The organism is Arthrobacter sp. B0316-5-4 (assembly GCF_059090325.1).
In genome coordinates, this window is record NZ_JBNHFN010000001.1 from 743826 (window position 1) to 859168 (window position 115343).

At 61.9% G+C, this 115343-nt stretch carries 98 protein-coding genes (2 of these 98 cut by a window edge); 39 read left to right on the forward strand and 59 right to left on the reverse strand.

What is annotated here, in order from left to right; all coding sequences use genetic code 11:
* A protein-coding gene (gene pdhA / locus AC5RU9_RS03440) for a pyruvate dehydrogenase (acetyl-transferring) E1 component subunit alpha (protein WP_494015322.1) crosses the window boundary here: on the reverse strand, nucleotides 1–317 show its 5' portion. It extends 877 nt beyond the left edge of the window; 317 of the gene's 1194 nt are visible here — the first part of the coding sequence; the start codon lies at nucleotides 315–317; its stop codon lies beyond the left edge, outside the window.
* Between the two features lie 170 nt (nucleotides 318–487).
* On the opposite strand from pdhA, the gene AC5RU9_RS03445 reads away from it, so the two are divergent.
* The 7 genes from AC5RU9_RS03445 to AC5RU9_RS03475 all read left to right on the forward strand — a co-directional run bounded on the left by AC5RU9_RS03445 (nucleotide 488) and on the right by AC5RU9_RS03475 (nucleotide 12245).
* The gene (locus tag AC5RU9_RS03445; protein ID WP_211711959.1) at nucleotides 488–952 is read left to right on the forward strand and encodes an Lrp/AsnC family transcriptional regulator; all 465 of its coding nucleotides are present in this window, start codon (nucleotides 488–490) and stop codon (nucleotides 950–952) included.
* Nucleotides 953–1011: 59 nt separating this feature from the next.
* The gene (locus tag AC5RU9_RS03450; protein ID WP_494015323.1) at nucleotides 1012–1581 is read left to right on the forward strand and encodes a YdcF family protein; all 570 of its coding nucleotides are present in this window, start codon (nucleotides 1012–1014) and stop codon (nucleotides 1579–1581) included.
* Between the two features lie 214 nt (nucleotides 1582–1795).
* Nucleotides 1796–3442: a hypothetical protein gene (locus tag AC5RU9_RS03455; protein ID WP_494015324.1), complete on the forward strand. Its 1647-nt coding sequence runs from the start codon at nucleotides 1796–1798 to the stop codon at nucleotides 3440–3442.
* A 684-nt stretch (nucleotides 3443–4126) separates the two neighbouring features.
* Complete coding sequence (gene wecB / locus AC5RU9_RS03460) at nucleotides 4127–5269, forward strand: non-hydrolyzing UDP-N-acetylglucosamine 2-epimerase (protein WP_494015325.1); 1143 nt, start codon at nucleotides 4127–4129, stop codon at nucleotides 5267–5269.
* A gap of 189 nt (nucleotides 5270–5458) precedes the next feature.
* Nucleotides 5459–8404 (forward strand): heparinase II/III family protein, encoded by a 2946-nt coding sequence (locus tag AC5RU9_RS03465; protein ID WP_494015326.1) that lies wholly within the window; start codon nucleotides 5459–5461, stop codon nucleotides 8402–8404.
* A 48-nt stretch (nucleotides 8405–8452) separates the two neighbouring features.
* Entirely contained in the window at nucleotides 8453–10507 is a 2055-nt protein-coding gene (locus AC5RU9_RS03470) for a glycosyltransferase (RefSeq protein ID WP_494015327.1), read from the forward strand.
* Entirely contained in the window at nucleotides 10500–12245 is a 1746-nt protein-coding gene (locus tag AC5RU9_RS03475; protein ID WP_494015328.1) for a heparinase II/III domain-containing protein, read from the forward strand. Before AC5RU9_RS03470 ends, AC5RU9_RS03475 begins: the two co-directional genes overlap by 8 nt.
* A 13-nt stretch (nucleotides 12246–12258) precedes the next feature.
* Here the strand turns inward: AC5RU9_RS03475 and AC5RU9_RS03480 are convergent, their stop codons facing one another.
* The 9 genes from AC5RU9_RS03480 to AC5RU9_RS03520 all read right to left on the reverse strand — a co-directional run bounded on the left by AC5RU9_RS03480 (nucleotide 12259) and on the right by AC5RU9_RS03520 (nucleotide 23722).
* A complete protein-coding gene (locus AC5RU9_RS03480; protein ID WP_494015329.1) occupies nucleotides 12259–14922 on the reverse strand; it encodes a glycosyltransferase in 2664 nt (887 codons plus the stop codon).
* Between the two features lie 11 nt (nucleotides 14923–14933).
* Nucleotides 14934–15335: a hypothetical protein gene (locus AC5RU9_RS03485; protein ID WP_494015330.1), complete on the reverse strand. Its 402-nt coding sequence runs from the start codon at nucleotides 15333–15335 to the stop codon at nucleotides 14934–14936.
* Nucleotides 15336–15373: 38 nt separating this feature from the next.
* Entirely contained in the window at nucleotides 15374–16672 is a 1299-nt protein-coding gene (wecC, locus tag AC5RU9_RS03490; RefSeq protein WP_494015331.1) for a UDP-N-acetyl-D-mannosamine dehydrogenase, read from the reverse strand.
* A gap of 38 nt (nucleotides 16673–16710) precedes the next feature.
* Nucleotides 16711–18639, reverse strand: a complete 1929-nt coding sequence (locus AC5RU9_RS03495) for a glycosyltransferase family protein (protein WP_494015332.1) — start codon at nucleotides 18637–18639, stop codon at nucleotides 16711–16713.
* Nucleotides 18614–19507: an ABC transporter ATP-binding protein gene (locus AC5RU9_RS03500; protein WP_494015333.1), complete on the reverse strand. Its 894-nt coding sequence runs from the start codon at nucleotides 19505–19507 to the stop codon at nucleotides 18614–18616. Before AC5RU9_RS03500 ends, AC5RU9_RS03495 begins: the two co-directional genes overlap by 26 nt.
* Nucleotides 19494–20381, reverse strand: coding sequence for an ABC transporter permease (locus AC5RU9_RS03505; protein WP_494015334.1), 888 nt, complete (start codon nucleotides 20379–20381; stop codon nucleotides 19494–19496). The genes AC5RU9_RS03500 and AC5RU9_RS03505 overlap by 14 nt, the downstream gene beginning before the upstream one ends.
* On the reverse strand, nucleotides 20381–21745 hold the full coding sequence (locus AC5RU9_RS03510; protein ID WP_494015335.1) for a glycosyltransferase family 4 protein: 1365 nt from the start codon (nucleotides 21743–21745) through the stop codon (nucleotides 20381–20383). The genes AC5RU9_RS03505 and AC5RU9_RS03510 overlap by 1 nt, the downstream gene beginning before the upstream one ends.
* 386 nt (nucleotides 21746–22131) lie before the next feature.
* Entirely contained in the window at nucleotides 22132–23409 is a 1278-nt protein-coding gene (locus tag AC5RU9_RS03515; RefSeq protein ID WP_494015336.1) for a glycosyltransferase family 4 protein, read from the reverse strand.
* Between the two features lie 4 nt (nucleotides 23410–23413).
* Nucleotides 23414–23722, reverse strand: coding sequence for a hypothetical protein (locus AC5RU9_RS03520; RefSeq protein ID WP_494015337.1), 309 nt, complete (start codon nucleotides 23720–23722; stop codon nucleotides 23414–23416).
* Between the two features lie 630 nt (nucleotides 23723–24352).
* Here AC5RU9_RS03520 and AC5RU9_RS03525 point away from each other — a divergent pair.
* The 8 genes from AC5RU9_RS03525 to AC5RU9_RS03560 all read left to right on the forward strand — a co-directional run bounded on the left by AC5RU9_RS03525 (nucleotide 24353) and on the right by AC5RU9_RS03560 (nucleotide 33752).
* Nucleotides 24353–25972: a hypothetical protein gene (locus tag AC5RU9_RS03525; protein WP_494015338.1), complete on the forward strand. Its 1620-nt coding sequence runs from the start codon at nucleotides 24353–24355 to the stop codon at nucleotides 25970–25972.
* Complete coding sequence (locus AC5RU9_RS03530) at nucleotides 25941–27086, forward strand: LCP family protein (RefSeq protein WP_494015339.1); 1146 nt, start codon at nucleotides 25941–25943, stop codon at nucleotides 27084–27086. Before AC5RU9_RS03525 ends, AC5RU9_RS03530 begins: the two co-directional genes overlap by 32 nt.
* Nucleotides 27087–27614: 528 nt before the next feature.
* Complete coding sequence (locus AC5RU9_RS03535; protein ID WP_494015340.1) at nucleotides 27615–29495, forward strand: FG-GAP-like repeat-containing protein; 1881 nt, start codon at nucleotides 27615–27617, stop codon at nucleotides 29493–29495.
* Nucleotides 29496–29618: 123 nt separating this feature from the next.
* Nucleotides 29619–31526, forward strand: a complete 1908-nt coding sequence (locus AC5RU9_RS03540; RefSeq protein ID WP_494015341.1) for an FG-GAP-like repeat-containing protein — start codon at nucleotides 29619–29621, stop codon at nucleotides 31524–31526.
* Nucleotides 31527–31721: 195 nt separating this feature from the next.
* Entirely contained in the window at nucleotides 31722–32303 is a 582-nt protein-coding gene (locus AC5RU9_RS03545; RefSeq protein ID WP_494015342.1) for a DUF1349 domain-containing protein, read from the forward strand.
* A 103-nt stretch (nucleotides 32304–32406) separates the two neighbouring features.
* Entirely contained in the window at nucleotides 32407–32925 is a 519-nt protein-coding gene (locus AC5RU9_RS03550; protein WP_494015343.1) for a hypothetical protein, read from the forward strand.
* Nucleotides 32926–33006: 81 nt separating this feature from the next.
* A complete protein-coding gene (locus AC5RU9_RS03555; RefSeq protein ID WP_494015344.1) occupies nucleotides 33007–33423 on the forward strand; it encodes a MarR family winged helix-turn-helix transcriptional regulator in 417 nt (138 codons plus the stop codon).
* Nucleotides 33424–33572: 149 nt separating this feature from the next.
* Nucleotides 33573–33752 (forward strand): hypothetical protein, encoded by a 180-nt coding sequence (locus AC5RU9_RS03560; RefSeq protein ID WP_494015345.1) that lies wholly within the window; start codon nucleotides 33573–33575, stop codon nucleotides 33750–33752.
* A 52-nt stretch (nucleotides 33753–33804) separates the two neighbouring features.
* On the opposite strand, the gene AC5RU9_RS03565 is transcribed toward AC5RU9_RS03560, so the two are convergent.
* Nucleotides 33805–35268, reverse strand: coding sequence for a protein adenylyltransferase SelO (locus AC5RU9_RS03565; RefSeq protein ID WP_494015346.1), 1464 nt, complete (start codon nucleotides 35266–35268; stop codon nucleotides 33805–33807).
* Between the two features lie 125 nt (nucleotides 35269–35393).
* Here AC5RU9_RS03565 and AC5RU9_RS03570 point away from each other — a divergent pair, with 125 nt between their 5' ends.
* A complete protein-coding gene (locus AC5RU9_RS03570; RefSeq protein WP_494015347.1) occupies nucleotides 35394–36947 on the forward strand; it encodes a hypothetical protein in 1554 nt (517 codons plus the stop codon).
* Between the two features lie 5 nt (nucleotides 36948–36952).
* On the opposite strand, the gene AC5RU9_RS03575 is transcribed toward AC5RU9_RS03570, so the two are convergent.
* Genes AC5RU9_RS03575 through paaA form a run of 6 tightly spaced genes read right to left on the reverse strand, consistent with a single transcriptional unit; the run spans nucleotide 36953 to nucleotide 41810 of the window.
* Nucleotides 36953–37732: an enoyl-CoA hydratase/isomerase family protein gene (locus AC5RU9_RS03575; protein ID WP_494015348.1), complete on the reverse strand. Its 780-nt coding sequence runs from the start codon at nucleotides 37730–37732 to the stop codon at nucleotides 36953–36955.
* A gap of 9 nt (nucleotides 37733–37741) precedes the next feature.
* Nucleotides 37742–38947 (reverse strand): 1,2-phenylacetyl-CoA epoxidase subunit PaaE, encoded by a 1206-nt coding sequence (gene paaE / locus AC5RU9_RS03580; protein ID WP_494015349.1) that lies wholly within the window; start codon nucleotides 38945–38947, stop codon nucleotides 37742–37744.
* Nucleotides 38948–38957: 10 nt separating this feature from the next.
* Nucleotides 38958–39512 (reverse strand): 1,2-phenylacetyl-CoA epoxidase subunit PaaD, encoded by a 555-nt coding sequence (gene paaD, locus AC5RU9_RS03585; protein ID WP_494015350.1) that lies wholly within the window; start codon nucleotides 39510–39512, stop codon nucleotides 38958–38960.
* A gap of 8 nt (nucleotides 39513–39520) precedes the next feature.
* On the reverse strand, nucleotides 39521–40441 hold the full coding sequence (paaC, locus tag AC5RU9_RS03590; RefSeq protein WP_494015351.1) for a 1,2-phenylacetyl-CoA epoxidase subunit PaaC: 921 nt from the start codon (nucleotides 40439–40441) through the stop codon (nucleotides 39521–39523).
* Complete coding sequence (paaB, locus tag AC5RU9_RS03595) at nucleotides 40438–40815, reverse strand: 1,2-phenylacetyl-CoA epoxidase subunit PaaB (RefSeq protein ID WP_144650647.1); 378 nt, start codon at nucleotides 40813–40815, stop codon at nucleotides 40438–40440. The genes paaC and paaB overlap by 4 nt, the downstream gene beginning before the upstream one ends.
* Nucleotides 40815–41810, reverse strand: a complete 996-nt coding sequence (paaA, locus tag AC5RU9_RS03600) for a 1,2-phenylacetyl-CoA epoxidase subunit PaaA (protein WP_211711931.1) — start codon at nucleotides 41808–41810, stop codon at nucleotides 40815–40817. The genes paaB and paaA overlap by 1 nt, the downstream gene beginning before the upstream one ends.
* 135 nt (nucleotides 41811–41945) lie before the next feature.
* Between paaA and AC5RU9_RS03605 the strand changes: the two genes are divergently transcribed.
* The 3 genes from AC5RU9_RS03605 to AC5RU9_RS03615 all read left to right on the forward strand — a co-directional run bounded on the left by AC5RU9_RS03605 (nucleotide 41946) and on the right by AC5RU9_RS03615 (nucleotide 48052).
* Entirely contained in the window at nucleotides 41946–43601 is a 1656-nt protein-coding gene (locus tag AC5RU9_RS03605; protein ID WP_494015352.1) for an alkaline phosphatase D family protein, read from the forward strand.
* 219 nt (nucleotides 43602–43820) lie between these two features.
* Nucleotides 43821–47129: a hybrid sensor histidine kinase/response regulator gene (locus AC5RU9_RS03610; protein ID WP_494015353.1), complete on the forward strand. Its 3309-nt coding sequence runs from the start codon at nucleotides 43821–43823 to the stop codon at nucleotides 47127–47129.
* Nucleotides 47126–48052: a GGDEF domain-containing protein gene (locus AC5RU9_RS03615; protein WP_494015354.1), complete on the forward strand. Its 927-nt coding sequence runs from the start codon at nucleotides 47126–47128 to the stop codon at nucleotides 48050–48052. Before AC5RU9_RS03610 ends, AC5RU9_RS03615 begins: the two co-directional genes overlap by 4 nt.
* Here AC5RU9_RS03615 and AC5RU9_RS03620 read toward each other — a convergent pair.
* From AC5RU9_RS03620 to AC5RU9_RS03640, 5 genes are read right to left on the reverse strand one after another with little or no spacing between them, the layout of a single operon-like run.
* Nucleotides 48036–48845 carry a PIG-L deacetylase family protein gene (locus tag AC5RU9_RS03620; RefSeq protein WP_494015355.1) on the reverse strand — a complete coding sequence of 270 codons (810 nt, stop codon included), beginning with the start codon at nucleotides 48843–48845 and terminating at the stop codon, nucleotides 48036–48038. The genes AC5RU9_RS03615 and AC5RU9_RS03620 overlap by 17 nt on opposite strands.
* Nucleotides 48846–49955: a glycosyltransferase family 4 protein gene (locus AC5RU9_RS03625; protein WP_494015356.1), complete on the reverse strand. Its 1110-nt coding sequence runs from the start codon at nucleotides 49953–49955 to the stop codon at nucleotides 48846–48848. It lies immediately after the preceding gene.
* Nucleotides 49956–49990: 35 nt separating this feature from the next.
* On the reverse strand, nucleotides 49991–52525 hold the full coding sequence (locus AC5RU9_RS03630) for a lipopolysaccharide biosynthesis protein (RefSeq protein ID WP_494015357.1): 2535 nt from the start codon (nucleotides 52523–52525) through the stop codon (nucleotides 49991–49993).
* A 20-nt stretch (nucleotides 52526–52545) separates the two neighbouring features.
* The gene (locus tag AC5RU9_RS03635) at nucleotides 52546–53988 is read right to left on the reverse strand and encodes a glycosyltransferase family 4 protein (RefSeq protein WP_494015358.1); all 1443 of its coding nucleotides are present in this window, start codon (nucleotides 53986–53988) and stop codon (nucleotides 52546–52548) included.
* The gene (locus tag AC5RU9_RS03640) at nucleotides 53985–54692 is read right to left on the reverse strand and encodes a glycosyltransferase (RefSeq protein ID WP_307843779.1); all 708 of its coding nucleotides are present in this window, start codon (nucleotides 54690–54692) and stop codon (nucleotides 53985–53987) included. The genes AC5RU9_RS03635 and AC5RU9_RS03640 overlap by 4 nt, the downstream gene beginning before the upstream one ends.
* A gap of 283 nt (nucleotides 54693–54975) precedes the next feature.
* Between AC5RU9_RS03640 and AC5RU9_RS03645 the strand changes: the two genes are divergently transcribed.
* Entirely contained in the window at nucleotides 54976–57210 is a 2235-nt protein-coding gene (locus AC5RU9_RS03645; protein WP_494015359.1) for a S9 family peptidase, read from the forward strand.
* A gap of 4 nt (nucleotides 57211–57214) precedes the next feature.
* Here AC5RU9_RS03645 and AC5RU9_RS03650 read toward each other — a convergent pair whose 3' ends face one another.
* Together AC5RU9_RS03650 and AC5RU9_RS03655 are read right to left on the reverse strand one after the other, a co-directional pair.
* Nucleotides 57215–58024 (reverse strand): class I SAM-dependent methyltransferase, encoded by an 810-nt coding sequence (locus AC5RU9_RS03650; protein ID WP_494015360.1) that lies wholly within the window; start codon nucleotides 58022–58024, stop codon nucleotides 57215–57217.
* Nucleotides 58025–58043: 19 nt separating this feature from the next.
* Nucleotides 58044–58427, reverse strand: a complete 384-nt coding sequence (locus tag AC5RU9_RS03655; RefSeq protein WP_211711921.1) for a DUF7793 family protein — start codon at nucleotides 58425–58427, stop codon at nucleotides 58044–58046.
* A gap of 218 nt (nucleotides 58428–58645) precedes the next feature.
* Here AC5RU9_RS03655 and AC5RU9_RS03660 point away from each other — a divergent pair, with 218 nt between their 5' ends.
* Nucleotides 58646–60286 carry an ATP-binding protein gene (locus AC5RU9_RS03660; RefSeq protein ID WP_494015361.1) on the forward strand — a complete coding sequence of 547 codons (1641 nt, stop codon included), beginning with the start codon at nucleotides 58646–58648 and terminating at the stop codon, nucleotides 60284–60286.
* Nucleotides 60287–60435: 149 nt separating this feature from the next.
* Here AC5RU9_RS03660 and AC5RU9_RS03665 read toward each other — a convergent pair whose 3' ends face one another.
* The gene (locus tag AC5RU9_RS03665) at nucleotides 60436–60606 is read right to left on the reverse strand and encodes a hypothetical protein (RefSeq protein ID WP_211711919.1); all 171 of its coding nucleotides are present in this window, start codon (nucleotides 60604–60606) and stop codon (nucleotides 60436–60438) included.
* Nucleotides 60607–60713: 107 nt separating this feature from the next.
* Here AC5RU9_RS03665 and AC5RU9_RS03670 point away from each other — a divergent pair, with 107 nt between their 5' ends.
* On the forward strand, nucleotides 60714–61766 hold the full coding sequence (locus AC5RU9_RS03670; RefSeq protein ID WP_494015362.1) for a hypothetical protein: 1053 nt from the start codon (nucleotides 60714–60716) through the stop codon (nucleotides 61764–61766).
* Between the two features lie 2 nt (nucleotides 61767–61768).
* Nucleotides 61769–63325, forward strand: a complete 1557-nt coding sequence (locus AC5RU9_RS03675; RefSeq protein ID WP_494015363.1) for a putative bifunctional diguanylate cyclase/phosphodiesterase — start codon at nucleotides 61769–61771, stop codon at nucleotides 63323–63325.
* On the opposite strand, the gene AC5RU9_RS03680 is transcribed toward AC5RU9_RS03675, so the two are convergent.
* Nucleotides 63322–63933 (reverse strand): GNAT family N-acetyltransferase, encoded by a 612-nt coding sequence (locus tag AC5RU9_RS03680; RefSeq protein WP_494015364.1) that lies wholly within the window; start codon nucleotides 63931–63933, stop codon nucleotides 63322–63324. The two genes, AC5RU9_RS03675 and AC5RU9_RS03680, sit on opposite strands and share 4 nt — an antisense overlap.
* A gap of 108 nt (nucleotides 63934–64041) precedes the next feature.
* On the opposite strand from AC5RU9_RS03680, the gene AC5RU9_RS03685 reads away from it, so the two are divergent.
* Genes AC5RU9_RS03685 through AC5RU9_RS03695 form a run of 3 tightly spaced genes read left to right on the forward strand, consistent with a single transcriptional unit; the run spans nucleotide 64042 to nucleotide 66489 of the window.
* Nucleotides 64042–64506 (forward strand): hotdog fold thioesterase, encoded by a 465-nt coding sequence (locus AC5RU9_RS03685; RefSeq protein ID WP_494015365.1) that lies wholly within the window; start codon nucleotides 64042–64044, stop codon nucleotides 64504–64506.
* 6 nt (nucleotides 64507–64512) lie between these two features.
* The gene (paaK, locus tag AC5RU9_RS03690) at nucleotides 64513–65862 is read left to right on the forward strand and encodes a phenylacetate--CoA ligase PaaK (protein ID WP_494015366.1); all 1350 of its coding nucleotides are present in this window, start codon (nucleotides 64513–64515) and stop codon (nucleotides 65860–65862) included.
* Nucleotides 65863–65886: 24 nt separating this feature from the next.
* Nucleotides 65887–66489 (forward strand): TetR/AcrR family transcriptional regulator, encoded by a 603-nt coding sequence (locus AC5RU9_RS03695; protein WP_211711913.1) that lies wholly within the window; start codon nucleotides 65887–65889, stop codon nucleotides 66487–66489.
* Between the two features lie 432 nt (nucleotides 66490–66921).
* Here AC5RU9_RS03695 and paaZ read toward each other — a convergent pair whose 3' ends face one another.
* From paaZ to AC5RU9_RS03735, 8 genes are all read right to left on the reverse strand, one after another.
* Complete coding sequence (gene paaZ / locus AC5RU9_RS03700; RefSeq protein WP_494015367.1) at nucleotides 66922–69021, reverse strand: phenylacetic acid degradation bifunctional protein PaaZ; 2100 nt, start codon at nucleotides 69019–69021, stop codon at nucleotides 66922–66924.
* A 171-nt stretch (nucleotides 69022–69192) separates the two neighbouring features.
* Entirely contained in the window at nucleotides 69193–70176 is a 984-nt protein-coding gene (locus AC5RU9_RS03705; protein ID WP_494015368.1) for a glycosyltransferase family 2 protein, read from the reverse strand.
* 26 nt (nucleotides 70177–70202) lie between these two features.
* Nucleotides 70203–70928, reverse strand: coding sequence for a tyrosine-protein phosphatase (locus AC5RU9_RS03710; RefSeq protein WP_494015369.1), 726 nt, complete (start codon nucleotides 70926–70928; stop codon nucleotides 70203–70205).
* A 73-nt stretch (nucleotides 70929–71001) separates the two neighbouring features.
* Nucleotides 71002–71604: a GNAT family N-acetyltransferase gene (locus AC5RU9_RS03715; RefSeq protein WP_211713394.1), complete on the reverse strand. Its 603-nt coding sequence runs from the start codon at nucleotides 71602–71604 to the stop codon at nucleotides 71002–71004.
* Nucleotides 71605–71630: 26 nt separating this feature from the next.
* A complete protein-coding gene (locus AC5RU9_RS03720) occupies nucleotides 71631–72494 on the reverse strand; it encodes a 3-hydroxyacyl-CoA dehydrogenase family protein (protein WP_211713395.1) in 864 nt (287 codons plus the stop codon).
* Nucleotides 72491–73294 carry an enoyl-CoA hydratase/isomerase family protein gene (locus tag AC5RU9_RS03725; protein ID WP_494015370.1) on the reverse strand — a complete coding sequence of 268 codons (804 nt, stop codon included), beginning with the start codon at nucleotides 73292–73294 and terminating at the stop codon, nucleotides 72491–72493. Before AC5RU9_RS03725 ends, AC5RU9_RS03720 begins: the two co-directional genes overlap by 4 nt.
* Nucleotides 73294–74520 (reverse strand): thiolase family protein, encoded by a 1227-nt coding sequence (locus tag AC5RU9_RS03730; protein ID WP_494015371.1) that lies wholly within the window; start codon nucleotides 74518–74520, stop codon nucleotides 73294–73296. Before AC5RU9_RS03730 ends, AC5RU9_RS03725 begins: the two co-directional genes overlap by 1 nt.
* A 130-nt stretch (nucleotides 74521–74650) precedes the next feature.
* On the reverse strand, nucleotides 74651–75307 hold the full coding sequence (locus AC5RU9_RS03735) for a pentapeptide repeat-containing protein (RefSeq protein ID WP_494015372.1): 657 nt from the start codon (nucleotides 75305–75307) through the stop codon (nucleotides 74651–74653).
* 248 nt (nucleotides 75308–75555) lie between these two features.
* Between AC5RU9_RS03735 and AC5RU9_RS03740 the strand changes: the two genes are divergently transcribed.
* Nucleotides 75556–76281 carry a dienelactone hydrolase family protein gene (locus AC5RU9_RS03740; RefSeq protein WP_494015373.1) on the forward strand — a complete coding sequence of 242 codons (726 nt, stop codon included), beginning with the start codon at nucleotides 75556–75558 and terminating at the stop codon, nucleotides 76279–76281.
* 105 nt (nucleotides 76282–76386) lie between these two features.
* On the opposite strand, the gene AC5RU9_RS03745 is transcribed toward AC5RU9_RS03740, so the two are convergent.
* Entirely contained in the window at nucleotides 76387–77850 is a 1464-nt protein-coding gene (locus AC5RU9_RS03745) for an amino acid permease (RefSeq protein WP_494015374.1), read from the reverse strand.
* Nucleotides 77851–78080: 230 nt separating this feature from the next.
* Nucleotides 78081–79778: an ABC-F family ATP-binding cassette domain-containing protein gene (locus tag AC5RU9_RS03750; protein WP_494015375.1), complete on the reverse strand. Its 1698-nt coding sequence runs from the start codon at nucleotides 79776–79778 to the stop codon at nucleotides 78081–78083.
* A gap of 231 nt (nucleotides 79779–80009) precedes the next feature.
* On the opposite strand from AC5RU9_RS03750, the gene AC5RU9_RS03755 reads away from it, so the two are divergent.
* From AC5RU9_RS03755 to AC5RU9_RS03775, 5 genes are all read left to right on the forward strand, one after another.
* Nucleotides 80010–81260 carry an Nramp family divalent metal transporter gene (locus tag AC5RU9_RS03755; RefSeq protein ID WP_494015376.1) on the forward strand — a complete coding sequence of 417 codons (1251 nt, stop codon included), beginning with the start codon at nucleotides 80010–80012 and terminating at the stop codon, nucleotides 81258–81260.
* A gap of 56 nt (nucleotides 81261–81316) precedes the next feature.
* Entirely contained in the window at nucleotides 81317–82045 is a 729-nt protein-coding gene (locus tag AC5RU9_RS03760; RefSeq protein ID WP_494015377.1) for a CPBP family intramembrane glutamic endopeptidase, read from the forward strand.
* A 45-nt stretch (nucleotides 82046–82090) separates the two neighbouring features.
* A complete protein-coding gene (locus AC5RU9_RS03765) occupies nucleotides 82091–83041 on the forward strand; it encodes a 1,4-dihydroxy-2-naphthoyl-CoA synthase (RefSeq protein WP_211713405.1) in 951 nt (316 codons plus the stop codon).
* A gap of 9 nt (nucleotides 83042–83050) precedes the next feature.
* Nucleotides 83051–84190 carry an AMP-binding protein gene (locus AC5RU9_RS03770; RefSeq protein WP_494015378.1) on the forward strand — a complete coding sequence of 380 codons (1140 nt, stop codon included), beginning with the start codon at nucleotides 83051–83053 and terminating at the stop codon, nucleotides 84188–84190.
* A gap of 61 nt (nucleotides 84191–84251) precedes the next feature.
* Entirely contained in the window at nucleotides 84252–85130 is an 879-nt protein-coding gene (locus tag AC5RU9_RS03775) for a 1,4-dihydroxy-2-naphthoate polyprenyltransferase (RefSeq protein ID WP_211713407.1), read from the forward strand.
* A 62-nt stretch (nucleotides 85131–85192) separates the two neighbouring features.
* On the opposite strand, the gene AC5RU9_RS03780 is transcribed toward AC5RU9_RS03775, so the two are convergent.
* Nucleotides 85193–85504, reverse strand: a complete 312-nt coding sequence (locus AC5RU9_RS03780) for a DUF4229 domain-containing protein (RefSeq protein ID WP_211713408.1) — start codon at nucleotides 85502–85504, stop codon at nucleotides 85193–85195.
* 87 nt (nucleotides 85505–85591) lie between these two features.
* On the opposite strand from AC5RU9_RS03780, the gene AC5RU9_RS03785 reads away from it, so the two are divergent.
* Nucleotides 85592–86032, forward strand: a complete 441-nt coding sequence (locus AC5RU9_RS03785) for a PLD nuclease N-terminal domain-containing protein (protein WP_494015379.1) — start codon at nucleotides 85592–85594, stop codon at nucleotides 86030–86032.
* 6 nt (nucleotides 86033–86038) lie between these two features.
* Nucleotides 86039–86641 (forward strand): hypothetical protein, encoded by a 603-nt coding sequence (locus tag AC5RU9_RS03790; protein ID WP_494015380.1) that lies wholly within the window; start codon nucleotides 86039–86041, stop codon nucleotides 86639–86641.
* Here the strand turns inward: AC5RU9_RS03790 and AC5RU9_RS03795 are convergent.
* The 10 genes from AC5RU9_RS03795 to AC5RU9_RS03840 form a co-directional block, all read right to left on the reverse strand.
* A complete protein-coding gene (locus tag AC5RU9_RS03795) occupies nucleotides 86622–88097 on the reverse strand; it encodes a dynamin family protein (RefSeq protein ID WP_494015381.1) in 1476 nt (491 codons plus the stop codon). The two genes, AC5RU9_RS03790 and AC5RU9_RS03795, sit on opposite strands and share 20 nt — an antisense overlap.
* The gene (locus AC5RU9_RS03800) at nucleotides 88094–89959 is read right to left on the reverse strand and encodes a dynamin family protein (protein ID WP_494015382.1); all 1866 of its coding nucleotides are present in this window, start codon (nucleotides 89957–89959) and stop codon (nucleotides 88094–88096) included. Before AC5RU9_RS03800 ends, AC5RU9_RS03795 begins: the two co-directional genes overlap by 4 nt.
* Nucleotides 89960–90085: 126 nt before the next feature.
* Entirely contained in the window at nucleotides 90086–91528 is a 1443-nt protein-coding gene (locus tag AC5RU9_RS03805; protein WP_494015383.1) for an IniB N-terminal domain-containing protein, read from the reverse strand.
* Between the two features lie 174 nt (nucleotides 91529–91702).
* Nucleotides 91703–93742 (reverse strand): LuxR C-terminal-related transcriptional regulator, encoded by a 2040-nt coding sequence (locus AC5RU9_RS03810; protein WP_494015384.1) that lies wholly within the window; start codon nucleotides 93740–93742, stop codon nucleotides 91703–91705.
* Nucleotides 93743–93744: 2 nt separating this feature from the next.
* Nucleotides 93745–95871: an Hsp70 family protein gene (locus AC5RU9_RS03815; RefSeq protein ID WP_494015385.1), complete on the reverse strand. Its 2127-nt coding sequence runs from the start codon at nucleotides 95869–95871 to the stop codon at nucleotides 93745–93747.
* 174 nt (nucleotides 95872–96045) lie between these two features.
* Nucleotides 96046–97113 carry a c-type cytochrome biogenesis protein CcsB gene (gene ccsB / locus AC5RU9_RS03820; RefSeq protein WP_309995210.1) on the reverse strand — a complete coding sequence of 356 codons (1068 nt, stop codon included), beginning with the start codon at nucleotides 97111–97113 and terminating at the stop codon, nucleotides 96046–96048.
* Nucleotides 97113–98834 (reverse strand): cytochrome c biogenesis protein ResB, encoded by a 1722-nt coding sequence (gene resB, locus AC5RU9_RS03825; protein ID WP_494015386.1) that lies wholly within the window; start codon nucleotides 98832–98834, stop codon nucleotides 97113–97115. The genes ccsB and resB overlap by 1 nt, the downstream gene beginning before the upstream one ends.
* A complete protein-coding gene (locus AC5RU9_RS03830; RefSeq protein ID WP_211713418.1) occupies nucleotides 98834–99589 on the reverse strand; it encodes a cytochrome c biogenesis CcdA family protein in 756 nt (251 codons plus the stop codon). The genes resB and AC5RU9_RS03830 overlap by 1 nt, the downstream gene beginning before the upstream one ends.
* Before the next feature lie 4 nt (nucleotides 99590–99593).
* A complete protein-coding gene (locus AC5RU9_RS03835; protein ID WP_494015387.1) occupies nucleotides 99594–100199 on the reverse strand; it encodes a TlpA family protein disulfide reductase in 606 nt (201 codons plus the stop codon).
* 5 nt (nucleotides 100200–100204) lie between these two features.
* Complete coding sequence (locus AC5RU9_RS03840; RefSeq protein WP_494015388.1) at nucleotides 100205–100870, reverse strand: histidine phosphatase family protein; 666 nt, start codon at nucleotides 100868–100870, stop codon at nucleotides 100205–100207.
* Between the two features lie 207 nt (nucleotides 100871–101077).
* Between AC5RU9_RS03840 and AC5RU9_RS03845 the strand changes: the two genes are divergently transcribed.
* From AC5RU9_RS03845 to AC5RU9_RS03855, 3 genes are all read left to right on the forward strand, one after another.
* On the forward strand, nucleotides 101078–101629 hold the full coding sequence (locus AC5RU9_RS03845; protein WP_235518626.1) for a YceI family protein: 552 nt from the start codon (nucleotides 101078–101080) through the stop codon (nucleotides 101627–101629).
* 168 nt (nucleotides 101630–101797) lie between these two features.
* Nucleotides 101798–102511 carry a hypothetical protein gene (locus AC5RU9_RS03850; protein ID WP_211713421.1) on the forward strand — a complete coding sequence of 238 codons (714 nt, stop codon included), beginning with the start codon at nucleotides 101798–101800 and terminating at the stop codon, nucleotides 102509–102511.
* A gap of 253 nt (nucleotides 102512–102764) precedes the next feature.
* Nucleotides 102765–103541, forward strand: a complete 777-nt coding sequence (locus AC5RU9_RS03855) for a hypothetical protein (protein WP_494015389.1) — start codon at nucleotides 102765–102767, stop codon at nucleotides 103539–103541.
* Nucleotides 103542–103591: 50 nt separating this feature from the next.
* Here AC5RU9_RS03855 and AC5RU9_RS03860 read toward each other — a convergent pair whose 3' ends face one another.
* A complete protein-coding gene (locus tag AC5RU9_RS03860) occupies nucleotides 103592–104299 on the reverse strand; it encodes a redox-sensing transcriptional repressor Rex (RefSeq protein WP_235517356.1) in 708 nt (235 codons plus the stop codon).
* Between the two features lie 76 nt (nucleotides 104300–104375).
* Nucleotides 104376–104630, reverse strand: a complete 255-nt coding sequence (locus tag AC5RU9_RS03865; protein ID WP_211713424.1) for a glutaredoxin family protein — start codon at nucleotides 104628–104630, stop codon at nucleotides 104376–104378.
* A gap of 171 nt (nucleotides 104631–104801) precedes the next feature.
* Here AC5RU9_RS03865 and AC5RU9_RS03870 point away from each other — a divergent pair, with 171 nt between their 5' ends.
* The gene (locus tag AC5RU9_RS03870; RefSeq protein WP_211713425.1) at nucleotides 104802–105620 is read left to right on the forward strand and encodes an HAD family hydrolase; all 819 of its coding nucleotides are present in this window, start codon (nucleotides 104802–104804) and stop codon (nucleotides 105618–105620) included.
* Nucleotides 105621–105768: 148 nt separating this feature from the next.
* On the forward strand, nucleotides 105769–106734 hold the full coding sequence (locus AC5RU9_RS03875) for a DUF559 domain-containing protein (RefSeq protein WP_494015390.1): 966 nt from the start codon (nucleotides 105769–105771) through the stop codon (nucleotides 106732–106734).
* A 103-nt stretch (nucleotides 106735–106837) separates the two neighbouring features.
* On the opposite strand, the gene AC5RU9_RS03880 is transcribed toward AC5RU9_RS03875, so the two are convergent.
* From AC5RU9_RS03880 to AC5RU9_RS03925, 10 genes are all read right to left on the reverse strand, one after another.
* Nucleotides 106838–106936 carry a 30S ribosomal protein bS22 gene (locus tag AC5RU9_RS03880; protein WP_003792170.1) on the reverse strand — a complete coding sequence of 33 codons (99 nt, stop codon included), beginning with the start codon at nucleotides 106934–106936 and terminating at the stop codon, nucleotides 106838–106840.
* 163 nt (nucleotides 106937–107099) lie between these two features.
* Nucleotides 107100–107312, reverse strand: a complete 213-nt coding sequence (locus AC5RU9_RS03885) for a helix-turn-helix domain-containing protein (RefSeq protein WP_211713427.1) — start codon at nucleotides 107310–107312, stop codon at nucleotides 107100–107102.
* Nucleotides 107313–107451: 139 nt separating this feature from the next.
* Complete coding sequence (locus AC5RU9_RS03890) at nucleotides 107452–108588, reverse strand: 3-deoxy-7-phosphoheptulonate synthase (RefSeq protein WP_494015391.1); 1137 nt, start codon at nucleotides 108586–108588, stop codon at nucleotides 107452–107454.
* 219 nt (nucleotides 108589–108807) lie between these two features.
* Complete coding sequence (locus tag AC5RU9_RS03895; protein WP_494015392.1) at nucleotides 108808–109815, reverse strand: acetylxylan esterase; 1008 nt, start codon at nucleotides 109813–109815, stop codon at nucleotides 108808–108810.
* Between the two features lie 14 nt (nucleotides 109816–109829).
* Complete coding sequence (locus AC5RU9_RS03900) at nucleotides 109830–110540, reverse strand: DUF1961 family protein (protein ID WP_494015393.1); 711 nt, start codon at nucleotides 110538–110540, stop codon at nucleotides 109830–109832.
* Nucleotides 110537–111202 carry a rhamnogalacturonan acetylesterase gene (locus AC5RU9_RS03905; protein ID WP_494015394.1) on the reverse strand — a complete coding sequence of 222 codons (666 nt, stop codon included), beginning with the start codon at nucleotides 111200–111202 and terminating at the stop codon, nucleotides 110537–110539. The genes AC5RU9_RS03900 and AC5RU9_RS03905 overlap by 4 nt, the downstream gene beginning before the upstream one ends.
* Before the next feature lie 26 nt (nucleotides 111203–111228).
* Nucleotides 111229–112101, reverse strand: coding sequence for a carbohydrate ABC transporter permease (locus AC5RU9_RS03910; protein WP_494015395.1), 873 nt, complete (start codon nucleotides 112099–112101; stop codon nucleotides 111229–111231).
* A complete protein-coding gene (locus tag AC5RU9_RS03915) occupies nucleotides 112102–113076 on the reverse strand; it encodes an ABC transporter permease (RefSeq protein ID WP_494015396.1) in 975 nt (324 codons plus the stop codon).
* Entirely contained in the window at nucleotides 113073–114602 is a 1530-nt protein-coding gene (locus AC5RU9_RS03920) for an extracellular solute-binding protein (protein WP_494015397.1), read from the reverse strand. Before AC5RU9_RS03920 ends, AC5RU9_RS03915 begins: the two co-directional genes overlap by 4 nt.
* Before the next feature lie 213 nt (nucleotides 114603–114815).
* On the reverse strand, nucleotides 114816–115343 hold the 3' portion of the coding sequence (locus tag AC5RU9_RS03925) for a YesL family protein (RefSeq protein ID WP_494015398.1). It continues 165 nt past the right edge of the window; the window shows 528 of its 693 coding nt (coding positions 166–693); the start codon falls outside the window, past its right edge; its stop codon occupies nucleotides 114816–114818.

Consider the following 115343-nt stretch of genomic DNA (forward strand, 5'->3'; position numbering starts at 1 on the left):
TGACCGTGGCTCGAGGGGTAGACGGCCATACGGCCCTGCCGGACGAGCGCGGAGTTCTGGTCATTCACGCGGCGTCCAACTACCAGCTGCTCATACGCGGCCATGAGGTGGTCATCATTTGGCGTGGGGTACTCGTGGCCAGGTTCGGTACCTTGCTCGTCATGGGAGCGAAGCGTTCCGTCCGGGTTCACCATCTGAATCTGATGCCGGGCAGGGAGCATGTAGTCCTCAACGCTGATGCCGAATTTAGTCCGAACGTCAGCAGCTTGGTCCTCTACAGCCATTTCCGGCGCAGAGTGGTCTGCGTGGATCGTCATTGGTCCGTCCTTCTCTAGCCACTATGTGCTTCCAGTATGTTCCCGAGCGATGTTTCGTATCCAGCTCTCGCCAGAATCATGGAAGAGCTTGTTGAAAGTGGCTATTCTGAAAGACGAATTGCAATTGTGAGCTGGGTAACGTGCCTGTGCTGTAGACGATTTGGAGTGCCATGAGCGAGACCGAGGCGGAGCAGGCCGCCGTACCACTGGACACAGTGGACCGGGACATCATCCGCGAGCTCACCACGGACGGGCGCATGTCCATCACGCAGGTGGCAGAGAATGTGCACATCAGCCGGGCCCACGCCTACTCACGCATCGCACGGCTAACGGGCGAAGGAGTCCTCACAAAATTCACAGCCCTGGTGGATCCCATCAAGGCTGGGTTGCGCTCCTCCGCTTATGTGACACTCAAGGTTCAGCAACACTCGTGGCGCGAACTCAAAGAGGAGCTGCGCGCCATTCCGGAGGTTCATCACATCGCCTTGGTGGGTGGGGACTTTGATGTCATTCTCCTGGTCCGGGCAACCGACAACATCCACCTCCGGCGTGTGATCTTCGACCAGTTGCAGTCCATGGATGGAGTGCTGGATACGCAGACTTTCCTTGTTTTTGAGGATGTTGATACCCGATAACCGATGCCGTGGTCCTCAGCTGGGAGGAAGCGCTCATTTCCGGACCTTAGACTGTCCCCGTGCCCCACAAAACTGCCTCCGCCACGCGTGTCATTGGCATTTTCTTGGCGGCCTGCTTTTTGGCGGCATTGCTCTGGCTGATCGCGGCCTTTCAGTTCTTCTACGATCCGCCCCAAGGCACCCCACATCGAACTGATGCAATTGTCGTTTTGGGCGGCATAAGCACGGAGCGGTTGCCGGTGGCGCAGCGGTTACAGCAAGAGCTGGACATACCTGTCCTGGTTGTTTCCACCACTGGTCTTGCGGGCAATGTGGAAGGCGACGCGTTGTGCGACGAGAACCCTGACGACCCTGATTTGGTGTGCTTCCGACCCTCGCCGCTCAACACGAGGGGCGAAGCGGAAGCCCTACGCTCGTTGATTTCGGAGCGCGGCTGGAAGTCCGTGACGGTGGTGACGTCCGAATACCATCTCATGCGCGCGGGCACATTGATCGAGCAATGCACGCCTGCGGAAATACAGATGGTCGGGTCACGTCCCGACCTTTCTGCGGGCGCCTGGCTGGACCGGTTCGTGGTGGAAACGGGCGGACTCATGGACGTATGGATGCAGCCTGAGTGCTCCTCATAGCCTCAGCATCATAGCCAGAACCACGAGCAAGTCACATGACAAAACTCGTAATTGAGTGACAGCTACCGCAAATGTCTGGTGCTTTCTTTACACGAGTGCGAAAAGAATTATTGGTTCGTGAAAGATGCAGTAAAGTCATTGAGTTTGAAGCAGTTGGAGCCCATTCTTTTGCCATAGGTCCAAGGTCTCAGCCCTACGAGCCCAAGGATCAGTTGTGTCAACTTTTATCGGTGAGACGCCACCACACTCAGCCCTGCGAACACGCTATCTGGCAGCCAGCATTCTTGCGGCCTTTGCCTTGATTATGGGGTTCTTTCACGGATCACCCGCCCAAGCGGCGGCATCCCCCGTCTATCCAGTCAGTGGATATTTCATCTACGGCAGCACCAGCGACGCCACCAACATAAAGAAACTGACAGACATCAAGTCAGTCGGCGGCGACACTGTCATAACATTTGGATCGCAACTTAAGCCCGCCACCTTGTCGACTATCCCCACGGGCTGCACTATCTCCGGCGTCAACTGTGCCAAGGCCGCCGCTACGGGGATCGCTGTCAACAGGTACTTTACTTACTCAGACGGAAGCACCTGGGGCTCGCCTGCAATTCTGTGTGCGCGAGATAAAACCGTTGCCAGCGGCAGCACCGTCTACACCATTCTGGTACTGCCCGCAGAAGGAAGCGGCTGCACGTCACCCAGCGGCAGATACGACGTTGTGGTTATCAGCGGCACTACGTCGTCCATATCAGTTTCATTGGGTAAAGCCGCCACCAGTTTGGGCATGAACTATTACGCCGGGCTGCCTTCTCCAGTGAAGCGGACTGACCTAACCTACCTTCCAGACCTTTCATACCAGGCAACATTTTCCCTCTTTACGGCGCGCTTCCTGCTGTATCAAGGAAAAGTAAACGATGTTCCCGGGCTGGTCGGCTTCTACCATCACACTGAGATGCCTCTCAGCGATGGAGCGGTATGGGACGCGGTCCTGACCGTTTACCGGATCCAAAACGCACGTATAGCCCAGTACCAACCGTCGCGATCGGCACTCGTGAGTCCTTACATCGACTCGCGCTCCGCGTTCTCCGGGCACATCACTGTGGAACAGGCGAGGAGAGCGGTGGAGAACATCGCGGACACTGCCGGGGACGTGCACCTCTCCATCGCCGTCCAGGACGGGATGGGCACAGGCAAAGGTGGTTCATTCTTTGGCAGCGAAGCTGGCAATAACGTAGATCAATACGCAGCGTCCATCGTCGGAAGCGGAACATGGGGCGGCAAATACTTGGCTCCCACTCGTGACTATTTCGCGGCTATGGCTGAAGGAATCGATGGGACTGGAGCCGAGTTGTGGGCCAATTTGGAGGGCATGGCGCCAGCAACAAGTCAGAATCCGTGCGACAACAGCCTCCGCGGCCAAACGACGAAAGCACGCATGGACAAGCAATTGCAGCAGTTGGGCAACTCGCCGCAGAAGGTCATTTCCTTCATGTGGGACCCGTACTACACATGCTCAGGTACTTGGGCTCCAATGCTGGATCGACTCAAGGCTACGAATACGACGCCCATCATCACGGACTCCATCTTCTACGGAAATGGAGATGTTTTGGTCACGGGGCAGAACCTCAGCGGTGGCACCATCCAGGTCAAGTGGACAGACGCATACGGGCAGGTGTTCGACAAGACCGTGACGGCCTCCGGTTACAACCCGGCATATGGTGAGCAGCTCGACATCAACCCCCGATTGGAGTCTGTTACTGCAAGGCTCGGTGCTACCTCCTTGGGCGCCGGCAAGAACTATTTCATCGACGTGACTAACGGTTCCGGGAAAAAGAACGACGCTCTGTACTCGGACCGCGGGTGAGAACCTGAATTAGCAGGAAGGGTCCCGACCTGCTTCCCGGCAGTAGGGCTGAGACACAAGCCCCCACTCCCGGGGAGCAGTTCCCTGCGGCGTTGGTTCGAGGGACCATGGGAAGCGCCCTTGCCGTGTAAACCTTGAACCGACCATGGGCCGGCCCCAAGACGTGGAGATATATCGTTCATAGCTCCTACTGCGATGTCCTGAACACTTCACCAATGCAACAATGGGATGTGGCCATGGTTAATCTGGACGCAACCGAGGAGTGAGACGTGACGGACACAGTCCGCCAAAAGGCGGCCCTGACGCCATCGCCCCGACATCTGCGAAAGCGCCGATTGAGGGGCGAGATCCCGGCCAGCCGAATGCTGAAGTCCACTATCGAAAGGCCTGCAGCGCGAGTTCCGGTAGAGTCCCCGAAGGTCGGCCAGAGGACGGTTAGCGTCCCGAGAACTCCTACCAGCATGCAGACAGCCAAGAATAGCGGCTCTCGCGAAATGACATTGCATCAAAAGCGTCAGGTAGCACTCTTGGTTGTGATCCTTGTCTCAATCAGCATTCCTGTCTTGGCCCTGACCTTGATGTTTGGCCGTTGAGACCGAGGCCATGCGGTAAACAAATTGAGGACCTCGACGGGGGGTGCGATAGCATCGGCAGGTCACTCATCGCCAGCCCCGGGGGAACACCATGCCCAGCGTCATGCCAATTTTCGGTACCCGCCCGGAAGCCATCAAAATGGCTCCGATCGTCAGCGCCTTTCAAGAATCCGCCGAATTCGACTGCGTAGTAACAGTCACCGGCCAGCACCGCGAGATGCTGGATCAGGTCAATGAACTCTTCGGGATAACTCCAGACCACGATCTGAATATCCTGCAGCAGCGCCAATCCTTGTCCGCCATCATGACCCGCACCATAGATGGTCTGGACAAGCTGTTCACCGAAAAAAGGCCGGACGCCGTCATCGTCCAAGGCGACACAACAACCTCGACCGCGGGGGCGATTGCCGCCTTCTACCACGGCATCCCGGTGGTTCACGTGGAAGCGGGCCTGCGCAGCGGTGACCTCTTCTCACCATTCCCCGAAGAAGCAAACCGCAAGATCACTAGCCAAATTGCAAGCCTCCACTTGGCCCCGACGAGTACGAGCAAGGCCAATCTCCTGGCAGAGGGAATTTCCGACAGCGACATCGTCGTCACGGGTAACTCAGTCATTGATGCGCTCCTTACAACCGTTGACAAGCACATCCCCTTCTCCGACCCGCAGCTCGAAGAACTCGCCGCCAGCGGACGCAGGATTCTGTTGGTCACAACACACCGCCGCGAAAACCAAGGCGATGCCATGCGTGGTGTGGGACGGGCCCTCGCACGGATCGCCGAGGCTGAGCCGGACCTCGTTATTGTTTTGCCGGCGCACAAGAACCCTATTGTCCGCGAGGCTGTACTTCCGGCGCTCGAAGGCAAAGCTAACGTAGTGGTCACCGAACCCTTGGCATACGGCGAGTTCACCCGCATGCTCTCGCTGGCGCACATCGTGCTTACCGATTCCGGTGGAGTTCAGGAGGAAGCCCCCAGCCTCGGTAAGCCCGTATTGGTGATGCGTGACAACACGGAACGGCCCGAAGCGGTGGACGCCGGGACCGTCGCCCTCATTGGTACCGACGAGGAGACGATCGTCAAGGAGGTGGACCGCCTCCTGAACCAGCAGGACGCCTTCGATGCGATGGCCAATGCCGTTAATCCTTACGGCGATGGTAAGGCCGCCCAGCGCACTGTCGCCGCTGTGGCCCAGCTCCTCGGAACAGGCTCACGCATCGAGGAATTCGCCAGCTAACAAGTTAAAACTTTCGTGTGACGGCCAACAGGCAAGCGCCCGTATTTGGGGTCAGGCGCTTGCCTGTTGGCGCCGTCCGGCTCCGCGCCTCGTGCATGTGACAAGTTGCGCCCGCCTGCAGGCACCTAAGATAGTGCTCGAACGTGGCCGTTCAGGGGCAAGTAGCCCGATTACGGCGTAAGGAATCGAATGACCACCCACGCAGTAGATCTCGATGTCGTCCGTCGCCAGACCTTCGGAGAGATGTTCAGGAAACGGTCGAACGACCGTGCCTTGGCTGACGAAATCCTCAGCGGCAAACTCAACATGCGGCCACACCCAACGTGGGATTTCCACGGCGACATAGATTGGACCGCCAATCCCTTCGGCCAAAGGAACTGGCAAGCGCAACTGCATATGCTGCGTTGGTTGGACCCCGTGCGTCGGGTAGCTCTTGAAGGAGACGAGGCCGCACGGGAACTTTGGATCCGGATGTGCCGGTCTTGGATCGCGGCGAATCCACAATCAGACCCCAAAGAAAAAGACACGCAGGGAAACTTAGTCAGCTATGCGTGGGCGGACATGGTGGACGCTATGCGCGCCATGGTTCTGACTTTCGGCCTTCCGCTGGTCGGGGAAGACGAACGGCAATGGCTGGTTGACTCGATACAAGAGCACGGATCGTGGCTGGCAGACGCAAATCACCTTGGGCACTCGAACCATGCCCTTCACCAGCACCAAGCCCTTTTGGTGGTCGGATCCGCGCTAGGGAACAGCGACTGGGTGGAATTGGCTACTCAGCGTCTGGCAAGTTCGTTGGAGGAGAACTACGACGAACAAGGCGTCAATATCGAAGGTGCGATTGGGTACCACAAAAACAACCTCGTCTGGTGGGAAGAAGCCCTCCACCGCCTGGATCTCGAGAGTATTCCGCGTCCTGCTTCCGCCAACCGGTTGAACCTTGCCTACCTGGAACTTGCCCACGCAACAAGGCCAGACGGTACCTTCGAACTGATCGGGGATACAGAAACCACGACGCCCGGCGCGCTGTCGTCGCCTGAACTCGATTACGTGAAGTCAGAGGGGGCCGTGGGGCAACCTCCCGCGGAGCTCACAAGAATTTATCGTAAGGGGTACATTTTTGGTCGCAGCGGGTGGGGCGACCACGAAAGGGACTTCCGGAGGGAAACGTTCTATTCTCTCTCGTTCGGTAAAGCAAACCGCGTCCACGGCCATCAGGATGGCGCTTCGCTGACCTTGCACTCGAACGGCCAGCCGTGGCTGGTCGATGCCGGCAAGTACGCTTACAAACAAGATCCGATGCGCGACTACTGCCTCTCCAGACTGGGGCACAACGTGATCGACATACCTGGCAAGAAGTATGACAAGAAGTCCGCGGTGGCACTAGTCAGTTCCTTCACCAGCGACGAAGTTGATGATTTCACGTTCTCCGATTCCGGTTACGAGGATGTCGAACTCAAACGACGCGTGATCTACTGCCGAGGCGGTGACTTCATGATCGTCATCGACAACGTCTTCAGCGCTGAGGACGTCACAGCGAACCAACGCTGGCACCTCGACACGGACACGAAGGTAGAGGAAATGGCCGGCGGTCTGAAGCTTGGCCGCGACGGCAATACCGCCTACATGCTCTGGAAGGGCAATCTGCCCACGCTGTCCACCGTGAAGGGTTCAGAAGATCCTCTTGACGGCTGGATGTCCAAAAAGTGGATGGAAAAGGAAGCCAGCCCGGTTGTGACGGCGGCCCAGAGCGGGCGGCGCTTCCGATTCATCACGATTATCGCAACGCCCCAGTCCGGCCAATTCTCCGTCAAGAAGCTCGATGCCACCGGCGGACAAATGTCGTTGAGTGCCATCTCAGGGCGCTATCAATTCAATCTCTCGGTGACCGAGGACCGCGTGTCTGTGAGTCTCGGTGACGAAGGAAGCATCTCCCCCGAATTCGATACCGTGAAGCTGGCTTGGCTCAAGACCATGGACCTCTGCCGCGAGTCAGGCACTTATTGGGAAGCTCCCCGGCCTTATGACGGTGCCTTCACGACGCGCTACTGGGCCTTACTCAAGTCTTGGCTTGTCCAGCAGAACGACATCCGCAGCGCCCGCCTTGAAGCGTTGAGCATTCTTCTGGGCCTTTTGCTTGATGTTCCTGACAGCACAGGCGACGACCAAGGACTGCGGCCGGCTATTGTGGATCTTCTGGCAAACGACTTGACGGAGGAGATCGGGCTCAGCAGCAGCGCCTTGGGCGTGCTGCGCGAACCGTTGATTGCGTGGCCCGGGCTGGAGCTTCGCTCCACTACCTACGGTCGCCAGATCCAGACCATCAACTCTGCTGACGACATCGCTTTTGCCGATGGAGAAAAGTCCAAGATCTACTCGGCCAGTCTCGGTGGTCTGGTTGTACCGTTCGCCGTAGGACGTGGGCCCTCCGATCTTTTGTCGGTCAGATTTCACGGCGCCATCAACAGGACCAAAACAACCCTTCCCTTTTTCCAAGGACTGACGTCGGAACTCATGGAAGGCGGCAACCACGCGGTTTTTCAGGACCCCTCGCTTGACCTGAATAAGAACATGACCTTGTCGTGGTATCTAGGAGACGCCAGCACTAATGTCCACCGTTTCATGGCTGAGTGCATTCGCAAGCTTCAAACCGAAACCAATGCGAAGCGAATCCTCCTGTCCGGCAGTTCGGGCGGTGGTTTCACTGCCCTGCAGGTTGCCGCCTTCTTGCCAGACTCCGTTGCTCTGGTCTTCAATCCGCAAACTGACGTGAAGGAATACTTCCAGACGAGCTCTGCAGTAGCTTTCGCAACGTGTCTGAAGCCAGAAACCAACGTAGAAAATGCTCGAGCCTTCAGGCTTTCCACCTCAGTCGTCGAAACCTATGCAACATTGCAGGATCTGCCCCGAGTTCTCTACGTACAGAACTCGGGCGATAAACACCACGTCACAAAGCACCGCGAACCGTTCAGGCTAATGCTTGAATCTGAACACAGCGGCCATGAGGACAAAATTGAATTCATCGATGTCGATTGGGGTGCTGGCCACGTGGCCGCAACCGCTGACCTCTATGCCCATTACCGGGCCTCCGCCCTGGAACTCTTTCCAACGAGTGCCAACTCATTAAACCGTTGATGCAACACATTCGTGCGAGCTCGAACCCGTTGACTTTAGGATTAAAAGTTGCAAAATAACAGAAGACTTGGTTCTGACAAGAACATTGGCTTATCCGCTGCTGCGGGCATAGGCCTCATTCTTGCTGGCGTACTTGCTGCCCTCTTGCCAGTAGCTAGTTCGACTTCGGCGGTCACAGCGGTCGTGGTTCTATTCGTACTCGGCATCGGTGCGCTGGGTCTCGCCGCCGCAGCTTTGCTGGCGAGAACGAAAGAAGTCCGCCGTCTGGAGCGCGAATCACAGGCCTCAATCAAGAAGTATCTGCTCACGCTGCAACGTCAGTTGACCGATTTGAAAGAGTCCCAGATGGCTTCGGCAGCGCAAATGCCTGTGCCGGATGTCCCTGTCGTTGACGTGGAACTCGAGGCTGAGCGTGATCAGCTGACCAGCGAAATAGCTCACCTACGATCGAAACAAAGCGAGACGCTCAACGAGCTAGAGAAGCTGCATCTAATTCGGCACTTCGAGTTGGTATCTCTTGATGGAAAAAGTTGGGCTTCGTTCTCCCTTCCCGAAGTAAAAAAACTTGCAGAGTTGCAGTACAGCATTAATCCGCTCGCTGTCTACGAGATGCTTGAATCACACTCCTACTTCGGAAATATTGCCATTGCCGCTCTGCGCGGCCTAGCTAGCGAACTGCGTAAACTTGGTTACACCACCAAGAGCCAGAATGTGTTGCGAGTAGTTCTCGACCGCAAGCCCAATGAGAAATTGGCCGGCGCAATTCAGTTGCGGGACGAAGAAGTCAGTCTCTTTTCGGGCACGTTCAAACCACAAGTACAAGGCCCCTACGAAATCTTCGACGCCAAGCCGAATCGTATCCTTCACGTAGTAGGCAAGGTTCTTCCGACAACCCAGTCCGGGTATACGCTGCGTACGCACTACACGGCAATGGCCCAGATAAATTCAGGCCTGGAAGTCCACGTGTGCAACCAAGTGGGCGACGCAATCAACAGCGACGTGCCCGAGCAAGTAGAAGTCGACGGCGTCAATTACCATCTCCCCACAGGACCAATCCGCCTGAACACCGCATTGACAACGTGGCTCAGCGCCAATGTAGAGGAACTGGCGCGTGTGGTCGCCGATGTACGTCCTGCGGTGCTCCATGCACATTCGGACTTCCTGAATGCCATGTCCGCCAGGGCGGTGGGAGATTATTTCGGCATCCCAGTGATTTACGAATCCCGGGGTTTCTGGGAAGAGTCATGGCTTTCCCGTATGGCTCAAGCAAACGGCATAGACGATATCGAGTCGTTTAGCGAACGCTGGGGCAGCCCGGACACGTATGCCTGGCGACGGGAACGCGAGCACGACTGCAGGGAAGCGGCGGACCACGTCTTCACCCTTGCAGAAGTTATGAAGCGCCGCATCACAGAAGAGGGCTGCCCCGCGGATAAGACGTCGGTAGTGCCCAATGCCGTCAGTGGCGATCAGTTCCCTGTTCAGACACGCAATGCAGGCTTGGCCGATTCCCTCGGCATTCAAAAGGACGAGATAGTCATCGGCTACATCTCCTCCCTGGTCGAATATGAGGGGGTCCCCGTACTCATTGAGGCGTTCAGCCAACTGCGTCAACGCCTCGACGTTCCGGTCCGGCTACTGGTCGTAGGAGATGGCCCGGTTCTTGCTTCCCTAAAGGGCAAGGCCAAATCATTGGGACTCCATGACGCCATCTTTACGGGCCGTGTTCCTCATGAAGACATTTTGGGCTACTACGGGTTGATAGACATCTTCGTGGTGCCACGTACCGCCGCGGCTGTTTGCCAACTCGTGACCCCCCTCAAGCCCTTCGAGGCCTTCGCTACGGGACGAACGATAGTCATGTCCGATGTCGACGCGCTGAAGGAGATAGCGGAGGCAAGCGGTTCCGCCGTACTATTCCAAGCTGAGAACAGCCAGTCGTTGGCAGATGTTCTCTCGGACCTTGTTGAGAGCCCCGAAACGCGCACTCAGATGGCGGCAACCGGGGCGGCTTGGGTTCGTGAAAGCCGCTCGTGGGAAGCCAACGCGGCGGTCTACAACCACCAGTATGCGAATCTGGCGGCGAATGCAATCCGTGTCTGAAGCGCTGTTCCAGCACTTGACGGATGATGATATCCGAGAAGTTGAGCAGTGGATCGCGCTAAGTCAACGTCCGGATCTGTCCAGTGGTGTATGGTTCGACAGCTTGATCAGTGACTCAGCTGACGAAGTCATCAACATAGGGTGGAAGACCAGCGACTACGATCGTCTTGACCTCTCACTGCCACTTGATTGGGATTCGCTCTGCACAAGTGACAGAAGTTGGGGTTCACAGCTGCATGGCTGGAAGTTCATGGACAAACCTATCCAGGAGTTCATGCGCACCGGAGATCAGGCTTACCTTAAGTGGTGCTTGGAACGCGCTGTCTCATGGTCGGACAGATACTCCGACCATGAGACAGACAACGCAATTGTTTGGTACAACATGGCCCTCGGACAGCGTGCCCTTCGACTCGCCGGACTCATCTATTTGGGAGCCAAAAACGGCATAGCAGGCGAGGACTTCAGAGCGCTGCTCCGCGCCGTTGACAGGCATAGGCTTGAGTTCGCTTTAGATAGCTCATTCAATCCAGGAACGAACCACGGCTATTTTGTAGCCCTGGGTCAAACCGTGCTGGGCACAGTGCTTGAGGCCGTGCCGGAGATGAGCGGGCTGGCGCAAGAAGGACGCGGCCGACTGGCCGTAATGATCCGGACGCAATTCCTTCCTGACGGCGGACACAGTGAGCACTCCCCCGAATACCATCGGATGCTCATGCACTCATTCCAGCTTGCCGTGGATAATGGACTCATCGAGGATTCGGAACTCACCGACCGCCTGCGGAAGGCCGCCGATCTATTGGGCTGGATGATCCAGCCCAATGGAACGTTGGTCCCCTTGGGCGATACCCCTCAGGTGAACATGATCGATGGAAGCCATCCGCTGACCTTGAGCCCCGAAACGAACTTCTTGATGTCGGGCGGGGCCGACGGTCAGTCGTGCATGCGAGAGCTTGGTGTTTTCCCGGAGTCGGGATACGCCTTTGTGCGCTCAGGCACACATGCAGGTGGAGGGCCAGTATCCGCGTCCACGTACTTGGCTTTCACCGCCGCATTTCACGGCAGAGCACACAAGCATGCCGATGACCTCAACTTCGTCTGGTACGACCATGGACAAGAGATTTTGGTCGAGGGTGGCCGGTACGGTTACGGCCCTCAACTGCCGCCTGACTCACCGCTTCGGGCGGATGGGTTTTACTATGCCGACCCCTTCAGGCGGTACGTCGAATCCACCTTGGCACACAATACTGTGACCGCCAACGGAAGGAACCACGACCGCCGTCGTCCGCCGGTCGGTTCCGGTCTGGGGCGATGCGAGCAAATCGACGGCACTTTTGTGCTTCGCGGCCAAATTGAACATGGCGGATGGACGCACCGCCGCATTGTCGAACTTGAACCGGGCATTCGACTTACTGTCACGGATGACGTGCAATCCACGGATGCTGTTAAACGGGACTTTCAGGTGTGGTTTAACCTGGCCGGCGCCCTTGAACTCCAGAAGGTCCCTCAATCCGAAAGCAGCCTTTCCTGGATCTTGCCGGGTACCAATTGGCATGTGGCATTGCACTCGGAAACCGGCACGTTCATTGGAACCCCGATACGCGAGTCCGAGGACCCTATTCGGGGCTGGCGGTCAGTCGAGGACGGCACACGTGAAGGTACTTGGTCCGTCTGCTTGGAGGCCTCGAGAACCCGCCACCACGTCTTTAAAAACAGCTTCCGCTTCAGCGAATCGGTCTAGGGAGCGCAAAAGGCTAGACCTTGTACAGCGCAGAGGTGTCGCCGTTCATAATGGCTGACACTTCGGCGTCATCCCAAGTGATGGGTTCGTAGAAGCTTCCCAGTTGCTGAATAAGCTCAACACATTCTGCAACGTCCTCGTTCGGGACAAGCTTGAGCTTATTGATAAACCAGTGCTTCATGTAGGTTTGCGCGCGCGTAGCCTTGTAATCCGCTATCAAACCGATTTCCTCAAGCCACGCGGCACGTGCCGCTTCCAAGGGAAGGTACTTGCGGAAGAACCCTGGGCCCAACGAGTTCACTACGGAATTTTGGACGGCACCGTAATAGATGTGAATAGGAAGTTCCAGCACATCTATCTTGCGGGCGTAGTGCACAAGCTGCTGGAAAAAGAATGAGTCCTGGCCGAGGGCGCCCTCAGGCTGCTCAAGGCGCAGATTCTTCAACCACGAAGAGTTAAGTACTGCCGCCTGGATGCTCATGGGATAGAAGTCCAGACGTCTCAAGAGACTGTCTGAGGTACTTTGGACACTTTCAGACGTGGTATCCAAATGCTGGCTGATTTTCCGGGAATTGTGGAACATCCGGATTCCGTCCGAGTATCTGACTATGTCTCCCACGGCCATGTCCAGCGATTCGTCTGAGGCAAGCTGCACCAGTTCGGCGTAGCCGTCGCAAATGGCTTCGTTGTCAGGATCCAGGTAGGTCACCCATGGCGCCGAAGCCAGCTCCAGACCCTTATTCCGTGGCCTTGATGCGCTGCCCGAGCCGGTGTCACCGAATTTGAATACTGTCACCTGGCTGTGACGCTTCGTCAGTTCGTCGAGTATCTGGTGGGTGCGCACGTCAGTGGACCCGTCGTCAACGAGGATGATTTCCATTTGCGCGAAAATAGATGAACGTTGCAAGGATCTGACGCATTTATTGAGAAGGAACGGACCATTGTTGTAAACGGGAACGACGACGGATAAGAGTACTCCAGACTCTGGCCGGGTATCCATATCCGATAGTGTCAAGGAATCTTCCCGCGCTACGATGCCCAATGGATCGAGTGCGTACCCATTTCCCTCAATGTGGCTTCCCTGGAGGTAGGCCCGCCCTGCATCAGAATCCAGCCAAACCGCGCCTGCAGAAGGGACTGGCATGGCGGTAAACGGCTCATGCTCAGGCACAGCGTCATTCGCGCCCAGTTTCTGCACAGACTTCACAACGAAATCCACGTCCGCATACTTGAACGCGTTGACAAGATCTTCAAGATAGGTTGGCGCGTACTGGAACCGATCCGACAGCGGTACCGTGATATCAAACTGCTTGTGCTTTGTCCGCAACTCCTGATAGGTAACAAACTCAACGTCCTTGAATGTCTGCTGCCTTGCACTCTGCTCCAGCGCCTGTGACGGTGAGTCGAGGACGGCGCACACCCGAGTCTTCGAGGCAGGGCCTGCCACTCCAGCAGCTTCTAGGATCTCGCCCATCCGGTCGTGAGCAAGGTGATCAGAATAGGCGCGACGGAGACCTTCCATCTGGATCTCGTAAAGCTCATTTTTGGACAGGCCATCCACTGTGGCGCGCACATCTTCGCTTGTCTGGGCCGTGAGCACGTTGGGGAACCTGTTATTGACGCCCACGTTGTAGTTCGACAAGACCATCGACCCCATGGCTTGCAGTTCCACCACCCTGTTCGCATACATCGAAGAACTGGAGATCACTGAATTCAGATTGATATTGAAATCAGATATCCGCTGTAGCTTCAGCAGGAGGTCGTGGTCAACGCTGGGTACAACGTTCTGAAGGTACTCTTCCGGGAAAAAGTAGCGGCTGTTCTCCAAAGACCAGTTTCGATCGATGATCACAAGATTCCGTGACGACTGGATAACGCCGTCGAAAATGGTCCTCGCCGCCGATCGACGTGCAGGGTAGCGCTGTGTGTGCCACGAGCCGGCGAACAGCACATCCGGGAGGCGGTGCCTCCTTGAGTACACCGGGGAATGGTGATGGGGATTTACTCCAAAACTCAGAACACCGATTGAAGCTGCGTCAGGGCAATCCCGGCTGTAATCTGCCACACTTTCTGCTGCGCAAGTGAAGACATGATTTGCGGCTTGGGCAATGCTCAGGAACTGGCTGTAATTTGGCGGATCCTCTTTGGAGTAAAAAGCGATAGGTATCCCCTTCGCCTTGAAGTAGGGGACGACCTCTTCGAGAAGAAAGCGGCGCTTTTTGGATTCGGGAGTGGCAAGCCCTCTCCACTCACCGCCGAGTCCCCGCCACGTGCTCGCGATAAGGAATAACCCGGTTTCACCAGCAACTTCCTGATAATTGTCCGGAGTGACGGACATCAGGTGAGCTGTCGAGTCAAAGCTCTTATAGAGAAATTCATCCGCAATGATCGCCACGTGAACCCGATGCGGCCGGAGACTTCTCGAACCCAGACTTTCCGGAATGCTCTCCAGCATAGGCCGGAGGTCGTCTATGTAGCCACGGGGACTTGAGGCATTCCGGCGCGCCAAGTACTTCTTGTGGGTGCTCGCCGGCAAAATCGGCTCCCCAGCCAGAACGGAATCGAGGAAAAGCTTTGAAGTGTAGTACCCCTGCCGCGAATCTGCTGCAGACTGGCTGTATTCGAGCTCTTCAAGACGCTTCCTAACCCGCCAAAGACGGTTCGTCTCCTCGTTCATAGTCTCCCCCATCAGGCCTTCCCCCGTCCGCGGCGCGGACGTCGGCGCCAATACTTCAGCTGAAGGGAGCCAAGAACGGACTCCGACAACGCCGTGAGCTTGCTTTGCGTCTCCGCCAAGGACCGAGACAGATCACCCAGTTTGTCATCGCGTTCAATCACATCCCTGCGTAAACTTGCCACTTCCGCCTCACTGGCAGACAGCTTCTTGCGATACATGTCCAGCTTTAGCCGGGCCGTAAACAGCTCCTGGCTGAACTGGCGCCTCTCGGCCACCACAGAGGACATCCCTAATTCCCGCTCATACGCATCGCGCAATTCGGCCTGCAATTTCGCGATCTGGGCGTCTTGGGCCAGAGCAGCACGGCTGATGCCCCGCTGGATCTGATCAACACCCCGGGTGGTACGGTCCATGAAATAGTCGATCTTCCTCTGTGGTAGCCGAAATGACGTTAGTTGACGGCCGGGACCGAGACCGCGGCCGCTTCAACCCCTGCTTCAGCGCCCCAAATGCCCCGAGAGTCAATGACCGTCTTGCCGGCGTAGGCCGCGGGAGAGATTGCCTTGAATTCATCGTGATCCACGAGAACCACAATGACGTCTGCTTTGGAAATTGCTTCCTCAGTTGTCACGAGTTCTACGTTGGCGCGGTCCCGCAGGGCGGCCGGAAGGGCCTCGACGTGCGGCTCCACTACCAAGAGCTTTGCCGTCGGCAGCTGCTCTGCCAAGTCAGCTGTAATCCCGATCGACGGCGACTCCCGAAGGTCATCGATGTTCGCCTTGAATGCCAGACCAAGCGTGGCAATAACGGGCGCAGATCCGGCTTCTTCGGCAGCCTTGCGTGCTTTTGCCACAACCCATTCCGGCTTGGAATCATTGGTTACGCGGGCCTGGCGGATAAGCTGTGCTTCCTCGGGAGCCGCGGCCACAATGAACCACGGATCCACCGCAATGCAGTGTCCACCTACGCCAGGACCGGGCTGGAGAATGTTGACCCGCGGGTGGTGGTTGGCGAGCCGGATCAGCTCCCAGACGTCAATGCCAAGCTTGTCGCTGATGATCGAGAGCTCGTTGGCAAATGCGATGTTGACGTCGCGGTAAGAGTTCTCAACGAGTTTGGCCATTTCTGCGGTGACGTCGTCCGTAACCAGGATCTCACCCTGGCAGAAAACCGCATAAAGATCTTTGGCCAGTTCGGCTGCGACCGGAGTAACGCCGCCGACGATACGGTCGTTAGTTACGAGTTCGATCATGACGCGGCCCGGAAGGACTCGTTCCGGGCAGTGCGCGAAGTGGACAACCGGTGCGCCGTTGGCGCCGTCCAGGGACAAATCGGGCCTGAGAGCGAGGATGTAATCGGCGAGGTGACGTGTTGCGCGGGGCGGTGATGTGGACTCAAGGATGACCAGCTCATCGCCCTTCAACTGTGGCGCGATACCGCGTGCGGCCGCCTCAATGTAGCTGAGGTCCGCGGAGTGGTCGTCACGGAACGGGGTGGGAACAGCAACGATGTAGGCCTCAGCTGCAGGAGTCTCTGTGGTAGCCCTGAGGTGTCCTTGGCTTACGGCGCCGGCAACATGGACGCCCAAGTCAGGTTCCACAAAGGGAACTTCGCCACGGTTAACGGCGTCAACGGTGTTCTGGTTTACGTCAATGCCTACGACGTCGATGCCATTGGTGGCGAGGATCGCCGCAGTTGGCAGGCCAATGTATCCAAGGCCGACAACGGCCACAGTCTTAATGTTCGTCATTTTCTTACCCCTTTTTTGTGTACGGTGATGTGGTTTTGTCAAACAGTGATGTGTTCTTTGGGATCCCCAAAAAATTTGATTTCTCCCGAGGCGGCCAAGTCTTCATCTGAGATGTCCCAGGTATGCCCGTCACCTTGCCGAATCTGACAGAAGTTATACCTGTCTGCCGAGTAGATGGAGCCGCCGGCCGTAGTTACAGCCCTAAGGAATGCGGTGTCTTCGCCACGGTTGATAGCTTCAAACGGATTGTTCTCGAAGACCTCTCGTCGCGCGGTTATCGTGGGCCCCACCACGAAGCGGGTCAAACGATGTTCCATATGAGGAATGCGCAGCACGGTTGCTTGCGTTGTAGCAAAATGCATGTAGTGAGCCTGCTTCCCAACTACATCTGCCTTTGAGAAATCAAGCGCGTGCAACATATCAGAGAGATATCGGGGACCGTAGTAATCGTCGTCGTCCATCTTCGTCAGTACGGCACTTGAAGATGCAGCTACGCAACGGTTGAGGCACTCACCCAAGGTCAAATCTCTTGGCTCACTGAGCAGTTTGAAGCGATTGACGCCATACTTCTCGGCCAACTCGGCCACGTCGGAAAACGGCACTTCAAAGCCGTGGGTGAGCAGAACAAGCTCGACGTCAACCCCGATCTGGGAGCCAAGGGTCGAAAAGACATGCTCGAGCTGATGTGGCCTGATCGTCGGAACCAGCGCGCTGACGGTAGCCTGTCCGACCGGACGCTCCCGCTCGGGCAGCACTGAAGCCACGACTGCTTCAGCGCGGTGAGCGTAGGTGTGCTCGTTCCAAATCCGGCGTTGGCCCTTGTGCACTGTCCGATCATTAATTTCGGGGCTACGGGCCAGCATACGAATCTGGTGTTCGCCCTGTTGCCTTGAGCTAGCGACAAAAACCTCGTCAGACTCAAAGAAGTGCCCGATGGCGGCGCTGGGAGTCGAAACTACCGGAGTACCCGAGGCTGTTATCTCAAAGATCCTGCGGGCGCACATGCTGGGTGAATCCACAACAGAGTTCACATTAAGGAACACCTTGTAGGCCCGGTACGCAGTGAGCATTTTGGGATAGTCAAGACTGCCTACAACGTGCTCGTTGAACGGTACCGGGAATTGGTAGTTGGAATCGCCCCCCAGTTGCCGGGAAAAAATTTCAAGTTTCGGGCCCGACTGAGCCGAAGCATCCCGGGCTGCGGACAAAAGCATGTCCATCTGCCGTCTGCGTTCGGGATATTTGTGAGCAAAGTACATCCCTGCGAATGCCACTCCACGGGAATGGCGTCCCTGGCCGGCCCTCATCGGATTGTGAATGGCGGGCTGCGCCGCAAAGGGTAGGGCAGCTACGCGATCATGCCCCAAGTCCCGCTTGTATGAGGTAAGGCGGTCGGAATCGCTGGTGAACACCATGTCAAACTCCCGGGCGGTGGGAAGGAAATCGTCATAGTGCGGAGGATCCTCCTTGTTCCAGAAAACCGTAGGGATCTCCTGTTCACGGCACCAAGCCATAAGATCCAGAAATTCCTGCTTTGGCCCGGAAGTTCCCATGAGTTGGTATTTCCACGAGCCTTGGTTTCCGTTCCAAGCGGACTCGACAAAAAGGAAGTCGATACCCGTCTCTGTTAGCTGCTGGCGCCATGAGTCTTTCCGCAGCTGAACAAGGTTCCATTCAAAAGAAAAAGATGCGATGGAGAAGTCGTCAAGTATCACACCGACAGTCAGGTCTGACCGTCGAGGACCTCTGTCAGGGATCCGGTGTGGAGCGAATTCAGGGGAAGCAGCCGCTCCAGACTTGCGGTCCGGGGCGAAGCCCTTGCCGCTGCCCCCATTTATGCGCCGCTCAATTTTTTGCCTTCTTCGCCACTCGCGTACCTGGTCAACTCCGCCATGCCTGAAATGCCAAACGGACTTTCGAATGCTATTGATCAACGGCATTTCAGCGCCCTTCCATTCGTCGCCCACTGGCTCGCTCCAACACGTGCATGGCTATGAGGCTTGCCCGTGCTTCATCCCTTATCCGAGTTGCCGTCAGATTGTTTCCCCTCGACAGGTTCGAGGAGAAGTCGCGGTAAACACCCGTAGTCTCGTCCGGTAGTCCATCCATAATTAGCTCGCCTTTGTCCAGCCAGATCACGCGGCTACACATATCCCTGATGACGTCCAAGCCGTGGCTGACGATGAACACGCAGCCCGCCTGAGCTCGCAACTCAGCCATTCGGGCCTTGCTCCGGTTATTGAATTGAGCGTCACCCGTATTCAGCGCCTCATCAACCAACAAAATCTCGGGGTTGACTGCGGCCGCAATGGCAAACCTCAATCTTGACGCCATGCCGGACGAGTACGACTTCATGGGAAGGTAAATCGCTGAGTCCAGACCGGAAACCTCAACGATGCCAGCAAACTGGGCTTCTATCTGCTCCATGTTCATGCCCATCGCAAGGCAGCCCAACACCACATTTTGATCACCTGAAAGTTCCGGAACCAGGGCGGCATTGACTCCTAGCAGAACCGGCGTGCTCGACGCATAAACGGCGCCATGGGTTGGGGCTACCTGGCCACTGATGAGCTTCATTATGGTGCTCTTCCCGGAGCCATTCCGGCCAATGATTCCCACGGACTCACCCCGTTCAACAACCAGCGAGATCTCTTTGAGGGCGCTGACAGTTACGAGGTTGGGCCGTTCCAGGATTTTGCGGAACCGGTTCTTCATACCCTTGCCGGTCGGCGTCGCCTTGCCCTCCGAAGTCGGGACCCGGTAAGTCATCCGGACCTTATCAATGACTACACATGGCGGTCCGTCCAGGAACATGGCGGTATCAATCGCGCCCATAGGTTTCCTCCCCCTGCCAGAAGAAGATAAAGCCGATCAACAAAGCGCCAAGCGACACTACCCCGAGGGTCGCCCACGATTCCCACGCGGGAACTCGATCGTAAAGCAAGCTGCTGCGCACAATATCGATGACGTTGTAAAGCGGGTTAAATTTCATAATCGCAAGCAGCGTGGGGTCCTTAACGAACCGCTCATAGGAATAGAAGACGGCAGAACCATACATCCAGGCTCTGATGAAAAATGGCAGCAGGTGGGTCACATCGTGCACCTTCGATATGATCCGCGCCAGAATCAGACCGACCCCCAGATTGAAAATACCTTGGAGGAAAACTGCTGGGATGATCAGCAACCAGAGCACGCTGATGTTCTCTGCGGGGGGAACAACAACGATCAGAAGCATCATGCCAAGAATCAGTGGAACTGCCGACAACATTTCACGGATGTTCGCCCCCAAGGGAAGGGCGGCCCTCGGGAAATTGAAGGCTTGCACGACCGCCTTGCCATTTCGTATAGAGCGAGCGCCCGCGGTGATGGCTCCTGCGCTGTAGTGGAACAGGAAGACACCTATGACCAGGTATCCGATGAAATTTTCGATCCCGTGGCTGGTCTGAAGCAACAAGCCGAAGATGACGAAGTAGGTTAAACCGTTGAAAATGGGGTTGATCAACAGCCATGCACTGCCAAGCCGGTCCTTCCGCGTTCCGCTCTGAACGCGCGCGCGGGCGTCATAGAAGATGAACTGCCTGTAGTCCCACAACTGGACCAAGTAGTCCAGAAACCCCGGGCGCGATCCCACCCGGGACAATTTGCGGATGTCAATGGACATCGGCTGGACCGCCCCTGGTGGCGGTAGCTTTGCCTTCTTAGCTGACATCAGCTGGCCCTCCTCATATAGTTAGACCCCAAAGTTTCGTATGCTTGTGCGTAAGCCGCTGCGTTGGCCTTCCACGTCCTTCCGGAAAGCACATCCCGCCGGCCCGCAACTCCCAGACGGTGACGCAAATCTTCGTCCTCGAGCAATCCACTCAACACCTCGGCCAACCCCGTAGGGTCAGACGGCTCCACGAGCCGGCCGTTGACGCCGTCGTGCACTATTTCGCACAGGGCATCGAGTCTGCTGGCCACCACCGGGCGCGCAGAAGCGAGGGCCTCTACGGGTTTCAGCGGGGTCACGGATCGGGTGACTGTCAGGTCCTTTCGCGGCACCACGAAAATGTCCAGGGCTTGGTGATATAGCCGGGCCTGTTGCTCAGGGACGCGTCCCGTGAAGATGACGCGTTCCGAGAGCCCCAACCGCTGCACCTGGTTTTGAAGTGCTGGCGCGGCAGTGCCATCGCCCACCACAACCAGCTTCAACTTTGGCAGCCGTGGAGCCAGCAATGCAAATGCTGTGACAAGGTCGTCCAAGCCCTCATAGTCAACCAGGCTGCTCACGGTCCCGATCAGCAGGCCGTCTGGATGCAGTCCCAGAGCACGCCGGGCGTCACCTTGGTGCGACGGCTCACGCAGATAGTCGCCCCCAACTGCGTTGGGGCCAATAAGTATTCGGTCTGCAGGAACTCCTGCGGCGATAATATTCCGCTTCATTGATTCTCCAAGGGTGATCACCAAGTCAGCACTGCGCATGATTTCGGACTCGCGCTCCATGAACAGTCGGTAGCGTTCGCTTCTACGTGCTCCGTCACCTCTGGTCGATGCCCACGTATCAGCCAGTTGGCCACGCACTTCATACACCCAAGGAACGCCCAATGCGTTGGCGACCTCTCGTGCAACCAGTCCGTTAACAAAATGGGTTGTCGTGTGGATAACGCTAGGGCGAAACTCCCGAGCTACCTGCAAAAGTTCTTCTGCCTGCTGTTGGAGCCGTCCATCCATGGATTTGGCCATGCGGTTCGGTAGCAGGCGTTGGTACTGAACGCCGTCAACGAAGTCACTCGCCCGAGCGGTCAGGACACCGATCTGGACCGGGTAACCCAAACGGGTTACCGCCAAAGCATCCCAACCGGCCTCCTGTTGTGCAGTAAGAATTGAATGGCTCCGGCGGGCATATCCACTGGCTGTGTGCGGAACAGAGTTCGTCAGCAAGTGGAGGACGCGACGAGGTTCGGGATCAACGTTCACCTTGGCCAGGACGGGTCGCCAGCCCTCGAAAACGCGGAGCTCGGACTCGAAACGACCGCGTTGATTGGCAGGACGGCGGCCGCTCGGTGCTTCCAAGGACTCGACGGCGCCGCTCATGTCACCTGCGTACCATTTGCGTCGCGCCGAAGTTGCGGAAAACTGTTCGCTTGAGGCTCCCCGTGCCAAGAACAAGTCAGCCCAATCAGGTTTACCCGCAGCAAGCGCCACCTCAGCTGCTTTGCAGGCGTGCTCCGCAGATCCCAAATGGTTCAACGCATTCTCAAACCGACGAACCAACGCCGGTTCATCGCCTGCGGCGTGGCAGGCCAACATGAAGACGGGCCGGGTGGACCCTGGCGCAGCTGCTGCTACCCACCGGGACACAGGGCGCACGACATGCGCAGGTAGGCGCCGCGAAACCAATAGAGCCAAAACGAAGGGGGCTTCCGCAAGGTGATCGGCGACGGTGCTGGCAGCGAGCGCCAAATTTCTGACAACCGAGATCAAGATATTCCCTCCCTGGAGTCGGGGGAGAATTTCTTGCCAACCAGGCCCGCTATCTTGTTCATGTACTTCTCCGCCAGCTGGGCATAGTCGGCATGTTTTTGCACCCATTCCCGGCCACTTTGACCTGCTGCGAGCCGAGCCCGATCTTCGGCAAGGTCTCTCCACAGTTGGGCAACGGCCTCAGGATTGGCGGCCACGACGTCGCCACCGTTCGCTTCTTGGATGATGCGCTTGGCTTCGCCCCTCACAATTGCGGTGACGTGGCGTCCAACGGCGAGCACCTCGTAGGTTTTAGAGGGGACCGTCGTTTCAAATGACTTCCAGTCATCGCGCAGCGAAACGATGCACGTATCTGCCTCCCGATACTTATCCAGCACCGCGGACCCGTGAACTGACGGGAAAAAAGTAACGGGAGCATTGAGTTCGCGCGCCAACTTGACCAGCTGAGGTCTGCTTGTGCCCGAACCTACAAGAGTCAAGTGAAAGCCATCCCCAAGAAGGGCACTGGCTCGGATCGCTATATCCAACCTTTGACTCTTGCCGTGATTCCCAAGGTAGAGCGCACGGAACTCCCCGCGCTCAGCGGTCGGTGGTTCGAGAAATGGCACAGCGCGAAGATCCAGACCGTTACTCACGGTGTCAACATTGCCGAGCCCTCTGGCGCGCAGGGTCTCGGCGAAACCCTCAGTAACAGTAATGACCAGATCTGCGCGGTGTTGAACGAATTCCACTACACGTTCAACCAGACTCTTAACGCTGCCTCGAACAAGCCGTGCATCCCTTGCCAAATCCGGCCAGGCGTCCCGCATCTCCACAATCAGGGGAACTCTTCGCAGTCTGGAAAGTACGTAGCCCGTTGCCAGCGTTGGAAGGCTAGGTGCAGTTGCTACGATCGCGTCTGGCTTCTTGCCACCCAAACCGGCCGGAACTGACAAGATTGCCGAGAAGAGCTGGTCCATAAGGCGAGCCACCGGGGACTTGCCGAGATGACGCAGGTAGGGAACCCGCCTGATCCGCTCACCGTGCGGTCCGGTTTGGGTGCTGAACGCAAAGCCAGCCTCGCGTCGCGGGAGGTCACGCCGCCCGTTTGGATAATGGGCTACCGGGGTAACGACCTCGACTTCCCAACCGGCTTGGATAAATTCCCGGGTTAAGGACGACCACCGCCGTTGGGGCGGGCTATGTTCAGGCCAATAGGAGTGCGTGAGTAGCATGAGGCGCATTGTTGATGCAGGATTTCCCGCAGCATTGTCCCCGGGGAGGGAGTTAATCATGGGCCTACTTGCCGTTGAGGCGGGGCCGTGGGGCCCCTTTAGAACGCAATGCGCGGAAGTAGGCAATGCCAAGCAAAATCAAAACAACCACCGTCACGCCTTGGACAATGGGATTGTTTTCTGCGACTGGAGCAAGAGCCACCTTCAGCGGGCCCGCAATGTCTGCACTAGCAACGGGCGGCGCAACGGCAACCTTGGTTGCCGTTGGAGTCGGCGTGGGCGTAGGTACTGCGGCGGCGGACGTTTCCGCTTCCAGAGGAGCCTCAGGTTCCAGGACGTATCCCTGAACGCCAGGATCTGTTGGCGTAACCACAACAGGTACCTCTTGTTCCGGCACTGCAGGAGCTGCTGGCGGGACAACGGGCTCAACGGCTGGGGGAGCGACCGGCGCCGGCTCCACCGGCAATGGATCGGGCGCTGGCGGAGTCTCAGGTTCCACAGGCGCAAGAGTTGGCAGTGGTTCGAAAGTCGGAACGATCACTGGAGACTCCACCGGAGTTGTCGGCGTCGCAGGATCCGTGGGAGCGGGCGTTTCCGTTCCGGGCCCGGGCTCTGTTTGAGTGGCCATTGCTGGCTGGCTTACGAAGAAGGCAAGTACAGCTAGTATCAGGACCACCAGCACGGCTTGAACACGTTTGATTGCGGTGCCCAACTTTCCCCCCGTTGTATGTAATTCAGAACCTTTTGTGTTCTGTCTAAACGCGGTCGCCTGAGACTTGGCGACCCTCGGACGTCCACCGTCGGAGGGCGACCCGGATTAGTTTATCGTATGGATTAGCTCAGGTGCTCTCAGGAGCATCCGACGAGGTCGGGTACGAATCTTGTATTGATAGAGTCGTCTCTGCTGTCCCGACCAGAGGAAGACATGTCACCCGCGAGGCTCTCCCGACAAGCCAGCCCACCCCTGTCAGCTCATCGAGGCGTATGGCGTTGGCTTATCCCGATGGTAGCAATCGTCCTGGTGTTGGGAGCTGGTGTCATTTTCTGGCCACCCAGCGAGGACGCCGCGCCGGACGAAATCCCCTCCTCGCCGCCGCACTACCCCATCAGCGGATACTTCATCACTGCCAATACTGCCGCCTCGGCAAATAGGGGGAAGCTTGAGGAAATTCACGCCCTCGGTGGTGACACTGTCATTACTTTTGGGACCATCCTGAGGCCTACCCCGGAGGAAGACCTGCCCAAGGACTGCACTATTGACGGGATAAACTGCGCGAAAGTTGTGGCTGGCGCGTTGCAGGTAGACCGATACTTCACGTACTCCGACGGCGGTGACTGGGACAAGACCACACTGCTATGCCCTCGAGATCGAAACGTATCTGCTAATGGGAAGTCCTACACAATTCTGGTTTTGCCTACGGAAGGCAAGGGGTGCACTTCCCCGGGGGGCAGATATGACATAGTCGTCGTGGGCGGAAATGACTCATCCGCCGAGGACCCGGCAATAGCGCTGGCAAAAGCCGCCACAGAGCTGCATATGGACTTCTTCGTGGGCCTGCCGGCACCGGTAAAGCGCACGGATGTGGAATACCTACCCGATCTCTCGTATACCCAAACTCTCAGCCTCTTTACCGAGCGCTTCCTCCGGTACCAAGCAGAGAAAAATGACGTGCCAGGATTGGCCGGTTTCTACCACCATGTGGAGATGCCCATCAGTTCGAGTGCATTCTTCGATCCCATACTGTCCCTATATCAGATGCAGAACGAAGCGATCCATCGCCTGCTTCCGACGCGCTCAGCGGTCATCAGCCCCTACATAGAATCCAGGAGAAGCGCGTCAAGCGTCAGCCCGGAAGACGCCGGACCCGCTATGCGCAAAATCGCTCAAACCTCCAGTGGCCTGAAGCTCAATATAGCGATCCAGGACGGCATGGGTACAGGAAAGGGGGCGGCCTTTCTTGACAGCGAGTCAGGTTCTGCAGTCGACGAATTTGCTGCCACTATCGTGGGAAACGGCACATGGGCGCAGAAGTACATGGCCCCGAACATCGACTATTTCCGGGCTGCGGCCGCTGGCGTCTCCGGTACCGGGGCCGTGCTTTGGGCGAACATGGAGGGAATGGCTCCCGCGATGGAAAAGAACGCCTGCAGCAATAGTCTTCGCGGGCAAACAACACTGGAACGAATGGACCGGCAACTTCAACAGCTTGGAGCTTCCACTAAGGTCATTTCCTTCATGTGGGACCCCTACTTCACTTGCAAAGGCACAGGTACTCCACTCAAGACCCAGATGGCTTCAGGATTCAAGTCGCCCATAGTAACGGAGTCGACTTTGACCCAAGATGGGCGCGTTTTGAATATCACCGGGTTCAACATCGCGGGGGGTGAGGCTACGGTGTCATGGAAATCAAATGACGGCCGCATAGAGGAGTTCACGGCCAAGACTTCAACCGCTGACACAAAAAGTAGCGGCCCTGGCGCAAGGAATCCACAACTGGAGACCCTCGCATTTAGCCTCGGCGACACACCCATACACTCTGGGACGCCTTATACGGTCAACGTCACCAACCAGTGGGGCGTCGGCTTGAACCATGACTTTGCCGACGGCGTATTTGCGCCTTGATAGAATCATCACTGCTGACGCCGACACCAAGGAACTCATGACGCTCCCGACAGATACCGAAACTCCCTCTGCAGAATCACGTCCGCGACGTCAGAAGAGCGGTAAAAAAACTGCAAGGAACGTGCTCCTTGGCTTCGCGGCCGCTGTACTCGTCGCTGGTCTGATTGGCGGCGCCTACATCTTCAACCTGGCTCAGACTTTCAACTCCGGCACCACGAAGATCGAAACGGCATTCCCGGAAGAGTCGACGCGACCGCAAAAGGCCGAGCCCGTCAACGGCACCGCAGCGATGAACGTGCTGGTCATGGGCAGTGACACACGAGGCTCCGCTGAACTGGATGTCGACACCCAAGCCTCCACCGACCAGCGCGCGGACACTTTGATGTTGGTGCACATTCCCGCAGACCGCAAGAACGTATACGCCGTCTCGCTCATGCGTGACCTCTGGGTGGATATCCCCGGACACGGCCAGTCGAAGATCAACTCTGCGTTGGCTTACGGGGGCGTTCCTCTGATGGTTCAGACGGTCGAGTCCCTCTTCAACCAGCGTATTGATCATGTCGCCATGGTTGATTTCGAGGGCTTCAAAGGCCTCACTGATGCCTTGGGTGGCGTGGAAGTAGACATCAAAATTCCATTCGCGCCCGGCTCCGGCCCCATGAAGGGCCACTACTACGAAGCAGGAAAGCAGACGCTGAACGGCGACGAGGCACTGGCCTTCGTCCGGGAACGAAAGTCATTCAGTGACGGCGACTACCAGCGCGTGCGGAACCAGCAGGCTTATATGAAAGCGATCATCAGCAAGACGATCGCGCGTGAGACTCTGACCAACCCGGTAACAGTTAACAGCATGGTCAGTGCGGTGTCGCCGTTCATCAGCGTCGACAAGAGTTTTGACGCTGCTGCGATCGGCAGCTTGGCAGTAGGTATGAAGGACCTCCGGGCGAATGACACTGTCATGTTCACTCTGCCCACCCTCGGCACTGGCACTTCGGCCGACGGGCAGTCGATTGTTGTCGCAGACACAACGGCCATCTCAGAAATCGCCGCAGCCCTTTCAAAGGATCAGTTGGGCGCATACGTCACCGCTCATGCCCTCGAAAAGGGCAACTAGCGCAAGAAATCGCTGTCACCTTCCCAAGTGTTAATCCCCTGCATATGAAATGTCCACGATTTAGCGGAATGAGTGCGTAGCCCCAGGGACCAATCGTCAAGGCTGTGGTCGCTGCAACATAAAAACGACTATCTGTGCGAAGTTGCTGGGTGAACCCTTATTGCCTGCTGAGTTCAGGACTGGCCCCACGATTGAATTTGTATAACGTATTTGGAATTTGCTCCTGTAGTAAGACAGGCAAAAATGCAACAAGAAAAAGCCAAATCACTGCCACGATTTTGGCCGGATGAATCAATAACTTTATAGCAGTTACTGGCGAATATTGGCGAACCTATAGTGCGATTGCGACTATTCGCTCTTCTTCCCCATGATGGAAAAGTGATCGCCTGCATCTTGAACCGTCGCCTCCCAAGTCTCCGGGTCGGCCACAGAGCTCGGAACGTCCTTAGTTGCATTCACGTGGTGGGGGGTACGCACTATAGAATCCCTTGAAGACGCCCGTTTGCGTCACGACTTTTGGGGGAATCTATGATTGCTGATGTAGCTATTTCGCGTGCGTTGGGCATGATAAGGCCACTGCGCCAGCGCCGCGCAGCGGCGGCGACCGTTACTGCCGGATTGGTACTGACCCTGATACTGGGAAGCCACCCTTCTCCGGCAGCGGCGGACGTCGTCACTGACAACGTTTCAGTCGGTGACCGACCTGGAGCGATCGCGGTAAATCCTGTAACGAACGTCGTCCACGTCGGCACGTCCGAAGGAATTTCCAGCTTCGGTAGTCCCAGCGCCGGACGCGTCGGCGTAGACGACCCCTCGGATATTGCAGTTAACTCGGTTACAAACAAGATCTACGTCAGCACTGCTACCGGCTATCTGGCCGTCGTCGACGGTGCCACGTACGCCGACGCTATCCGTGTGCCCATAGGAGCAGGCGCCGACGTTATAGCCGTCAACGAGCAGAGCAACAAGGTCTACGTTGGAATAACGAATGGCGTAGCAATTGTCGATGGCGTGACAAACACATTTATCACGGTCTCAGTCCCGGGCGTGGTCCGGGAGATTCTGGTGAATTCTTCGACGAACAAAGCCTATGTATTAGCCGGCGGAACCTTGAATGTAATCGATACCACCAACAAGGTCTCCGCTTCGGTCAGCGTGGGCGCGGGCGGCATCGTTGACGCTGCAGTTAACCAGAAAACCAACAGAATCTATTTCACCACTCTCGCTAAGTACGGGACTGGGGTACGTGTGGTTGACGGCTCAACTGACACCGTTACGCGGACTATTTCCTCAGATGGCAACCTGGGACAACTGGCGGTTAACCAATCCACCAACAGGATCTATGTAACGGCGGACAGCGGTTCATACGAAGGATCAGTCAAGGTCATCGATGGAGCGTCCAACGTCGAAGTGGCCGAGGTCAGTACGGCTACGCGCGCACGCGACATCGTCATAAACGAGACAACTAACAAGATCTACGTCCCAATGACCGGCAGGGGCGTAGCCATAGTCGAAGGTAAAGACAACAGCCATTCCTCGGTGTACACCGGTTGGGAACCCGTCACCGCGGTGGTCAACCCCACCATCAATAAGGTTTATGTGCTCAACGTTGGCTTTCCAAGTGTGGGTGTCATTGATGGATCCGTACCGGCACCCGTAAAAAACGATTTCAACGGGGATCGTAAAGCTGACGTCTTAGCTAGAGACGCAACTGGCACGCTGTGGCTCTACCCCGGTAACGGCTCCGGCGGCTGGCTCCCTCGCTCGCAGGTTGGCCAAGGCTGGACTGCCATGACAGCGATGCTGGCGCCTGGTGACTTTGACGGTGATGGTGACGCGGACGTCCTAGCCCGCGACGGAGCCGGTCTCCTATGGCTCTATCCCGGTGATGGGTCCGGTGGCTGGCGGGCACGTGTGCACGTCGGTACTGGCTGGGACGGTATGACGGCGATCGAGGGGATCGGTGGCTTCCATGGCGACGGATTCATCGATGTCGCCGCGCGCGACCGCAGCGGCACACTCTGGCTGTACCGCGGAGATGGCAAAGGAGGATGGCTCCCGCGGCTCTGGATCGGTTCCGGTTGGACCGGAATGTCGGAAATCGCTGGCGTGGATGACTTCAACGGTGATGGCTTGACAGACCTCGTTGCGCGCGACGGAGCCGGGGCCTTGTCTCTCTACATGCCCAACGGATATGGCAGTTGGTTAGGTAAGCAGACGATCGGTCAGGGCTGGAATGTAATGGATTCATTGGTTGGGCCAGGTGACTTCAACGGCGACGGCAGGGCTGACATCCTCGCCCGCAACTCTGTAGGCGAGCTGTGGCTTTATGCAGGAAATGGCGGAGCATCATGGCCCACGGCCAGCAAAGTCGGCGCCGGGTGGAATGGCATGACCGCGATCCTTTAGCTCGCTCCGATCCGGAATGACATTCAACGGCCAGCCCTGGTGATAATTCAGGGCTGGCCGTCGGTTCATCCGCTATAGAATCCGAACATCGGCGCACTAGCGTCACTTCATATGGGGGACTTCATGACTATTGCTTTGGATGAAGCGCGCAGACTGGGCAAAGAGAGCTCACACAGATCGTATCGGGCAGCGGTCGCATTAGTCGCTGTCGGCATGGCGCTGACCTTGTCGCTGGGAACCACTGCTGCCCCGGCAAATGCTGATGCGGTTACGGACCGTTTCCCCGTCGGACAGTGGCCAACCTCCATCGCCGTTAACCCCGTGACCGACACAGCCTACGTAGGCACCAATGACGGTGTGTACAGCGTTGGGGCAGGTGGCACAAAGCTTGTCTACCGTGGGTCCTCCAGCGCCGAGCACCTTGCCGTCAACTCCGCAACGAATAAGGTCTACATCAGCGATCCAAATGGTTCGATCGCCGTGGTTGACGGGGCGTCCCTTGCCACCACCCTGGTTCGAGTCGACTCGAGCCCAGGCGACCTGGCTGTGAATGAGAAGACCAACCGCATATACGTGAGCACCGAGACCGGCGTGACTATTCTGGACGGCAACACCAACAGTACAAATCCGGTGCCCGGTTCAGTCTCGGCACAAGACATTGTCATCAATCCGTCCACCAGCAAGGCCTACGCTCTCTCCGGTGGAACGATCAAGGTCATCGATGCGGACGGTAAGATCACTGCGACGGTGTCCATTGGGGCTGATGGCTTTCGCGCCATGGCAGTGAATCCTGCCAAGAACAAGATATACGCTACTAGCGCGCCACAATATGGATCCAGCATCAGAGTTATAGACGGCTCAAGCAATAAGATCGTGGGGGCCTTGGCCTCCAACGCTCCGCTCGGAGCTCTGGCCGTCAACCCGATGACCGACAAGATCTACGTTGGATCGGGTAGCTCCACCGCTACCGCCGTCAAAATTGTGGATGGGACCACGCTGACCGAAACTTCTAATATAACCACCGCAAGCCAGGTCCACAGCATCGTGGTCAACCCTTCGAACAATAAGATCTATGCCACCATGCTTGTTCGGGGCACCACGATCATTGACGGTCGGAACAACAGCAGCTCGGTTGTGTACACGGGGTGGGATCCCGGACAGGCGGCCGTGAACCCCAACAACAACAGGGTGTACGTCGTCAACACAGCTACATCGGGCAACCAATTGGCACAGTATTCAGTGGCTGTCATCGATGGAAACACTGCGAGGTCCGTCAAGAACGACTTCAATGGAGACCGCAAGACCGACATTCTGGCGAGGGACACGGCCGGGCTACTCTGGCTTTACCCCGGCAACGGCTCAGGTGGCTGGCTACCCCGCGTCCAGGTTGGACAGGGGTGGAACGTCATGACCGCAATCGTCGCCCCGGGCGATTTCGACGACGACGGTCACGCGGACGTTTTAGCGCGTGACGCGGCGGGGCTGCTGTGGTTCTACCCGGGTAATGGTGCCGGAGGTTGGAGACAACGTGTACAGGTAGGCCACGGCTGGGAAGTCATGAACGCTATCGAAGGCGTCGACTTTTACGGCGATGGGTTCATAGACCTCATAGCGAGCAACCGCGCCGGTTACTTGTACCAGTACATTGCCGATGGCAAGGCCAGGTTTTTGCATCCCGCTGGGATCGGTGGAAGCTTTACCAGTACGGTCGGGCTCTCTGAAATCACCGGAACAGACGACTTCAACTCTGACGGCCTCGGCGACGTAATTGCCCGCGACAGCGATGGTGGACTTTGGTTGTATCCCGCTAGTGGATATGGAAGCTGGCAGCCCAAACGGCAGATCGGTCAGGGTTGGAACTCCATGAACTCACTCGTCGGCCCGGGTGACTTTAATGGCGACGGCAAAGCTGACATCCTGGCACGCAACGCGGCCGGGGAGTTATGGCTCTACGCAGGTAGCGGTGGCTCAGCTTGGCCGGGGGCAACGAAAGTCGGCACAGGGTGGAACGTCATGACTGCAATTCTTTGATTCAGTCGCTTCGACGGCCTCTTGAGTAATCCAGGCGGGCACCGTCACCGGTGGCCGGCCAGTAACATCGAGCCCTCCGGGTCATCGCCGTCGTGGACGGTCTGCTTTCACATGCCCCCTCACGAAACATGCATCTGGTTGATCTGAGTGCCAGGGCCCGCCGGTTGAAGCGCGACAACAAGAACTAGGAGACCGATGATGACTAACATTCCATGGAGCCGCGGCGAGTGGACCAACCAGCCGGCCGCCGTCGTCGTGCAGGAAGGTGACCTGCTGGTGACCGCAGCCGAGAGCAGCGACGCCTGGCGCATCACCTCCTACGGGTTCATCCACGACACCGAACACGCCCTTCTGGCACCGTTCCCGCAGGACAGTGCCATGGAGGTCGAATTCACCGCCGCCTTGTCCCAACAATTCGACCAGGCCGGCCTCTTCGTGCGCGTCAGCGCGGAGCACTGGATCAAGGCCGGCGTGGAATTCGCCGACGGCGCCGCCCAGTTGGGCGCGGTTGTCACCAACCGCTTCTCGGACTGGTCTTTGGCACCTGTTCCGGACTGGAATGGCGGCCGTGTCCGCATAAGGATCAGCCGCGTGGGCGACGCCCTCACCATCCGGGCCTCGGCAAACGGCGGGGAACTCCAGCTGGTGCGGGTTGTGCCGCTGGATCCCGAGCTGATCGCCTTCGCCGGGCCGTTCACCTGCTCACCAACGCGGGCCGGGCTGACTGTCCCGTTCCACACATGGCGGACCACTCCCCCGGACAGTCAACTTCACTGACCCGGAACTTGCCAGCGTGACCGTTCGTGAGATTATGGAGTCTTCTGCAGCCCGATGACCGAGGCTGCAACTGAGCTGGCTCCGTAACAGTCCTATGGGGGGCATGACGGTGGAAGATACTGCAAGTCTTTGGCGTACTGACCCTGCGACGTTCCGCGACGTGGTGATCAACCGCGACGCCCTGAACGCTGCCCTGGCAGGTGAGTGTCCACCGGTGGAACGCATCAGATACCTGGCGTTGCTCGGACGGGACACCGAGGCCTTGGACGAGGGCTTCAAGCTGCTCCCCGATTCACCCGACCGCAGGGAACTGCTCCTGATCCTTGCCCAGGTGAAGCAGCGCCAGTACCGCTGGCATGACGCCGCCGTGCTCCATGAAAAGGCACTCCGAACAGTCCGAGCCCCGGATGAGGAAGCCTACGTCCGTCACCACATCGGCCGGCGGCTCTTTGACGAAGCCCGGTTCCGCGCCGCTGCCGACGAATTTCAGTGGGCCGCCGACCTGTACCGCGTCGCCGGCCAGCCAGAACCGGCTGAAGAAAACCGCCAGGCGATGCGCCACGCCCTGCACGTGCACAGCGCGGAGCGGACCACCGGACACCCCGGATTCGAGCTCTCTTGACCCTATAGCTCCATACCTCCGGCCCGTGAGATGTAGTCTTAGTAAGCAAGCTGACTATTCTTACGAGGCTGGGGGGCCCGAATGCCTGACATGGACTATTGGCCAACAAGCCGGTTGCTGTCCACCGCAGCGCGGCTCGTGGAACTTGGGTGGAATGAGCGGCTCCGCCCTCTGGGACTGACGTATCCAACGGTGTTAACCCTCGATGCCGTGGCGGATGCCGGCCCCATCTCGCCAGGCAAGTTGGCCGAGAGCATCCGCGTGCAAGCACAAACCATGGGACCGCTACTGAGCAGGCTCGAATCCCGTGGCTTCATCCGCCGTGAGGTCAACCGTTTTGACCGGCGCAGCCAACTCGTGTCGATTACCGAGCTGGGCCTGGAGTTGCTGAACAAATCCCACGGACAAGAGAACACGGTACTGGAAGGTATCGACCTGGACTCCGAAAGTCTTCGGGTGGAACTCATGGCTATCGTTCGGGACACCAAAATCAACTAAGGGTTCAGAACGCCCGCGTGGACGGATGCCAGGACAACAAGGCAGTATGGAGTTATCCGCTGATGAAGTCCGGCGTCCAAGGAAACAAGTTTCCGACACCCCGGGCAGGCAAACCCCAACCGCCGTGCCCGGACGAACTAAAGGGCAGCATGAGTGAACTTCGCATTGGCGACAACCTCCCAGTAGAGCTCCTGAGTTTCAGGGCAACCGAGTGCTTGGTATCAACCGGTCCCCCAGGATCGGAAGACATGTGCATCCTGGATGCAGGTCACACTGGCAGCCACCTGGCCGCTGGCGCAGACATGGTGGTTAAGGCCGTCTGGAGCTAGTGGGCGCAGAGAACCAGCTAAGGGCAAGCGACCCGGTCAGGGTCGCTTGCCCTTACGTTCCGCAGAAAGTCCGGTAAGGACCGAAAGTGTCGGGTGCCGGAGCAGCGTACTTCTCCAGGCCGGGACGTTCCTCAAACGGGGACGCCAAAGCCTCCAGCAGTCCCTCCGTGGGTCCGATGTCCCCCTCTGTTGCCGCGGCGAGGGCCTCCTCCACCAAGTGGTTGCGCGGAATGTAGACCGGGTTAACCGCATCCATGGCGTCCGCGTCAGGTGCCAATTCGCGCCAACGCGCCAGCCACGCATCGAACGCGGGCAGGTCCAGGACCACGCCCCTGGCCGGCTCCGGCTCCCCACGGGCCGCTCTGCCCAAGCTACGGAAGAACGACGTGTAATCCGCGCGCGCCTCCTGGACCAACTCAAGTAAGTCGTCCACCAAAGGCGAGGCAACGCCGTCGTCAATGTCTTCCGGAAGCCCAAGCTTGGCCTTCATGCCGCCGAACCACGCGGCACTGTACTGGGTGCGGAAGCCGTTGAGGGCCTCAACAGCCATCGCTACCGCCTTCTCCTCGTCCTGGTGGATCAGGGGCGCAATGGACTCGGCGAAACGCGCAAGATTCCACTCGGCAACCAGCGGCTGGTTCCGATACGCGTAGCGGCCCATCTCATCGATCGAGCTGTACACGGCACCCGGGTCGAAGCCCTCCATGAAAGCGCACGGACCGTAGTCAATGGTTTCGCCCGAGATGGTCATGTTGTCAGTGTTCATGACCCCATGCACGAACCCGACGAGCATCCACTGGGCCACCAGTTTCGCCTGAACCGACACGACGTCTTTCAGGAGGCCAAGGTAGCGGTCGGCGTCACCAACCGACGACGGGTGGTGACGTTCGATCGCGTGGTCAGCGAGCCGACGCAGCAGGTCCAGGTCATCCGAGGCCCTGGCATATTGGAAACTGCCCACGCGCAGATGGCTGCTGGCCACCCGGGTCAGGACCGCACCCGGCAAGACAGTGTCACGCTGAACCGGGCGCCCGGTAGCAACGACGGCGAGGGAACGGGTGGTCGGGATCCCCAGCGCATGCATGGACTCACTCACGATAAACTCGCGAAGCATGGGACCGATGACCGCCCGACCATCACCGTTGCGGGCAAAAGGCGTCCGGCCCGAACCTTTGAGATGGATGTCGCGGAGCTTCCCGTCGGCGTCCACCACCTCGCCCAACAGGAGGGCACGGCCATCCCCCAGCCGCGGTGAGTACCAACCGAACTGGTGCCCCGAATACCCCTGGGCCACCGGTGTCGCGTCCTCCGGAACGGAGTTGCCGACCAGCAGCCGTACGCCCTCCGGGCTCCGCAGGAAGTCCGGATCAAAACCAAGCTCGACGGCGAGTGGCCCGTTAAGTGCCAGCAGCTGCGGATCGGGAGCTTCCTCCGCCCGCCACGGAACAGCCAGCTCCGGGAAGTCCCGGGCGAAATGGCCCTCGAAGGCAATGGTGGAATGCGCGATGTCACTCATCAACCAAGGATATCGGCGCGGGCGGGCACCCGTGCCTGTATCCTCAATCTGAGCCACACCTTGCTGGCCCTTTTCTGGTTCGGAACGCCCTGCGAGTGCTGAGCCATTCATGTCCTGGGGGAACCATGATTTCTTCGCTCACCGCACGGCCGCTTGCCATTATCAGATCGGTGGGTTTCGCGGTCGCGGCAGTCGCTGTGGCGATCCTCCTCGCATCGTGCACCATCATTCCCCTGCCGGGAGCCGCCCCGTCGACGTCGCCATCCCCGACGCCGGAAGTGAAGATGCGGAACACCGAAGTTGCCACTGCTTCCTGGGAAGTGGCCATCGACCCCATCGGCCAGCCGGTGGTGGCAGACGGGGTCGCCCTGGTGTACGCCAAGGGTAAGAACGGGGTGGAAGCGCACGCTATCTCAACGGCTGACGGCAGGGAGCTGTGGACCCAACCCGTTCATCCGGGACTCGATGCGCCTTGGGTTCCCTTGGAACCCGTTGTGACCAGGGGAGCTTCAGGACGGAGCACCGCAATTTTCCTGCAGGCAGCTAAAGCTCCCGCCGGTCTCGACAGTGACGAAGCCTGGTGGACTGCGCCTGTTGCCTTTGATCTGAGCACCGGCAAGGAGCTCTACCGCGGACGACCGGAATTGGTCAGCACCCGCCCCTTCGCCTGCGACGGACTCTTCGACATGTGCTTCATCGCCTTTAGTGGGACTTCCCAGGCATCGGAACACTGGGTGGCCATTGACTCCGGTGAGGAGCATGCAGGTGCTGACGTCAATCCTCTCGCCGGGGTTTTCTGGCCAGTGGGCAAAGAGCTGTATTCGGTGGTGAAGGACGACACCAGAAAGCTGGCCCACGTGTCTCACGGCGAGGTCTTGTGGGAAGTGGACCTGGAAACCATTTTTGGGAAGGGCGCCACCACGGATATGGGCTGGCACTTCAAGTACTCGGAAGAATTGGACCTCTATGTTGGCTCTGTCGGCATCAACCCCACGAATTTTTCCCCCGACACATACACGGAGCAAACCTTCTCGCTGAACCTCCGCGAGACTACTAAAACAGTGGGCTTCCGGGCCTCCAGCGGTAGGATCCTGTGGACGGCCGATGGCTCCCAGCTCGAATGCGCCAGAACGACCGGAATCGACGCCACCAAGTTGGCGGGCGGCGATGCATTCCCTGTCCGATGCGACTATGTAGATGGCTTCATTGAATTTCCTGCGGGCACCTACCGTGGAGGACTTTCCAAAGTGGTGGGCTACGATCCCCTAACCGGCGCTGCTGCATGGGAATCCAAACCGGTGGAAGTGCACAGTTGGGAAACGACCGGCCTCATACCGTCAGCAAGCCACGGCGAATTCGTGATCACTGGCACCTACTGGGCCTCAGGCTTGTTGGACACCACCACAGGAAAGCGCCGCGGGGCCAGCTTCGAGGACTCGTTCGTCTGCTGGAAAAACACAACCTATACCGTACCGTCGGACGGGCCCACCAAAGATCAGCCCGGCGGCAATACCCGCGCTGGCTCAAATATCGCGTTCCCATGCCTGAAGAGCGGATCCGCGGCCCCGGCACTCACCTATGGTGCCCTGACGGACGTGAGCACTACGGACCAAGACATGGCCGTCATCTCCTTTGAAGGAAAGCTGGCCGGGTACAAGCTCCTCAAGGAATTCGTCTGAGGGAACTACCCCTTGAAAACCGGCGCCCGCTTCTCCTGGAACGCCCTGAAGCCCTCGGCATAGTCGTCGGTCTTGCAGAGGCGGGCCTGCTCGGTGTTTTCCTCGGCCATGGACGCCCAGAGGCCCAGGCGCTGGTCGCGGATGTGGGCCACGAGTTCCTTCGACGCGTTGAAGGCGCCTGTTGCCCCCACAGCCACCCTGGCGACGATGGCACGGGTCTCGTCAAGCAGGACATCGGCAGGCATCGCCCGGCTGAACATCCCCTGGGCAACGGCTTCCGCCCCGGAAATGAGGTCCGCCGTGTAGATCAGGTCCAGTGTGCGGTGCATGCCCAGACGCTCGGTGAAGTACCAGTGTCCACCGGAGTCCAGCGTGGCACCAAGCTTTGCGAAGGGTGAGCCAAACTTTGCGTTCTCCGCCACGTACACAACGTCGGTGGCCAGCAGCAGCCCCAGCCCAACGCCCAAACACGCGCCGTGTGCCGCAGCGAAAGTGGGTGCCGGGAACGCAGCCATTTTCTTGAGCAGCGGCTCCACCAACCCACCAAGATACGCCTGGGCATCGTCGGTTTCAGGTGTCACTGCGCCGATGTCCCGGCCGGCGCAGAAGGCCCTACCCTCGCCGCGAAGCAGCAGCGCCCGCACCTCACCGCGGGCGGCGGCGGCAGCAGCGTCGTCGTACCCCTTATCCAGTTCGGCAAGTGCGTCCTCGTTGAGCGAGTTCAGCTTTTCCGGGATGTTGAGGACAATTTCGGCAATGCCGTTGGCAATGGAGAGCTCGATCATGGGGACTCCTTAGACGTCGAAGTCGACGGTAACTTCTTCGCTGGTGGGGTGGGATTGGCAGGTCAGGACGTAGCCCTTGTCCAGCTCGTCCTGCTCCAGAGCGTAGTTCTCATCCATGCTCACGGTACCGGTGATCAACTTGGCGCGGCACGTGCCACAAACGCCGCCTGCACACGCGAACGGAACGTCCGGGCGGACGCGCAGGGCCGCGTTGAGGATGGACTCACGGGCATGCGTGGGGCTGGCGACATCGCCGGTCAGGCCATCGAGCTTGAAGGTGATCTTGAACGTGTCCTGCGATTCGTCGGCTAGGACGGGTCGGCCGGCGTTGCCCTCGGGGCGGTCCGGACGGCCGGTGGTGAACAGCTCGAAGCGGATATGCTCCGGCTCAACGCCGCGGGCGGCAAGGGTGTCGCGGCACAGCTGGACCAGCTCAAACGGCCCGCACAGGAACCACTCGTCAACATCCTCGGCATGAATTGCGCTGCTCAGCAGCGCCTGCAACTTCTCCGAGTCGATACGGCCGGTCATCAGCGGCGCGATGCGCTGCTCACGGGACAGCACATGGTGCAGCGCCAGACGGGACGGGTACTTGTCCTTCAGGTCCGCCAACTCCTCCAGGAACATCACGTCCATGGCAGCTTTGTTGGCGTACACCAGGTCAAACCTGGTTTCCGGGTTGGCAGCCAGCAAGGTCCGCGCAATCGCGATCACCGGAGTGATGCCCGACCCCGCGGCAATGGCCACGAAGCTGCCGGGCTCCCCCGCGAGCTCCTCCGGGTGGTTCATGGAGTTCATGACGTTGTGCTGGACGGCGGAACCGTCCTTGCCGTGACGGGAAATGAAAGCACCCTGCGGGCTCATGACGTCCAGGACGTCGCCGGCCTTGAGCTCGGCATTGGCCCAGGTGGAGAAGATGCCGCCAAGGTCCTTCTTGATGGCCACCCGGATCTCGCTGCTGCCATCCTCGAAACTGCGCGGCTCTGCGCAAATCGAGTAGCTGCGGCGGACCTCGTGGGGCTCGCCGGTCTCGTCCGGCAGTGTGGTTCGCAGGGCGACGTACTGGCCGGGAAGGTAGTCATACTGGCCCGCCAACTCGGCGGGAACACCGAACGTGACCTCGATGGCATCGTCCGTGAGGCGCCGGACTTCCGCGACGGTCAGGTTATGGAAAGACGCACGACGGCGGCTGGCCGTCTGTGTTTCGGTGGTCATGGCTGCTTCCTTAGAGGACTTTGAAGTAGTCGAACGGTTCCTTGCAGTCCTGGCAGACGAACAGCGCCTTGCAGGACGTGGAACCAAAACGGGTGAGTTCCTTGGTGTTGAGTGAGGAACACTGCGGGCATTTCACGGCGAGGCTCAGGCGGACAGGACCGGAGTGCCCACCGGCGGCAGCCATGCCGCTGGGCGGGGCGATCCCGTATTCCTCCAGCTTGGCCTTGCCGGATTCGGTCATCCAGTCCGTGGTCCAGGCCGGGGACAACACCAGGTTGACGTGGACACTGGCATAGCCCTCCCGTTCGAAGGCCTTCCGCAGGTCGTCACCGATGGCATCCATCGCGGGGCAGCCCGAGTACGTCGGCGTGATGGTGACCTCGACGGCGGTACTGGCCGGGCCGCCGTCGTGCGCTTCCGTCGCTTCAGTCGGGGTGACCCGCACACCGCGAAGGATTCCCAGGTCCTCGATGGTGAGGACCGGGATCTCCGGATCGCAGACCGTGGACGCGATGTCCCAGGCCCGCTGCTCTTCGGTCTGTGCCTGCGTTCGTGACGGAGTCATCACGCTGGTCACCAGCTCGCGCCGGGGTGTTCGCGGGCGAGGACCTGCATCTCGGCAAGGATGTATCCCAGGAACTCGGAGTGCTTGCCACGTCGGCCGCCGCCCAGGGACTGCGGAACGCCGGGGATCTCGAGCTCAGCTTCGGCCATGATTTCGCCGGTCAGCCGGTCGAACGCTGCGCGAAGGCTGGACGGCTGAACAGCGACGCCGGCCTCGGCGAGACGCGTGGTGAGCTCGTCGTCTTCGAAAATCTCGTCGACGTACGGCCATACAAGCTTGAAACCCTGGATGATCCTTTTCCGGGACTCGTCCGTGCCGCCGGCCAGGCGCAGCACCCACTGGGCGCTGTGGTCGCGGTGGTAATCCACTTCCTTGACGGCCTTCGCGGAGATGGCTGCGAGGGTGGGGTCGGTTGATGCGGCGAGCGCCGTGTAGAGCTCAAACTGGTAGTAGCTCACGATGAACTGGCGGGCGATGGTTACCGCGAAGTCACCGTTGGGCTGCTCGAAAAGGTGCGCCGAGCGGAACTCGTGCTCGCGGCGGAAGTAGGCGAGATCGTCCTCGGACTTGCCCCAGGCAGCGCCAGCGTAGGTCAGGAATGAACGCGCGTGCCCCAACTGGTCCAAGGCGATGTTGCCCAGTGCGATGTCTTCCTCCAGCTCAGGTGCACGGGAAATCCAGTGCCCCAAACGCTGGGCGAGGATCAGGCCGTCGTCGCCGATCCGAAGGGCGTACTCGGCGACGTCCTCGCTGGGCTTGACCTGGCCCTTTTTGATCTCCAGGGCGATGTCCTCGGGGCGCAGTGCGTTGCCCGGGGTAATGCGGGTGGCACTGGCCGAACCGTCGCCTGATGCGCCGGCTCCGTGGACACCGACGGAAATGTCGCCGTGGCCCTCGATGACGAAGTCAGTGGTCTCTGGGGTGCTCACAGGTGCTTCACGCCTTCGCTCTTGGTGTAGTACGTCGCGTGGCGGTAGTCCTTGCCCTGCGGGGACTCGAAGAAGGAACCCTTGGAGTCCGGATCGCTGGAGGAAATCGCCTCGGCCGGGACAACCCAGATGGAGACGCCCTCGTTGCGGCGCGTGTAGAGATCACGTGCGTTCCGGAGGGCCATGGCCGCGTCCGGGGCATGCAAAGAGCCAGCGTGGACGTGGGACAGGCCTCGGCTGGAGCGCACAAAGACCTCCCAGAGCGACCAAGGTGATTCCTGGTGCTCCTCCGTGGTGGCCGCTACCTTGGGGGCCTCGCGGTTGATTTCGCTGGCGGCGCTGCCAGGTGCTTCGGGATTTCCGTGGGGAGCCATTATGCTGCGTTCTCTTTCTGTGCTTGCTTGCGGGCGTAGGCCACAGCGGCTTCGCGAACCCAGGCACCGTTTTCGTGTGCCTCGCGGCGGCGCTCTACGCGCTGCGAGTTGCAGGGACCGCGGCCGGCCAGGACTTCCTTGAACTCGTTCCAGTCCAGGGGTCCGTGCTCCCACTTCTTGGTTTCTTCGTTGAAACGGATGTCCTTGTCAGGCAGCGTCAGGCCGAGGACCCGGACCTGCTCCACCATCATGCCGACGAACCGGCTGCGCAGCTCGTCATTGCTGAAGCGCTTGATGTTCCAGGCCATGGATTGCTTGGAGTTGGGCGAATCCTCATCCGGCGGGCCGAACATCATCAGCGACGGCGCGTACCAGCGGTTCACTGCGTCCTGGGCCATCTGCTTCTGCGCAGGAGTGCCGTTGGAGAGCTCAAGCAGGATCTCGAAACCCTGGCGCTGGTGGAATGATTCTTCCTTGCAGATGCGCACCATTGCGCGACCATAAGGACCGTACGAGGCGCGGCACAGGGGCACCTGGTTGCAGATGGCAGCACCATCAACAAGCCATCCGATGGCTCCCATGTCAGCCCAGGAAATCGTGGGGTAGTTGAAGATGGACGAGTACCGGGCCTTCCCGGCGATGAGGTCTTCCATCATCTGGTCCCGGGACTGGCCCAGGGTCTCGGCGGCCGAGTACAGGTACAGGCCGTGGCCGGCTTCGTCCTGGACCTTGGCCATGAGGATGGACTTGCGCTTCAGGCTCGGCGCCCTGGTGATCCAGTTGGCTTCCGGCTGCATGCCAATGATTTCCGAGTGTGCGTGCTGCGAGATCTGGCGCAGCAAAGTCTTGCGGTAAGCCGCCGGCATCCAGTCGCGCGGTTCGATGCGCGAGTCCTCCGAAATGATGCGATCAAAATATGCCTGTCCGGCTGCCTCCCGCTCCTGCTCTTCCGGGGACAGCTCAGCGGGCACTGACTGCAGATTCTGCGATGCCATGGTTGCTCCTAATAAATTACCGACCGTTCGTTCAGAATATGCGGAGCGGGTGTTTTCAGTCAAGCTTTTCGGGCGGTGGCACAGATTCACCCACGCCTCACTTTCCGTTCATGACGGGCCACAACAGTGGACTACATGACTGACTTCACGCGCCGCACCCTCGTCAAAACCTCCCTCGCAGGACTCACACTGGCAGGCCTGGCCAGCGGGACAGCCCCCGCCCACGCCGCCATACCCCTGGTCCGCAAACGGCTCACGCTCCCCACCGGCATAGCCACCGGCGACGTCACCACCGACTCCGCCGTCCTCTGGTCCCGCGCCTCCGGCCCAGGCCGTATGACGGCTACCATCCAAGCCGTGGACAACGCAGGCGAAATCCTCCGCGGACGCTACGGCTTCAGCCGCACAATTCGAGGTCCACTGGCCACCGAGGCCAGCGACTTCACCGCCAAGATCCAAGCCAACGGCCTCCCCGCAGGAACCCGGTTCGCCCTGGAACTTGGTTTTGAAGACGAAAACGGGTCCAGCGAGACAGTCCGGGGTACGTTCAGCACGGCGCCCGGTTCAGTCAACGGCAAGAACGACGGCGGCACTGAAGACGCCCGCGGAGGCGGCAGTCCGTCGTCGTCCTCCCAAACGTTCGTGTGGACCGGTGATACCGCCGGCCAGGGCTGGGGCATCAACGAAGACCTCGGCGGCATGCGCGGATACAAAGCCATGCACGCCACCAGGCCGGATTTCTTCATCCACTCCGGCGACACCATCTACGCCGACGGTCCCATCGCCGCCACGGTGACCGAAAAGGACGGCCAGGTCTGGCGGAACATCGTCACCGAGGAAGTGTCCAAAGTGGCCGAAACCCTGCAGGAATACCGCGGCCGTCACCGCTACAACTCGATGGACGCCAACATGCGCGCCATGTTCGCGGAGGTCCCCGTGATCGCGCAATGGGACGACCACGAAACCCACAACAACTGGTACCCGGGCCAGATCCTGGACGACGCCCGCTACACCGAACGGAACGTCAACACCCTCGCCGCCCGGGGCCGTCAGGCATGGCAGGAGAACATGCCGATCGCCGACGCCGCCGCGCTCTGGCGACCCGGGAAGTTCGACGCCGGCCAGTACCAGCCCGCGCGCATCTACCGCAAGATCCCCCGCGGCCCGCAACTGGACATCTTCTGCCTGGACATGCGCACCTTCAAGTCCCCCAACACCGACGGCATGGAGCCATACACCACCAACATCCTGGGCCAGGAGCAAGTGGACTGGCTGATCAAGGAGGTCCGCAAATCCAAGGCCACATGGAAAGTCATTGCGGCCGACCTGCCACTGGGCATCATCGTCCCTGACGGCGCCGTGAACCAGGAAAGCCTGTCCAACCGCGACAACGGGGCGCCGCTGGGCCGCGAGCTGGAGATCGCCGGAGTGCTCTCGGCTTTCAAGAAATCCGGCGTGAAGAACACCGTATGGCTGACCGCGGACGTGCACTACTGCGCAGCGCACCACTACTCCCCCGAGCGCGCGTCCTTCACGGATTTCGACCCGTTCTGGGAGTTCGTGGCCGGTCCCATCAACGCGGGCTCGTTCGGGCCGAATGACATGGACGGGACGTTTGGTCCGGAGGTCGTTTTCTCGAAGGCCGGGCGCTTTGCCGGCGAATCACCGCGCGACGGCGAGAACCAGTACTTCGGGCACGGCGAACTCGCTTCCGACGGCACCTTAACTGTGAGCCTCCGCAACGCCCTCGGCGCGGTGCTTTATTCGAAGGCCCTCACCCCGCAGCGCTGACCCAACTGAGTCGCATTTGTGCGCGTTATGTAGCGTCAAAACGCGCTTAACTGCTACTTAGTTGGGTCTGCACGGCGTATGCTCTCCTCAGCGCAGAGGCAGGACGCGTTGTTCGCTTTTGGTGGGGCCACTTTCGAAGGCAGGGGTTCAGTGGCAGGAGTGAAGCACGGGGTTCTTCCGGAGCGCTCGGTCGGGCGGCAGGGATGGCCACTCTTTTTGGTGCCCGTCGCTTTGTGTTTGGTACTGCTGGCTGTCGGTTTGGCCAGCGGAGCAGGAACGACGACGGCGCAACTCGCCGGCGATTTGGCGATCCTTCTCGCTGCACTCACTGCGCTGACCACCCACGCCCGCGCCGTACTGAACAAGCGCGGCAACTCTGTGGGCCGGTGGTTTGTAGTCGCCGGGTTGGCCCTCTGGTCGGTCGGCCAAGCCGTGTGGACCGTCAACGGCATCACGCTCAACCACGAATACCCCTTCCCTTCCTTCGCCGACATCGGCTTTGTCTGGTACGCGCTCCCGGTTTCCGTTGGCTTGGTGCTGCTGCTCCGCGGCCAGGGGCTGCGGCTCCCCCTGCGCCGGACCATCCTGGACGCCGGCGTCGTGGCCAGTTCCACTTTCTTCATCGCCTGGAGTTCGGTGCTCGGGCCCCTGGCCGCCGACAAGGACCAGGACGCTTTTGCCCATGCGACGCAGATGGCCTATCCCATCGCAGACGTCTTCATGGTCTCAATAGTGATCGTCCTGACCATGCGGGCCGCCCGCGGACGAAGGCTGCCTTGGCTGAGCATGGGACTCGGCTTCTGGATCCTCGCCATCACCGACCTGGCCTACATGCGCTTCACCCTCGAAGGCATCACAGGTGTCACCGGATCGCCCCTGGCTCTGGGATGGGTGCTCGCCTTCCTGCTGGTAGGGCTTAGCCCGCTGCTCCCCGAAGCCGGCAGCACGCGGAAGGACGGACGCGCCTACGCTGCGGCCCTGGAACTCCTCCCCTACCTGCCCGTTTTCAGCGCCGTGTTCTTCTCCCGCAGCCGCCCCATCGGCCAGGACCCCATCCTGCTGGTCACCGGCCTGGTGGTGGTGGTTTTCGTGATCGTGCGGCAGGTGCTGATCGTCGTCGAAAATGTGACCCTGACCCGCGACCTTGAGACGAAGGTGGCCCAGCGCACGGCGGAACTCGAGGGGCTCGGCGCGATCGTCAACTCCTCAGGCGACGCCATCATTGGCGAGACGCCCGACGGAGTGATCACCAGCTGGAACCCTGGCGCCGAACGGATTTTCGGCTATCCAGCCTCGGAAGCACTCGGAAAGAAGGGCGACTTCTTCGTTCCTCAGCACCTGATGGAAACAGAGCGCCTGGCCTTGGAAAACACAGCGCGAAGCGGCGAGGTGCACAACTACGAATCCCTCCGTCTCCGCGGAGACGGCGCCACCATCCCCGTCTCCGTGACACTGTCCCCCATCCGCAGCGAATCAGGCATCCGGGGCGTCGCAACCATCTCACGGGACATCACCGAACGCCGGGCCGCCGAAGCCGAACTGCTCGCCGCACGCGAAGCCGCACTCGAAGCCAGCCGACTCAAGTCAGAGTTCCTGGCCACCATGAGCCACGAAATCCGGACCCCCCTCAACGCCGTCATCGGGCTGACCTCCCTGATGATGGACACACCCCTCAGCGAGGGCCAGCGGCAGTACGCCCAAGGCGTCAAAGGCGCCGGCGAGGTCCTCCTGACCCTCATCAACGACATCCTGGACTTCTCCAAGTTGGAAGCGGGGAAGGTGGACCTGGACGTGAACGCGTTCGACCCGCGGGCCTTGGTGGACGAAGTGGCTGGCCTTGTCGCAGAAGCCGCGCAGGCCAAGGACCTGGAACTCATCTCCTATTGCCACCCCGCAGTCCCGGAGCGACTCATGGGCGACGCCGGCCGCATCCGGCAAATACTGGTGAACCTCGCCTCCAACGCCGTGAAGTTCACACCCGCCGGTGAAGTTGAAATACAGGTCTCAGTCCTCAACGAAGACAAGCACAAGGCCTCCCTCCGCTTCGAGGTCCGCGACACAGGAATAGGCATCAGCGCCGAGGACCATCACAAACTCTTCGAATCCTTCGCACAGGCGGACGCCTCCACCACGCGACGCTACGGTGGTACCGGCCTGGGCCTTGCCATCTCACGCCGGCTCACGGAGGTCATGGGCGGCGAAATCGGCCTGGACAGCGAGCCCGGAAACGGCAGCAAATTCTGGTTCGTGCTGGACCTCCCCATCGGGCCCCCGGCCTCAGACACCGCTGCCCTGCCTGCCTCGCTCTCGGGACGTAGGGTGCTGGTGGTCGACGACAATGCAACCAACCGCCTGGTACTGGAAACCCAGCTGGCCAGCTGGGGGATGCTGCCCGTTGCCGTCCCCGATGCCGCAAGCGCCATGCGCGAATACCGCTCCGCCAAGTCAGCCGCTGAACCCTACGACATCGCCGTGGTGGACATGTGCATGCCCGACACCGATGGACTGGAACTTGCACGACAAATAAACCACGAAAGCAACGGCTCGGGCGGCCCCGGCATCATCCTGCTGACCTCCACCATGATGGTGGACCGGGAAGACCTCGTCTCGGCCGGCATCCGGGAATACCTCACCAAACCAGTGCGCAGTTCCGAGTTCTACAACAGGATCCTACGGCTCATGTCCACCCGGACAATCGGCGCGCCTCCAGCGGCTGCCCCCTCAACTCCGCCGGCATCACCCACGCCGGCGCACCGGGCCGGCAGGCTCCTGGTCGCAGAAGACAACCAAGTCAACCAACTCGTGGCACGCGGCATGGCCAACCGGCTCGGCTACGACGTGGACATCGTCGAAGACGGAGCCCAAGCCGTCGCAGCGGCGCTCACCGGTGCCTACGCCGCAGTCCTCATGGACTGCCACATGCCGGTCATGGACGGCTTCGACGCAACCAAGGCCATCCGCTCACGCAACGGCCACGCTTCCCGGATCCCCATCATCGCCATGACGGCCGGGGCCCTGAACGAAGACCGCGAACGCTGCTTCGCCGCCGGCATGGACGACTACGTCAGCAAACCCGTAGACCTGGCCACCTTGCGTGAAGTACTCGGACGCTGGGTACCGGAGGGCGACGCGCCACAGGCGGCGGCAGCTCCGCCGTCGAAGGCTGTTGTCCTGGATGAGCAACGGCTGCAGATCCTCCGCGACCTCGGACCAGCGGACGGTCTGGGCTTGTTGCCCGACGCGGTCAAGGCTTTCCGGGAGGACGCCCAAGGTGCCGTTGAAAAGCTCCAAGCCGGACTGGATGGTGGGCAAGCCGCTGCCGTGGAGGAAGCCGCCCACAAACTTGCCGGCGCTGCAGCCAACATAGGCGCGGTCGGTGCAGCGGACCTTTGCAGGAACCTGGAGCGGCTCGGGCGCGAAGCAGGCCCGGACTTCGCCGTTACCGGGCCAGGATTGCTCGTCGAACTCCGAGCGGAACTTGCCCGGGTGGATGATGCCCTCGGGCGCACACTATTGGGAGCGCCATGAAAGTACTGATCGCCGACGACGACCAGATCTCCCGGATGATCACCAAGGCCGCCGTCGAGCAGTCAGGCCACGAATGCATCGTGGCCGTGGACGGCGACACAGCTTGGGAGCTCTACCAGGCGCACGCACCGGAGGCCGTGGTCACTGACCTGATGATGCCCGGACTGAACGGACTCGATCTGTGCAGGGCGATCCGTTCCTCCGAGGACGACAACTACACCTACGTGATCCTGGTGACCTCGCACGGATCACGGAAGGACGTGCTTGCTGGGATGGAAGCCGGGGCGGACGATTACGTGACCAAACCCCTGGACCCCTTCAACCTGCACATCCGGCTCCTCGCCGCCCAACGGATCACGTCCTTACACTCGGACCTGGCCAAGTACCGGACCGCCCTCAGCAACCAGGCCCGGACCGACCCGTTGACCAAGCTGCACAACAGGCTCAAGCTAACGGAGGACCTTGGCGAACTCCACAACCGCGGCGACCGCCCGCCCAGGGACTACTGCCTGGCCATGGTGGACGTGGACAACTTCAAGAGCTACAACGACATCTACGGGCACCAAGCCGGCGACGCCGCCCTGGTGGCCATCGCCTCCACCCTGGCGCGCGAAGTCCGGGAGTCGGACGGCGTCTACCGGTTCGGCGGTGAAGAATTCCTGCTGGTGCTGGGGGAACAGTCAGAGGAAACCGCAGCTGTCATCCTGGAACGGGTCCGCTCCGCCGTACACGACTTACGGATCGAACACTCGGGCGACCCCGACGGTGTCCTGACCATCAGCGCCGGAGTCTCTGCCTTCACCCACGGGCATCGCGCCGGCGCTGAGCAGCTCCTACGCGAAGCCGACCTCGCCCTGTATGCGGCCAAGGCCTCCGGCCGGAACCGTGTGACGCTGGCCAGCGCCCTCACCACCGACCGCTGATGACGCCGGGAACAAAGTACGTTTCCGGTTTCAAGGGGATCTCCCCATCGGGGAAGAGTGCATCCGCTTGCGTGGCATACTCCCTGATCCGGGGCGGCTTCGCGGACAGACCGTGGCCCCACGACCACGGCACGTAGCCCAGGCCTTTCATATGGCGTTCATCGGGTTGCTGGGTCAGGTCGTAGGGAAAATCTGAATACAGGACCAGGTTCTCCGGGTGGCCTTCGCCCAGCTCACGGGTCATGAGGTGATCTACGTGCTTGCCCACTCCGGCAGGGCAAAAGAGCAGCTCGGCTTGGGTTTGGGCCAGGAGGCCGGCGACGTCGGTGCGGAGCTCACGGATGAGCGACCGATCGCCCCTGGCTATCCGGCCCATGGCGATATCAAACCGGTACGTGGGGTAACGGTGGGTGAATTCGGGGAGGAGCCGTTCCCACGCACTGCTTCCCAGCCGTGGAGGCTTCCGCCGGCGCCGAAAGAGCGCATCGACTTCGCCCAAGTGGATGGCCTGGATGCCCATGCCTTCCAGGACGGCCCGGTCCTCCGCCTGCCTGGCCCCGTACAGTTGGGCCGCGTCGCCGATGGTGCATTGGCGCAGGAAGGAACGCGCAGCCCTGGTGTGCGGTTGATCCGTAGCCTCGGTAAAGATCGTTGCGACGATGATCTGGCGGCCCTGGGCTTGTGCCTCCATGAGCGCACCGCACGACAACACGGCATCATCCAGGTGGGGTGACAGGAACAACCACGGCGCATCGCCCTCCAACGAACGTTCGATCCTGGTTCTGTACGGCATTCAAGCCCTTTCATGGGTTGTGGGTTTGCGCTGATCCGTGTGGGTGCCACTGAGCGCTGCCAATGAGTCGTTGTAGGACTGGGCCTGCTTCTCAGCGAGTGCATCCCAGTTGTAGCCGGCTGCGAACTCCCGCCCGAGCGCGCCGGCTTCCTCCAGCCCTGGCTGGGCGTATCTGAGGGCGATTTCCTCCGCGAAGGCGTCCACATCGAAGGCTTCCACGAGCCACCCCGCGCCCCGCGGAACGATCTCCCGGAGGCAAGGGATATTGAAGGTGATGACAGGAGTTCCGGCGGCCAACGCATCAATAGCTACCAAACCGAACGTCTCATGGCGTGAAGGCACCACCACCAGCCGGGCATTGCTGAGGGCCTGGAACTTCTCCTCGCCGCTAAGCCACCCGAGCATCTTCACCCTGCTGTTGAGCCCGGCGTCGAGGATGGCCGCCCGAAGCCGGGCTTCGTCCGGGCCTGCACCCGCGATCAGCAAATTGCCGTCGACACGGTCGCAGCACTTGCTCCAGGCAGCCAAGAGAAGATCGAGGCCCTTATGCCCGTACTCCAGGCGCCCGATGAAGAGGACATCCGCGCCCAGGTGCGGCGCTGGTATCCACGCTGCAGGATCAACCCCGTTTCCGATCACGTCCACATGGAGCCCCGGGTTCATTCCGGTCAGGCGGTCCGCGATCCCCTGCGAAACGGAGATCAGGCGTCGGTGCTTCCGGACGCCCAGGCGTTCAACCCAATGCAACGGAAGTTTGTACTGTCGCGCTTTCTCCTCGGCATGCAACCACTGCACCACACCCACCGTGGGGCGAGCCGTCCACAACGGTGCGGCCATGGTGGAGAACGGTGCGAAGAAATCCTCCACTACCAAATCCGCCATGGCACGACGCCGACGAACCTCGAAAGGCAAGCGCGCCACGTACGTCAGCAGGCGGGCCAATCTGTTCCGCCCCGAACCGAAACCGATGGGTACATAGTGAACGCCGTCCTGGACCCGTTCCTGCCAGCCCGGGTAGCGGGTGGTCAACACTGTGACGTGGAAACCCCGCGCTGCAAGGCGGCGGTTGATCTCGTGGGTACGGACAGACCCCCCGCCCGCGCCAGGCATTCGCGGATCCTCGAAGCCCAAATGCAGAACCCTCATCATGACCTTTCTGTCCTGTCATCCCCGGAAGAAACCCCTATGCGGGCTTTGGGGAACCTCTCACAAAGTTCCACCACCATCACGGCCGCGCAGATAGCACCAGCTACAGCGGCCGCATAAGCGGTCTGTTCAGTCAACGTTCCCTGAACTGCGAAACAGGCGCCCGCTGCCCCTACGGCCAGAACTCCCAGTCCGACGAGGCGTCGCCCCGGTTGGTGGCTGAAGCACAAAAGCACGCCAGCCAAAGAGAAGAGGACCAGCAACATCGGGCCCGTACAGCCGTACCCGGTCATCGTGGCCGTGGTCCGGGGCACTCCTTCGGCCGACAAACCTGTGGCATAGCCGTGGGCTGCCACCACCAGGAAGTAGTCCGCGTACAGCACCAAGGCAAAGCCAACCACCACAACCGCCTGGCGCCACGGAAGCGTCCGCTTCCACACTGTCGCTACGATCACGGGGGCCACGGCCCATATGAAGGACACGTCCAGGCAGATGATGGAATATCCCAACAGAACCCCTGCTGCCGCTGGCCTCACGAAAGACTCCCACCCCGCGGAGACGTCACTGGCAGTGGGATCTGTACCTGTACCTGTACCTGTACCTGTATCTGGACCGGGGCCTGTGAGGAGCAACAGCGCCGCGAGCGCCGCCACCATCCCTGACGTCTCAAGGAACTCTTGATGACCGATGCGCAAGATCAGGGGTTCGAAGGCCACCAACGCGGCAGCCAGCCACGCAGCAGCACGTGTCGCCAGTCTTCGGACCACCAGGAAACACAGACCCACGGCCACGGCGCCCAACACCGCGTTGAGTAAGCGCAATTGGAGTGCCGCGTCCATGGCCCCGCCGGACAGGATTGCGGCCACGGTTGCGGTTCCGGTCCCTGTTCCTGTTCCGGTCCCGGTCCCGGTCCCGGGCAGGCCAGGCTCAGGGATCAACTCACGGACAGCGAATGCTGCGGCAACCACCACGACAAATGCGGTCAAGTTGCCTGCGAGCGCCCGGGCGGCCCCCGTGGACCGTGTTTTCACTATGGAGCGGCGGCCTGCGGAACGGGCGTGATCGCCGGCCGGACGACGTCGGGCAATCCTGAAGTCGTTCCTGTGTGGCAACAGGTTTTGTTGGTGGGCGAGGACCGCGACTCCGCTGATGCCCGCCAGACCGAGCCACAGCAGGGGCTGCAGGTAGGAAGCAGCTGCCAAAAGCACGATCAGGCCTAAGCCCAGGACCATGAACTGCCCGGCACCCTTTCCTGGACGGGCTTCCATCAACACGGGCCGAGCCAAAACCACCAGGACCACTCCTGACAGGACCGCCCCGGCCGCTGAGCCCACCGCCAGGCCAGTGACGGCATCCCACTGCCATCCGGCCCACAGTCCACCCACCACCAGGAGACACGAACATGCCAGGCCAAGCTGGCAACGCCTGTAAGCACGCATGGCCAGGAGGATCGTGGACAAGACCATCAGGACTGCATAGCCAAGACCCGAGGCTGCCAGCCACGGCAGGAGCTGAAGGGAACCGTGATATTTCGGTGGAACTATCACGCCCGCCATGATGGGTGGGGCGGTGGCGATGATGGCGAAAGCGACAACGACGAGCTGCCCAAAGGAGGCAAACGACGCACGTAATACCTCCCCAGTCTTGATCCCGGGGGTACGCAGCAGGGGAAATGCCACTAAAGCCGTTCCAGCCGCCACGTAGACGGGCCCTTTGGCGATGGTGGCCAGCGCCTGGAATCCTGCTGCCGCGGCGGACCCGTTATCCAGGAAGCCAACAACGACGACGTCGACGCCCACCAGAACGGAAACGACGCACAATACGGAGGCGATATCGCTGGTTTCGGCCCATCGCCACTTGTCCAGCAGGACCCGTGGCCGCCAACGGAGGTCCCGGTAGAACGACCGTGGCACAACCAACGGCGCAAGGCACGCCACAACGAAGCCCAGGACCGCTCCCCCGGCACCCCAGGCCATCACGATCACCAGCAGGCTGAAAAGCAATCTGAGGACGACCTCGCCGATGGTGGACGCCGCGTACCAGGTGAAGCGAAGCTCGCCCTGCAACCATCCGGCGGGCGCATTAACAATGAAGATGGCCAAGGCCGCCAGGGCCACTGCGGCTGCCAGGGCAGGTGTCGCCAACGCCAGGGTGACGGCCCCGGTGACGACCGCGGCCAGCATGCCTGCCAGGAACGAAACGAAGACCGAGAACGCCACTCCGTTCTGCCGTTCCCGGGAACCTTCCGGGTGTACGGCGACCACGTGCGACAAGGGCAGCGGAACCAGAGCATTGGCAACGATTCCCACCACACCCAGGATCATGGCCGCCGCGGCGAACATTGTGTAGTCGGCAGTTCCCAGCATGTTGGCCATCAGAAGGGTGCAGGCATAGCTCACCACACCCACAACCCCCGCAGAGACGGCCAGGAAGCCGCTGTTCTCGGCGATTTTTACGTCGTCAGCCGGCGCACTCTCCCGACGTTCGGCCCTTGGCCTCGCGCGTACGGCAGTGACCGGTCTTTCCAGGGACACCTCCACGTATGGACCGCCCGCTACTGGCCATCGACGGCATCTGCGGGAGCAAACGAACTCCCGGGACCGGCAAGCAAAGTGTTGGGTCCTGCCGGACGGAGTTCAGCGGTCTCCACGCCAATCTGTTTCAGGGCAGCGAAAGCCTCGAACTCGTCACGGCCTTTCATCATGACCGAAACATGCCCGTCGTCTGTCAGTGCGACTTCGTCCGTTGGCCGCAGGATAGCCCTGAGGTCCGCTCCCTCGGGCAGTTCGAAGCGCACCAGCGTGGAAAGGTCGGAGTGCAGGGAGCGCGGGTCCCGGCCCTCGCGGCGTATCTTCTCCTCTTCCAACAGGACGCCCGTGAGCAGCCTGGTGCTGCGATCCCAGGTAAAGCAGCTCGCCCATTCCTGGCATTCCACTGAAACGTCCCTGGCGGCGTTCGGCTCACCCATGACCGACAATGCCTCGACCATGGCTTTCCCAAACTCCTTGGGTGTATCCACCAACCAGCCTGTCCTGCCATCCACCACGGAGTCCCGAATGCCAGGGACCCGCAAGGCAAGGCATGGCACGCCCCACGCGGCGGCCTCGATGACTGAGCATCCCCAGCCTTCCGAGGCCGAGGTGGAAGCAGTCAGCCAGGCCCTGCTCAGCAATTCGTCACGGACCTCATTGGGCTGGTACCCGTGGAACGTCACCGCATGGTCCAGGCCCAGGTCCATGGCCAACTGCTGCAGGCGTGCCCGTTCCGGACCGTCCCCGACGATGTCCATCCGCAGTTTGGGTATACTCCGTGCGGCCACGGCGAATTGCCCCAACAGCAGGTCCAGCCGTTTGTGCGGTACAAGGCGGCTGACGACGGCGAGGGTAGGCCTGAGTGCGCGGGCGGCAACCGGCCGCGGACTGTCCGTGGTTCCGTTGGGAACCACATGGACGGGTCCGGAGAAACCGAGCTTGCGCAGTTCCAGCCGGGTGGAGGCTGACACCGCCACGATTGAGCGCTGCCCGTACACGGATTTGGCGCCTGAACTCTCCAGGAAGCGGCCCAGCGCCGCCATGGGGGGTGAGAACTTGGTACGGAACTGTTCCTGATGGACATGGTGGATCAATTGGATGATCGGGATCTCCCGCCGCAGGAACAAGGGAGAGAAGAACGGAATGCCGTTCTGGCAATCCACCACGGCATCAAACTGACCGTTGGTCCGCAGGAGCCGCAACGCCGAATGGGCGTAGATGGATAAGGCTCCGCCCCCGCGCACTATGCGGATGCCGTCGATGAGGTCCTCAGCGGACTGACCGGCGTCGCGTCCCGTGAACCAAGTGACCTGGACTCCGTGTTGCACCCATCTCTTGGAGATTTCATGCATGTACTGCTCCGCGCCACCAGCCTGTGAGTGGTTGATGTCGCGCCAGTTGAGGACAAGCAAGTGCTTCCCCGCAAGCCGGGATGGAGAGTTCAGGTCGGGTAGAGCAAAGGTCATGGTGTTGCTTTCTGGAGTTGAAGCACCGAGGCGAAGCTGGCAACTCCGTCCTGGAAAGGGCGGAAGGTTGATTCCGCGCCATCGGTCCACGCCACGGGCAGTTCGATGATGCTGGCGTTGTTGTCCTGGAGCCGAAGTAGGAGCTCAACGTCAAAGGCGAACCCGGTGCTGCGGCATTGCACCATGGCAGCTGTCAGGGCATCGCGTTCAAAGAACTTGAAGCCGCACTGGGTGTCCTGGATGCCCTTGACCTTGGACCGGGTCAGGACCCGGAACGCCGTTCCGCCCACCCGGCGCCCAATGTGTTGGGGACGGACGAAGGTGGAGCCGGGGGCATGGCGGGATGCGATGACAGCGGCCGCACCGTTGGACAGGTGGGACATGGTTTCGGTGAGCGTTTCCAAGGGAGTGGCCAGATCGGCGTCGAAGAAGCCGGTGAATCTGGACGTTCCGCTGAGGAGACCCCGGCGGACTGCCGCTCCCTTCCCGCGCCGGGAGCAACCTACGACGGAGATGGGGACAACGCCCCCTTTCTCGCGGGAGATCCTGCGGACAACCGCCGCGGTCTCGTCAACACTGCCGTTGTCCACCACCACGATGCGTGACGACCAGGGCTGGGTCGCCAGGAAATCGACTGTCTGCCGGAGGGTGCCTGGAATCCTGGCGGCCTCGTTGTAGGCCGGGATAACCACCTCGAGATCCACGTGGGAGCGACGCAAAGTCTCTAAATGTCGGCGTGCTTGTAGACCTCCTCTCCTGCCGATGTGCACACTGTGGGATTGCAGCAGAACCATCTGAGCCTCCAAATATCCGGTAGCGGTCACGAAAACATGCCCGCAATATATGGAGTGGCGGAACCCGGCAACTCATGACGCCAATCCTGGTTTGTGGTCCAAGCCGTGGACTGCGGCCGTGGCCTTGGAGGCTTCCCGGCGCTCTGAGCGAAATTGCTGGTTGGTTGTCTGGGCCCGTCTATAGAGTTGCCACATGAGCCACTCATCTTCCGTTCCTTCGGCCGCCCCGGAAACTACTGCCCCGGAATCACCTGTTGGGCCACCTGTCGCCAAGCGGGTGCCCACTCGCCGCGAACACCACGGCGATGTTTTTGTGGACAACTATGAGTGGCTGAGGGATAAGGAATCCGCGGAGGTGGTGGAACACCTCAAGGCCGAGAATGCCTACCAGGAAGCTGTCACCGCGCACCAGGAGCCTTTGCGCGAAGCCATGTTCCAGGAGATCAAGGGCCGCACGCAGGAGACCGACCTGTCCGTGCCGAACCGGAAGGACGGCTGGTGGTACTACAGCCGGTCGGTGGAGGGCAAGGAATACAGCATCCAGTGCCGTATCCAGGCAAAAAACTCAGGCGACCCCGTTGCGGACTGGACTCCCCCTTCGGTGGAGGCAGGCGTCGAGCTCCCGGGCGAGGAAATCCTCCTCGATGGCAACGTCGAAGCTGAGGGAAAGCCGTTCTTCAGCATTGGTGGCGCTGCGGTCACCGTGGACGGAAACCTCTACGCGTATGCAGTGGACAACGCCGGCGATGAACGCTTCACCCTACGGATCAAGGATCTCCGCACCGGTGAGCTCCTCCCGGACGTCATCGAGAACATCTTCTACGGGGTAGCTTTCTCCCCCGATGGCACGCGCCTCTTCTACACAGTGGTGGATGACGCCTGGCGTCCGTACCAAGTGAAAGCCCATGTCCTGGGCACTCCGGTGGCCGAGGATGAGGTGCTGTACCAGGAGGACGACGTCGCCATGTGGCTTGGTTTCGACCTCGCCTCCGACCGGCGTCACCTGGTGCTCAGCATCGGCTGCTCCGAGTTCAGCGAAACGCGGCTGCTCCGCTTCGATGACTACGAGGCCGGCCTCAGCACCGTTATTTCCCGCGACGAACATATTCTTTACGAGGCCGAGCCGTTCTTGCTCGATGGCCGCGAGACCCTCCTCCTGACCCACAACAAGGACGCCATCAACTCCATGGTGAGCCTGGTGGACCCCGCCGAACTCGACAAGCCGCTGGAACAGCAGGACTGGCGGACCGTCGTCGGGCATTCCGACCAGGTGCGCGTCAACGGCGCGGGCGTAACGTCAACGCACCTTGTGCTGTCCATTCGCAAGGACACCATCGAACGGGTGCAGGTGCTGCCGCTTGCCGGGCTTGGTACTACGTCGCAAGGCATGCCGGTGGAGCCAGCATTCGATGAGGAGCTGTACACAGCGGGCATTTCCGGCTCGGACTACGAAGCTCCCGTGATTCGCATGGGCTACACCTCCTACTTCACGCCGTCGCGCGTGTACGACTTCGTCCTGCCCACCGCCGAGCTGCCCGCGGGCCAGCTGCTGCTCCGCAAGGAAAGCCCGGTCCTTGGTGGCTACAGCTCCACCGACTACGTCGCCACCCGCGAATGGGCAACGGCCGACGACGGCACCCGGGTCCCGCTCTCGGTGCTGCGTCACGCTTCGGTTCAGCAGGACGGCACTGCGGCCGGCCTGGTATACGGCTACGGGTCCTATGAGATGAGCATGGATCCGGGCTTCGGCGTGGCCCGCTTGTCGCTGTTGGATCGCGGGATCGTCATGGTGATCGCCCACATCCGCGGGGGCGGCGAGCTGGGACGCCACTGGTACGAGGATGGCAAGAAGCTCAGCAAGAAGAACACCTTTACCGACTTCATCGCCGCGACTGACTGGCTCGCCGGATCGGGTTGGGTTGACCCGTCACGCGTAGCGGCCATGGGCGGCTCGGCCGGCGGCCTTCTCATGGGCGCCGTGGCGAATATGGCCCCCGAAAAGTATGCCGCGGTGGTGGCACAGGTGCCCTTCGTGGACGCCCTGACCACCATCCTTGACCCGGAGCTTCCGCTGTCCGCCTTGGAGTGGGAGGAATGGGGCAACCCGATCACGGACCCCGAGGCCTACGCCTACATGAAGTCCTACACTCCCTACGAGAATGTGGGGGCTGTGGCCTACCCCAAGATCGCTGCGGTGACGTCCTTCAACGACACCCGGGTGCTCTATGTCGAACCCGCAAAATGGGTGCAGGCGCTGCGTTCCGTTTCCACCGGGTCCGAGCCAATCGTCATGAAGATCGAGATGGATGGCGGCCACGGCGGCGCGTCCGGCCGGTACGTGCAATGGCGCGAGCGGGCATGGGATTACGCGTTCGTCGCGGATTCCGTGGGTGCTACGGAGCTTCTCCCCGGAGCCGGCCCCAAGTAGGAGTTCATCGTTGGCGGGCCCGCAGCAGCGCGAAGTACCCCGGGATCACATCAGGGGCGGAAGGGTTGCTGAGCGGGCGCGTCTCGATGCTCGCTGAGCCTTCCTCCACCAGGTTCCAGTCCGCCGTCGGGAATGCCTTGGCGCGTTGCTTGGCACCGAAGCGGCCGGGCATCGGCAGCCCACGAATCGCCCACTCGAGCGGTCCGGGGATGGATTTCCGCGTAGCTCCGAGGTGGCTCACGTAGTCCACCGGAGTGCCCGGAAAATTCGTCTCAGCCAGGAAAACCCCGCCGCGGGTCCCGACGACGGGCAGCAGGTTCGCTGCCAGGGCGGCACGGCCGTCGCTGTCCAGTACGTGCAGGACACCGCGGATGAACACGTTTGCGTCGCCTGTCCAGCCTGCCTCGGCCAAGGCCGCCGCCACAGTAGCCGCAGCGTCCGGTGCGGTCATGTCGCAGACCGCGAATGACGCCGTCGTAATGTCCGTTGATTCCTGGCGGGCGCGGTCAACTGCGTTCGCCGAGTAATCGAGTCCCACAGCGAGGGGGAAGTGCCGGGCAAGAAGGCGGGTGAAGCTGCCGTTGCCACACCCGACGTCCACCACGGGAAGGTTCGGGTCCAGTTGAGTCACCTTGGGCAGGTAGCCGTTGAGTTCGTGGTCGCTGCCCGAGTCCCACAGGACGTCACCAGTGGCACCTGTCGAGCGGACGTCGCCCCAGTACCGGTCCCACGCCGTCAGCGGGTCCTTGGGTGCGCTGGAGGAGAGCCTGATGAGGCGTGGAATCAGCAGGTATTTCCTGAGGGCGGAGAACATTCTCCAAATATAGGTGGCGTTATGCTTCCACCAGCCACTCCAGGGCTTCTGTTTCGGAAGTGAAGAACTTGGTGGGGCACGGAGGCTTCATAATGCCAAGGAAGAAATTCGCAATCACCCTGTCCACCGGAGACGCACCCCACAGGGCGATGCGATTGGCTTGGCAGGGCTTGGCGAACACCGATCTGGCGCCACGGGTGACGTCGTCCGTGGTCGCCATGTCAACAATCATGGGGTGCCGGTCTTCGCCGCACAGTTCATTGACCCTGTCCATGGCCCTTTGGGCATCCGATTCCTGGATCCTGGCGCCCCGCGGCCACGTCAGGCGCAGGATTCCCTGCTCTTCGAGTTCAAGTTCGAACGACACCTGCTGGTGGTCTTGCGGTGTAGCGTGCTGATCCACAGTGCTCCTCATGCGTTTCGGTGCCTGAGCCGGGGCTGACGTCATCACCCGGTTCGGCTCCCCTCAAGGCTGACGAATCCCGCGGCCAATGTAAAGGGTGTGTTCCACGACTCATCCGGAGGATTTCACGCGGGGAAGCCGCGAGCCTCAATGCCGCTGATAGGGTGTTGCCAAATCCGGAAATACCGTGAATGGAACGTTGGAACGGAAGGGGCTCCGTGGGCGAGACCGTTGCCGATGTACAGCACTCTCCGTCCGCCCTTGTGGCGGATTCGGACGGGGACCGTTTGGCCGCTGCCCAAGCTGCGCTCACCTCAGCCGGGTTCGACGTTTTTACTGCTTCGGACAGTGCGGCATTGGCCCTCAAGCTCCAGCACCACAGTCCTTCTGTGATCGTGGCCGGGAGCAGTTTGGCACGCGGCCTGCGCAATGCGGGGATTCCGGTGCTGCTGCTCCTGGAAGCCGAAGAATCAGTGGACTTCGCCGACGTCGAGTCCTGGCGGATGGCGGACTACCTCCTGGGCCCGGTGCGGTCCGGGGAACTGGTCCACCGCGTCAGGACCCTGATCGGCCGGTCAAAGGAACGCGACCGCTCCCGTGGGGAGATCGAGGCCCTCCGCGAAAGCCTGCGGAATGTGTCATCGGCGATCCGGGAAACCAACGACCCGCAGCTGATCGCCGACCACGTGGTGCGTGGCTTCGGCGAGGCCCTGGGCGTGGACCACGTCTGGTTTGCGACGTTCCGGGACGAACGCGTCCCCAACATCCGCGCCCAATGGAACCGTCCGGGCGTGCCACCCCTTCCCGCCAGGCTGGGTGACAGTGAAGACGCCATCACCGAGACAGTCAATAGGCTGTGGGCCGAGGCCGACGTCCTTGCGGTGTCGGACCACAGGAAAGATCCCGAATCACCGATCGCCAGGGCTTTGCGGGATTGGTCCTGCGAGCTGCACCCCGTCTCCACCGTGCTGCTGCCGGTCGGCGAAGGCGCAACTGCCATGGGCATCATCCTGCTGTCCACCGTGCAGGACGAGCACGACTGGACCCGTCCCGAGATCGCGCTGATGCAGCACGTGGCCGGGAACGTGGCACACGGTCTCATCCAAGGCCACCTCATCAGCGCCCAGCAGCGGGTGCTGCACCAACTCCGGCAACTGGACAAGGCCAAGACCGACTTCCTGGCCACCGTAAACCATGAGCTGCGTACTCCCTTGACCTCCATCACCGCGTACCTTGACATGATCCAGGACGGTTCCGGCGGCCCAGTACCTGAAGGCATTTCCAAGATGCTGGACGTCATCGGCCGCAACTCGGATCGCCTCCGCCGCCTCATCGAGGACATGCTCACCGTGTCCATGCAGGACGGCAGCAACCTGGACCTCAAGCCTGTGGACATCGCCAAGCTGCTTCAGGTAGTTGTGGCAACGCTGCGGCCGCTGGCCGAGTCCCGGCACGTTTCCGTTTCCTTCACGGAGGCGAGCGAGGACATCGAAATCACGGCCGACGAAGCAAAGCTGGAGCAGGTCTTCACGAACATCGTGGCCAACGCCATCAAGTTCACCCCCGAGGGCGGCCGCGTAGGCATCACCAGCTCGGTGTCAGCCTCCGATAACGGCGCGCGGGCGGCCACTGTGCGGATCGCCGACAACGGCCTGGGCATCCCCGAGCACGACCTCCCCCACATCTTCACGCGCTTCTACCGGGCCTCCAATGCCACCTCCGCCGCAGTCCCCGGCAGCGGGCTGGGGTTGGCCATTGCCCACGACATCATCAGCCGTCACATGGGCCGGCTCCTGCTGGATTCCACGCTGGGCTCCGGGACGACCGTGTCCGTGGAGCTGCCGGTGGGAGGGCCGTAAGCCGTATGACATCGCTGTCATGCGGGCCTCCAGGTATTTGTCCCGCCGTCACTAATGCTCGACATGCGGCGAAACAAAACTGATGCCCCAGGCAGCGGCCCAGGGCATCAATTTATGTCATATGGCCTCGAGAGGCGCTCCCCCAATGTTTAGTTTGGCCACCAACCGATGCTGGTGGTGTTCGTCTTGGTTGTGGTGACGCTGTTAGGCCACCAACCAATGGCCGAGCTGTCCTGCGAAGAGTCGGCATTGGCTGGAGCAGCGAATCCCGTTACTGCCAGAACCGCCGCCATGAGCAGGGTTGCCGCAAATTTTTTCATCCGCTATGCCCTTTCGTACTGATGCGAATTTGTTGTGTGTGACTTGAATAAAGTCACGGGGCAAACTATACGAGCTTTTCGTCTGTAATGACATGGATAATGGGCATATGCAAAGTCCGCAGCTCGCCGCCCACGTAGTAGCCGGGCTTTCGGCACGTGCCAAATGGAAGGAGCGGGACTTCGACGAAGCCGCTCGTTTGGCGAGTGAAGCCGCCACCTTGGCTACGCTGGCCGGCGACGAAGAAGCATGGTGGAACATGCGCTACCTGCAGGCTGAGTGCCTGCGTGACCAGGGCCGGATCGAGGAATTCCTTGCCCTGGCTTCCGAACTCAACGATCACCCCCTTACTGCCACCTCAGCAGAGCTTGGCGCCAAGGCCGGCACCATGGTTGCCGTTGCCCTCCAAGGGCTGGGCCGGTTGGCGGAGGCGGCGACCATGGCGGCAGACGCAGCGAAACTTGCGGCCCGGGACACGGACCTGCTCTACGTCCAGATCCTCGCCCAACGCGCCCTGATCGCCGCCCTGGCCGAAAGCCGCCTGCTCGATGACGCCTGGCGGGAGTGCCTGGCCCTGGAGACCCTGCTGACGGACGATGTGGACGAGGACACCGCGGGCAAGGGCTACTGGGTGATTGGCAACGTTGCATTCCTTGCAGACCGCGTCAACGACGGAGGGCGGTACCACGACCTCGCGGCTGAACTGCTGTCGCCGTCAAAGGACGTTGATCTCTGGGCCCGCTTCAACAGGGCCTCCGCCGAAATGCGCCTCCAGGCGAAACTCAGCGACGCCGCTACCCTCCGCTGCATTGAAAGGGCCGAGCTAGCCACGGACATTGTGGGAGGCTCCGAAAGGGACCACTTGGAAATGTCCCTGGTCCGGGCCCATTGGCATTTCCTCAGCGGAGATATGCAGCAGGCTGCGGCAATCCTTGAACCTCTTTGTGCGCGGTCCTCCATTTTGGCTACGCAAACCTCCGCGGAAGCGCACTTCCTCCTCGCGCGGACGCTGCTCGAATTGGGCCGGCGGGATGAAGCGCTTGCAAATTTTGACGAAGCAGCCACACTGTTCGAACAGGCCGCACTGCCTGAACGAAGCGCCGCCGTCCGCGAACACCTGCGGCATAACGATGAGCAACGAGGCCAGCCGCACGGGGGGTGAGCATGTCCGAAGGAAATATCTCCAACGAGGATCCCCGTTTGGGGTTGCTGCTGGACGGTATCGTGCGGTTGGCAGCTGGCGACCTTAACACCAGGATCGAGGTCTCCGACGCCCGCGATGAGATCGATGCCGTGATCATGGGTACAAACCTCCTGGCCGAGGACCTCCAGATCATCTACGAGGAACTGGAGCAGCGGGTCAACGCCCGGACGCAGCAGCTCAACCAGGCACACCTGGCGATGCGCCACATGGCCATGACGGATCCCTTGACGGGCCTGAATAACCGTTCAGCGTTCGCCAACGCACTGGCCGAGGCCCAGACGACCGGGCAGAAGGGCAACAAGCGGCCCGCCATCCTGCTGCTGGACATGGACGGATTCAAGTCGATCAATGACACCTTGGGCCACACCATCGGGGACAAGGTCCTTGAAACCGTTGCCGCCCGAATCAGCGGAGCAGTCCGCGAGCAGGACATGGTCGCACGCATGGGCGGTGACGAATTCGCCGTCATGATCCCGGACGTAACGCCTGCCGAAGCGGCATCAATTGGCAACCGCATCCTCGCGTCCGTGGTGGGCGTCATGGAGATCGAGGGCCAACATCTACGTTGCGGAGCCAGCATGGGCCTGCGGATGGCTGACCCCGGCCACCGCGCCGAAGAGCTGATGATGGAAGCCGACATCGCCATGTACGAGTCCAAGGCGGACGGACGAGGCAAGCTCAAAGTATTTGAACCGGCCATGCTTCATGCCCGGCAAATGCGGAACCAGCTGGTGGGCGAACTGAAAGAGGCCATCGCGGGTTCGCAACTGGTGCTCTACTACCAGCCGATCATCCGTTTGGACACCCGTGAAATCGAGGGTGTGGAGGCTTTGGTCCGCTGGAACCACCCCACCCGCGGGTTGGTCATGCCGGACGAGTTCATCCCGATTGCCGAGGAAACGGGCATGATCTCCGATTTGGGTGGTTGGGTGCTCCGCACCGCCGTCGAGCAGTTAAGGCAATGGCGCAGCGATCCCCTGACGGCGGGCCACAACTTCAGCATGCGCATCAACGTTTCGGCCGCCGACCTGCAGCGGCTTGAGTTCATCGAGGACGTCAGGGAAGCGTTGGCGGCCGCGGACCTGGACCCATCGCTGCTGGTGCTGGAACTGACCGAGAGCGCCGTCATCCTTGGCAACGACCTGGACCGCTACACGCTCAACAGCCTGCGCCGCCTGGGCGTGGGACTGGAAATCGACGACTTCGGTACGGGCTACTCCTCCATCAGCTACCTGCGTCGGCTGCCCGTCGATACCGTCAAAGTGGACCGGACCCTGCTATCCGCCCTGGGCAGCGACCCCTCACAGCCAGCACTGCTCGCCGCCGTCCTGCAGCTTATCCGGGCCTGTGGCCTCAATGCCGTGTGGGAAGGCATCGAGACAGCCGAGCAAGCCCAGTACCTTCTGGGCATCGGCTGCACGAGCGGCCAGGGATACTACTTCAGCCGGCCGTTGCCCGGGGAGCAGCTAACGGAGCAGCTGAAGCACCACAAGACGTGGCCCGTCACCGAGGACTAAACGCCCGACTTCGGCGACGCACCGCCCGCTGCGGTCTGACCGCTGGGTGCCTGCCCGCTCCGGGCCCGCCATTCGGTGTCCAGGATGGCGTAGATGTTCTCGGTGGCCCACTGGCCCTTGTAGTGCCAGTTGTCCACAAGGGTTGCTTCGAGCCGCATACCCAGGCGTTTGCAGATACCCGCGGAACCGGCGTTGAGCGCATCGAGCTTGGCGTCGAGGCGATGGAAGGACAACTTCCCAAAAGCGAGTTCCATGACGGCTTGGGCGGCTTCCGTAGCGATCCCCTGGCCGCGGGCTTCCGGATGCAGGATCCAGCCCAGCTCACCTTGACCGGTCCCCTCCAGCCATTTCAGCACTACCTCGCCCATCAGCCCGGGCTGGTCCTTGCGTTCAATGGCCAGGCAAACCCAGTCTCCTTCCTGCTTGAACTCGAAATTCGCATACCGCCCCAGGACCTCCATGGCCCGTGTCTTGGTCAACTCGTTGCGGAAAAGAAAGCGTGCAGTTTCGGGGAGAGACTGGTAACCGTGGAAACGCTCAAGGTCCTCGGCCTCGAAGCGCCGGAGGATGAGTCGGTCGGTGACGATGGGGAGCTCAATGTCGGGCATGAACATGAGGCTACTAGTCGCGGGTGAATAGTGGTCCAGTCTTGACACTTGGCGCGATCTGGGATTACCTAATGAACATTCGGTAAATAAAGCTGGAGGCAATGACGCATGGTTGAAACAACCCTCTCCGGTGCATCGCACCACATCCTGACGAACGACTACGCGTCCGAGTGGATGGGCATCCAGGTGCTCAAGATCGACGACGGCCACGCCACCATCCGGATGCACCTCCGCCAGGAAATGCTCAACGGCTTCGGCATGGCCCACGGCGGAATGATCTTCGCCTTCGCCGACACAGCCTTCGCACTGGCCTGCAACCCGGCCAACCCCACGCCCGAGGAAGCCGCCAACATCACGGTGGCGTCCGGCGTCGACATCAACTTCATCAAGCCGGCCTTCCAAGGCCAGGTGATCACCGCCGTCGCAAACCGCCGCGCGAGTACCGGCCGAAGCGGCCTGTACGACATCCAGATCTACGCGGCCGACCCGGCCACCACACCCTCCCCTGACGCCGAGCCCGGCGAACTCATTGCTGAGTTCCGTGGCCGCAGCCGCACCATCTCCAAGAAGTAGGAACCCATGACCCAGAACACCGTGGCAGCACCCGACGTTCCCACCTCCAAAGCCGGCACCCCGGTGCTGGACCGGGAAGAAACCATCTCCCGCGACGAGCTCGAGGCCCTGCAACTGACCCGCCTCCAGCACACTGTGGCCTACGCCTACGACCGCGTGCCCCTGTACAAGCGCAAGTTCGACGAAGCCGGGGTACACCCCTCGGACCTCCGCGAGTTGAGCGACCTGGGCAAGTTCCCGTACACCACCAAGGAAGATCTCCGCCTGGAATACCCCTTCGGGATGTTCGCGGTCCCCCAGGACCAAATCGCGCGAATCCACGCCAGCTCTGGCACCACCGGCCGCCCCACGGTAGTTGGCTACACCAAGAACGACCTCGCCAACTGGGCAACATTGGTGGCACGGTCGTTCCGCGCATCCGGTGTCCGCCCCGGCATGAAGGTCCACAACGCCTACGGCTACGGCCTGTTCACCGGTGGCCTGGGGGCACACGCAGGCGCTGAGGCGCTCGGCTGCACCGTCATCCCCATGTCCGGAGGCCAGACGGAACGCCAGATCCAGCTCATCCAGGACTTCAAGCCAGACGCGATCCTGGCCACCCCCACCTACCTGCTCACCATCGCCGACGCCATGGCACACCAGGGCATCGACCCCACCTCCACCTCGCTGAAATACGCCGTGCTCGGGGCCGAACCGTGGACCGAAGAGATGCGCCACGAACTCGAAGTCACCATGAACATCAAAGCCTCGGACATTTACGGGCTCTCCGAGGTCATGGGCCCAGGCGTCGCCGGCGAAGCAGTTGAGACGCAGGACGGCTGCCACATCTGGGAAGACCACTTCCGCCCCGAAATCATCGACCCCTTTGACCACTCCACGGTCCTGGCCGACGGCGAACCCGGGGAACTTGTCTTCACCTCCCTGACGAAGGAAGCGCTGCCGATCATCCGCTACCGCACCAAGGACCTCACACGCCTGCTGCCCGGCACCGCCCGGCCCGCACACCGCCGCATGGGCCGCATCACCGGCCGCAGCGACGACATGATCATCCTCCGGGGCGTGAACCTCTTCCCGTCACAGATCGAAGAAATCGCCCTGCGCATCCCGGAACTCAGCCCACACTTCCGACTCGAAATCACCCGCCCCGAAGGCAAGCGCATGGACTCGCTCACGGTCCGTATCGAGCGGCGTGAGGCTGTCTCCCCCGAGGCAAGTACGACGGCGGCACACACCTTGCGTGAGCAGATCAAGATTCATGTCGGCTCGTCTTGCGTAGTCGACGTCGTAGAGCCCGGTTCCCTGGAGCGTTCCAACGGCAAGCTGCGCCGCATCTACGACCTGCGTCCCAAGGGCTGATCCGCTTCATGAGAAAATGCCAGCATGCCTACTGAGACCAGCACCAAGCGCGGACGGCCCGGCTACGACCAGCAATCGGTGCTCCGCATCGCCGTCGACGTCTTCAACCGCCACGGTTACGACGCAACGTCCATGGGCATCCTGGCTGAAAACCTGGGGATTTCGAAGTCCGCCATCTACCATCACGTGCCGTCCAAGGGCGATCTGCTGAAGCTCGCCCTGGACCACGCGCTGGGCGGCCTGGAGGCCATCCTGGAGGAACCCTCCGCGACCTCCGGGCCCGCCGACGCACGCCTCGAGTTCGTGCTCCGGCAGACCATAGCCGTGCTGGTGGACCGGCTGCCGTTCGTCACCCTGCTGTTGCGCCTTCGCGGCAACACGGAGATCGAACGGGACGCGCTGGAACGCCGTCGCGCATTCGACCACAAGGTGGCTGCCCTGATCTCCGCAGCCCGCGAGGACGGCTCCCTGCGCCAGGACATCGATCCCCGCACCGTCACACGCCTGCTGTTCGGCACCATCAACTCGATCGTGGAGTGGTACAAGCCCGGGGGCTCGCTGTCGCCGGAGAAGCTCGCGGACGACGTCATCACCATGGCTTTCGACGGCCTCCACACGACCTCCTGACCCTCACTCACATCCCACCCCTTTCCGGCCAACCCTCCTGCACATCCCACCCCAGCGGTGGCCGACGGCGGCGGCCAGGTGACGTCGTCGTGCTGGAGCGTTTGCCCCCAACACGGCGGAACGTGAGAGACGGTCGCTTTTCCAAGAGGGTCCGGACGCCTTCCGGCCAACCCTCACTCACAACCCGCCCCTTTCCGGTCAACCCTCACTCACACCCCACCCCCTTCCGGCCAACCCTCACTCACAACCCGCCCTCTTCCGGCCAATCCTCACTCACATCCCACGCCAGCGGTGGCCGACGACGGCGGCGCCCAGGTGTCGTCGTCGTGCCCGCGGTTTAAAAACCAAAACGCTTCCGCGCACTAAGGCGTGGAAGCGTTTCTGGTAAGTGCCGGAGCGTTTACCCCCAACACGGCGGAACGTGAGAGAGGGTTACTTCTCCACGAGGGTCAGGACGTCGTAGGTCGCCACTATTTCGTCGTTTTGGTTGGTCAGGACCGCGTCCCAGGCCACCTCGCCGTATTCGTCGGTCTCGCGAGGGGTGATCTTCTTGGCCGTGAGGGTCACGCGGATCGAATCACCGGCGGCAACAGGGGTGATGAAGCGCAGGTTCTCCAAGCCGTAGTTGGCCAGGACGGGACCTGGCGCGGGCTCAACGAACAGCCCTGCAGCCCAGCTGAGGAGCAGGTAGCCGTGGGCCACGATGCCCGGGAAGAACGGGTTCGCCTCGGCGGCTTCCTGGTTGGTGTGGGCGTAAAAGGTGTCGCCGGTGGAGTTCGCGAAGGCGGTGATGTCCTCCAACTTGACCTCGCGAAGCTCCGAGCGCACGGCATCTCCGATTCGGAGGGACGCCAACGACTTCCGGAACGGGTGCTCGCCTTCAGTTTCCACCGTGAAGTTGCGCTCCGCTCCCGTGTGCCAAACACCAGTGACGGCCGTAAGCATGTTGGGTGAACCCTGGATAGCGGTGCGCTGCATGTGGTGCAGGACCGAGCGGATGCCGCCCAGCTCCTCGCCACCACCGGCACGACCCGGACCACCGTGGACAAGGTGAGGAACCGGGGATCCGTGGCCGGTGGACGAGCGGGCGTCCTCACGGTTCAGCACGTGGACGCGCCCGTGGTGGGCTGCAATGCCGAGGACCAGTTCCTGCGCCACAGCGGGATCGTTGGTGCACACCGATGCCACCAGGGATCCGGATCCGCGGGCAGCCAGGCGGATTGCGTCGGGCAGGTCCGAGTAGCCGATCACGGAGGACACCGGCCCGAAGGCTTCAAGCGAGTGCACTTCCTCAGCTTCCGCGTCGGCCCAGCTAAGGAGTACCGGAGACATGAACGCGCCGTCTTCCACAACGCCCACGGCGCCCCCAACCGAGGTGACCGACGGCGAATCGAGAAATCCGTACGCGAGTTCCCCACCGGCGTCGAGCATTGACTGAACAGCAGCGCGAACATCGGCGAGCTGATCGAGTGAGGCCAGCGCGCCCATGGTGACGCCCTCGGCGCGCGGGTCACCGATCACAACGCGTTCGTTGATGCGGGCGCCGACGGCGGCGGCGACGTCAGCGGTCAGCGCTTGCGGAACGATGACTCGACGGATCGCGGTGCATTTCTGGCCCGCCTTGACGGTCATCTCGGTAACGACGGCCTTGATGAAGGCGTCGAATTCCGGTGTACCTGGCACGGCATCAGGGCCGAGGATGGCGGCGTTGAGGGAGTCGGTCTCCGAGGTGAACCGGACACCGCCCTGAACCACATTCGGGTGGGACTTGAGCGACTTGGCCGTGGACGCAGAGCCCGTGAAGGAGACGAGGTCGCGATAATCCAGCTCGTCCAGGAGCGTGCGTGCCGAACCAGAGATCAGCTGGAGAGCGCCGGCAGGCAGGATGCCGGATTCAATGATGGCCCGCACCGCAGCCTCCGCGACATATCCGGTGGGAGTTGCGGGCTTCACGATGGTGGGCACTCCGGCCAGGAATGACGGCGCGAACTTCTCCAGCATGCCCCAGACCGGGAAGTTGAAGGCGTTGATCTGCACCGCAACGCCCGGAATGCGTGTGTAGATGTGCTCGGCCACGAACGAACCGTCCTTGGAGAGCGTCTCCATGGGGCCGTCCACGATCACCTGCGAGTTGGGCAGCTCGCGCCGGCCCTTGGAACCGAATGTGAAGAGGACACCTATGCCGCCGTCGATGTCGATCATGTTGTCGATCTTGGTGGCACCGGACTGCAGTGATGAGGCGTACAGTTCCTCGCGGCGGCCGTTGAGGTACATGGCAAGCTCTTTGAGCTTGAGGGCGCGCTGGTGGAAAGTCAGCTTCCCGAGTTCCGTTTGACCAGTGGTGCGGCCGTAATTTACGACGGCGGACAGGTCCAGTCCGTCGGTGCTCACGTTGGCCAGGACTTCACCTGTGCTGGCATCGCGAACCGGGACTCTCTTCGCGTCAGGTGAGGGGGTCCACCAGGCATCCTGGACGTAGCTGGGGACGGTTGCAACGGCTGTGGTTTCCGGGGCGACTGCTGTAGTGGTCATCGTCGACGGGTCCTTCCAAGGCACATGAAAGCGGCACGGTCATTGCTGACTGACACCAACATTACTGACCGGCCGTTCGGTAATATATACAGGGTACATGAATGCCCGGCAGAGTACAGCAGGAATTTTTGTTCGGGCCACCCGCCCAAGGTATGGAACAGCGGGAGAGCGTCAGCCTCTGTGGCCGAGCTTCTTCGCCAACAACAGCGGCTTCTTCAGGAACTCGCCCACGCTGGTCCGCGCAATGATGGTCTGATTGAGGGACTCAAGCTGTTCAAGGATGTGGTCCAGCTTGGCCGTGGTCTCGTCCAGTCGCCGCTGCTGGGCAACAATGAGGTCCTCTTGCTCGGCGAGCACGCGGGTCAGGTACAGCATGGTGCCGAGGCCGTTCTGGGCGACGCCGTCGCGGAGATGCTCGTCGCGGACCAAGGCGTCGTAGTGTGCATGCTCGGCGGCTTTCGAAAAGATGCTGTTCCCCTCGTGCCCCTCAGATTCCGGCCGCTGCGACCAGAAGGCGAGGGGTTCGCCGTCGAGGAATCCGACGCGTGAGTGGCTCAATACGCGCAGGTGGAACTCCCAGTCACCCACCACAGGCAGGTTCTCGTTGTAGTAGCCCACGGCGTCGTGCAGGCTGCGGCGGTACAGGAAGGAAATGGGGACTGCGCGGTTGATCTTGAGCATGTCCGCGAGCGTTATCTGCCGCATGTCGGCCCAGAAGATCTCCCGGCGGATCGGTTCGATCCTGCCCTCCACGAGCTCCTCGATGACGATCTCCGTCCGCACCATGACACCGCTTTCGGCAGCGTGCGCGGGGTCATCGAGGTAGGCCACGGTGCGGGCAAGGAAGTCGGGTGACCAGAAATCGTCGTCATCATGGATCACCACGAACTCACCCGTGCCGGCTTTGAGACCGGCATTCGAGGCCGCTTCCATACCCACGGATTCAGCGTGGTGGAGCGTCGTGATTCGAGCCTGCTCCGCCTCGGACCGCTGGGAGGTGAGGCGGTCGACGTCGGCCGGGTCGCCGCCGTCGTTCACTATCACCAACTCGAAGTCTTGGAACGTCTGGCCAAAGATGTCGTCCAAAGCGCGTGCCAGGAAGGTGGGTCGATTCTTGGTTCGCGTCACGATGGTGACGCGGGCGCCGGTAGTCATTCGGGTCCATCCATTTCAGATATCAGTCAACTCTGCATGGTAGCAGCGTCGGTTGCTGCCAGCTTTGCGCGCACGGCAGCCAGCTCGGCCGGGGACACGCCATTGGCAGCCAGGAAGCCGGGAGCGTCGAGCCACTCAAGGAAAGCCCACAGGCTGGCCCGCCGGCGTGTTAACGTCGCTTCAAGTTCGGCCTCAGGCAGGTACGGGTCGTGGGCATGCGGAGCCCCGTGCGTGCGATGCCTCTCATTGATTCCCCGGGCAGCGAGCTCATAGCCGCTCACGATTTCCTCGTCACTGAATCCCGCCAGGCGCTGCAGCATGAGGGCGATCACACCGCTGCGGTCGCGTCCCGCCGAACAATGCACCACGACCTTGCCGGGCGAGGCCGCGATCGCTTTGAACACTGCTGCGACTTTCTCCGCGAAAAGCTGGAGGTAGTCGGCGTACTGGGCAGGGTCCTTCAGGTAGTGGCCGAACAGCTCGCTGAAGCGGCTATGGTCTGGATCCTCCGTGGGGCAATGTACGACGTCGATACGCGCCTTCACCTCGGGCGGCACCTCCGGATCGGTGTCGCGCGACGTCCGCTCACGTGCGGCGCGAAGATCGATCACGGTGCGGACGCCGTCGTCGTACATCTGCTGCCAACCGGCCTCGGTGACCCATTCGTGGCGACCCATCCTGTATACGTCACCAGCGATACGCCACGCGTTGACGGCGCCGTCCCAGTGGACGCTTTGGTGCGCTGAATCCATAAGTGCCAGCTAAGCACATTGGCGCCGAAGGGTTAGCTCCCGGGACTAAAGGCGTTCATTTACTGCCGGAAGCTCAGCCCTCGGCGCGGTACTTGGCCAGACGGAACTCCAGGCCGTTCCGCACCGCGGGCCACTCGTGCTCGAGGATGGAGAACACCACGGTGTCGCGCAGGGCTCCATCGGCGCTGCGTGAGTGGTTACGGAGCACGCCGTCCTGCTTTGCTCCGAGCCGGGCTATGGCCTCACGGGATTGCTGGTTCAGCCAGTGCGTGCGGAACTCCACTGCCGGGCAGCCGAGCGTTTCGAACGCGTGCCGCAGGAGCAGGAGCTTGGAGTCGGGATTGGTTCCGGTGCCGTGCGCCGACGCCGCGTTCCACGTGGAGCCGATCTCGACACGGGGTGTCACGGCGTCGATATTCATGTACGTCGTCATGCCGATGAGTTTGCCGGTGGCATTGGAGCGCGTAGCAAAGGGCACCATGGAACCCTTGGCCTGCAGGTCCAGACGCCGATCAATCTCAGCGGCCATACCTTCCGGAGCCGGAACGGAGGTGTACCAGAGCTTCCACAGTTCACCGTCGCGCGCGGCATCAACCAGCTGGTCATGGTGATCCACGCTAAGCGGTTCCAGCGTCACGAATTTTCCGGTCAGGGTGATGGGTTCGATTGAAGTCACCCGGCTAGCCTAACCGCCCGCGAGTGTTAGTCGTTCCAGTCGAAGAAGCCCTTGCCCGACTTGCGGCCGAGCTCGCCGCGCGCCACCTTGTCACGGAGGATCTGCGGAGGCGCAAAGCGGTCACCCAGCGTGGAGTGCAGGTACTCTGCAATGCCCAGACGCACATCCAAACCCACAATGTCAGTGGTCTTCAGCGGTCCCGTGGGGTGCTTGTAGCCCAGCACCATGGCGGCATCGATGTCCTCGGCGGACGCGACGCCCTCTTCCACCATGCGCATCGCTTCCAGTGCGATGGCCACCCCCAGCCTGGAGGACGCGAAGCCCGGCGCGTCGTTCACGACGACGGCGGTCTTGCCGAGTGCCTCGGTCCAGCTTTTCGCCGCTTCAGCCAGTTCGGGAGACGTTTCCTTGGCCAGCACCACTTCAATCAGGGTTGACGCGGGCACCGGGTTGAAGAAATGCAGTCCCACAAAGTGGGCGGGCCGGCGGAGTTCGTTTGCCAGGCCGGTGACGGACAGCGAGGAGGTGTTGGACGCCAGGAATGCGTCTGCGGACAGGTGCTCCTCCACGGCCTTAAGCGCGCTGACCTTGAGTTCGTAATCCTCGGGGACGGCCTCCACCACCAGGCCGCAGTGGATGAAGGAGGCGTAGTCCGTGGACGTGCTGAAGCGTGCCAACGCGGTTTCGGGTGCCTCGTCCAGGGTGCCACGGGCGGCGGATTTGGCCACGGCCTCGGCGACCCTGCTTTGGGCACCGGCGGCGGCCTCGTGGTCACGCTCAACGACGATCACAGTGGCGCCCTTGGTCAGGAAGGCGTGTGCGATGCCGGCTCCCATCCGGCCGCCGCCCAGGACTCCAACAACGTGCGGTAGGGCGGTAACGTCTGTCATTTCTGGGTCCTGTCGTGCGTGGGAGCGTCTGTGTTTTGCGAAGCTTTAGCCGATTTCTTGTCGAGGAACGCCTGCATCCTGTCGAACTTGGCCTGAGACTCGAAGAGGATGCCTTGGGCGAGGGTGTCGATCAACGGGTGGGCTTCCGCCGGGGCGTGGAACACGGACTTGGTGATGCGCACGGCCAGGGGATCCTGCCGACCGATCCTGTCTGCCAAGGCGTGGGCAGCGTCCATGAGCTCAGGTGCCTCGACGATGGCGGTGATGAGGTTGATCCGTAGGGCTTCCTCCGCCCGGAGGACCGCACCGGCCAGGAGAATCTCCTTGGCCTTGGGTTCACCCACAAGTTCCCTGAGCCGCCATGTGGCACCAGCCGCAGCCAGGATCCCCAGCCCCGTCTCGGGGTTTCCGATCCGGACGCTTGGAGTACCAATACGGAAGTCCGCGGCGTAAGCGAGTTCGGCACCGCCGCCCAGGCAGTATCCGTCCAGGGCCGCGATGACGGGCATGGGAAGTTTGGCGATGCGGACGAAGATCGTGGAGTTGATTCCCTGAAGGGCGTCGTCCCGTCGGCGTTCGCGCAGCTGGCCGATGTCGGCACCTGAGGCAAACACGCCGTCCGTGCCGGCAATGATCAGTACCTTCGGGTTCCGTTCGAGCTCGGCACAAACCAAATGAAGCTCGTCCACCATCTGCTGGTCGATTGCGTTGCGGACCTCGGGACGGTTCAACAGGACGGTGAGTCGATCTTCGCGCTCCTCTACAAGGAGGGTGGAGAAGTCTTCCGGGTTCAGTGCCATTACACGCCTTCCAGCAGCATCGCAGTTCCCTGCCCGACGCCGATGCACATGGTCGCCAAGCCCAGCTTTGGCCCGGTCGCGGAGGCGAGTTCGCGCTTTATGCGGCCCAAGAGCGTGATGGCGATACGCGAGCCGCTTGAGCCGAGCGGGTGTCCCAGGCTGATGGCCCCGCCGTCGTTGTTCACAATGTCCGGGTCCAGTCCAAGGCGACGCATGCTCGCCAGGGACTGGGTGGCAAAAGCTTCGTTCAGTTCCACGGCGCCAAGCTGGCCCACTGTCAGGCCAGTGCGTGCCAGGACCTTCTGGGTGGCCGGGACCGGGCCGATTCCCATGATTTCGGGCTCGCAGCCGGCCGATGCTCCGTCAACGATGCGAGCGCGGGGTGTCAGGCCGAACTTCTTGATCGCGGCTTCGGATGCAACGATGATCGCTGAGGCGCCGTCATTCAGGGTGGACGAGTTGCCGGCTGTCACCACGGAGCCACCCGGCACGACGGGCCGAAGCCCCGCCAGGACATCCATGCTGGTACCCAACCTGGGACCTTCGTCGGTGTCCACCACGGTCTCTGCCTTGCGGGTCTTGACTGTCACCGGAACGATCTCGTCCTTGAACCGGCCTCCGGCGATCGCAGCCAGTGCGCGTTCGTGCGAGCGGACCGCGAAAGCATCGGCGTCCTCGCGGGAGATGTTGTCCACGCGGCCCACTTCCTCTGCCGTCTCCGGCATGGAGTAGGTCATCTTGCCGTCGCGGGAGAGCTCGCCCTTGGTGAAGAGCGGGTTGGCGAATCGCCAGCCGATGGAGGTGTCGAAGATTTGGCCGGGCTTGGCGAAAGCCGTGGTGGGCTTCTCCTGGACCCACGGTGCGCGGCTCATGGACTCGACGCCACCGGCCACCACGATGTCCGCGGCACCCGACTTGATCATCTGGCTGGCCATGATGATGGCACTCAGGCCCGAAGCGCACAGCCGGTTCACCGTGATGCCCGGGATGTGGAGGGGAAGTCCGGCCAGAATGGTTGCCATGCGGGCGACGTTGCGGTTTTCCTCGCCGGCGCCGTTGGCGTTTCCGAGGATGACCTCGTCGATGGAGTCAGGATCGACGCCGGCACGCGCCACTGCTTCCCGGACCACCAACGCTGCGAGGTCGTCGGGACGGACGGAGGACAGAGCCCCACCGTAGCGACCTACAGGCGTACGGGCGCCGCCAACAAGAAAAGCCTCGACCATGAGAACATCCTTCGCGAATTGAAAGGGACCGGCCCGGGAATAATATACCGACCGTTCGTTCTATAAAGATTACACGGCCTGGCGGGACGGTCAACAGATGAAGCTCCCCTGCCGGCCATCCCGCAACCGCTCAAATCACCCGGATCCCCAAGTGGCCCGCCAAAAGCGGCGCCATGAGGCTCAGCTGATAATCGTCAATGACCACACCAGCCAGACCGGCCAGGCCGTTGACTCCGCGGAACTCAGAAGTCCGCAAATCCACGTCCTTCAGCTTGGCGCCGGTGACATCCAGGGTGCCAATGGTGCAGTTCTTCAATGCCACCCGGGTCCCGGTGCAGCCACCGAGGTCCAACTCATTGATGATGCAGTCGGAAATTTGGACATCCATGAGCTTGGAGCCGCGCAGGTTCACGTAATCCAGCTTGCCGCCGTCGATGCGAACCGAGCGCCAGTTACCTTCGTAGAGTTCGGCGGAACCCCAGCGGGGGTTGCTGATCTCCACGTCCTGCCACGATGAGCGCGCAGCCATGAAAACAGGTGCGTAGGGTTCGGCCAGGATGCACTCCCGGAACGTGGCACCACGCAATTGGGCCTCGTTGAAGGACACACTGTTGAACTCGCACTCGATGAAATCGGCGCCGCTCAGTTCTTCTCCCTCCGCAGAGACGCGGGTGAGCCGGACGCCGTCGTACCTTTCACCCCGCTGCCAGTCCGGGGCGTCGTCGTCGCGAAGTTCGTCCAATCGCACCGGGGAAATCTTCGGGGCCGCGACCTTTGCCGCCGGCATCAGAGGGATTCCCGCGTGGGGGTCGAGGACTCTTCCGGAGAGTGCGACTTACCGGGCCAAACCCTCGATGGTCCGGCGGTCATGTGCTGCGTCAGTGTGGTGCGTTGTTCCATGCTTCGAGCCTATCCCCGGGTGCCGACAAAGATCGCCGTCCGGGACGGCCCGGCCTTGCCTGAACGGTGCCGATGGCGAAAACTGGCCTCAGCCGGCGCACTCCATGCCGCTGGAAGCACAGCGAAAGGCCACCCATGGTCACCATCGATTTGAGCGCGAAGAGCCAGGCCTCGGGAGGTTCTTCCGCGCTGAAGGGATATTTGGCCGAGCCCGACGGGGTGGGGCCGTTTCCCGGAGTGGTGATGATCCACGAGGCCTTCGGACTGGACGATGTGATGCGTCGCCAGGCGGATCGGCTGGCAGCAGCGGGGTACTTGACCCTCGCGGTGGATCTTTACAGCGACGGCGGTCCACGGCGCTGCCTCGTCGCGACCATGCGCTCTCTGGGTTCCGGGGAAGGCCGCGCTTTCATCGATGTAGCTACCGCCAGGGCATGGCTGCGGGAGGATGCGAAGTGCACGGGAAAGGTGGGCCTCATTGGTTTCTGCATGGGCGGTGCTTTCGCGCTGATGGCCGCCAACGACGGTTTCGACGCAGCATCCGTGAACTATGGCCAATTGCCGCGGGACCTGCCTGGCGCCCTCGAAGGCGCTTGCCCGATGGTCGCGAATTACGGCGGCAAGGATCGGACCCTGCCGGGAGCCGCCGCCAAGTTGGAGTCGGCGCTCACCAATCTGGGAATTGAGCACGACGTCAAGGAATTTCCGACGGCGGGCCACGCCTTCATGAACGACGCCCCCGTGGGACCGAAAGTGCTACGTCCCCTGATGCGGGTTTTGGGAATCAAACCCGATCCCGCCGCCGCGCCGGAAGCGTGGCGCCGAATCGAGGACCATTTCGCGAAGCACCTGGCCGACTGAACATACAACCAAAACCACAAACGACGGCGGGCGCCGCCTGGGGTGAACTGGTCACCCAAGGCGGCACCCGCCGTCGTGCGTTAAGAACCGCTTGAAACGAGGGAGTTAGCTGAAGAGCTCACTCTTGGGCTCGTTGTTCTTGACCTTCTGCCAGCCCAGCCAAAGGATCAGGGCGAAGAAAGGAATGGTTGCCAGGGTCCACAGGCCCAGCAGGAAGACCTCGCCGGTCTCCTTGTTGGTCATGGAGTCGAAACCGATCAGCACGGTAATGGCCAGCAGTGCGATCAGGCCCAACCAGCTGGTCCACGGCGAACCGGGCATCGGCAGGCTGGAGACCTTTCCGCGCTTCTTCCGCAGGGCGATCTGGCTGGCAAAGATGGAGCCCCAAGTGAAGATCACGCCGATGGATGCGGTGTTCAGGGCGAGGTCGAACGCGTGCGAGCCACCCAGCCAGATGTTGAGCAGGATGCCTACGAGGTAGACGGCGCCGATGGCCAGGATGGCCGCGTACGGCACGTGGCGGCTGGACATCTTGGTGAGCCACTGCGGCGCGTGACCGTTGTTTGCCATGGTGCGGAAAATTCGGCCGATCGAGTACAGGCCCGAATTGCAGGAAGACAGGGCAGCGGTGATGACGATCATGTTCATCACATCGCCCATCCAGCCCAGGCCCATCTGCCCGAACACGGTAACGAACGGCGAGGTGCCGGCCACGTACTGGTCGGACGGGAGCAGCATCGCGAGGAGGGTCACGGAACCGACATAGAAGACCACAATACGGATCACGACGGCGCGGATCGCCTTGGGGACTTCGCGTTCCGGGTTTTCCATCTCGCCAGCGGTAATGCCGACCAGTTCGATGGCGTTGTAAGCGAAGATCACGGCGTTGAGGACCAGGATCATCACCAGGCCGCCCTTGGGGAACATGCCGCCGTCTTCGTGGAACAGGTTGGCAACGGACGCGTGTCCCTGGCCCACCTTGGCGTTGGTAACAACCATGAACGTGCCGACAGCCAGGAAGATCACGATGGCCGCGACCTTGAGGCAGGATGCCCAGAATTCGAACTCACCGAATGCCTTGACGCTGAACAGGTTCACGGCAACCAGCAGAACCAGCGCTGCAATGGCGGACAGTTCAATGGGCACGTTCGGGAAGAAGAACTGGAAGTAGAGGCCGATCGCGATGAGCTCCGCGATGCCTGTCATGGCCCAGTTGATGAAGTACATCCACCCGGAAAGGTAGGCGCCCTTCTTGCCGAACATTTCGCCGGCGTAGCTCACGAAAGAGCCGGACGTCTGGCGGTACATGATGAGTTCGCCAAGGGCGCGCATCAGCAGGTAAGCGATGACGCCGGCGATGGCGTAGGAGAAGATCAGGGCCGGGCCGGTGGAGGCCAGGCGGCCACCGGCACCCATGAAGAGGCCGACGCCGATGGCGCCACCCATGGCGATCATGGTGACGTGGCGGCGGCTCAGGGTCTTCTGGTAACCCTCAGCGCTGAGGGTCGAGCCCGCGGCTGCGGATGAGGCCTTGGGGCTCTGGAGATCTGTGGGAGTACTTTGCGGCACAGCTGTTCCTTGTGGGTCGGGGTGTTGCTGTAGGGGTTTTCGCCCAGTGCCGGAACACGGGCGGCTTTGGCACACATAATTCGAGCTTTCCCGCTTTGGGGATCACGAAGTGTGACAAAGAACGCAGAACGCCGAAGCTTCGCGCAACCCGTCCATCTTACGGGATTAACCGGAATGCCCGTGACGCAGGCAACAACACCCGGCCGCGGAAGGCGAGCGCGGGGTCATCGCTACAGGAGGAAGCCGTCGGCCATCCGCCGGCGTACCCAGCTTCCGGCGCCTGCACTGGCGCCTGCCGCGGGACGGGCGCAACGGTCGAACCACTCCCCCAGCGCGCGGTCATGGCTGACGATCACCACGGTTCCCGCGAACGAAGCCAGCGCGGCCTCGAGTTGCTCCACGAGCACGGGCGCCAAGTGGTTGGTGGGCTCGTCGACAATCATCGTTTCGTAACCGCCGAGGAGCAGGCGGGCGAGGGCGAGCCTGCGTTGTTGCCCCGCGGACAAACTGCCGACAGGGACGTGGAACTCCGCGGGACGGAACAGGCCCAGCCGCAGGAGTCCCTCGGCGTGTTCGTCGATATTTCCGCCCAAGCCAGCGGCGAATGCGGGCAACAACCGCAAACCAGGCCTTGGGGGCACGTGGAGCTCCTGCTGCAGGTACCCCACAGAGCCGTTGACGGCCACGGTGCCCGTGGCAGGCTCAAGGTTCCCCGTCAGGACTGAGAGCAGCGTCGATTTGCCTGCGCCGTTTGGACCCGTGATCAGCACTTTCTGGCCAGCGTCCACCGAGAAATCGGTGGGCTGGAGACGTCCCGGAACGCTGATGCTGCGGGCTTTCACCGCCGGTTCGGACGCCTCAACAGCCACCGTCTCAACAGCCACCGCGCCGGAGGGTGCTGCAGTCTTCAGGGGTGCCGCCAAGGTCAGGGGCACCGGCGGGCGGTCCACGGGATTCTCTTCCAACCGGCGGAGCCGCTCCTGCGCGTTGCGGACCTTGCTGGCAGCAGCGCTCTGCCAGGTTCCGGTCTTGAAGCCGAAAGCCATCTTGTCGTTGTCGCGCTTCCGGCCGTAGCCCATGCCGTCGGCCACGGTGGCAGCCTGAAGTCGCTCCGCCGCCATGGCGTCGAGCCAGCCCTCATACTGCTGAACCCAACGGGCACGCTCGGCCGCCTTTTCGCGGAGGTAGCCGTCGTACCCACTGCCGTAGCGGTTCACAGAGCGGCGCTCAGCGTCCACCTCGACGATGGTGGTGGCCACTTTGCGCAGCAGGACACGGTCGTGGGACACCACCACCACGGTTCCGCGATGAGCGGCCAGCCGCGATTCAAGCCAGGTGGTCCCCTCCGCGTCCAGATGGTTGGTGGGCTCATCCAGCAGCAGGGCCTCGGCCGGATCGGCAAGCAGGCAGGCCAGCGCAACCCGCTCCTGCTCGCCTCCTGACAAAGATCCAAGCGTTCGACGGCGGTCCAAGCCTCCCAGCCCAAGCTTGTCCAGCGCTGCTTCCACGCGCGACTCGGCCGCGTACCCTTCGCGGAGCTGGTACTCCGTCTGCAGGCTTCCGTAGAGTTCCAGGGCATCGGGATCAGCGTCGGCGAGGTCGCGCTCAAGCCCGGCGATGCGATCCTCGAGGTCGCGGAGTGCACCAAGGGAGGTATCGATGACCTCCCCTACGGTCAGCGATTCGGGGAACCCGTGGGTTTGCGCAAGGTAACCAACGCGGTAGCCGGAGTCACCGGCCAAACCGGCAGCGCCGTCGTCGGGCGTCTCCACGCCTGAGAGCAGGCGGAGCAGTGTGGACTTTCCTGCGCCGTTCTCGCCCACAATTGCCACGTGCTCGCCGTGATCAATCACGAGCTCGGCATTGTTGAGAAGTTCGCGGTCCCCATAGCCATGGGAAACGCCGGAAAGGTAAAGGTGGTCAGTCAAGAGGGATCCTCGCAAGTCCGCAGCGGTTGGCAGATAGCCATGTGGGCACTGGGATGCAGCCGAAAGTGGGCTGCGCTCAAGACTTCATCGCTCCAGCCTGCCGGGCGTTCCGCTTCGAGTCAAGCGGCGGCCCTCCGAAAAGACCACAATGGGTGGCCTAAATAATACTTTTCGGTACGCCTAACTTTCGGTTATCCTCGTATCAGAGCACCCCCAACGATGAGGACCACCATGGCTGCACCAACCCTGCAAACACGCGTCACGCCCGGCAAGGTCTGGTCCCGTCTGCTGCTGTTGGGTCCGGCTTTCGTGGCTGCGATCGCCTACGTGGATCCGGGAAATGTAGCTGCAAATCTTACTGCTGGTGCCAACTACGGATACTTGCTGGTGTGGGTCCTGGTGGCCGCCAACGCCATGGCCGTACTGGTGCAGTACCAGTCAGCCAAGCTCGGCCTGGCTACGGGACTGAGCCTGCCCGAAATCCTGGGACAGCGGCTGGGCACAAAACGCAGGCGCCTGTACTGGGCGCAGGCCGAGATTGTTGCCGGAGCTACCGACATGGCCGAGGTAATCGGCGGTGCCGTGGCCCTCAACCTGCTGTTCGGGCTGCCGCTGCTGGCGGGCGGTGTGATCGTCGGCATCGCATCCATGCTGCTGCTGGCCTTGCAGTCACGGCGGGGGCAACAGTCCTTTGAATACGCCATCCTGGTTCTCCTCGGAATCATTGCCGTGGGGTTTGTCTCGGGGTTGTTCGTGAATCCGCCTGATGCCGGAAGCGCGCTGGGCGGCTTGCTTCCACGATTCGAAGGCCCGGACACGGTACTCCTGGCGGCAAGTATGTTGGGGGCCACCGTGATGCCCCACGCGATCTACCTTCACTCTGCACTGGCCCGGGACCGGCACGGCTTCTCCGAGGACCCCTTGGTCCGGACCCGACTGATCCGGACCACCCGGGTGGACGTCGTTGGCGCTTTGCTGCTCGCCGGCATCGTCAACATCTCCATGTTGCTGCTGGCAGCCTCCAGCCTGCGCGGCATCGAAGGAACGGACACCATCGCCGGAGCGCACGCTGCCGTCACCGCAGCCCTGGGCCCCACCATTGGAGTCGTGTTCGCCGTTGGGCTGCTGGCCTCCGGACTGGCATCGACGTCCGTGGGCTGCTATGCCGGTGCAACCATCATGGGTGGGCTGCTGAAGGTCAAGATCCCACTGCTGGCTCGCCGCGTCATTACCCTAATTCCCGCACTGGTCATCCTGGGAGCCGGAATTGAGCCGACACTCGCGCTGGTCCTCAGCCAGGTGCTGCTCAGTTTCGGCATCCCCTTCGCGTTGATCCCGTTGATCCGCTTGACCGGCAAGCGTGAAGTGATGGGAATCCACGCGGATTCCCTTCCCCTGAAGATTGCCGGCTGGACCAGTGCCACCCTGATTGTGGGGCTGAACTGCGTGCTCATAGCCCTGACCCTTGGCGGCCAGTCCTGACGCCATTCCCGCCGTGCGGGATGAAAATCGCCAAACGGCAAAGCTAGTCTGGTCATATGGGCACCATCACCAGCAAGGCACGTTTGTACAGATTTACCGCACTCGATGCCTTGGCTGTGGCCGCATACTTGGGATTCACCATCTACTTCACGGTCGCTGGCGGCAGCGTCGAACGGCTGATGCTTCAACTGTTCCACGACCCGGCCACGGCGTCCTACGCCGTCAACGCCCTCTTTTATGCCGGCGTCGGAATATTCGCGATAGCGTCCGCTTGGCGTGTAGCCGGCCGAGACCTCAGGATTCTTGGCACCCGGCCGTGGTTCACGTTGGGGATGGTCCCGCTGGCCATCGTAGTGATGCTTATCCTGACGGCGATCCTGGTCGCGGCGTTGGGAACCGCCGAAACCTCGGAAAACCAGCTGGGTATCCAGGGCCTGCTGCAGCATGTGCCGGCATGGCTCATGGTTCCGCTCCTGGTGTTGCTGGGCCCGTTTGTTGAGGAATACCTGTTCAGGCACCTGCTGATCGGCAAGTTGTCCCGGTACGTCAACATCTGGCTCTGTTGCATCATCTCCGTGCTAGTGTTCGCATCCATCCACGTGATTGGCCGGGAAGGACTGGTGCTTTCCGCTCTCGCGCCCTATCTGGGCATGGCCGTGGTGCTGGTGGCCGTATATGTGTGGACCGGAAAGAACCTGATGTTTTCCTACTTTGTCCATGCAGCCAAGAACCTCATGGCCGTGGTCCTTATCTACGCCGTCCCGCCCGAGCTCCTCCCCAACTAGGACCACGAGTTCTGCATCGGCTAGCGCCATTACTAGACTCGGACTGTGAACAACCAACTCCCTGCCAAGGTTTCCGACGTCTTCGACCCCTCACGCTGGCGCACAGTGTCCGGCTTCGATGACTTCAAGGACATGACCTACCACCGGCAGGTTGAGCGATCGGCGGACGGCACGGCCAAGGACCTCCCCACGGTCCGGATCGCCTTTAACCGTCCCGAGGTCCGCAATGCGTTCCGTCCCGGCACCGTGGATGAGCTCTACCGGGCCATGGACCACGCCCGCATGACGCCCGACGTCGCCACGGTCCTCCTCACAGGCAACGGGCCTTCCGAAAAGGACGGCGGGCACTCGTTCTGCTCCGGCGGTGACCAGCGAATCCGCGGGCGGGACGGCTACCGGTATGCCGAGGGTGACACACAGGAGACCATCGACCCCGCCCGTGCCGGCCGGCTCCACATCCTCGAAGTCCAGCGGCTGATGCGCACCATGCCCAAGGTGGTCATCGCCGTCGTCAACGGTTGGGCAGCCGGCGGAGGCCACTCCCTGCACGTGGTCAGCGACCTCACCATCGCCTCCCGCGAGCACGGCAAGTTCAAGCAGACCGACGCCACAGTGGGAAGTTTCGACGCCGGATACGGTTCGGCGCTGCTGGCGCGCCAGATCGGGCAGAAAGCCGCGCGCGAGATCTTCTTCCTGGCCCGCGAATATTCCGCCGACGACATGGTCCGGATGGGCGCGGTCAACGAAGCCGTTGAACACCACCGCCTCGAGGAAGTGGCCCTGGAGTACGCGGCGGACATCGCCCGCCAATCCCCGCAGGCCATCCGCATGCTCAAGTTCGCCTTCAACCTGGCCGACGACGGCCTGGCCGGGCAGCAGGTCTTCGCCGGTGAAGCCACCCGACTGGCCTACATGACGGATGAGGCCGTGGAGGGTAAGGAAGCGTTCCTCCAGAAACGCGACCCCGACTGGTCCAACTTCCCCTACTACTTCTAGGACCCACCCGTGGACATCGATCCCGTACTCAAAGCACTCGCCGCTGCCCTGCATGGCGAGGGTCCCGCCGTCGAAATCGTCACCCGAGAAGACGGCGGGCTTGCAGCGGTCCCGGTTGAGACCGGCGTCGAGGACGCAGCCGTGGTGGTCCGCACTTCCGGGTCCACCGGGGCGCCCAAGGCCACGGTCCTGACCGTTGACGCCCTCGCAGCGTCCTCCGTATCCACGGCAATGGCGCTTCGCGGCGAAGGCCAGTGGCTGCTGGCCCTGCCCCTGCAGTACGTGGCCGGTGTCCAGGTCCTGGTTCGCTCGCTGTACGCCGGTACGCGTCCGTGGGTGATGGACCAGTCGAACGGTTTCACGCCCGAGGCCTTCACCGCCGCAGCCGAGGAACTCACTGACAAAATCCGCTTCACGTCCCTGGTACCTACCCAGCTGCAACGGCTTTTGGACTCCCCGGCACCGGAAACGCTCGCCGTGCTGCGCCGCTTCAACGCGATCCTGCTGGGCGGGGCGCCCGCCTCGCCGGACCTCCTCGCAACCGCCCACGCTGAAGGCCTCAACGTGGTCACCACGTACGGCTCAGCCGAGACCTGCGGCGGGTGCGTCTACGACGGCGAGCCGCTGGACGGCGTCGAGGTCCGCATCGGTGAGGGCGAGCTGGAAGGCCGCATCCTCCTCGGTGGCGACACCGTGGCGGCGGGATACCTGGACGCTGCCCGTGCCTCCAAGGCGGCGTTCTTCGAAGAGGACGGCGTCCGCTGGTACGTCACCGGCGATCTTGGCGAACTGGGCGACGACGGCAAACTCACCGTGCTGGGCCGCGCCGACGACGTCATTATCACCGGCGGGATCAAAGCCTCCGCTTCGTACATCCAAAGCAAGCTCGAAGCGCTCGACGGCGTGAACGCGGCTTTCGTGGCCGGCGTTCCGTCGCGCGAGTGGGGGCAGGCCGTCGCGGCATACGTTGCCGTGGCTGATCCTTCGCCCGAGGGTGTGAAGGGATTCTCCGCCCACCGCACGGAAGCGCTGGGTGTCCTGGCGCCCAAGACGGTGTTCGCTGACAAGGAATTGCCCCTGCTGGCGAACGGAAAACCGGACCGCATGGCCATGATTGAACTGCTTTCCAAGCTGCATCAGGGACAATAGACACGTTCTTACCCCACACCCCTGACTAACGATCAACCGCGAAATACACGAGGTACTACACGTGGCGACAGCTGCACAATGGATTCAAGGAGCCCGGCTCCGCACACTGCCCGCGGCCATCGCGCCCGTCCTCATCGGTTCGGCAGCGGCGTACGAGCTCCAGTCGTTCCGGCTGCCGAACGCGATCCTGGCGGCGCTCGTTGCCCTGCTGCTTCAAATTGGCGTCAACTACGCAAACGACTACTCCGATGGCATCCGCGGCACAGATGAGGACCGCGTTGGTCCGCTGAGGCTGGTTGGTTCGGGCGCGGCCAAACCTGAACAAGTGAAGTGGGCCGCCTTCGGCCTCTTCGGTGCGGCGATGGTGTGTGGCCTGATCCTGGTGATCATCACGCAGTCCTGGTGGCTGATCCTGGTAGGCATCGGCTGTGTCCTGGCAGCGTGGGGCTACACGGGCGGCAAGAACCCCTACGGCTACATGGGCCTGGGCGACGTGTTCGTGTTCGTCTTCTTCGGACTGGTAGCGACCCTCGGCACCACGTACACACAGGCCGGCCAGGTCAGCCTCGCCGCCGTGATCGGTGCGATAGGAACGGGCCTCATCGCCTGTGCGCTGCTGATGGCCAATAACGTCAGGGACATTCCCACGGATACGGTAGCGGGTAAGAGGACCCTGGCTGTACGGCTTGGGGACCGGCACGCACGCGAGAGCTACGTCCTGATGCTGGGTGTGGCCATCCTTCTGGTGGTGGTCCTCGCGCCCACCAAGCCATGGATGCTGATCGTGTTGTTGCTGATCCCCGCATGCCTCATGCCGGCGTGGCTCATGATCAACGGCAAGAAGCGCAAGAGCCTCATTCCGGTGCTCAAGCAGACCGGCCTGATCAACCTTGGCTACAGCCTGCTGTTCTCGCTGGGCCTGATCCTCACCCGCATCTGAGTCCATGTACAGCTAACGCCCCTAAAACGCGGTTTCAGGGGCGTTAAGCTGTTTAAAAACTCCTATTTGGAGCCGGGGCGCTTGTCGTTGTTGACTGCGATATCCGGGTTCTGCTCAACGAGTCCGTCCTCGGCCGCTGCATCCTCGACCTCCCCGGCGGTCCGGATGGGCTTGGCCCGCCCGGAGAACCTTTCGCGCATGGACGCCGTAGCAGCGTCACGCTGCTTCTGGAAGAAGAGGTAGCTGATGGCGAAAGCAATCAGCCCGGCGAAGATGACCGCCAGGAACCAGCCCACCCCCAAAAAGACGAAGAGCACGAACAACGGCGCGAACAGCGCCAGACGGATGAGGGAATACTTCAGGAAAGCCACCATCCAAGTTTAGCCGTCCAGATGGTTGCACTCTGATCACGGCCAAAAGTGGGCATCCGGTGAATGCCCTGCGGCGACTAGACTTGGTGCATGCCCCGCGTTATAGGTGTCGTCGTAGTCCTGGTCATCTTCGTCTATGCCCTGGTGGATGTCATCCGCACGGACCGTCACCAGACCCGCGGCATCTCCAAAACCGCCTGGATCATTGTGATGATCCTCCTGCCGCTGCTGGGCGCAGTCCTCTGGTTCATCTTCGGACGCCCCTACGGCAGGCCCGCCGCGCAGCCCAGCCGGCGCCAGCCCACCGCCCCTGACGACGACCCCGAATTCCTCCGAAACCTGGAAACCCGCCGCCGGAACCAGGCAGAAGATGAGCGCCTGAAGAAGCTCAAAGCTGAACTGGAAGCCAAGGAGCGCAAAGCCGGAGAGAATCCCTCCGACGGCAAGAACAAGGGCGCAAAACCAGGGTTCAACGCCGGTGAGGCCAAGCACGGCGAGCCGGATCCGCATGATACCGACGAGCTGAAGTAGGCAAACATGGCCCAGCAAGCTGATGGTTCACGGCAGTCACCTTCCACCACACCATCAGCCAGCGGGCCGACAGCACTACCCGCACCGCCACCCCGCCCTGGGATCTCCCTGTCCAGCGCGCCGCCGATAGCCGCAGTTACCAAGCCTCCCACCTTTGCCCGGGTCTCCCGCTCGCTGTGGGTGGCGAGCTTCCTGGCCGGTCTTGGCGTCGTGGTGACAGGCTTCCTGAGCCGTGATTCGCACTTCGACCGGCTGAAGGGCGTCATCGGAACCATGGTCCCGGACGGTGACGCGACAGCGGTGGACGGTGCCACCGCCGTCGTATTCCTTGGAAGCCTCGCCATGCTGGCGCTGGTGATGGTCATGGAAGCCGTCCTCCTGGCTGTCCTCTTCAAACGCCGCTTGTGGGCGCGATGGGCCATGGCTCCGGTGGTCCTCTTGCACGCGATCGTCACCGTCATCACCAGGGATTTCGTGGTGGCTCCAGGCTCTGAAGGCGTCTTGGCGACACTGCTGCTGGCGGCCCAGTTTGTCCTGGCAGCAGCGGGCCTGATCCTGCTTTTCCTTCCGTCCACTACATCGTGGCTGCTCAGCGAACGGCGACGGTAGAGGCCATCATCCCCTCGCAGCTGCGCATCACCACGCGGCATGCATCCACTGCCTGCGGCTCGGTCAAAGGGTTTTCCGCGGTCAGCCGCCAACGGTAAAGGCTGGCCCTTGCTGTTTCGTTGATCAGGCGGTCGTCTGCGTCCCGGGCAAGGCCAAGCCGCAGCGCACTGCTGCTGCCACGCCCGCCGAGCAGCCGTTCCGCTTCGGCCGATGCCTCGGGTCCCAGGCCAACCCCGCCCGTCCTCAAGGCTGCCAGGAGCTTCAACTCGCGGAACTCGTGGGCACCTGCATAAAGCCGCTCCAACGCTGCCTCCAACGGTGCCGCACACTCCTTCGGCGCACCGCTCACCAGGGCTTCCACACCCACGACGGCGGCACGGGCCTTCAGTGCGTCGGCTCGCGTCTGGAAGAGATGCGAGACAGTGTCGAGCAGTTGGCCAAGACCGCTGCGCCGCGCCAGTTCATGGGCGAGTTCGCCGGGGTTGTTGGTCCCGCCGCGGATGAGGGCTACACCGAGGCGGATGCCAAACAAGCCGAACCTGTTCACCAGGGAGGACTTCGTGGCCGGGTCTAGTCCCGCAGCTCCGGTACCGCGAATAAAACGGTCCGCGGACAGCATCAGCCTTTCCCGTGGATTCCTTTCCATGTGGGCAAGCAATTGCAGGGCCTCGAAATCCGATTGGCGCATGGTCCTGGAGCTTTGCGCGAGCAGGCCTGCCACAGGAACTACTCCCAAAGCCAAGGGCCTCAGGTTGTGGTCCTTGCTGTATCTGTCGGCGATCACGGCCGCGGAGATCAACGAATCAATCCTCCCGGCTCCGATTTCATCGGCCCTGGAGAGCACGGCCAGGGCATTGACCGTCCCGGACTGGCCCGCCGCGGTGTCTTTGAACGACTCAAGGAACCTGACGTCAGAGGCGTGCAGGTGCCGCATGAGGTAGATGACAGCATCAGCAGCCGATGGCGAATCCTCGGGAAGCAGAAAGGCCAGGGACCGCCCGGAAACATCCTGGGACAGGGAGGCAATGCCTGGCGTATCTATCAGTGTGAGATCACGCAGGCTGGCGGCCGGCCAGTCCACCACCAACCGTTCCACATCCTCAGGCCGGACGTCACCCAGGGTAAAGACCAGCCGGCCGTCCTCACGCGTGACCGGAAGTCCCTTCGGCTCGCCTACGAAAGGGTGGAGGGTGATCCTTGGGGTGTGGCCGAAGCGGTACCAGGTGACAATCCGGGTGCACTCCCCCGCATCGGTGGGCGCTATCTCTTCGCCGATGATCGCGTTGAGGAGGGTTGATTTGCCGGCTTTGACCATTCCGGCCACGGCAATGCGAAGCGGCCCGGCAAGCCTGCCCTCCAGGTCGTCCAGAACGGCGAGGGCGGCGGCGTCGTCATGGAAGACCTCCCGGGCCTGCCGAAGCAGCTCCGTCGCACCCGCAATGCCGGACTGCATCATCCGGCGGGGACCGTGGACGGCGTTGGCTGGGGATCGGCGCTCCGGTCCTGCAACTGCTGGGCGCCCGAGCTGAGGGCGTCGACGGTCCTAAGTTGATTCCTGATCTCCTTGATGCGCATGTCACGCTCCACGGCGTAGGTGGCCGCAGCTTTCTGAGCGGCGGCAACAGATTCCGTCAGGGAACGGTGATGCTCTTCGGCGATGTCGGTGAAATGGTCGCGGGTGGCCCGCTGGACCATCCGCAGCCTGTCCTTCAGCTGCTTGCCCACCTGGAAGACAACGTCGTCCACCTGCTTACGGACCAGCATCTTGGCTTCGGCCTGGCGCCGTTTGAGTCGGGCCTCCTGTTCTTCGCGGTAGGCCTTCCTGCCCAGCATGAGACCCGCTCCCACGGAAAGCGGATTGATCAGTGCAAGGCCGAAAAGCCCGGTCAGCAGCCCGAACATCAGGACGCCGCCATAGGACCCACGCATCCCGATCAGGATCTTTTGGAGCGGACCCATGCGGCCATCTTCCATCTGCTGGATGTCTGCCACCGGGTCCAGCACTCCGCCCGTGTCGGCGACCTGCAAAGCGGGCAGCGCCACCTCTTCTTCGGAGAAGTGTTCGGCCACTTGGCCAGCCAGCCATTGTGCCCTTTCGCTGGTCCACACGAAGGTATCCGAAACCGCGGCGGCGGTACTTTGCTCCAACCATTTGGTGAACTGCTCCCATGCTGGTCCGGGGTCGCCTTGGTCGATGGCGGCTTCGGCTTCGCGTTGGATCCTGCGAAGCCTGTCCTTCAGGTCGTACTCCATGTCCGCGATGAGGTCCCCAATCCCATCGTTGAGGGTGATCTGCCAACGCGCCGACCGTTTCCGGAGGGCATCGGCATCCTCTTTCGCCGCTTTCAGGCCGGCGATCATTTGCGGTGTGCCTTCCGGATTCTCCAAGGCGCCGAGCTCGGACTGCAGAGCAAGCCTCAGGTGGTCGGTCACGGAGAGGACATCGTGGGCGACAGAGCGGCGTTGCAGCCGGGCCGCCTCGCCCACGATGTTGGTGCGAAGGTGTGATATCAGCGCAGGGAATCCCGATTCTTCGTTGAGTTCTGTGTCCTGGAGCCTCGCTGCCTGCAGCCGGAGTTCTGAAGAGACAGGGAACAACGGAATTCCTGGGCCGACAGCTTCCAGGTGGCCTTTGTCCAAGTCAGCGATTTGTCGCCAGCTGGGATAAAGGTCGGTTTTGGAGAGCACGCAGAGGACGTTGGGGCTGACCCGCATTGCTTGGTGGAGGAACCGTATTTCCGGCTCCGTGTATTCCTGCGAGGCATCGGACACGAACACCATGGCGTGGGCAGATGGCAGCGCCGTCAGGGTGGTGAGCGTGTGGGACGAGCCCAGCCCGCCGACACCCGGGGAATCAACCAAGGTGAGACCGCCCGCAAGCAGCTTGCGGGGAAGTGCTACTTCGGCCGCCACGATGTTCTTGGCGTTTCCCGGGTTTCCCTTTTCGGAAACATAGTCTGCAAGCTCATCGAGCCCGATCGGTTGCCGCTCCACGGGGGCTTCTTGTCCGCTGTCGGTTTCCGTGGCGCTCCCGCCGTGGCGCGGCACAAGGACAACGGCCGACGCCGGATCCCCCTGCCGTACGACGGTTGGGACAGTTGTTGCGATGTCGTCGTCCACCGGGCAGACCGGGGCGTTGACCATGGCGTTGATCAGCTGGCTTTTGCCTTGCTTGAATTCGCCAACCACTATCACGCGGACGCTGGGGTCCCGGAGCCGCTCCAGGGTGTTTTCCAGGCGTCGCCTGAGGTCGTTCCGTTCCCCCACGACGGCAATGCCTTGCTCCACCAGCGTGGTCATACGTACTGTTTCCGCCACAAATTCGTCCTTTGCTCTGCCCCCTTGGACGGGAGGCCACGAAGTGCCCGGCAGGTGTGTACAACCTGCCGGGCACTGCCCGGGGACTTCGCGGTGCAGCGTTCGCTGCGCCGTTTGGTGCTCTGGTTACTGGTCGATGTCCACGTCGTTCTTGGCGACGACGATCGAGTCGTCGATGTCGTTGTACTCGACATCGAGGTCGTTGTCGGCGATGACCGTGTTGTCCTCGACGTTGGTGTAGTCCACGTCCACGTCGCCCACTGTGGTTGAGTTGTCCTCGGTGTAGGTCAACTCGTTGTCCTGCACCACCAGCGAGTCGTTGATCACCTGGACATCCTCCACGTCCACATCAACGTCGGTGGAGTTGAAGGAGTCCGCCACGTTGACGGAGTTGTTCGAGTTATCCGTGTTCGTGGTTGTGTTGGTCGTGGTATTGGTCGTCGTCGTCGTCGAGTTGTCCGTGTTGAAGGAGTCCTCGATTTCGACATCGATGTCCGCGTCAACGTCTACGGAGTTGTCCTGCGAATTGTCGTTGAACGAATCCGAGATGTTGTTCGTGGTGGTGTGAACCGAGTTGTCGGTCTCCTCGTTGAACGAGTCCTCGATATCGACATCCACGTCCACGTCGGTGTTGTAGGAATCGTCGGTGTTGTAGGAATCCTTCGTCACCGAGTGATCGTCGTTGAACGAGTCCCTGACGTCGATGTCCGTGTTGCCCACTTCAACGTCGCCGTCGCCGGACTCCGTGATGTTGACCGAGTTGTCCGTGGAGTGGTCATCGTTGTTGGTGGTCGTGGTGGTGGTCGTCGTGTTTCCGGAGTCCCTGACGTCCCCGCCGGCTGCGATAGCCCCATCTCCCGAAGCAGTCACGGCGTCCTGGTTGAAGAACTGCGTGACGTCGCCATCGGCCCAGATGTTCTGGTTGACCGACTGGTCGGTGATGGTGTCGCGGTCGTCGATGTTGGTGGTGTACGAGTAGTTATTCACCACGTGGATCAGCTGCTGGACAGCGTGTGCGTGATCATCGTAGTCATCGCCCCCGCCATGCCCGCCGCCGTCGTGCTCATGGTCGTCGCCACCATCGTGGCCGTCCCAGCCACCGCCGGTTCCGCCGTGCCCGCCGCCGTCGTGCTCGTGGTCGTCGCCACCATCGTGGCCGTCCCAACCACCACCGGCACCGCCATGCCCGCCGCCGTCGTGCTCATGGTCGTCGCCACCATCGTGGCCATCCCAACCACCGCCGGCACCGCCATGCCTGCCGCCGTCGTGCTCATGGTCATCGTTACCGGCATTGTGGGGGCGTCCGCCGCCTTGGCCGCCGCCTTCCCAGCCGCCGGCGGAAGCATGGTTGCCGCCAGTGTTGTATTCGCGGTCGAACGAGGAGCGTGCGTTGATGGGTGCGTAGTCCAGGACCACGGGCCGGGCGGCGTCGACATCTGCCGAGGAGACGTGCCGCAGGCCGGCTGCGGACAAGGCCGCTTCCGGGTTACGTACAAACTCTTCGGCTGCGTCAGGATCGTTGAACAGGCTCATCAGGAACTGCACGAGCTGTTGTGCGAGTGTAGGCATTGGAGTGCTCCCTCAAATTCTGTGGTGGGTGGTAAATGGCCCGGCGCCTTTGCCGGGCTCCCACTCAACGTATGGCCCGGGCCAGGGGCGGGGCATCGGGGCCGGTCCCCCTACCGGCCACCCCACCGTTAGGGGATCCGGGGATTCCCGTTAGGGGGTGGAGGGGGCGCCCGGTCACGGAGGTGGGTACCCCTCCCCCAAGGCCAGCCGGAGCCGGACCAGCAGTTCGGAACGGTTGTCGGCCCCCAATCGACGGCGCATCCGGGCTACGTGGTGCTCCGCGGTGCGGGGCGAGATATAGATGGCTTCACCGATTTCCCGATACGTCTTGCCCTCCAGGAGCAACCGCCCCACTTCCCGTTCACGGGCGCTCAGCCCTGAAGCGTCGGGCAGGCCGGGGACCTCCACCGCATCAGGCAGGGGTGCGCTTGGGTTCTGGGGCCGGGCAGCTTCCACCCCTTCGGAGGGCCCCGCAGTGGTGGTTGCACCCTGCGGGTGAATATCCCGGGCGCAGGCCAGCAGCCGGACCATGTCGCGCCGTTCGTCGGCGTGCGCGGCGGCGTGGCCCGCTAACCTTGCTCCTTCCCAGGGCATCCCTACCGCGGCCAGCCCGCGGGCCGCCGTTTCGACGTCGGACGCTTCGAACCGGCTGGCCAGCACGGAAACCCAGGCCTTTCCGCCAGCGGCGAGGACGGAGGCAAGATGGCTATGCTCGGATGCGCGCACCAAAGCGGCAGCGTGTGGGGCCAGTTCGGCGGGGCTTTCGCCCAGCAATGCGGCCTGCACCCCAGCCCAGTGCAGGGGAACCGACCACAAAGGCGGGTTCCCCAACCGGCCCAACAACTCCCACGCACCGTCCATGTAGGGCGAGATTCGTCGCGTTTCCCGAAGCCTCGCTGCGGCGATGGCCAATTCCCCCCAAGGCAGCAGGCTGTAAAGATCGACGGACACGTGCATCATCGCCTCACGGGCCCGGTCCCAGGCAAGCACCAGTTGGTGCACTTCGCTGCCTCGCCGTGCCAGGGCCACGTCCAGTGCAGCGAGCAGGAATGTGTCCCGCGGCGCCAGAGGCCAATGGTTGGCCTTGATGGCCTCGTTGATGGCCAGGCGTGCTTCGTCGGGGTTGTCCTGTTGCATTGAACACCATGCCTGAAGCAGGAAAAGCCTGGGCCGGCTGGCATCTCCACCCTGGCCGGCGGCGATAGCGGCGCTGAGCACCGTGTCCGCCACGGCGGGTTCCCCACTGTGGATTGCACAGAGAGCCGCCAAGGCGGCAGGGGTCTCCGGCAGGGGAATCGATGCGCCCGCGGCGTTCATCATGTCAGAAGCCCGGATGAGTTCGGGCAGCGCGCGTTGCGGTTCCTGCCCCAGGGTCTGCCTGAGCCCCTGGTGGGTCAACGTCAGCGCCACCGCCAGGAGCGTGGGTGAACCGGCCTCTGGTGCGGCGGCCAGGAGTTGCTCAGCCCCCGTTGCATCACCGGCGCCGATCATGGCCACAGCCGCCAGCGGCGCGGAATCGGCGATCCTGTCAGGGCCTACCCACCTGTAAGTGTCTGCGCTGCGGGCCAGCATGCCCCGATGCGCCCACACGGCAGCAGCAACGTCCACACCCAGGCGCAGCCCGGGGGGCTCGGGCAGGGCCAGAAGCCTGTCCACGATTCTTCCGGCAGCGTCCAGGTTACCGGTAGCCGCAGCCGCTTGGGCCCGCCGCGCGGCGGTGGGAAGATCCGGGGCGCCGGCGAGGAGTGCCTCGGCAAAGAGATCGGCTGCCAGTTGGGGATCGGCCTCCAGCACCTCGTCCGCCCACCGTTCCAGCTCCCCTGCCACTCGGGGGTCCTTCAACCCACTCCGGGCCAGGTCCCGGGCAACCTCACCCAAGAGCCTCTCCTCCTGCAGGATCTTCCCTACCAGTTCCCGCTGCAGGGCACGGAGTTGCGGCCTGGGAACGCTGTTCAACAGGGCGTATTGGACCGTCCCCACTACGGTTCCATCCGGGGAGAGCAGCCCCGCATCCTTGCCGGCCGCCACGGCTTCTTCGAGCCCGTCACGGTTTTCCAAATCATCCGGCAGCGGTCCGGGCAGCGTGAACCCTACCGCCAATGCCAGGAGCAGCTCCCGGAGCACCGCATTGTGGCCACCCAGGATCGCATCGGGCCGATCCGGAGTTGCATCCTTGCTGGTGTTGGTTCGGAAAGTATGGTCTGGCCCCGTCATGCCTAAGTCACCGAGGTCGACGCGTTATCCAAACTCGGGCTGTTTTCCGTGGTCGAGGGCGGCGGGACAGGTGTTGGGTCGGTTATGGGTGCGGGATCCTGCGTTGGGGCTGGATCAGCCAGCGGCGCGGTTGGTTCGGGAGACGGCGGCGCAGGGTTTGGCGCAGGTGGAGGAGTCACTGGATCCGGAGCCGGCGGCGGCGTCACTGGGTCCGGCGCAGGTGGAGGAGTCACTGGATCCGGAGCCGGCGGCGGGGTCCCGGGGTCCGTGGCTGGGGGCGGGGTCCCTGGGTCCGTGACCGGTGGCGGCGTCCCTGGAGCGGTTGCGGGCGGAGGTGTTGGGCCACTCGCCGCCCCTCCGGGCTCCGTGGGCGTGGAGGGTATGCCGGTTCCCGGCGTCGTGCCGGGTGTCGTGCCGGTTCCCGGCGTCGTGCCGGTTCCCGGTGTGGTGGGAGTACTGCCGGTCCCGGGCGCCGCACCGGTTCCCGGAGTGGTCGGCGGAGTGCCAATGGTCCCGCCAGCGGCTGCTCCGGCCTGACCCGGAGCCCTGGCCGACGTGCCGGGGCTGGTTCCGGCCGGTCCGTTCGCTACCGAACCGCGTCCTGTCCCGGTGGCCTGCTGCGCCGGGTTTCGTCCCGCACCGGTTCCAGCCCGGGTGACGCCAGTGCGTGCACTGGCTTCGAGTCCCGTCGCCGGTCCCCCCGCCACCGGAGCAGCGGCTGCAGCGTCGCCACCCGCTGCACCGTCACGTGCCCCGGAAACCTGGGCGCCGCCGTCGCGCATGACGTCGGCGGCTTGGGTCCCGAACATCGATGCGAGCAGTCCGTTGCCGTCAGGGCTCTGGGCAGCAGTCGCCGTGGCAATGGTCAGCGCCGTGGCGGCGGCAGCGGCGGCCGCTGCCAACCGGGCGCGGGGGCGCGGCGCGTGCCTGCCGGGACGTGCAGCTGCCGCCTTCACCACGTCAGTACCGGGGACACGGGTGATGACGCGCGGCCGCGCGACCACTGGTTCCTGGCGGATTACAGCCGCTGCGTGGGCCGCAGCGTCAGCCACCTGGGTGAGCCCTGCCAGCGCGGCACCGCGGCAGATGGATGACTTGGGATCGGCGTCCACCGCTATGGGGCGTCCCAATTCAACGGAAATCAACTCGGCCACGAGCGGAATGCGCGAGGAGCCTCCGATCAGCAGCACCGCGCTAAGGTCCTGTGGCTCAAGATGGTTGCTCAGCAGGCTGCGCTCCAGCGCGTCCACGGTCTCGCGGAGGGGCTGTTCGATCATTGCCTCGAACTCGGAACGGACCAACCGAACCGACTGCTGTGTCCCGGGAAGCGCCACGGCAACGCTGGCTTCGCTGTCCATGGACAGTGCTTCCTTGGCTTCCCGGCATTCCCGCCGCAGCCGCGAAAGGGCGGCCAGGGTCTCCGGCGATGTGGGGTCCAGACCCTCACCGGCGCTCCCGAGGTGCTGCATCACGTGCCGCAAAACAGCGGCGTCGAAATCGGCGCCGCCAAGTGTTTCTATACCGGCCGGCCGCCCGAGGAGTTCAAACTTCCCAGCCCCCGCCTTGCGCAGGATGGCTGTGTCAAAAGTGCCACCGCCAAGGTCGTACACGGCAATGACGCTGCCGTCCTCCACCCGGGTCTGGGAGGCGTAGTGCAGTGCGGCCGCTTCAGGCTCGCTGAGCAACGTCACCGCTTTAAGGCCCGCGACATTCAACGCGGCCAGCACCAAGGACGTGCGGTGCTCACCCCAGGCCGCCGGGTGCGTCATGAGGATCGACGACGGCGAACTTCCCTCGCGCTCTTTGGCGCGGTCCACCACCCACCGGGCCATGGAGGCGTAGACGTCTTCCGGCGCCACCCAGTGGTCCCCCACGGACAGGGGGACGGAATCCCCGATCCGTCGCTTGAACTCCCGGACCATCCGCTGGGGGTCGTCCAGTCCACGCCGTTCGGCGGGTTCTCCCACCAAAACCCGGCCGTCGTCGGCGTAGTAAAGCACGGAGGGCACGGCGCTGCCGTGCAATCCCAGGGGAAGGATTTCCGGTGGTGGTACTGGCCCCTGGTGGGGCCTGGCCAGTGCTGCTGCGGTAAAACTTGTCCCGACGTCAATGGCGAGAACATAGCTCATGGCTACCTCGAAAGTTCACATGGCACCGCGCTGCGGTCTTCATCACAAGCGGGTCCTGAACAAGTTAGCACCTGCTAAGCACGTGCAAAAGGCTCAGTTGCTACATCGATTTGTTGATTTCGAGGCCGACGCCGGACATCCTGTGTATCTTTCCTGCTCAGGCCGGAAGTGAGTCTAAAGTCCCGAGTAGGAGTGCAGGCCCTGGAAAACCGTGTTGACGAGCGTGAAGTTGATAATGACGCACGCGTAACCAACAATGGACAACCAGGCAGCGCGGGTTCCGGTCCAGCCGCGAGTGGCGCGTGCGTGGAGGTAGCCTGCGTAGACAACCCAGATGACGAACGTCCAGACTTCCTTCGGGTCCCAGCCCCAGAACCTGCCCCAGGCCTTCTCGGCCCAAATGGCGCCGAACATCAGGGTGAAAGTCCAGCCGATAAAGGCGATGGCGTTGATGCGGTAGGAAAGATTCTCGAGGCTCAGTGCATTGGGCACCACCCGCATGAACGCGAGGTTGTCCTTGCGACCGGCGCCGAGGTTCTTCTGCCGGTAGGACTGAAGCAACTGCAGCACCGACATGGCGAAGGTCAGGGTAAACAGCGCCGAGGACAGGACCGCAATGGAAACGTGGATGATCAGCCAGTAGCTCTGGAGGGCCGGAACCAGGTGGCCCACCGGGGTCCAGAACGATACGGACGCGGCAACCAGCATGATGATGGCCAGGCCCAGTACGAACGTGCCCAGGAACCGCAGGTCACGGCGGATCAGGGTGACCAGGAAGACCGCGACGGCCACGAACGCACCCGTGGTGAGGAACTCGTACATGTTGCCCCACGGCACACGACCGGCGCCCAGCGCACGGGTAAGGACACCCGCGGCGTGGATCAGCACGCCGAGGACCGTCAGGGCCACGGCAATGCGCGCGGGTACCCGCCGCTCCGCGGCGTACTTCATGTCGCCTGCCGCAGTTCCGCCCTCAACGGTGAGGCTCGACGTCGGCCGTTCGGCGCGGCCTGCCGGCCCACCGGCGTCGGCCCCTCCCAGGGCGGCACCTACGCGACCGGCCGCAACCGTCACTTTTTCGCTTGCCGAACTGGCCGCGGCCTTAAGGTCCACGGCTTGGAACGTCTTGCTGCTTTTCGCCAAGTCCCAAGCGAAGGCAATGAACGCCACGGTGTACGTGCCGGCGGCCAACAGCATGAACAGCTCGCTGTACTGGCCCAGGGTTTCGTTGATGGCTGGCATTACTGGTCCTTCGAGGTTGAGGAAGAGACTGCTGTTGTTGAGGGTGCCTGGGGCGTTTCCGGGAGGCTCCATTCCCGGGCAAAGAGTTCACGGAGGGCCGCGGCCTCGCCGGCCAGCCTGTGGTCTTCACCGCGTGCAAGGAGGCCGTATTCCACCATGGTGCGGCCATCGGCGTGCGTTCCGGTGCGTACCCAGACGCGGCGTCGGTTGACGTACAGGGAAGTCATGAGTCCTGCCACTGCCAGGAGGCCGAAGATCAGGGCATACAGCTGGCCGGGGTTGTGGTGGATGTCCACGCCAATGTACTTTTTCACCCCGTCGAACGTGATGCTGCCCTTGCCCTCGGGCAGGTTCACGGTTGCGCCGGGAGTCAGGGTGATGCCGCCCGCCGCCAGGTTGCGGTTGTTCAACGGCTTCAGCTTCTCGACGTCCAGTTCAAACACGTTCTGGGGCACGCCCTTGTCCAGGCCGAGGTCACCGTAGAACGAGTTGAGGCTCAGCTGCGGGTTGACCAGTTCGGGGGCCCCGCTGAAGGAGATTCCATCACTGGTGACCAACGCCGTGGGGAGGAAGAAGCCCACAAATCCGAGCTGTTCAGGCTTGGCATCGGGCACCTTGATGACCACGGAGGAGTAGTAGTTATCGCCCTGGACCTTGGCGATGACCGGGCCCTGGAAGGACACGTTTCCCTCGCCGTCGCGGACGGTCACCATGGGCGCGTAGCCATTACCGGTGAGGTAAAGGCTGGTTCCGCCCAGGGAAACGGGGTCGTTGACCTTCAGGGTTTCCTTCTTGGCCGGCGAATCGGGAGTTTCCTTGGTGGTGACTTCGGCGGTGTAGTCGATGGGCTGGCCGGCCTTGCCCGGTGATTCGCGGTCGAACTTGGCATTGAACTTGTCCAGCTGCATGGAGTAAGGCTGCAGGGAACTGCTCTGGAAGTTCGTGCCGGGCGTGAATTGGTCGTAGCCCACCAGGGTGTTCACGAACGTATCGCCCTCCACCAGGATGCGCTGGCCACTGTAGCCGAACAGGCCGCCGACGGCCACGGACACCAACACCCCGATCAGGGACGTGTGGAACACCAGGTTGCCCACTTCCTTCAGGAAGCCCCGCTCGGCACCCAAGGACGGAAGGTCGCCGTCGGCGTTCCTGACCTCAACACGGTAGCCGCGCTTCTTGAGCAGTCCGGCGGCGTCGTTGATGGCTTTCGACGCCGGGATCCCGGCGTCGGCGGGCAACGCGAGGGTGCCGTACTCCGGCAGGCGGGAAAGGCGCTTGGGAGTGCGCGGGGGCTGCGACTTCATGGCCTTGTAGTGGGCGATCGCGCGCGGGGTGACACAGCCGATCAGCGAGATGAAGAGCAGGATGTAGATCGCCGAGAACCATGCCGACGAGTACACGTCGTAGAGCTGCAAGGCATCCAGGAACTGTCCGTAGGAAGGGTTGTCCTTGATGTATTGGGTGACGACCGCCGGGTTGGCTGGCCGCTGCGGGAACAAGGAGCCGGGCACGGCCCCCACGGCGAGCATGAGCAACAGGAAAAGCGCCGTCCGCATGCTGGTGAGCTGCGTCCACGCCCAACGGAGCATGCCCTTGAAGCCGAGCGCGGGAAGCGCGGCCTCGGACTTTGCCTGCTGGAGTTTGCCTTCGCCTGTTGTGCCTTCAGCGGTGGCGCTGTCAGCGGATGGCGACTTCTTCTTGGCTTTCACGGACTCACTCATCAGATCGGCAACTTCACATCGTTTTGGAACCAGTACTGCAACTCGGTCACCCAGGTCCCCCACACTCCGGTGGCCATCAGGATGCCGAGCAAAATCAGGATGCCTCCGCCGATCCGCTGGATGGCCAGGCGGTGCTTGCGGAAGAAGGACATGACGCCCATGCCGCGGCGAACGGCCAACGCGATCAGGAGGAACGGAATGCCCAGGCCAAGGCTGTAGATAAAGGCAAGGAGTGCGCCCTTGGCCGCCGACGAACCGCCGGACAGGCTCAGCAACTGTACCGCGGAGTACGTCGGGCCGATGCAGGGCGCCCAGCCAAGGCCGAACGTGAGCCCAAGCAACGGTGCGCCCCAAAGGCCCGCCGGCGGTTTAGCGTGGATTTTCGCGTCACGCTGGAGCCAGCCGAAACCGCCCATGAACACGACGCCCATGACAATCACTAAAAGGCCCAGGACTTGGGTGATCCAGGCGTTCTGCGGGCCGGTCAGGAGGGTGCCTAGCTGGCCGAAGGCACCGCCGAGCAGGACGAAGATCACCGAGAAGCCCAGGACGAACAGCCCGATTCCGGCCAGCATGCGGCCGCGCCGCTGCTTTTGAAGGTCGACGCCGGTCAGTCCAGTGACGTAGCCAAGGTACCCGGGCACCAAGGGCAGCACGCATGGCGACAGGAAGGAGACCAGCCCGGCGAGCAATGCCACGGGCACAGCCAGCAGCAGGGATCCGTTGAGGATGGTCTCGGCGAAGGGACTGTTCACGGTTCTACTCGGCCACTGCAGAGGTGATGAGGGCTTTCAGGGTGCTCTTTTCGATCTCGCCGAGCACACGGGAGGCAACCTTGCCCTCTTTGTCAAGGACCAAAGTTGTGGGCACCGCTCCCGGTGGGACGATTCCCGACACGGAGAGCAGCACTGCCCCGTCCTTGTCGTTGAAGCTCGGGTACGTGAGGTTGAAGGTCTTGTCGAAGGCCTCAGCCGTTGGTTGCTCGTCGCGCAGGTTCACCCCGAAGAACTGGACGCCCTGGTCCTTGAATTCCTGGTGCAGTGCTTCAAGCTGTGGAGCTTCGATGCGGCACGGAGCGCAGGCGGCAAACCAGAAGTTGAGGACGGTGACTTTGCCCAGCAGGTCCTCCGGCTTAACTTCCGCGCCGGTGAACAGTGCGCCTTTGAGTGCCACGGGAGCGGAGCGGTCAGCCTTGGCGAACTCGGTCACTGAACCGTCGCCGGCTACGTAGTTCTTGTTGTCGCCCTTCCTGGCCTGTTCGGCCAGGGAGTCCTGCTGGGCACATGCTGAAAGGCCCATGGTGAGTCCGGCGAGCAGGACGCCACCTGCAGTCAGTACGCCGCGGCGTGAAAGATTCTTGTCCATGATCCTTAGGCTCCGGGGGTGCTCGCGGCGCCGGGGAGCAACGCTGCGGCGGGTTCGCTGTATTCGACGTGGACGATCTTGCCGTCGTCGTCGAGGGTCAGGGAAGTCAGGGAGGTGAGCGTGCATTCACGCTTGCGGGGGTCGTGCGCCAGCCGGCGGCCTTCGGCCGTCAAGCGGGTGGACCAGATGGGCAGTTGGTGGCTCACCAGTATGGCCTCGGCACCGTCGCCGCCCAACTCGATGGCCTTGACGCGGGCGTCCTCAACGGCGGCCAGGACACGGGCAGCCTGCTCTTTGTACGGCTCACCCCAGGACGGCCGCATGGGATTGCGGAAGTAGAACCAGTGCTTGGGCTTGAGGAATTCGCTCTTGGTGGGGTGGAGTCCCTGGAAGTGGTTCTCTGCCTCGATGATGCGCGGTTCCGTATGGATCTCAAGGCCCAGGGCCTCAGCTGTGGGCATCGCCGTTTCCTGCGCGCGGGTCAGCGGTGAGGCCACCAGGTGCACTATCTTGGCGCCCTGGGCAGCCTGTACCGAGAAGTGGTCGGCCAGCATGCGGGCCATCTCGCGGCCTCGTTCGGAGAGGTGGAATTCCGGCAGGCGACCGTACAGGACGCCGTCGGGATTATGGACCTCGCCATGGCGAAGCAGATGGACAGTTGCTTGGGGCATGTTTACCAGTTTCTCAAAGAAGCGGGGCGATCCGAAATCTTCTACCGCTAGTAGAACTCAAAGTTTTACAGAAATGTTCCGTGGAGTTGGAATAAAAGATGCATATGCATGTTTATACTAGACACGAAGCTCGGTTGACGCTTCAAGCAATGAGTTCGACCGGGCAAGCACGCAGTACCTTCCACTACCCATAGGAGCAACACCATGATGACCCTTCCCGCTTCCGTCACCACCGGCACCTGGACCCTCGACGCTTCCCACAGCGAGATCGGCTTCACCGTCCGCCACGCAGGCATCAGCAAGGTCCGCGGCCAGTTCAAGGACGCCTCCGCCACCTTGGAAGTTGGCGAAACCCTGGCTGACTCCAAGGTCTCCGCAACCATCCAGACCGCCAGCTTCGACTCCGGCGACGTCAACCGCGACGGCCACGTCAAGGGCGAAGACTTCTTCGATGTGGAGAAGTTCCCGGAAATCACGTTCGTTTCCCGCCACGTCAAGGCCAACGGAAACAGCTTCGACCTCGTGGGAGATCTCACAATCAAGGGCGTGACCAAGGAAGTTTCCATCGAGACCGAGTTCAACGGTGTGGCCGTTGATCCCTTCGGCAACACCCGCGCCGGCGTTTCCGGCGAGACCACCATCAGCCGCAAGGAATTCGGCCTCACCTGGAACGCAGTCCTCGAAGCCGGTGGCGTCCTGGTCAGCGACAAGGTAGTCATCAACCTGGAACTCGCGTTCATCGCTCCGGCTGCCGCGTAAGTCCAGCCTGGACCACCCAGACGGCGCCTCCACAGCATCACGCTGCGGGGGCGCCGTTTCGCTGTCTCGGAGATCACCCGCCAATTATTCGGCAGATACCCCCTGGTTAGCTGCGAGTTGGCTCCGAATTTCCTATGCATCCTTCAACCGCCGGTCTAAAGTGATGCCATGAGTACCCCAGACGAAGCACCACAGCCTCAGCAGCCCGGCTCACAGCCTCCGCAGCCCGGCAATGTTCCTCCTGCGGGTTACCAGCCTCCGCAGGACTACCAACCACCACAGGGCTACCAGCCCCCATCGCAACCGGGGCAGTACTCCCAGCCCGGAGCGGCCCAACCTGGACCAAGCCAGCCCGGACCGGCTCAGCCCGGCGCCGGCCAGCCCGGGTTCCACTTCGAAATGCCTACCGACGGTCCGCGCAACTTCAACGACGTCATGCCACAAGGCGGCTTCTCGGGAATGTTCAAAACCCAGGGCCTGCCCACGGAGTTGAAGGTGTCCTACTTCATCTGGGTGATCTCCGGACTCCTGGGCCTGCTGTTTGGCCTCATCGGGTTCTTCGCCATCATCGCCCTTTTCGCTTTTGCCCCCGGAGTTGCGGCCATCCTGCTGATTCTCCTGATCCTCAGCCTTGCAGTGGCCGCGGCACAGGTGATCCTTGCAATGAAGATGAAGGAAGGCAAAGAGTGGGCCCGCCTCGGCCTCACCATTGTGGCCGGTGTTTCATTGCTCCTCACCATTTTCAGTGCCGCCAGCGCCGGCGGATCCAGCACGGGTCTCGGCAGCAACTGGTTCGGATTCCTGGTCAGCGCAGTCGCCGTCGTACTGATGTGGCTGCCCAACTCACAACTCTGGTTCAAGGCAGTCAAGGGCCAGGTTTAGCGTTCACGCAAGTGCCGCCGTCGAGCCTTAAATGACGGGAAGGCCGCGGTGAAATCCCCTCCGGATTCCCGCGGCCTTCATCATGAAGGCGTAAGCCCACATGATGATTTTCGCCGTAGCCATGGAATTCCTGCGTGTGTTTGGCTATAGCGTCAGACCCGGGATGTACGGTGGAACCAGAACCACGCTGGGGGCAGGGTCATTTTGCTGATCCCGGCGGCCGAACCAGCAGTCGAACAAGCAAAGGAATGCCATGAGCAACCCTCCCTACCCGCCGTCGAACCCGGGTGACGCCAACCAGCCTGAGCAGACCGGCTCGCAGCCGTCCGCACCGCAGTACGGGCAGCAGTCCCCGCCGCCCGCCGCGCCCCAGTACGGACAGCAGCCGTCCGCACCTCAGTACGGCCAGCAGTCCCCGCCCGCCGCGCCGCAATACGGGCAGCAGTCTGCGCCGCAGTACGGCCAGCAGGCTTCCCCCTACGGCCAGGGCCCGGCCGCTCCCCAGTACGGGCAGGACACCAACTGGCCGAGCCAGCAGCCTGGCCCCACCACGGTTCCGCCGATGGTCAACTACGCCTTCTGGATGATCATCGCCGCCGGCGTCCTCTCGGCCATCAGTTCGCTGCTCCTTGCAACCACCGGTGCTGACGCCTTCATCAACGCCATGAACCAGCAGGCTGCGCAGCAGGGCACCGACCTTCCCGCAGGGACCATGGAGGGCATGCGCGGAGCCATCTCCGTGAGCGCCATCGTTGGCGCGGTCATCTCCCTGGGCCTTTACGCCCTGGTTGCTTTCAACGTCCGCAAGGGCAAGAACTGGGCAAGGATCCTGGGCACCGTCTTCGCCGCCATCTCCGTCCTCGGCCTGACCAGCCTCTTCCAGTTCGGCGCAACCTACGGTGTACTGCAGCTCGTGGTGATCCTGCTGGGTGTTGCAGCGATCGTCATGCTCTACCTGCCGGCGTCGGCTCCGTACTTCCGGAAGCCCCAGCCGTTCGGCAACCCGTACCAGGCTCCGTACGGCCGCTAAACCAGCGGGCCTGTTCAAAGGCAACCCAGCGGGCGTGGACCCGGCGAAGGCTAAACAGCCTGGCCCGGTGTCTGCGCCCGTTGTGCGTGGTAAGCCAGAATTTGTAGCTCCGTGGCCATGTCCACCTTGCGGAGGTTGACGTGCGGCGGGACCTGCAGCAGCACCGGAGCGAAACTCAGGATGCTCCGGATACCTGCGGCGATCACGCGGTCGCAGACTGCCTGCGCCACGGTGGCCGGCAACGCGAGCACCACCATGTTCGTGTGCGTACGCTCCAGCACCCGTTCCAACTCGGCTGAGTCGCTGACCCGCAGCCAGCCCACCTCGTTGCCGATCACCATGGGGTCAGCATCAAAAATGGCGACAACGTCGAAACCCCTGGATTCGAAGCCGCCGTACCGGGCCAGCGCCTTGCCGAGGTTACCCGCACCGACGATCGCGACCTTCCAGTCATGGGTCAAGCCCAACGCCGCGGCGATGTGACGGCTCAAGTATTGGACCTCGTAGCCCACGCCGCGGGTCCCGTACGAACCCACGTAGGAGAGGTCTTTGCGGAGGGTGGATGAACTAACTCCGGAGGCTTCGGCGAGAGCTTCGGATGAAACCCGCTCCACGCCTTCTGCCAGCAAAGAGTTGAGCGCACGCAAATAGAGAGTCATCCGGGCCACAGCCGCGGGTGGGATCTGCTTGGCGGCAGGTTCGTTGTCCTCGGATGTTGCTTCCGCGGACGGTTCCAGCGCAGTCACGGTATTCTCCATTGCGTCGCTTTGTTGTTCCACTCTATGACCCCCGGGCGGGCTCAACCAAAGCGATTACTTACGGGTAACCGCACCCTCAGCCCTCCAGGGCTTTCTTCAAGGTGCGCGTCAGCCGCTGCTCGTCGATCTTCCAGAAGTCCCGCTGCACACCGTCAACAAGGACCACGGGAATCTCCTCCGCGAAGCGCTCCCGCAGCTGCGGATCGCCGTCGATACTTTGCTCTTTCCACTCCAGGCCAAGGCTTGTGGTTACACGCTCGACGGCGGCACGCGCCTCCGTGCAGAGGTGGCAGTCAGCTTTGGTGAGGAGTACGACGTCGGGAGTAGCCATGGGATAACGGTAACCGCCCCGCCAACCCTCACTCACATCCCACCCCCATCCCACCAACCCTCACTCACATCCCACCCCCATCACGCCAACCGTCACTCACATCCCACCCCACCGGAGCGGGTGTCAGTGCGCCACCAGCGAGGTGCATCAGCCATTGACTAGACTCAAGTCATGCCCGAGGAGAAGAACGCCGTGGTCGCCGCAGCTGCCAAAGCGCAGAAGCACACCGGCGAAGCTGCTTTCTTCGACGTCGACAACACGTTGATGAAGGGCGCCAGCCTCTTTCATGTGGCCCGGAAGATGTACGAACGCAAGGCGTTCACCTTGCCGCAGGCCGCTGGCTTCGCATGGAAGCAGTTCAAATTCGTGATGCGCGGCGAGAACATGGAAGACGTTCACGCTGTAAGGGACTCCGCGCTCACACTGGCGGCAGGCATCACCGTCGATGACATCAAAGCCTTGGGCGAAGAAGTCTACGACGAGATGATCGAGTCACGGATCTGGCCCGGAACCAAAGCGCTGGCCGAACAGCACCTCAGGGTCGGCCGCAAAGTGTGGCTGGTTACGGCGACCCCGATCGAGGTGGCTACTGTGATCTCAACCCGCCTGGGCCTGACCGGCGCGCTGGGGACTGTCGGCGAAGTGCACGACGGCATGTACACAGGGAAGCTCGTGGGCGACATCCTGCACGGACCCGCTAAGGCAGTCGCGGTCCAGCTGGTCGCCGACCGCGAAGGGTTGGACCTGGACCACTGCTGGGCCTACAGCGATTCTGCCAACGACATCCCCTTGCTGACCATGGTGGGGCACCCCGTCGTCATCAACCCGGACGCGAAGCTCCGCCGGCACGCCCGCGACAACAATTGGCCCGTCTACGACTTCCGGGCCGGTCGTCGAGCCGCAACACTCGGGCTCAAAGCAGCTACGGTGGGCGGCGCGATTTATGGCTTGTGGCGCGGCTTCTCCAGATTCCGCGGCCCCCGCATCTGACCCTCTCTCACATCCCACCGTCTTCAGGCCATCCCTCTCTCACATCCCACCCCCTTCAGGCCAACCCTCTCGCACATCCTCGGGAGGTGGCCTCGATCCCTGTGGATAACTTCTGCACCCCCATCGGTATCTGGGTCAGAATGCCGGTATGCAGATTCCCATACCCGTACCCTCCAAGCTGGCATCCGCCCCATTCACTCTCTCGGAGGCCCAGGCGGCCGGCCTCGCCCATCCTCAGCTCTGGAAGCGCGTCAGCATTGAGGCTGTAAGCAAGGGCATCTACCGTCCGAAGGACTGGGCCTTCGATCTGGAATCGGCTGCTCGCTCGCTCTCGGCGGCGAGCCCTGGCGCTTGGATCTCACATGTCACTGCTGCCAAGATTCACGGATTCTCACTCCCACCTTGGCTATCAGATTCACATGAGCTGCATCTGAGCAAGCCACGGACTCTGCCTGCAGTGCGACGAAAAGGCGTTATCGGCCACACCGTCGTTGTCTCGAAGGATGAAATAGAGCTCAGTCACGGCATGTGGATCAGTACACGGTCCAGGACTTGGTTGGACTTGGCCCGGATTCTTCCGCTGAATGAACTGGTCGGCGTTGGCGACGAACTCATTCGCGTCCCTAGGCCGGAGTTTGAGCAAAGGGAACTGCCGTTCACGACTATCCACGAACTTCGCAATATGGTCGATCGCCACAAGAACTTGCAGGGTGTTGTCCGTGGGAGGGAAGCACTGGACCTGATGCGGGTCGGTGCAGACTCGGCGCCGGAGACTGCGCTCCGTCTGGCTATGCTCGATGCCGGCCTTCCCGCCCCGGAACTACAGGTACGGCTCTACATCAACGATCCCTTCTCGCCTTCAGCCGACCTCGGCTACCGCCAGCGTCGGATCGCAATCCAGTACGACGGCGGTCATCACCTTGGGCACGAACAGATCCTCAGCGATCGGCGCAGGGACAAGGCATTCGAGGCAGCGGGGTGGACTGTGCTCATCTTCGGGAAGTCGGATCTCGCAGACAACTTCGCGAATGCCACCCGTCAGATCAAAAAGGCGCTAAGAAACGGCTGGGTGGACCCGTCGGTCCAGGCGGGCTTCGCGCAGCCGCACGAGTGAGAGAGCGTCCGGGGGAAACAGGCGGGACGTGAGAGAGGGACGGGGATGCAAAAATGCCCGCCACCTCAAAAGGCAACGGGCATTCACGCTTGATGAAGTATCTCTACTTCTTATTGCGGCGCTGGTGGCGGGTCTTGCGAAGCAGCTTGCGGTGCTTCTTCTTGGCCATACGCTTGCGGCGCTTCTTAATAACTGAACCCACGAAAGTTCCTTACAAACTAGAAGGTCCTGTCTGTTGGAACGGATCCGCGGAAGCAGACAGTACAACTGACAGATTCTTACATTGACGTAAAACGTTCCTTAACAGAGTACCGCTTCAAAGGGGCACCCTGTGACCACGGTCCGTGAGGTGGACTGCGGCAGCCTCAGGCAGTCTCGGATTGCCCGTCCACCACGGCACCTTTGAGGTACTGGGATACGGCTTCTTCCGGAACCCGGAAGGAGCGGCCGAACCTGACGGCGGGCATTTCCCCTGAGTGGACCAGGCGATACACGGTCATTTTGGAAACACGCAAGACGTCGGCTACTTCAGCCACCGTCATGAAACGCGCATTCGAGAAGTTAGTCTCCGCGGACATTTCCCATATTCCTTTGCTCTCAGACAGTAGGACACCCCCAGTAGAACGGTGTGCCGATGCTGAGCCATCCAACAACCATGTGCTAGATACTCTAGAGGCTGATGGGGCCAATGTGAAAGCATTTCCGGAAAGTGGGACCCTACTCCCCCGCCGCCACGCGACGCTTCCGGGCCGATGCTGCGAGCTGCTCCAGCACCGAGGCCGTAACGTCCCACTCCATGCAGGCGTCGGTGACACTCTGGCCGTAGACGAGTTCCTGCTCGCCGGCCAACTGCTTGGCGGTGTCCAGGTTCTGCGCCCCGCCCACGAGGAAGCTCTCCAGCATCACTCCGGCAACAGAAGAAGAGGAACCGGTCTCCAGCTGCGCACCGATTTCCAGCGCCACCTCGGCCTGGCGGTGGTGGCTCTTCCCGCTGTTGGCGTGCGAAGCGTCCACGATCAGCCGCGGGTTCAGGCCCTTGGCTGCAAGCTTGGACGAAGCTGCAGCAACGTCGGAGGCTGAGTAGTTCGGTCCCTTGCGTCCGCCGCGCAGGATCACGTGGGTGTCGGGGTTACCGGACGTCGCCACGAGCGCCGCACGGCCGTCGTCGTCGATTCCCAGGAAGGCTTGCTCAGCGGCAGAGGCGCCGCACGCGTCGATCGCCACCTGAAGGTCGCCGTCGGTCCCGTTCTTGAATCCGATGGGCATGGACAGGCCGGAGGCTAGCTGACGGTGGATCTGGCTTTCGGTGGTGCGCGCACCGATTGCACCCCAGGAAACGAGGTCGGCCATGTACTGCGGGCTGATGGGCTCAAGGAACTCGGTGGCCGTGGGCAACCCGAGCGCGGTGACCTGCTTGAGGAAGCCGCGCGCTGCGCGCAGTCCTGCAGCGATGTCGTGGCTGCCGTCCAGGTGAGGATCGTTGATGAGGCCCTTCCAGCCGACCGTGGTGCGCGGCTTCTCGAAGTAGGTCCGCATGACGATCAGCAGGTCTTCCTTGTGCTTCTCAGCCTGGCTGACCAACCGGCGGGCGTATTCAAGCCCGGCCTTGGGGTCGTGGATGGAGCAGGGTCCAACGATCACCAGGAGCCGGTCGTCCACCCCATCCATGATGGCGCGGACCTGGTCACGGCCGCGGTCGACGACGGCTGCTGAGTGGGCGTCCAGCGGCAACTCAGCGATGAGGTCCTGGGGAGCCGGCAGCGGCTCGAAGCGCGCTACCCGCAAGTTGGAGGTTGAGGGCTGCGCGGCGTCAGCGGAGTCGAGCGGGGCGGATTCTGCGGCGATGCTGGTCATTTCTGGGTCCTGTCCGGGATGCGGAGCGGGCCCCTTTTCAGAACCCGCCGGATATGGCGAAGGGCAGAGAATGATCTCTGCCCTGTTGGCTCTGAAGGAAAGTTGGATGCGTGTCAGTTAGACGCGGGCCCCTCCAGAGCCAACGAAAAATACGCATACCAACGGTTTGTCATAGCCACACCATAACCGCGGTTCTTCACAAGCGGCAAATCGTGTCCGTCATGATGACAACAGCTTGCGCAGGTACTGCAGCTGCCTGATCCAGTGGTGTTCCTGGCCGCCCTCGTGGTTGTTGAAGCGGTAAACCTCGATGTCCTTCTCAGGCGCCCCAGCATCCAGACCGTAGTTGTTGTAGCTTGCGAACACCGTGGAGGGCGGGCAGATGTCGTCCATTTGCGCTGCGGAAAAGAGCGCCGGGACGGTAGCCGCGCGGCCAAGGTGGACGCCGTCGAAATAGTTCAGCACGGCGAGCATCGAGTCGTAGCGGTCCCGGTGCCGGCCCAGAAATGAGGCGATCTCGGGGTATGGCCCGCGCGGGGTGATGTCGATGGCACGTGGGAAGTCCTGCAGGAACGGGACGTCGGGCAGCGCGGCGATGACGCCGTCGAGCCTTCCGGCCACAAGCCCGGCGGTGGCGACGGTGATGCCGCCGCCTTGGCTGACGCCCGCCAGCACCACTTTGGCAGGGTCGACGGCGGGATGGCCCTGTGCCGCTTCTACCGCACGGAAGGCGTCCACGTAGACGCGTCGGAAATAGTAGTTGTCCTGGTGGTCGGCGCCGCGCGTCATCAGTCCCGCATACGCAACTCCGCCCGCTGAGGGGTGGGGATCCGGCGTGTCACCTGAGACGCCACCGTAGCCTTGGCCGCGGGTGTCCATGATGAAGTGCGCGTAGCCGGCCTGCGCCCAGCGGGTGTTCTGGTTGACCAGGCCGCGACCTCCGGAGTAGCCGATGTACTCCACCACCACGGGGAGCCTCGCGCCCTGATCCAACCCGGCCGGCACGTGCAGCCAGCCCTTGATGCGGTCTCCCCCGTAGCCGGAGAACGTGACATCGAAGGTATCGATCACCGAGAGGTAGTTGTCCACCGGCTCGAAAACGGCGTTCAGCGGCAAGGTCCGCGCTTCGGTGATGGTGCGGTCCCAGAAGGCGTCAAGATCCGTCGGCGCCACAGCTGTGGAGGTGTAGTCGCGAAGCTGTTCGAGGGGCAGGTCAAAAAGAGGCATGAGGAGATCCTACGTCATGGGTTGGTGTACCCCGTCACAGGGCGTAGCGGCCGGAGTGGGCTGATGGAGAGGTTGCGGTACGCGGCCTTCAACGGGGCCATTTGGCGGATCCCGAAGTAGCCGCCGCCCAGTGGCTCCGGGCTGGGATCCACCCATTCGAACAGGGGCAGTCCGTTAATGGAAAAAGCCACACGAGGCCCGTCCTTGACCAGTTCCAATCGGTAGAAACCATCGGCGTCCTCGGCGGGAGGAAGGGGGTCGGCCCCTTGCGCCACGAGTTGGAAACCCGCACTTTTGCGGAGATTGCAGGTTCTGAAGGCCCGCTCCGCGGCGTGCTTGTGGCGGAAGTAGGAGACGTGGAGGGCATCGACATCTCCCGAGTGGTACTGCGGGTAGTAGCCGGTGCGGGGAGCCAGCGCGGGCGAGAACAAGTCCTGCCCGCCATGACCCCGTGCAGCGAAAAACACCATTGCCAGGCCGGGCTCTTCGAGCGGCAGGAACTCCCAGGCGATCCGGACGGAATCCGGGATTTCTTCCGGGCACCACAGGGTCCAGTGCGCGTGGTCGCCGTGGACTTCAGCGTCAAGGGCGCCCGAGAGGACCAGCGCGCTGGTTCCGTCGCCGCTGGAAGCTGGTCCGGCGTCGTACGTTTCGAACTGAACCGGACCCTCCGCGATCCAGGAGCGAACATCCGCGGGGCCCCGCAGCGGGTTGGAATGGATCACGCGCGCGCCCCGAGGGTGGCAGCAAGTCCGTAGCCGAGGGTTTCCAATTGCCCCGCCACATATCCGGCGATCAACGTGGCCCCCTTCTCGTGGAAGTGCGTGTTGTCCTCCAGGCCGCCGGCCCAGTGCGCGTGTTCGCCGGGTGCGACGTGGAAGAAAAGCTCCGTGGACTTCTCCTCCCCAAGCTGTTCGTAAAGTGCGCGGGTCCACTGGTTGAGGTCGATGATGTCCAGGCCCAGCTCGGTTCCGAGTTCACGCACGACGCCGGGATAGTCACCCACGGTGGCCACCAGGCGGCCGTCGATCCAATGCCGGCGCTCCACCGGGGTGCACAGGATGGGCACGCCGCCCTTGGAACGGACCTCGGCCACCATGCGGCGAAGGTTGTCGTCGTAGCCCGAGCGGGCGGCGAGGTGTGCACGCTTCTGGTCGTTGTGCCCGAACTGGATGAGTACCAGGTCGCCCAGGACCGTCTGGTTGAGCAATTGGTACCAGAGGCCCTCCTCGCGGAATGACTCCGTGGTGGCGCCGCCTTTGGCGACGTTGTGGACGGCGCCCCACCAGTAGGTTTCCGGGGCGAGGTGGGCACCCCAGCCGCTCATCGGGTATTCGTAACTGGGGCAGGCGGCCACGGTGGAGTCGCCCGCGAGGAGGATTTTCATGAATTGTCCTTTGGTTGGCCCCGGGATCAGCCCTTGACCGAGCCGATCAGCATGCCTTTGGCAAAGTGCTTCTGCAGGAAGGGGTAGAAGATGAGGATGGGCAGGGTGGCCACCACAATCACGGCGAACTTGATGCCTTGCTCGGGCGGAATATACGACGGGTCCACGTTCCCGGTGCCCAGCAAATCCGAGGCAGCGGTGACCTGGCGGAGGTACATCTGCAGGGTCCACATGTTGTTGTCGCTCAGGTAGAGCAGCGGGGACATGAAGTCGTTCCAGATACCCACGGCGTAGAAGAGCGCGAACGTGGCCAGCACCGGTTTGGACAGCGGCAACAGTATCCGCCAGAGGATCCCGATTTCGGTGGCGCCGTCCATCTTTGCCGACTCTTCCAACTCGTCCGGGAGTTCCTGGAAGAAGTTCTTGATGATGATCAGGCTGAACGGGTTGATGGCGGCAGGCAGGATCAGGGCCCAGTACGTGTTCAACAGGCCCAGGTCCTTGACCAGCAGGAACGTGGGAATCATGCCGCCGGAGAACACCATGGCGAAGACCACCAGGGACATGATCAGCTTCCGGCCGCGCAGGTTCTTCTTCGCCAGCGGGTAGGCCATGGTGACGGTCAGGATCAACTGGATCAACGTACCCGCCAGGGTCACCAGCACCGTGGTGATCAGAGCCTTGGTGAACGCCGGGGTGGAGAAAATGTACTCGTAGGCACCCAAGGTGAATTGCTCGGGCCAAACGAAGAACGCCCGCCGGGTGATTTCCGCTTCGTTGGCGAACGAGCCTGCTATCACGTAGATGAACGGCAGCAGCGTGATGATGCCGACGAGGCTGAGGAAAACGTAGTTGGCGGCATCGAAAACCCGGCCGCCACGGGTGTTGTGAATCTTCATTTAGAACAGTCCGCTCTGGTTGAACCGCTTGGACAGCCAGTTGGTGCCAAAGATCAGCACGATGCCCACCAGGGATTTGAAGAGTCCGACGGCGGTGCTGTAGCTGTACGCGCCCTGGGTGATGCCCACGAAGTACACGTAGGTATCGAAGACGTCGGCCACGCTGCGGTTGAGGGCGTTGGTCATGAGGTAGATCTGCTCGAAGCCGGTGTTGAGCATCTGCCCGATGGCCAGGATCAGCATCACGATGATGGTGGACCTGATGCCGGGCAGGGTGATGTGCCAGACGCGCCGGAACCTGCCGGCGCCGTCGATGATGGCCGCCTCGTACTGGTCCTGGTCCACGGTGGCCAGCGCGGCGAGGAAGATGATGGTTCCCCAACCCGTGTTCTTCCAGATCTCCTGGAGCACGATCAGCGGCCGGAACCAGTTGGGATCGGACAGGATGTCCACGTTGGTCCCGAACAGCCCGTTCACGAACTGGAACAGCGGGCCGATGTCCAGGGCAAAGAGCAGGAAGCTCAACGAGGCCACGATGGTCCAGGAGAGGAAGTGCGGGATGTACACGAGGGTCTGGACTGTGCGCTTGAGCACCGACAGGCGGACCTCGTTCAGCAGCAGGGCCAGGATGATGGTCAGGGGAAACGCGATCCCCAGGTTCAGGAACGCAAGGATCAGGGTGTTTCCGAGCAGCCGCGGGAAATCGGGGTTCGCGAAGAAATCCGTGAAGTTCGTGACACCCACCCACGGGCTGCCGTTGACGCCCAGGAAGGGGACGTAGTCCTTGAACGCAATGGACACGCCGTACATGGGCCCGTAGCGGAACACCGCGAAGTACAGGACTCCGGGCAAAAGGAGTAGATAGAGCCACTTGTAGTGCGCGAAGTGGACTGCGAACCCGTGCCGCCGCCGCGGGGCGGGTGGCTTGGCGGCCACCCGCTCCGAGGCCTTGGCTTCAACCACCGGCGCTGTCACTTCTTGTTGTCCTGCCAAAGCTTGTTGATTTCTTCCTTGACCTTGTCACCGCCGCTGGTGTTCCACAGCTTGATGGCGTCCTTCAGGCCCTGCTCGTCGCTCTGGCCGGCCAGGTACTTGATGCGTGCATCGGCCACGATGTTGTCCAGCTGGGCACCCTTGGCAACATAGGTGGGCGAAACGAACGCCGCTGCCGGGTTGTAGACGGCGCTCTTGAGGTCCTCGGCCATGACGGCGACGCGGTCATCGAAGACCTTCTGCTCGTACTCGGAGGCCTGCTTGACGGGGTAGAAGTTATTGCCGGTGACGTTTGTTCCGAGCTGCGCGAAGCTCTTGATGTCGGTATTGACGGCCTTGCCCTCAGGAGTTTCAGGCTTGATGGTGGCGGCCAGGCCATCCTCTACGTTGAAGTTCACGCCCTCAATCCCGTTGTTCATCAGGATGGCCACTTCCTTGCTGTTCAGCTTGTCCAGGAAGGTCAGGACGTTCTTCAGGTCGGCCTCGGTTTTGACACTGGACTTGGGGATGGCAAGGAAGCCGGAGTAGCCATCGGTGGGGTGGGCATGCAGTTCGCCGTCGGGGCCCTTGAGGCTGCCCACGAAACCCACCTTGTTCTGGAAGTCGTTGGGGTTGGCCTGCTTGAACAGGTTGATCAGGACGCTCGCCCGGGAGTCGACGTCGATGATGATTCCGCCCTTGCCGTTGAAGAACGGCTCGTTCCACTTGGTGCTGTCGAAGGTGGCGAAATCGGGGTTGATGAGCTTCTCATCCACCATCTTCTTGATGAAGCGATTGGCCTCGAGGAACTGGTCGGTCTCGAAGCTGGGGACGAGCTTTCCGTCGCGCTCGGCCCAACGGTTCCCGGCGCCGTACCAGGTTTCGATGAGGTCATAGGGGCTGTTGGTGCCCAGCCCACCCCATTTGGGGATGGTGATTCCGTAGGTGTCGTTCTGGCCGTTGCCGTCCGGATCCTGTTCGGTGAACGCCTTGGCTACCTTGTAGAGGTCTTCGGTGGTTTCTGGTGCTTTGAGTCCGAGCTTGTCCAACCAGTCCTGACGGAACATCACCGCGGCGCGGATCGGGTTGCGGCCGCGGTAAACGCCGTAGACCTTGCCGTTGACGCTGGCGTTCTGCTGGACTTCCGGAAAGGTGGTGCTGAGGTTCGGGTAGTCCTTGAGTTTGTCTGTCAGGTCCCAGAAAGCTCCGGCTTCGGCATTCTTCACGAAGCCGGGCGTTTTGCCTTGGACCACCAGCACGTGGGGAATGTCGGAGGAAGCCAGGGTGATGTTCATCTTGTCTTCATAAGATGCGTTGGGCGTCCAGGTGATATTGACGTCCTTGCCCGTCAGCTCCTCGAGCTTTTTCTGGACGGCGCCATCGGCTGTTGGCGGTTGCGCCTCCAGGAACGGCGCCATGATCTTGACGGACGGGAGGTCCGACGTCGGCGCTTCGCCACCACAGGCGGTCAGCGCCAGGGCAGCGGAAACTACGACGGCGGCGGCCAGCGTTTGTTTTCTACGGATCATTTTCTTACCTGCTCCACTTCTTCGGAGTTGTTATCGTTCGAGGGGTCAGCTGGAAACCTCTTGATGGTCCACAGATGCTGGCCATTGGTGTCTTGATACGTTTCATTAGTACTCTCGCCAGAGGCGTTCCAGACAAGTTCTGCGTACCCCTGGATATCGAGGGGGCGATGGAGGACCTGTCTCCCGCCGGATTCGGGCCGCGCCGGGTTGATGTCAGGCAATGCCGGCCTCCCTCGTCGCTACAGATGCGGGCAGGGTCATGGGGTCGGCCGCATCTGCCGCCCGGGTGCCCTCCATGGCGTCATCGTTCGCGGTGAAGAAGCGGTCACACAACCAGCCCGTGACGTAAAGCCATGCTCCGATCCCGAAGAGCGGGATCAGCCCAGGAACCGAACGGCAGACAAACAGGGCGGCCGCCGTGACGAACAAGAGGATGACAGTACCGGCCAGATGGCGCATGGCGAAGCGTGACGACATCAGGAAGTACTGCGGCACGGAAAGGTTGTAGCGGGCAAACATCGGAAAGAGGTAGCAGGCTACCCCAACCCCAAACAGGGCCACCATGAGGACTCCCGCTGACGCGATCTGCGAACCGAGGTCCCAGCCTGCCGAGAAGTAGCCCCAGTTGAGCGTTAGGGCCGCTCCGACTGCCGCCAATGGCAGTCCCAAGGCATTGCCCTTGCCGAAGTTCCCGGCATATTCCTTGGCGAAGCGGCGCACCAAGGGAGCGGCACCTCCCCG

What these genes read in the sequence shown, in the direction of transcription:
- AC5RU9_RS03725 (WP_494015370.1), bottom strand. Translation starts at nt 73,294, where the DNA reads ATGGCACTGAACCCGGAAGACTTCTCCACCCTCCTTGTAGAGGAGCGC.
- AC5RU9_RS03665 (WP_211711919.1), bottom strand. Translation starts at nt 60,606, where the DNA reads ATGAAAAAATTTGCGGCAACCCTGCTCATGGCGGCGGTTCTGGCAGTA.
- AC5RU9_RS03615 (WP_494015354.1), top strand. Translation starts at nt 47,126, where the DNA reads ATGAAAGTACTGATCGCCGACGACGACCAGATCTCCCGGATGATCACC.
- AC5RU9_RS03505 (WP_494015334.1), bottom strand. Translation starts at nt 20,381, where the DNA reads ATGTCAGCTAAGAAGGCAAAGCTACCGCCACCAGGGGCGGTCCAGCCG.
- AC5RU9_RS03445 (WP_211711959.1), top strand. Translation starts at nt 488, where the DNA reads ATGAGCGAGACCGAGGCGGAGCAGGCCGCCGTACCACTGGACACAGTG.
- AC5RU9_RS03920 (WP_494015397.1), bottom strand. Translation starts at nt 114,602, where the DNA reads ATGATCCGTAGAAAACAAACGCTGGCCGCCGCCGTCGTAGTTTCCGCT.
- AC5RU9_RS03780 (WP_211713408.1), bottom strand. Translation starts at nt 85,504, where the DNA reads ATGGTGGCTTTCCTGAAGTATTCCCTCATCCGTCTGGCGCTGTTCGCG.
- AC5RU9_RS03875 (WP_494015390.1), top strand. Translation starts at nt 105,769, where the DNA reads ATGCAGATTCCCATACCCGTACCCTCCAAGCTGGCATCCGCCCCATTC.
- AC5RU9_RS03785 (WP_494015379.1), top strand. Translation starts at nt 85,592, where the DNA reads ATGCCCCGCGTTATAGGTGTCGTCGTAGTCCTGGTCATCTTCGTCTAT.
- AC5RU9_RS03910 (WP_494015395.1), bottom strand. Translation starts at nt 112,101, where the DNA reads ATGAAGATTCACAACACCCGTGGCGGCCGGGTTTTCGATGCCGCCAAC.
- AC5RU9_RS03575 (WP_494015348.1), bottom strand. Translation starts at nt 37,732, where the DNA reads ATGATCGAGCTCTCCATTGCCAACGGCATTGCCGAAATTGTCCTCAAC.
- AC5RU9_RS03705 (WP_494015368.1), bottom strand. Translation starts at nt 70,176, where the DNA reads ATGACTACCGGCGCCCGCGTCACCATCGTGACGCGAACCAAGAATCGA.
- AC5RU9_RS03550 (WP_494015343.1), top strand. Translation starts at nt 32,407, where the DNA reads ATGACGGTGGAAGATACTGCAAGTCTTTGGCGTACTGACCCTGCGACG.
- AC5RU9_RS03465 (WP_494015326.1), top strand. Translation starts at nt 5,459, where the DNA reads ATGACCACCCACGCAGTAGATCTCGATGTCGTCCGTCGCCAGACCTTC.
- paaK (WP_494015366.1), top strand. Translation starts at nt 64,513, where the DNA reads ATGACCCAGAACACCGTGGCAGCACCCGACGTTCCCACCTCCAAAGCC.
- AC5RU9_RS03500 (WP_494015333.1), bottom strand. Translation starts at nt 19,507, where the DNA reads ATGGGCGCGATTGATACCGCCATGTTCCTGGACGGACCGCCATGTGTA.
- wecB (WP_494015325.1), top strand. Translation starts at nt 4,127, where the DNA reads ATGCCCAGCGTCATGCCAATTTTCGGTACCCGCCCGGAAGCCATCAAA.
- AC5RU9_RS03865 (WP_211713424.1), bottom strand. Translation starts at nt 104,630, where the DNA reads ATGGCTACTCCCGACGTCGTACTCCTCACCAAAGCTGACTGCCACCTC.
- AC5RU9_RS03850 (WP_211713421.1), top strand. Translation starts at nt 101,798, where the DNA reads ATGAGTACCCCAGACGAAGCACCACAGCCTCAGCAGCCCGGCTCACAG.
- AC5RU9_RS03670 (WP_494015362.1), top strand. Translation starts at nt 60,714, where the DNA reads ATGCAAAGTCCGCAGCTCGCCGCCCACGTAGTAGCCGGGCTTTCGGCA.
- AC5RU9_RS03810 (WP_494015384.1), bottom strand. Translation starts at nt 93,742, where the DNA reads ATGACGGGGCCAGACCATACTTTCCGAACCAACACCAGCAAGGATGCA.
- AC5RU9_RS03510 (WP_494015335.1), bottom strand. Translation starts at nt 21,745, where the DNA reads ATGAGCGGCGCCGTCGAGTCCTTGGAAGCACCGAGCGGCCGCCGTCCT.
- AC5RU9_RS03570 (WP_494015347.1), top strand. Translation starts at nt 35,394, where the DNA reads ATGATTTCTTCGCTCACCGCACGGCCGCTTGCCATTATCAGATCGGTG.
- AC5RU9_RS03560 (WP_494015345.1), top strand. Translation starts at nt 33,573, where the DNA reads ATGAGTGAACTTCGCATTGGCGACAACCTCCCAGTAGAGCTCCTGAGT.
- AC5RU9_RS03885 (WP_211713427.1), bottom strand. Translation starts at nt 107,312, where the DNA reads ATGTCCGCGGAGACTAACTTCTCGAATGCGCGTTTCATGACGGTGGCT.
- AC5RU9_RS03855 (WP_494015389.1), top strand. Translation starts at nt 102,765, where the DNA reads ATGAGCAACCCTCCCTACCCGCCGTCGAACCCGGGTGACGCCAACCAG.
- resB (WP_494015386.1), bottom strand. Translation starts at nt 98,834, where the DNA reads ATGAGTGAGTCCGTGAAAGCCAAGAAGAAGTCGCCATCCGCTGACAGC.
- AC5RU9_RS03485 (WP_494015330.1), bottom strand. Translation starts at nt 15,335, where the DNA reads ATGGACCGTACCACCCGGGGTGTTGATCAGATCCAGCGGGGCATCAGC.
- AC5RU9_RS03730 (WP_494015371.1), bottom strand. Translation starts at nt 74,520, where the DNA reads ATGGTCGAGGCTTTTCTTGTTGGCGGCGCCCGTACGCCTGTAGGTCGC.
- AC5RU9_RS03860 (WP_235517356.1), bottom strand. Translation starts at nt 104,299, where the DNA reads ATGGAGAATACCGTGACTGCGCTGGAACCGTCCGCGGAAGCAACATCC.
- AC5RU9_RS03840 (WP_494015388.1), bottom strand. Translation starts at nt 100,870, where the DNA reads ATGCCCCAAGCAACTGTCCATCTGCTTCGCCATGGCGAGGTCCATAAT.
- paaE (WP_494015349.1), bottom strand. Translation starts at nt 38,947, where the DNA reads ATGACCACCGAAACACAGACGGCCAGCCGCCGTCGTGCGTCTTTCCAT.
- paaZ (WP_494015367.1), bottom strand. Translation starts at nt 69,021, where the DNA reads ATGACCACTACAGCAGTCGCCCCGGAAACCACAGCCGTTGCAACCGTC.
- AC5RU9_RS03680 (WP_494015364.1), bottom strand. Translation starts at nt 63,933, where the DNA reads ATGCCCGACATTGAGCTCCCCATCGTCACCGACCGACTCATCCTCCGG.
- AC5RU9_RS03540 (WP_494015341.1), top strand. Translation starts at nt 29,619, where the DNA reads ATGACTATTGCTTTGGATGAAGCGCGCAGACTGGGCAAAGAGAGCTCA.
- AC5RU9_RS03795 (WP_494015381.1), bottom strand. Translation starts at nt 88,097, where the DNA reads ATGATGCAGTCCGGCATTGCGGGTGCGACGGAGCTGCTTCGGCAGGCC.
- AC5RU9_RS03545 (WP_494015342.1), top strand. Translation starts at nt 31,722, where the DNA reads ATGATGACTAACATTCCATGGAGCCGCGGCGAGTGGACCAACCAGCCG.
- AC5RU9_RS03635 (WP_494015358.1), bottom strand. Translation starts at nt 53,988, where the DNA reads ATGACCTTTGCTCTACCCGACCTGAACTCTCCATCCCGGCTTGCGGGG.
- AC5RU9_RS03835 (WP_494015387.1), bottom strand. Translation starts at nt 100,199, where the DNA reads ATGGACAAGAATCTTTCACGCCGCGGCGTACTGACTGCAGGTGGCGTC.
- ccsB (WP_309995210.1), bottom strand. Translation starts at nt 97,113, where the DNA reads ATGCCAGCCATCAACGAAACCCTGGGCCAGTACAGCGAGCTGTTCATG.
- AC5RU9_RS03720 (WP_211713395.1), bottom strand. Translation starts at nt 72,494, where the DNA reads ATGACAGACGTTACCGCCCTACCGCACGTTGTTGGAGTCCTGGGCGGC.
- AC5RU9_RS03625 (WP_494015356.1), bottom strand. Translation starts at nt 49,955, where the DNA reads ATGCCTGGCGCGGGCGGGGGGTCTGTCCGTACCCACGAGATCAACCGC.
- AC5RU9_RS03530 (WP_494015339.1), top strand. Translation starts at nt 25,941, where the DNA reads ATGACTTTGCCGACGGCGTATTTGCGCCTTGATAGAATCATCACTGCT.
- AC5RU9_RS03555 (WP_494015344.1), top strand. Translation starts at nt 33,007, where the DNA reads ATGCCTGACATGGACTATTGGCCAACAAGCCGGTTGCTGTCCACCGCA.
- wecC (WP_494015331.1), bottom strand. Translation starts at nt 16,672, where the DNA reads ATGACGAACATTAAGACTGTGGCCGTTGTCGGCCTTGGATACATTGGC.
- AC5RU9_RS03675 (WP_494015363.1), top strand. Translation starts at nt 61,769, where the DNA reads ATGTCCGAAGGAAATATCTCCAACGAGGATCCCCGTTTGGGGTTGCTG.
- AC5RU9_RS03740 (WP_494015373.1), top strand. Translation starts at nt 75,556, where the DNA reads ATGGTCACCATCGATTTGAGCGCGAAGAGCCAGGCCTCGGGAGGTTCT.
- AC5RU9_RS03480 (WP_494015329.1), bottom strand. Translation starts at nt 14,922, where the DNA reads ATGAACGAGGAGACGAACCGTCTTTGGCGGGTTAGGAAGCGTCTTGAA.
- AC5RU9_RS03645 (WP_494015359.1), top strand. Translation starts at nt 54,976, where the DNA reads ATGAGCCACTCATCTTCCGTTCCTTCGGCCGCCCCGGAAACTACTGCC.
- AC5RU9_RS03790 (WP_494015380.1), top strand. Translation starts at nt 86,039, where the DNA reads ATGGCCCAGCAAGCTGATGGTTCACGGCAGTCACCTTCCACCACACCA.
- paaD (WP_494015350.1), bottom strand. Translation starts at nt 39,512, where the DNA reads ATGACTCCGTCACGAACGCAGGCACAGACCGAAGAGCAGCGGGCCTGG.
- AC5RU9_RS03605 (WP_494015352.1), top strand. Translation starts at nt 41,946, where the DNA reads ATGACTGACTTCACGCGCCGCACCCTCGTCAAAACCTCCCTCGCAGGA.
- AC5RU9_RS03760 (WP_494015377.1), top strand. Translation starts at nt 81,317, where the DNA reads ATGGGCACCATCACCAGCAAGGCACGTTTGTACAGATTTACCGCACTC.
- paaA (WP_211711931.1), bottom strand. Translation starts at nt 41,810, where the DNA reads ATGGCATCGCAGAATCTGCAGTCAGTGCCCGCTGAGCTGTCCCCGGAA.
- AC5RU9_RS03890 (WP_494015391.1), bottom strand. Translation starts at nt 108,588, where the DNA reads ATGACCAGCATCGCCGCAGAATCCGCCCCGCTCGACTCCGCTGACGCC.
- AC5RU9_RS03535 (WP_494015340.1), top strand. Translation starts at nt 27,615, where the DNA reads ATGATTGCTGATGTAGCTATTTCGCGTGCGTTGGGCATGATAAGGCCA.
- AC5RU9_RS03805 (WP_494015383.1), bottom strand. Translation starts at nt 91,528, where the DNA reads ATGCCTACACTCGCACAACAGCTCGTGCAGTTCCTGATGAGCCTGTTC.
- AC5RU9_RS03735 (WP_494015372.1), bottom strand. Translation starts at nt 75,307, where the DNA reads ATGCCGGCGGCAAAGGTCGCGGCCCCGAAGATTTCCCCGGTGCGATTG.
- paaB (WP_144650647.1), bottom strand. Translation starts at nt 40,815, where the DNA reads ATGGCTCCCCACGGAAATCCCGAAGCACCTGGCAGCGCCGCCAGCGAA.
- AC5RU9_RS03565 (WP_494015346.1), bottom strand. Translation starts at nt 35,268, where the DNA reads ATGAGTGACATCGCGCATTCCACCATTGCCTTCGAGGGCCATTTCGCC.
- AC5RU9_RS03685 (WP_494015365.1), top strand. Translation starts at nt 64,042, where the DNA reads ATGGTTGAAACAACCCTCTCCGGTGCATCGCACCACATCCTGACGAAC.
- AC5RU9_RS03695 (WP_211711913.1), top strand. Translation starts at nt 65,887, where the DNA reads ATGCCTACTGAGACCAGCACCAAGCGCGGACGGCCCGGCTACGACCAG.
- AC5RU9_RS03870 (WP_211713425.1), top strand. Translation starts at nt 104,802, where the DNA reads ATGCCCGAGGAGAAGAACGCCGTGGTCGCCGCAGCTGCCAAAGCGCAG.
- AC5RU9_RS03755 (WP_494015376.1), top strand. Translation starts at nt 80,010, where the DNA reads ATGGCTGCACCAACCCTGCAAACACGCGTCACGCCCGGCAAGGTCTGG.
- AC5RU9_RS03620 (WP_494015355.1), bottom strand. Translation starts at nt 48,845, where the DNA reads ATGCCGTACAGAACCAGGATCGAACGTTCGTTGGAGGGCGATGCGCCG.
- AC5RU9_RS03815 (WP_494015385.1), bottom strand. Translation starts at nt 95,871, where the DNA reads ATGAGCTATGTTCTCGCCATTGACGTCGGGACAAGTTTTACCGCAGCA.
- AC5RU9_RS03710 (WP_494015369.1), bottom strand. Translation starts at nt 70,928, where the DNA reads ATGGATTCAGCGCACCAAAGCGTCCACTGGGACGGCGCCGTCAACGCG.
- AC5RU9_RS03650 (WP_494015360.1), bottom strand. Translation starts at nt 58,024, where the DNA reads ATGTTCTCCGCCCTCAGGAAATACCTGCTGATTCCACGCCTCATCAGG.
- AC5RU9_RS03905 (WP_494015394.1), bottom strand. Translation starts at nt 111,202, where the DNA reads ATGAAAATCCTCCTCGCGGGCGACTCCACCGTGGCCGCCTGCCCCAGT.
- AC5RU9_RS03525 (WP_494015338.1), top strand. Translation starts at nt 24,353, where the DNA reads ATGGTAGCAATCGTCCTGGTGTTGGGAGCTGGTGTCATTTTCTGGCCA.
- AC5RU9_RS03515 (WP_494015336.1), bottom strand. Translation starts at nt 23,409, where the DNA reads ATGATTAACTCCCTCCCCGGGGACAATGCTGCGGGAAATCCTGCATCA.
- AC5RU9_RS03845 (WP_235518626.1), top strand. Translation starts at nt 101,078, where the DNA reads ATGACCCTTCCCGCTTCCGTCACCACCGGCACCTGGACCCTCGACGCT.
- AC5RU9_RS03895 (WP_494015392.1), bottom strand. Translation starts at nt 109,815, where the DNA reads ATGCCTCTTTTTGACCTGCCCCTCGAACAGCTTCGCGACTACACCTCC.